This window comes from Protofrankia sp. CiP3, assembly GCF_917627345.1.
In the GTDB taxonomy this organism is placed as follows: domain Bacteria; phylum Actinomycetota; class Actinomycetes; order Frankiales; family Frankiaceae; genus Protofrankia.
Window position 1 is genome coordinate 1 of sequence record NZ_CAKJTM010000021.1, and the last position, 83,681, is coordinate 83,681.

The 83,681-nt window shown below is 67.0% G+C and carries 62 protein-coding genes, 1 pseudogene and 2 CRISPR repeat arrays; of the genes and pseudogenes, 31 read left to right on the plus strand and 32 right to left on the minus strand.

Annotated elements, in window-relative coordinates:
• Nucleotides 1-107 precede the first annotated feature (107 nt).
• Nucleotides 108-509 carry a transposase gene (locus MJ797_RS10515; protein WP_308128304.1) on the minus strand — a complete coding sequence of 134 codons (402 nt, stop codon included), beginning with the start codon at nucleotides 507-509 and terminating at the stop codon, nucleotides 108-110.
• A gap of 95 nt (nucleotides 510-604) precedes the next feature.
• On the opposite strand from MJ797_RS10515, the gene MJ797_RS10520 reads away from it, so the two are divergent.
• Nucleotides 605-988 (plus strand): hypothetical protein, encoded by a 384-nt coding sequence (locus MJ797_RS10520; RefSeq protein ID WP_239334133.1) that lies wholly within the window; start codon nucleotides 605-607, stop codon nucleotides 986-988.
• Here MJ797_RS10520 and MJ797_RS10525 read toward each other — a convergent pair.
• The 5 genes from MJ797_RS10525 to MJ797_RS10545 all read right to left on the minus strand — a co-directional run bounded on the left by MJ797_RS10525 (nucleotide 976) and on the right by MJ797_RS10545 (nucleotide 8,311).
• Nucleotides 976-1,815, minus strand: a complete 840-nt coding sequence (locus MJ797_RS10525; RefSeq protein ID WP_239334134.1) for an oligosaccharide flippase family protein — start codon at nucleotides 1,813-1,815, stop codon at nucleotides 976-978. The two genes, MJ797_RS10520 and MJ797_RS10525, sit on opposite strands and share 13 nt — an antisense overlap.
• Nucleotides 1,816-1,952: 137 nt before the next feature.
• Entirely contained in the window at nucleotides 1,953-4,214 is a 2,262-nt protein-coding gene (locus tag MJ797_RS10530; RefSeq protein WP_239334135.1) for a bi-domain-containing oxidoreductase, read from the minus strand.
• The gene (locus MJ797_RS10535; RefSeq protein WP_239334136.1) at nucleotides 4,211-6,085 is read right to left on the minus strand and encodes a heparinase II/III family protein; all 1,875 of its coding nucleotides are present in this window, start codon (nucleotides 6,083-6,085) and stop codon (nucleotides 4,211-4,213) included. Before MJ797_RS10535 ends, MJ797_RS10530 begins: the two co-directional genes overlap by 4 nt.
• Nucleotides 6,082-6,945, minus strand: coding sequence for an SDR family oxidoreductase (locus MJ797_RS10540; protein WP_239334188.1), 864 nt, complete (start codon nucleotides 6,943-6,945; stop codon nucleotides 6,082-6,084). The genes MJ797_RS10535 and MJ797_RS10540 overlap by 4 nt, the downstream gene beginning before the upstream one ends.
• 7 nt (nucleotides 6,946-6,952) lie before the next feature.
• A complete protein-coding gene (locus tag MJ797_RS10545; RefSeq protein ID WP_239334137.1) occupies nucleotides 6,953-8,311 on the minus strand; it encodes a glycosyltransferase family 4 protein in 1,359 nt (452 codons plus the stop codon).
• Nucleotides 8,312-8,570: 259 nt separating this feature from the next.
• Here MJ797_RS10545 and wecB point away from each other — a divergent pair, with 259 nt between their 5' ends.
• Both wecB and MJ797_RS10555 read left to right on the plus strand, forming a co-directional pair.
• Nucleotides 8,571-9,743, plus strand: a complete 1,173-nt coding sequence (gene wecB, locus MJ797_RS10550; protein WP_239334138.1) for a non-hydrolyzing UDP-N-acetylglucosamine 2-epimerase — start codon at nucleotides 8,571-8,573, stop codon at nucleotides 9,741-9,743.
• A 484-nt stretch (nucleotides 9,744-10,227) separates the two neighbouring features.
• Nucleotides 10,228-11,922: a bifunctional diguanylate cyclase/phosphodiesterase gene (locus MJ797_RS10555; protein ID WP_239334139.1), complete on the plus strand. Its 1,695-nt coding sequence runs from the start codon at nucleotides 10,228-10,230 to the stop codon at nucleotides 11,920-11,922.
• Here MJ797_RS10555 and MJ797_RS10560 read toward each other — a convergent pair.
• Entirely contained in the window at nucleotides 11,861-12,466 is a 606-nt protein-coding gene (locus tag MJ797_RS10560) for a protein tyrosine phosphatase (RefSeq protein ID WP_255738740.1), read from the minus strand. The two genes, MJ797_RS10555 and MJ797_RS10560, sit on opposite strands and share 62 nt — an antisense overlap.
• A 65-nt stretch (nucleotides 12,467-12,531) precedes the next feature.
• Nucleotides 12,532-13,665: a glycosyltransferase family 4 protein gene (locus MJ797_RS10565; protein ID WP_239334140.1), complete on the minus strand. Its 1,134-nt coding sequence runs from the start codon at nucleotides 13,663-13,665 to the stop codon at nucleotides 12,532-12,534.
• A gap of 176 nt (nucleotides 13,666-13,841) precedes the next feature.
• Between MJ797_RS10565 and MJ797_RS10570 the strand changes: the two genes are divergently transcribed.
• The 10 genes from MJ797_RS10570 (at nucleotide 13,842) to MJ797_RS10615 (ending at nucleotide 25,685) form a co-directional block, all read left to right on the plus strand.
• The gene (locus MJ797_RS10570; protein WP_239334141.1) at nucleotides 13,842-15,161 is read left to right on the plus strand and encodes a nucleotide sugar dehydrogenase; all 1,320 of its coding nucleotides are present in this window, start codon (nucleotides 13,842-13,844) and stop codon (nucleotides 15,159-15,161) included.
• A 117-nt stretch (nucleotides 15,162-15,278) separates the two neighbouring features.
• Nucleotides 15,279-16,454 (plus strand): glycosyltransferase, encoded by a 1,176-nt coding sequence (locus tag MJ797_RS10575; RefSeq protein ID WP_239334142.1) that lies wholly within the window; start codon nucleotides 15,279-15,281, stop codon nucleotides 16,452-16,454.
• Nucleotides 16,455-17,584: 1,130 nt separating this feature from the next.
• Nucleotides 17,585-17,827 (plus strand): hypothetical protein, encoded by a 243-nt coding sequence (locus MJ797_RS10580; protein WP_239334143.1) that lies wholly within the window; start codon nucleotides 17,585-17,587, stop codon nucleotides 17,825-17,827.
• Between the two features lie 102 nt (nucleotides 17,828-17,929).
• Nucleotides 17,930-18,940: a type I glyceraldehyde-3-phosphate dehydrogenase gene (gene gap, locus MJ797_RS10585; RefSeq protein ID WP_239334144.1), complete on the plus strand. Its 1,011-nt coding sequence runs from the start codon at nucleotides 17,930-17,932 to the stop codon at nucleotides 18,938-18,940.
• A gap of 122 nt (nucleotides 18,941-19,062) precedes the next feature.
• A complete protein-coding gene (gene pgk, locus MJ797_RS10590; protein ID WP_239334145.1) occupies nucleotides 19,063-20,265 on the plus strand; it encodes a phosphoglycerate kinase in 1,203 nt (400 codons plus the stop codon).
• Nucleotides 20,265-21,086, plus strand: coding sequence for a triose-phosphate isomerase (gene tpiA / locus MJ797_RS10595; protein ID WP_239334146.1), 822 nt, complete (start codon nucleotides 20,265-20,267; stop codon nucleotides 21,084-21,086). Before pgk ends, tpiA begins: the two co-directional genes overlap by 1 nt.
• A gap of 138 nt (nucleotides 21,087-21,224) precedes the next feature.
• Nucleotides 21,225-22,982, plus strand: coding sequence for an ABC transporter substrate-binding protein (locus MJ797_RS10600; protein ID WP_239334147.1), 1,758 nt, complete (start codon nucleotides 21,225-21,227; stop codon nucleotides 22,980-22,982).
• Nucleotides 22,983-23,173: 191 nt separating this feature from the next.
• Nucleotides 23,174-23,404, plus strand: a complete 231-nt coding sequence (gene secG / locus MJ797_RS10605; protein WP_239308507.1) for a preprotein translocase subunit SecG — start codon at nucleotides 23,174-23,176, stop codon at nucleotides 23,402-23,404.
• Nucleotides 23,401-25,185, plus strand: coding sequence for an ABC transporter substrate-binding protein (locus tag MJ797_RS10610; RefSeq protein ID WP_239334148.1), 1,785 nt, complete (start codon nucleotides 23,401-23,403; stop codon nucleotides 25,183-25,185). The genes secG and MJ797_RS10610 overlap by 4 nt, the downstream gene beginning before the upstream one ends.
• A gap of 164 nt (nucleotides 25,186-25,349) precedes the next feature.
• Nucleotides 25,350-25,685 carry an RNA polymerase-binding protein RbpA gene (locus MJ797_RS10615; protein ID WP_255720378.1) on the plus strand — a complete coding sequence of 112 codons (336 nt, stop codon included), beginning with the start codon at nucleotides 25,350-25,352 and terminating at the stop codon, nucleotides 25,683-25,685.
• 361 nt (nucleotides 25,686-26,046) lie between these two features.
• Here MJ797_RS10615 and pgl read toward each other — a convergent pair whose 3' ends face one another.
• The 4 genes from pgl to tal all read right to left on the minus strand — a co-directional run bounded on the left by pgl (nucleotide 26,047) and on the right by tal (nucleotide 30,756).
• A complete protein-coding gene (gene pgl, locus MJ797_RS10620) occupies nucleotides 26,047-26,823 on the minus strand; it encodes a 6-phosphogluconolactonase (protein ID WP_239334149.1) in 777 nt (258 codons plus the stop codon).
• Nucleotides 26,823-27,854: a glucose-6-phosphate dehydrogenase assembly protein OpcA gene (locus MJ797_RS10625; protein ID WP_239334150.1), complete on the minus strand. Its 1,032-nt coding sequence runs from the start codon at nucleotides 27,852-27,854 to the stop codon at nucleotides 26,823-26,825. The genes pgl and MJ797_RS10625 overlap by 1 nt, the downstream gene beginning before the upstream one ends.
• 107 nt (nucleotides 27,855-27,961) lie before the next feature.
• Complete coding sequence (gene zwf, locus MJ797_RS10630; protein WP_239334151.1) at nucleotides 27,962-29,494, minus strand: glucose-6-phosphate dehydrogenase; 1,533 nt, start codon at nucleotides 29,492-29,494, stop codon at nucleotides 27,962-27,964.
• A 152-nt stretch (nucleotides 29,495-29,646) separates the two neighbouring features.
• Nucleotides 29,647-30,756: a transaldolase gene (gene tal, locus MJ797_RS10635; protein WP_239334152.1), complete on the minus strand. Its 1,110-nt coding sequence runs from the start codon at nucleotides 30,754-30,756 to the stop codon at nucleotides 29,647-29,649.
• Between the two features lie 584 nt (nucleotides 30,757-31,340).
• Between tal and MJ797_RS10640 the strand changes: the two genes are divergently transcribed.
• A complete protein-coding gene (locus MJ797_RS10640) occupies nucleotides 31,341-32,273 on the plus strand; it encodes a heme o synthase (RefSeq protein WP_239334153.1) in 933 nt (310 codons plus the stop codon).
• Nucleotides 32,274-32,545: 272 nt separating this feature from the next.
• Here MJ797_RS10640 and MJ797_RS10645 read toward each other — a convergent pair whose 3' ends face one another.
• From MJ797_RS10645 to MJ797_RS10660, 4 genes are all read right to left on the minus strand, one after another.
• Entirely contained in the window at nucleotides 32,546-33,499 is a 954-nt protein-coding gene (locus tag MJ797_RS10645; protein WP_374581934.1) for a heme A synthase, read from the minus strand.
• 102 nt (nucleotides 33,500-33,601) lie between these two features.
• A complete protein-coding gene (locus tag MJ797_RS10650; protein ID WP_239334190.1) occupies nucleotides 33,602-34,399 on the minus strand; it encodes an ABC transporter permease in 798 nt (265 codons plus the stop codon).
• Between the two features lie 41 nt (nucleotides 34,400-34,440).
• Nucleotides 34,441-35,382 (minus strand): ABC transporter ATP-binding protein, encoded by a 942-nt coding sequence (locus MJ797_RS10655; protein WP_239334155.1) that lies wholly within the window; start codon nucleotides 35,380-35,382, stop codon nucleotides 34,441-34,443.
• A 302-nt stretch (nucleotides 35,383-35,684) separates the two neighbouring features.
• On the minus strand, nucleotides 35,685-36,311 hold the full coding sequence (locus tag MJ797_RS10660; RefSeq protein WP_239334156.1) for a transcriptional regulator: 627 nt from the start codon (nucleotides 36,309-36,311) through the stop codon (nucleotides 35,685-35,687).
• A gap of 282 nt (nucleotides 36,312-36,593) precedes the next feature.
• Between MJ797_RS10660 and MJ797_RS10665 the strand changes: the two genes are divergently transcribed.
• From MJ797_RS10665 to MJ797_RS10700, 8 genes are read left to right on the plus strand one after another with little or no spacing between them, the layout of a single operon-like run.
• Complete coding sequence (locus tag MJ797_RS10665) at nucleotides 36,594-37,352, plus strand: metalloregulator ArsR/SmtB family transcription factor (RefSeq protein ID WP_239334157.1); 759 nt, start codon at nucleotides 36,594-36,596, stop codon at nucleotides 37,350-37,352.
• Nucleotides 37,349-38,905, plus strand: a complete 1,557-nt coding sequence (sufB, locus tag MJ797_RS10670) for a Fe-S cluster assembly protein SufB (RefSeq protein ID WP_239334158.1) — start codon at nucleotides 37,349-37,351, stop codon at nucleotides 38,903-38,905. The genes MJ797_RS10665 and sufB overlap by 4 nt, the downstream gene beginning before the upstream one ends.
• Nucleotides 38,905-40,155, plus strand: coding sequence for a Fe-S cluster assembly protein SufD (sufD, locus tag MJ797_RS10675; RefSeq protein ID WP_239334159.1), 1,251 nt, complete (start codon nucleotides 38,905-38,907; stop codon nucleotides 40,153-40,155). The genes sufB and sufD overlap by 1 nt, the downstream gene beginning before the upstream one ends.
• Nucleotides 40,155-40,472: a non-heme iron oxygenase ferredoxin subunit gene (locus MJ797_RS10680; RefSeq protein ID WP_239334160.1), complete on the plus strand. Its 318-nt coding sequence runs from the start codon at nucleotides 40,155-40,157 to the stop codon at nucleotides 40,470-40,472. Before sufD ends, MJ797_RS10680 begins: the two co-directional genes overlap by 1 nt.
• 39 nt (nucleotides 40,473-40,511) lie before the next feature.
• A complete protein-coding gene (sufC, locus tag MJ797_RS10685; RefSeq protein ID WP_239308521.1) occupies nucleotides 40,512-41,309 on the plus strand; it encodes a Fe-S cluster assembly ATPase SufC in 798 nt (265 codons plus the stop codon).
• Complete coding sequence (locus tag MJ797_RS10690) at nucleotides 41,306-42,640, plus strand: cysteine desulfurase (RefSeq protein WP_305039698.1); 1,335 nt, start codon at nucleotides 41,306-41,308, stop codon at nucleotides 42,638-42,640. The genes sufC and MJ797_RS10690 overlap by 4 nt, the downstream gene beginning before the upstream one ends.
• The gene (gene sufU / locus MJ797_RS10695) at nucleotides 42,637-43,098 is read left to right on the plus strand and encodes a Fe-S cluster assembly sulfur transfer protein SufU (RefSeq protein WP_239334161.1); all 462 of its coding nucleotides are present in this window, start codon (nucleotides 42,637-42,639) and stop codon (nucleotides 43,096-43,098) included. Before MJ797_RS10690 ends, sufU begins: the two co-directional genes overlap by 4 nt.
• Complete coding sequence (locus MJ797_RS10700; RefSeq protein WP_239334162.1) at nucleotides 43,095-43,556, plus strand: metal-sulfur cluster assembly factor; 462 nt, start codon at nucleotides 43,095-43,097, stop codon at nucleotides 43,554-43,556. Before sufU ends, MJ797_RS10700 begins: the two co-directional genes overlap by 4 nt.
• Before the next feature lie 201 nt (nucleotides 43,557-43,757).
• Here the strand turns inward: MJ797_RS10700 and MJ797_RS10705 are convergent, their stop codons facing one another.
• The 3 genes from MJ797_RS10705 to MJ797_RS10715 all read right to left on the minus strand — a co-directional run bounded on the left by MJ797_RS10705 (nucleotide 43,758) and on the right by MJ797_RS10715 (nucleotide 46,999).
• On the minus strand, nucleotides 43,758-45,095 hold the full coding sequence (locus MJ797_RS10705; RefSeq protein ID WP_239334163.1) for a hypothetical protein: 1,338 nt from the start codon (nucleotides 45,093-45,095) through the stop codon (nucleotides 43,758-43,760).
• Nucleotides 45,096-46,108: 1,013 nt separating this feature from the next.
• Nucleotides 46,109-46,297 carry a hypothetical protein gene (locus MJ797_RS10710; protein ID WP_239334164.1) on the minus strand — a complete coding sequence of 63 codons (189 nt, stop codon included), beginning with the start codon at nucleotides 46,295-46,297 and terminating at the stop codon, nucleotides 46,109-46,111.
• Between the two features lie 15 nt (nucleotides 46,298-46,312).
• Nucleotides 46,313-46,999, minus strand: a complete 687-nt coding sequence (locus MJ797_RS10715; RefSeq protein WP_239334165.1) for a Uma2 family endonuclease — start codon at nucleotides 46,997-46,999, stop codon at nucleotides 46,313-46,315.
• Nucleotides 47,000-47,299: 300 nt separating this feature from the next.
• Here MJ797_RS10715 and MJ797_RS10720 point away from each other — a divergent pair, with 300 nt between their 5' ends.
• From MJ797_RS10720 to cas2 (MJ797_RS10755), 7 genes and pseudogenes are all read left to right on the plus strand, one after another.
• The gene (locus MJ797_RS10720) at nucleotides 47,300-47,989 is read left to right on the plus strand and encodes a CRISPR-associated endoribonuclease Cas6 (protein ID WP_239334166.1); all 690 of its coding nucleotides are present in this window, start codon (nucleotides 47,300-47,302) and stop codon (nucleotides 47,987-47,989) included.
• The gene (locus MJ797_RS10725; RefSeq protein ID WP_239334167.1) at nucleotides 47,986-49,455 is read left to right on the plus strand and encodes a hypothetical protein; all 1,470 of its coding nucleotides are present in this window, start codon (nucleotides 47,986-47,988) and stop codon (nucleotides 49,453-49,455) included. The genes MJ797_RS10720 and MJ797_RS10725 overlap by 4 nt, the downstream gene beginning before the upstream one ends.
• Nucleotides 49,455-50,516: a type I-B CRISPR-associated protein Cas7/Cst2/DevR gene (gene cas7i / locus MJ797_RS10730; protein WP_239334168.1), complete on the plus strand. Its 1,062-nt coding sequence runs from the start codon at nucleotides 49,455-49,457 to the stop codon at nucleotides 50,514-50,516. Before MJ797_RS10725 ends, cas7i begins: the two co-directional genes overlap by 1 nt.
• Nucleotides 50,513-53,755: a CRISPR-associated helicase Cas3' gene (cas3, locus tag MJ797_RS10735; protein WP_239334169.1), complete on the plus strand. Its 3,243-nt coding sequence runs from the start codon at nucleotides 50,513-50,515 to the stop codon at nucleotides 53,753-53,755. The genes cas7i and cas3 overlap by 4 nt, the downstream gene beginning before the upstream one ends.
• Nucleotides 53,756-53,787: 32 nt before the next feature.
• Nucleotides 53,788-54,321 carry a CRISPR-associated protein Cas4 gene (locus MJ797_RS10740; RefSeq protein ID WP_239334170.1) on the plus strand — a complete coding sequence of 178 codons (534 nt, stop codon included), beginning with the start codon at nucleotides 53,788-53,790 and terminating at the stop codon, nucleotides 54,319-54,321.
• Between the two features lie 40 nt (nucleotides 54,322-54,361).
• A pseudogene (gene cas1b / locus MJ797_RS10745) lies at nucleotides 54,362-55,343 on the plus strand (type I-B CRISPR-associated endonuclease Cas1b).
• Between the two features lie 3 nt (nucleotides 55,344-55,346).
• Nucleotides 55,347-55,610, plus strand: coding sequence for a CRISPR-associated endonuclease Cas2 (gene cas2 / locus MJ797_RS10755; protein ID WP_239334171.1), 264 nt, complete (start codon nucleotides 55,347-55,349; stop codon nucleotides 55,608-55,610).
• 109 nt (nucleotides 55,611-55,719) lie between these two features.
• Nucleotides 55,720-58,709: direct repeats of the CRISPR family, unit length 30 nt; unit sequence GTCCCTGATCATCCCTGGAGGGATTGAAAC.
• A 204-nt stretch (nucleotides 58,710-58,913) separates the two neighbouring features.
• Here the strand turns inward: cas2 (MJ797_RS10755) and MJ797_RS10760 are convergent.
• Nucleotides 58,914-59,162: a hypothetical protein gene (locus tag MJ797_RS10760; protein ID WP_239334172.1), complete on the minus strand. Its 249-nt coding sequence runs from the start codon at nucleotides 59,160-59,162 to the stop codon at nucleotides 58,914-58,916.
• Nucleotides 59,163-59,434: 272 nt separating this feature from the next.
• On the opposite strand from MJ797_RS10760, the gene cas2 (MJ797_RS10765) reads away from it, so the two are divergent.
• Nucleotides 59,435-59,698 (plus strand): CRISPR-associated endonuclease Cas2, encoded by a 264-nt coding sequence (gene cas2, locus MJ797_RS10765; protein WP_239334173.1) that lies wholly within the window; start codon nucleotides 59,435-59,437, stop codon nucleotides 59,696-59,698.
• Between the two features lie 108 nt (nucleotides 59,699-59,806).
• Nucleotides 59,807-65,722: a CRISPR direct-repeat array (repeat unit 30 nt; unit sequence GTCCCTGATCATCCCTGGAGGGATTGAAAC).
• Nucleotides 65,723-65,759: 37 nt separating this feature from the next.
• Here the strand turns inward: cas2 (MJ797_RS10765) and MJ797_RS10770 are convergent.
• Complete coding sequence (locus MJ797_RS10770) at nucleotides 65,760-66,161, minus strand: hypothetical protein (RefSeq protein ID WP_239334174.1); 402 nt, start codon at nucleotides 66,159-66,161, stop codon at nucleotides 65,760-65,762.
• Complete coding sequence (locus MJ797_RS10775) at nucleotides 66,158-66,403, minus strand: type II toxin-antitoxin system CcdA family antitoxin (protein WP_239334175.1); 246 nt, start codon at nucleotides 66,401-66,403, stop codon at nucleotides 66,158-66,160. The genes MJ797_RS10770 and MJ797_RS10775 overlap by 4 nt, the downstream gene beginning before the upstream one ends.
• 59 nt (nucleotides 66,404-66,462) lie before the next feature.
• Between MJ797_RS10775 and MJ797_RS10780 the strand changes: the two genes are divergently transcribed.
• Nucleotides 66,463-67,968, plus strand: coding sequence for a hypothetical protein (locus MJ797_RS10780; protein ID WP_239334176.1), 1,506 nt, complete (start codon nucleotides 66,463-66,465; stop codon nucleotides 67,966-67,968).
• 310 nt (nucleotides 67,969-68,278) lie between these two features.
• On the opposite strand, the gene MJ797_RS10785 is transcribed toward MJ797_RS10780, so the two are convergent.
• The 10 genes from MJ797_RS10785 to MJ797_RS10830 form a co-directional block, all read right to left on the minus strand.
• Complete coding sequence (locus MJ797_RS10785) at nucleotides 68,279-70,141, minus strand: hypothetical protein (RefSeq protein WP_239334177.1); 1,863 nt, start codon at nucleotides 70,139-70,141, stop codon at nucleotides 68,279-68,281.
• The gene (locus tag MJ797_RS10790) at nucleotides 70,138-70,932 is read right to left on the minus strand and encodes a hypothetical protein (RefSeq protein ID WP_239334178.1); all 795 of its coding nucleotides are present in this window, start codon (nucleotides 70,930-70,932) and stop codon (nucleotides 70,138-70,140) included. The genes MJ797_RS10785 and MJ797_RS10790 overlap by 4 nt, the downstream gene beginning before the upstream one ends.
• Nucleotides 70,933-71,170: 238 nt before the next feature.
• Nucleotides 71,171-72,025, minus strand: a complete 855-nt coding sequence (locus MJ797_RS10795) for a hypothetical protein (RefSeq protein ID WP_239334179.1) — start codon at nucleotides 72,023-72,025, stop codon at nucleotides 71,171-71,173.
• 200 nt (nucleotides 72,026-72,225) lie between these two features.
• Complete coding sequence (locus MJ797_RS10800) at nucleotides 72,226-73,794, minus strand: AAA family ATPase (RefSeq protein ID WP_239334180.1); 1,569 nt, start codon at nucleotides 73,792-73,794, stop codon at nucleotides 72,226-72,228.
• Nucleotides 73,791-76,568: a TIGR03986 family CRISPR-associated RAMP protein gene (locus MJ797_RS10805; RefSeq protein WP_239334181.1), complete on the minus strand. Its 2,778-nt coding sequence runs from the start codon at nucleotides 76,566-76,568 to the stop codon at nucleotides 73,791-73,793. The genes MJ797_RS10800 and MJ797_RS10805 overlap by 4 nt, the downstream gene beginning before the upstream one ends.
• Nucleotides 76,561-77,118 (minus strand): CRISPR-associated protein Csx19, encoded by a 558-nt coding sequence (gene csx19, locus MJ797_RS10810; RefSeq protein ID WP_239334182.1) that lies wholly within the window; start codon nucleotides 77,116-77,118, stop codon nucleotides 76,561-76,563. The genes MJ797_RS10805 and csx19 overlap by 8 nt, the downstream gene beginning before the upstream one ends.
• Nucleotides 77,119-77,126: 8 nt before the next feature.
• Nucleotides 77,127-78,830 carry an RAMP superfamily CRISPR-associated protein gene (locus tag MJ797_RS10815; RefSeq protein ID WP_239334183.1) on the minus strand — a complete coding sequence of 568 codons (1,704 nt, stop codon included), beginning with the start codon at nucleotides 78,828-78,830 and terminating at the stop codon, nucleotides 77,127-77,129.
• Nucleotides 78,830-81,415 (minus strand): RAMP superfamily CRISPR-associated protein, encoded by a 2,586-nt coding sequence (locus MJ797_RS10820; protein WP_239334184.1) that lies wholly within the window; start codon nucleotides 81,413-81,415, stop codon nucleotides 78,830-78,832. The genes MJ797_RS10815 and MJ797_RS10820 overlap by 1 nt, the downstream gene beginning before the upstream one ends.
• Before the next feature lie 89 nt (nucleotides 81,416-81,504).
• Nucleotides 81,505-83,256: a hypothetical protein gene (locus MJ797_RS10825; RefSeq protein ID WP_239334185.1), complete on the minus strand. Its 1,752-nt coding sequence runs from the start codon at nucleotides 83,254-83,256 to the stop codon at nucleotides 81,505-81,507.
• A 222-nt stretch (nucleotides 83,257-83,478) separates the two neighbouring features.
• Nucleotides 83,479-83,681, minus strand: a 203-nt coding sequence (locus MJ797_RS10830) for a Uma2 family endonuclease (RefSeq protein WP_239334186.1), incomplete at its 5' end; no start/stop codon positions are given.

The window sequence follows — 83,681 nt, forward strand, 5'->3', positions numbered from 1 at the left end:
TTAGTGCGGAACGGAACTCGGCAAGTCCATCCGGCGAACGTGGCTGCCCGGCCTCTCCCAGGGATTTTTCAAAGTCCGTGGGGTGTGTTGTGGCTGGTCAGCGGGGGTCAGAGAGTCAGGATCTGGAGGGCCCGCTTGGGATCGCGGGCGTTGCTGCGGGTCTCTCGGGTGAACCGTGTTACTCCCAGTAGTCGAAACAGGTTGATGACGAGGTTGGTGATGGCGGCCCACAGTTGGGGGTTGTCGCCGGTACGGAGCAGGGAGGCATCCTCGCGCCAGATGACATCCCGTAGCCAATGTGTGTGCTCCACAGTCCAATGATCACGAACATACGTGGCGAGTTCGGCGGCGGTGACCTTGTCGAGGGCCAGACTGGTGATCACGTGGACGGTGGTTGTGGTGGTGGTCTTCCGGGTGACGCGGTGCCGGCCGGTGCCGCGGGTGACGGTGCGGGTGGTCCGGCGGCGGATCCGGGCGACAGTGCGGGCATGCGGATAGCGGGCGCGGATCGCGGCGCCGGCGGTCGCGGTCGGACGCGCTACGCGAGACCGACCCGGACGGCCGTGTCCGGCTCGCTCCGACTCACCCGTTCCTCGACCCGGCGGTGCGGGTCGAGGCCTCCTACCAGGCCGGCCAGCAGGCTGTCGCGGTCGACGGGAAGGAGTCCCGCGGCGCGAAACGCGGCGGGATGCCCAGGGTGCACCTGCTCGGCGCGGTCGTCCACGCTCTGCGCATGCTGGTCGCCCAACAGCGGGTGGAGAATAAGACCACCGAGGTCAGGCACGTCGCCTCACTCCTCGAACCGCTACCGCTGCGTGACATGGTGATAACGGCCGATGCTCTCCAGACGAACGTGGCGAATACCCTCTACCTGCGCCGGATGACGCTGGCGCACTACCTGCTGCCGGGCTCCGTACCGGCGACAACCCCCAACTGTGGGCCGCCATCACCAACCTCGTCATCAACCTGTTTCGGCTACTGGGAGTAACACGGTTCACCCGAGAGACCCGCAGCAACGCCCGCGATCCCAAGCGGGCCCTCCAGATCCTGACTCTCTGACCCCCGCTGACCAGCCACAACACACCCCACGGACTTTGAAAAATCCCTGCTGCAGGTGAGGCTTGCTGCGGTTGCGACGCCGTAGAACGCAATGCTGGCCGTGGGTAGGGTCATGGCGACGATCACCGAGTCGAGTCGATAGATTATTTGTGCCCCGACAGCGGTTGGGAACGCTATGGTCGCGCTGAGTACAAGTGATCGAGCTGGGACGGCGCTGCGTAGTCCATGCAACGCATTCAAGCCACCCAGAGTCCGGACGAGCACTCCGACCGCGGGAATAGCGACGCCAGCCCCCGAAGCGAGAATCCAGACACCGACATCGCGTGTGCCGGCGAACCAGGCGGTTACCAGCAAAAGCAGACTCCCGAGCATGGGGATGAGCCGTACGGCCTGGAACTCGCCGGTCATCCGGGATCGTCGTTGCGCCATACCGGAGGCTAGGGACGAGGCGACACCGCCCGCGGTGGCTGCCACCGCGCCGATGATCGCGGGTGCATCCAGCCATGGCTGAACGTGGGTGGCCGCAAGTGTCCCGAACAGCGCGCATCCCGCAAGTGCCACCGCCGTGACCTGGGCAAGCAACGGGCCGACGAGGTCGCTGTCGGATCCATGGTCGGTGACTACCGCCTGCGTCACGCCGAGGGTGAGCACGACGGCCGCCACACCGGCCATGGTTTGGGTGGCCGCGAAGGCTCCCCGATCGTTTGGGCCGAGCACCCGTGCAGTCACAATTCCCGACGCCATGCCGATGAGCATCCCGGAAGCGTTGCCCGCGGCGACGGCGATTGTGGACGGTATGGCTAGGCGTCGTGACCTCCGGTGCTGGGCGGTCCGTCGTCCAGCCTGCGGTCCACGGGTGTCGGTGCTGCTGATGACCTCGGTGTTTGATGGAGTCACTTCGGGGCGTTTGCTGTATCGGTTGTGGCGTGGGCTGGCGACGACCAAGCGGTTGCCTGGGCTGTCGCAGCCGCCGCGGCCAGGACATGGAATGTGGAGTCCAGGCCGCAGGCTGATGCCTGGTCACCGCTCCGGCCCCCGATCCGCCGACGGAACTCCTGGACAGCTGCGCTGTGCCCCTTGTCCTGCTGGCCGTGCCAGACGCTGCGCCCGGCGACGCTCAGATCGCGGAAGTCGTCGAGGACGAGATGCAGATCGCCCGCGAGAGCTTCCATGCGTTCTTTGCCGATCCCGGGCGGGCGGGCCGAGGAGTACACGATGACCGAGGTCGACCCGTCAGCGTGCCCGAGAACGACCGTCACGTCGTCGACAGCCGGAGCGCCCTGGGCTCCGGCGGCGTGCGTCTGCATCGATATGATCTTTGAGGGATTGAGGAAAAGGCAGGTATCGACGAAGTGGCAAACCTCCCCGAGCAGCCGTCCGCCCTGGCGGCGATCGGCGTACCAGTGCTTGTCGCTGACCGGTCCGGCCGCGACCCGGTAGACCAGCGTGAGGGGAGATGTCCGGCGCTCAAGCTGCTCCCGGGCGAGTGCGACAGCAGGCGACCAGCGACGGTTGAAACCGACGAAGAGGACCCGGTCATTACGGCGTGCGGCGGCATCGACCTTCTCCAGCTCCTCGAAGGACAGCGCGAGCGGCTTCTCGCACCAGACATGGCAGCCCGCGTCGAGCGCCGTCACGACCAAATCGGCGTGGGAGTCGTGCGGGGTTGCGATGACGACCACGCTGACATCGGGATCGGTGATGACGCCCTCCGCGCTGCCCGCGACTTTGGTGAACCCCGCGCGTTCGCCGAACCGCCTGGCCGTCAGGCCACTGGCGGAGCTCACCGCTACGAACCGGTCGAAGCCGGCAGCACGGAAGGCCGGGAGCAGCACAGTGGACGAGAAGGCTCCGGAGCCGATCCAGCCCACTCCGTGGCGACCGCCGGAGGCGGCCGGCCTGTCCGTGTCCACGGCACGGCGCTGTCCTGGCAGGCCCGGCAGTTTTGGTATCCCAGGTAGCTCCAGCAGGCGCGGCCGATGCGCCGCGCTCGTCCGCGGCGTGGGAAGGACGATGGTTTCCCTGAGCGTTCGGGTGGTGTCATAGTCGAAGCGGATGGCCAGGTACGGCTCGCTCCCGCTCTCGATCAGGGTGTAGGCAGCGGTCGCGTCGTCGATGGCGAAACTGTGTGTGACGAGATCCTTGACTGTCAGCCGGCCAGTGGCGAGCAGATCAAGGACGGCCTCCAGATTGCGGCCTTCGGTCCAGCGGACCTGCCCGGCTGGGTAGTCGACTCCCCAGTCCTCGTACGCCCGCTCGTAGCGTCCAGGCCCGTACGAGCGCGCGAAGCGTACCGACAGTTCCCGGTCGTAGAAGGGGGTGCGGTCCAGATCGAGGCCGACGTCGCCGACAACCACGACCGTGGCGCGGTCCCGGCAGCGAGCCGGCACCCGGGCCATCAGTTCCGAGGTTTGTGTGGCGGCGCAGACCAGCACAGCGTCGGCGCCCCGGCCGCGGGTCCACCGCAGCACATCAGCGGTTGTCACCTCGCCCTGTTCCCGCAGCGCGCGGACGCCGGCCCGCGCGGCGGCGGCCAGCGGCAGATCGGCGATGTCGACACCGGCCACGTCGCATCCGCTCGCGAGCGCGATCCGGGCGGCGAGCTGGCCGACCAGCCCGAGGCCCGCGACCACCACTTTCGCGCCTGGTCCGACATCGGCGAGGCGGAATCCGTGCAGGGCGATCGAAGCGACTGTGGCGAACGCGGCGTCGGTGGCCTCGACCCCGTCCGGAACAGGTACGCAGAGCAGACCGGGCACCGCCTGCACCTCGGCATGGTTGGCCCAGCCGGCCCCGCCGGTTGCGACAAGCCGGCCCGGGGAGATTCCGCTGACCATCTCTCCGATTTCCACCACGATGCCCGCAGCGCTGTAGCCGAGCGGTACGTCTCCGCCGAGCCGCGTCTGAACTGCCCGGACGGCTGTGGAAATCCCGTCGGTCCGGGCCCGCGCCGCCACCTGGCGGACCAGGTCGGGACGGGCCCGAGCCTTCGCCACCAGCCCTGACTGGGCAAGTGCCGTCACCGCTCGTTCGGTGCCGGGGGAGACGATGCTCGCCATGGTCCGGACGAGAACCTCGGTGGGCCCGATCCTGGGGGCGGGAACGTCGAGGACCTCGACCGCGCCACCCCGGATAGCCTGTACCACCTGTTTCATGTTCGTCCCGCCTTCTCCAGCTGCAGGCCGCGCGCGTTCCTGCCGGTTTTCCCGGTCGTCTGCCGGACGGCATCGAGGTCCGTGCGGATCTCGATCGGCAGTTGCGCGTCGATGACATAGACGGCGGTGAGTGCCGGCACCGTGTGCTGCCACCCGACGGCCCGCCGGGCCGGGCGGAGGTCCCAGCGCCCTGACGATCGTGGTGCGGCGGTGGCACCCGCATCGGTGACTCGGGTATGCAGGATGATCTCTTGCCCGGCCGCAGTGCGGATCCGCACGGTGCGCGCGGGGTCCTCCACGGTGGCGCCCGTGTCGGGCGCGAGCGGGAAGTGGACCTCCACCTGGTGGCGTCCAGAGCCGGTCACCCGATCGTCGATGCGCACCCGATCGGCTGTGACGCGGAAGCGGCGTTGGTGTGTCGGGTGTCCAGGCAGCTTCCGGTAGCCGTCGTGGGACGCGGTGAGTGCGGCCTCGCCGCCGTCCACCGCCATCTGGATGATCGTCGGACGGGCCCGGCGGCCGGCTCGGAACGAGCCCCAGACCTCGGTCGAGTCGATCCCGTCGATGACGACCGTCGCGTGCGCCGCGGTGGAGCGCTCGGCGTCGCGGCCAGGCCCTGGCTCATAGGTCGAGGTCGCGGTGTCGACGATCAGCGGGGCGCCGTCCCACCAGAGCAGGAAGGCGAGCGTGTCGGCATGGGCGTGCGCGGGCAGCGTGTCCGGGCACGCGGGCCCGACGTCGGCGAGCAGATGCCAACGTCCCGCACGCAGGGCCGCGAGACCGGTCTCGGCGAGCAGCCGGAACCCTGCCGGGCTCCGGCCGGACGTCTGCCTCGTGGATGTGACTCCACCGGGCAGCAGGTCGGCGACGGCGTTGACGGGGACCGGGTAACCGTCGTTGAGCAGGGGCACGCTGCCGTCCGGCCCGACGACCACGCGCAGCCACTGCCGCATGCGGATGACCGCGTCGGTCAGCTCGTCGGGTATCGCCGCCGCGGTGGCCGCCAACAGGCCGACCACGTCGTCGAGATCGGCGAGTACCTGGCAGTGGTAGGCGGGAGCCCGTTCGAAGTGACCGCCGTCGGTCAGCACCTGATGACAGACCTCGGCGCGCAGCATGTCGACCCACCGGTGGCGCCTTCCGGTGTCTCCGATGGTGACCGCCAGGCCGATCAGGGCCTTGAGGTTCTTGATGAGATGGTTGCCGCCGACGTCGGTTTCCAGGTGGAACCGCAGGAAGGCCTCGTGCCGGCCGAGGTCCACGCGCATCGTCGGCGTGACCGCGCTGTTGCGGACCAGCGGTTCGAACAGCGCGCACAGCGTCCATGCGCGCAGTGACGCGACGTAGGGCGCCCAAGCGGTGCCACGGGGAGCCGCGGTGGTGGTCCGCCAGGACGTGTAGAGCCGGGCGAACACCGACCGGGCCTGATCGCGGTCGGGATGGACCGTCAGTGACCAGGCCCAGTCCCAGTAGTGCAGATGGTAGCGCCACAGCAGCGGCGCGTCGGCCTGCACCCAGTCGGCCGCGCGTGGGTTCTCGCCGGGCCGGTACAACCGGCGGGTGTGGCCGAGCAGGGTCAGCGATCCGTCCAGGATCTCGGTCGGGTCCGGTCCGGTGTCGGCGTGGCGCCCGTCGAACGGCACGAATGAGCGCGGCCAGTTATCGCCAGCCGGCGCGGCCAGGCCGAGCATCCGTTCGGCGGTCCGGGGCATCCGGGAGGCGAATGCTCGTTGGGTGCGCAGGCGCGCGCGAGCGGCGATCTGCCCCGGCTGAAGGTGCGCGACGGTGCGGAGATATCGGCCCGCTTGCGTGCCCGCGGAGCTGGTGACAGTACCGGGATCGAGGTCCGGCAGATGACGAAGAACCGTCATACCAGTAGCTCCGCTTCGGCTCGGATGCCCTGCTGGAATGGCCGCGGGTCGAAGCCGAGGTCGGCGGCCGCGTCGTCGATGGGGAACGCCTTGTCCTCAGCGAGCCGGGCGATCTGCTCAGCACGCAGCTTCGGTCTGGCAGCCAGTCGTTCGTAACCGCTTACGACCGCGAGAGTGGCTCTCAACGGAAGCGCAACGGTGAGGACCTGGCAACCGACCGCTGCTCCAGCCTCCTTGACGATCGTGCGGAAGGTAAGCGCTTCGGGCCCGGCAATGGTGTACGTCCGACCGATGGTCGTGTCCCGCCGGGCCGCCTCCAACACGGCGGAGGTGAGATCGTCAACATGGACGGGCTGTTGAAGGCGGTTGCCACCGCCGGGCAGTGGCAGCACCTTTGACCTGCGCAGGACGGCTAGCAAGCGGGCCATGTTGCAGTCGTCCGGCCCTCCGTAGATCATCGTGGGTCGCAGGATGGTCCAGTCGAGCCCACTGCCGGTAATCGTTGATTCGGCCTGCGTACGAACTCGTTTCGTCGGGGCCGGGAGCGTTGTGAAGATCGCGGTTGTCGAAATGAAGATCGCACGGTTCAGTCCAGCGTCTTCGGCCGCTGACACGATCATGTCCGCGTGCCCGAACCCGAGCGAGGCAATGTTGATCAGTATGTCGCCATTCGACGCCCGGAAGGCGGCGTCCACCGAAGCCGGGTCGTCAAGGTCGCCGGGAACGGCTTCGGCGCCGGCCTCTTCGAGGGCGCGAATCGCCGCGGCGCTGCGGGCGAACCCGACCACATGATGACCTTCGCCGATCGCGCGGGCGACGACTCGGCGCCCCAGGAACCCGGTTCCACCAGTCACCAGCATCCTCATGTCAGCTCCCGCTGCCCGGTAGCGGTTGTCCGGACGGTTGCGGACGCCGGGGAGACGGCGGCCGGCCGACCGTGATCGGCTCAGCGACATTCGCCGTCCGCTGCTTCGGCACGGCGGCCGAGCGGCCCGTCACCTCCTCGAGGAGGGTGCGATAGCGGCGCGCGAGCACCGCGCGGTCGAAATGATCCGTGACGTACGCACGCCCCGCCACGCCCATTGCCTTGCGCCGGTGCGGATCGCCGGCCAGGCTCCGGATCGCGTCGGCGAGCGCGGTGGGGTCTTCCGGCGGAACGACAACACCGCCCGCCGCGGCGAGAATGCGGGCAGCCTCACCGGCGAGTGCGCCGATGACTGGGCGTCCGGCGGCCAGCAGTTCGAACATCTTCGACGGGATGAACGTGGTGAACAGGGGCACGTCCCGCAGTGGGACAAGGCAGATGTCGGCCGCGGCGACGATTCCCGCAACCTCGTCGCGGCGTACCGCAGCATGCATGGTGACGTTGGTGAGACCACGTTCGGCCACCCGGTCGGCGACTCGCTGCCGGTCGGCTCCCTCGCCGACGAAGGCGATGTGTACGGGTTCTCCGGCGAGTTCGGCGGCCGCGTCCACGACTGAGGGCAGGCCTTGGGAGATCCCATGGGCGCCGATGTAGACCACGAGGGTGTCGCCGGATCGGGCACCCAGGGCTGCCGAGGGCGGATCGGACGGGCTGAACCGGCGCAGATCGGCCCCGTTGTGAATGGTGTGGACCTTCCTGGCCGGGATGCCGCGCCCGATGATGTCATCCCGGAAACCGTCGGTCACGGTGACGACGGCGTCCGCGGCCCGGTAGGCGGCGAGCTCCAGACGTTCGAGCACGGCGATGACACGGCGGTTACGCAGCACCCCGAGCTGCACGAAGATCGCCGGCCATAGGTCGCGGACCTCGACCACCAGGCGGGCCCGCCGCAGGCGCGCCAGCAGCCATGCCGAACCGAGCGGGAAGAACGTCGGCGACGACACGACGATGACGTCGGCCCCACCGGCTGCCCTCCCGCCGAGCAGCACGCTGGTCACCATGAACGACAGGTGACCGAGAGCCCGCCGCACGATGCCCTCGTTCGGCGTCGCGTACACCCACGTCCGTACCACGCGGTAACCGTCGTGGTGTTCGACTCGTCGCCACGCACCGCGGTACTCCGGCGGGATGATTCCGGTGGGGTGGTTGGGCATCCCGGTCAGGACTGTCACGTCGACGCCTTCTGCGGCCCATTCCCGGGCAGTCTCGGCGAGCCGGGCCTGCGGGGCGCCGACCTCGGGTGGGAAGTAGTGGGTGATCAGAAGCACCCGGAGCCGTTGTGTAGTCGCCTTTGCGGTCATCGGGCTACCTCGACTGTGAGTACGTGATGGAGGCGGACTTCACGGATCTCCCTTGAGCGAGGAACGGCCTAGAGCGACCGGCAATAGGGGACGCGGCATCGCGGGGTTGGGGCACGCACCTATTGCCGGTCGCTCTTAGTACGCGCTGTCAGTGCTTCAGAGCTTAGCGTGCCTATCTGGATACGATCCGTATGCACACTGCGGGCGCGGCGGCCGGAGCCTCGCCCCGCCGCGCCATCGACCACGCAGGGAGTCCGTCGTGCATGTGCTCTTCGTTGCCGGTGCTCGACCCAACTTCATGAAGGTCGCGCCGGTTCTCGCCGCGATCCTCGCCCGTCGCGCACGGGCTACGCTGGTGCACACCGGGCAGCACTACGACAGCGCAATGAGTGGTGTGTTCTTCGATGAGCTCGGCCTGCCCACCCCGGACCACTTCCTCGGGGTCGGTTCGGGCAACCACGCGGCCCAGACCGCAGGTGTGATGACGGCGTTCGAGCCGCTGCTCGAAGACGTCCGCCCGGATGTTGTCGTGGTGGTCGGTGACGTCAACTCCACGCTGGCCTGTGCGCTGGTCACGGCGAAGTCAGGTGTTCCGCTCGCCCATGTCGAGGCGGGCCTGCGCAGCCGCGACTGGTCGATGCCGGAGGAGGTCAACCGCGTGGTGGTGGACCGGGTCGCCGACCTGCTGCTCGTACCGTCCGCGGAGGCCGCGGACAACCTCCGGCGCGAGGGCTACCGGTCGGACCAGATCCATCTCGTCGGCAACGTCATGGTCGACACCCTGCTCACGAACATCGAGCGGGCGCGGGAGGGGCCGACTTTGTCCCGGCTCGGCCTCGCGCCGGGCGGGTATGGGCTGGTGACGCTGCACCGCCCGTCCAACGTGGACGACGCGGACGTTCTTGCGGGCCTGCTCGGAGCCCTCGCAACGGTGGCAGTGCGATGCCCACTCATCTTCCCCCTGCATCCCCGGACCCGGGCACGCATCAACGGCCGGCTCCCGGCAGGTGTGACGGCGCTTCCGCCCGCCGGCTACCTCGACTTCCTGGCTCTGCAGGCCGGCGCGCGGCTTGTCCTGACGGATTCCGGCGGGGTCCAGGAGGAGACGACCGTGCTGGGGGTGCCCTGCCTGACGTTGCGTAACACGACGGAACGCGCAATTACTGTCACTGAAGGTACCAATCAGATCGTCGGCACCGATCCCGAACGGATCGTCGAGGCGGCGGAGAGTGCGCTCACTTCGCCGCCGCCGCCGCGGCGGCCCGCTCTGTGGGATGGCTGTGCTGGCAGGCGAATCGCGGAGGTGCTTCTCGCGGGGGCCTACGGTCGGCCCGGCAGCCGGCCGACCGAAATCCTGCCGGATGTCCTTGTCGAACCGGCCACCGGCGACAGCGGTGTCGCTGTCGATGTCGTCCGCCAGCTCGCCCCGTAGGTCGCCGGCTGCTTGTTCGGACCACATTGTGGCCGCCTCGGCAGACCACGCCGTCGGTGTTCAGGCATTGTGTGATCGGTGCCAGACGGATGGCCATGGTACGGGTGACAGCCAGGGCGAAAAGGCCCCGGAGAGGCGCCGAAGCTCTGCATTCCGGACGAGTCCAGCAGGTTATCCTCTGATATCTCAGATGAGGCATCCGGCACGTCTGCATTTCGGGGGAAATGATGTTTGTCCACAGTGGCGGCCGTCTCGGCCACAAGCCTGCGGCCACGCCGTCGGCTCAATGGTGAAGCTGCTCGCGCCCGGCCGTCGGGCGCGGCTCCGGGCTGTCTATGGATACATGTTACCGAGGGTTTCTTCAGCTGATTCTGCTGCTTCCACCCTTTCCACTGTTTCCACGGATATCTTTTCAACGACACGGGTAACCGCGCCGGGCCAGGCCGGCGAGCGGGTCGGTTCCTCTACCGCAGGCACTGCGCCGATGACGGCGGAACCGGCGCCGCTTGTCGGTCTCGTCGCCACCGCCATCCCGGTCTGGACGATGTTGTTGATTGTCGCGACACTGCTGACCTGGCCGATGGCGTACGCCGAGTTCGTCTCGTTGCTGGGGAGCGGTATGTGTCTCGCCGCTGTGATCTTCCTGGTTGAACTGGCTGGACTGGCTGTCCGCTTCCGGCCCACGGATCGCGAGAGTCAGCCTGACCGCCCCGGCCGTGAGTGTGGGCGGGTCGACGAACTGACCGGCCTGGCCAACCGGCACGGCTTTCTCGACCAGGCCACCAATGCGTTCGCTGATATCTCGGGCAGCTGTTCCGTAGGGGCCGGAGGCCCCGAGCGTACGCGGCCCGGATCCTCCGGTTATGTTTCCTTCGTTCTACTGCTGATCGACATCGATCGGTTCAATGAGATCAACGGCAGCCTGGGAAACGAATACGGCGACCGCCTACTGGTTGAGGTAAGCCGGCGGATCAGCGTGGTCAGGAGGCCGAGGGATATCCTCGCACGAGTCGGTGGGGATGAGTTCGTGCTGCTGCTGCACGGCATCGATGCGCAGCGGGCCCGGACAGTGGCGGCCGAGACGTTGGCTCGTGTCCGCAACGCTCTGGGGGTGCCGTTCGTCCTGGCCGGGATGCGGGTACCGCTGGAGGCGAAGATCGGAATCGCCGTTGCTCCCGAGCACGGTCGCGACGTTGGTGAATTGCTGTGTAACGCCGCCATTGCCCTGCGCGAAGCGAAGAAGGCACATACTGGTCACAGCGTGTACGACACACGGCTGGTTCGGCCCAGCCCGGCCCAGTTACGGCTGCGTACCGAGCTTCGCGCGGGCCTTCAAGGCGGGCAGATCGAACTGCGCTACCAGCCCAAGGTGGATCTGCGCACGGGCCGGGTCAGCGGGATGGAGGCGTTGGTGCGATGGCGCCATCCCACTGACGGCGTCCGCTCGCCGGACATTTTTCTCCCCGATATGGAAGCAGCGGGTCTGATGCCGGAGCTGACCTTGCTCGTCCTGCGGATGGCACTGGGCGAGTGCGCACGCTGGCGGGCGGCCGGGGCGGAGCTGTCGGTGTCGGTGAACGTTCCCGTGTCCGTGATCGTCGACTCCACCTTCGTACCTGTGGTGCACGATGCGCTCGGCGCGGCCGGAGTCCCTCCCGCCGCGTTCTGCGTGGAGATCACCGAGGATTCCGTGATGACGCGGCGTGAAGATGCCCAGCGCACGCTCGCCCGATTACGGGCGCTTGGCGTCCGGGTCAGCCTTGACGATTACGGCACCGGCTACTGCTCACTGGCCTACCTGCGTGATCTTCCGGCGGATGAGCTCAAGCTCGACAGGGTCTTCCTTCGTGACATCGAGTGGGACACTTCAGCCGCGGAGATCGTTCGTTCGGCTATTGCCCTGGCGCATACGCTCCGGCTGCGGATGGTCGCCGAAGGCGTCGAGACCATCCGGTTGTGGGCGCTGTTGGCGGCCTGGGGATGCGACGAGGCACAGGGCTATTTCATCTCTCGGCCGATGACCGGCGACGAGGTCCTGCCCTGGTTGGGCCAGTGGGCCCGGCGCCCTCGGTTATTTCAGGAAATGATCATTATGGGTGGTGATATGACGGTAGAGGTCAGCCGGTCATGCGTGCGGCGAGAGTCAGGAGCTCAAGTGGCCACGCCAGCGCGGCGCTGATCTGTTCGGCGCAGCACCGAAACGCCTCGATCGAGGCTCCGACCGGGTCGGCGATGTCGTCGTCGGTGGGACGCTCAGGCCGGGTCAGGCCCCGACGCCTCACCGCGAGGGCAACCAGCGCGTCCCCGTATGCCGGCAGCGAGCCGGCCGCATCGCAGTCGGAGGGGAGGTCGGTGGAGACGATGTCCGCAGGGGTGATTCCGGTGGTCAGACGGGCGAACTCCCGCAGCGTGAAGGTACGGCGCACGGCTTTCGGCACCATCGTCACAACGATGCCGCGGTGTTTGCGCTCCGCGCACAGCACGAGGCCGGCGCTGCGTACCGTATCGACGTCGATGCGGTACGCAGCGAAGCCAGCTGGGTTGAGGCCTCGTTCGGCAAGGACCGTCGCGGTGTGGGGGTGCATGGGCGCGTAGGCACGGGCGTGTGTCCCGGCACTGCTGACGGTCACCGAATCCGTCTCGGCGCCCAGACCGGCCCGTAGCGCCGCGGCGGCGACGTATTCGGCCGTCGGTGACCGGCACATGTTGCCCCTGCAGACCATCAGCACGTGCCACGGTGCGGGCACAGCGCTGGGAGGTGGCGCGATGGGGCCGGCTCCAGAGCTCATCACGCCGCCGGCGTGTTGCGGGCCGGGTCGGGCCGTCCTGCGGCTCCGGTGTGCTCCGCCGGGAGGCGACCATTTCTGTCTGCGACCGTCCTGGCACGTCTGGTGGCCGTGAGGAGGCGAGGCAGCATGAGGTATCCGCAGATGAGCAGGATGGCCAGGGCAGCGGAGCCGAGTCGTACCGCAGGTGCCGCACTGTAGCTGATGAGACCGAAAGCCGCGCTGGCCGCGGTCACCGCTGAAACGAGCAGCGTGGCGCGGGTATGTGATCCTCCTATCACCGTGAGCCGCTGGTAGACGTGGTCACGGTGCGGCGTGTACCAGCCCTTGCCGGAGCGGACCCGTCGCGCCAGGGTGCAGGACGTGTCAGCGAGGTAGACCAGAAGCGGCGCGACAACGGTCTCAGGCCGAACTCCGTGCGCTACCGCGGTCAGTGCCAGGACGGCGATCATTGCGCCAAGAGCGTAGCTGCCCACGTCACCAAGAAAGATCTTTGCATGCGGGAAGTTGTAGGGGCCGAAACCGAGCGCGACGCCGACCGCCATGGCGCCGCCGTAGCGCAGGGCATCGAGCCCTTCCCAATGCCCGACAAGCGCGAAGGCAATGCCGGTCACGAGGGTCTGGCCGGCGGAGATACCGTTGATGCCGTCCATGAAGTTAAAAGAGTTGGTGAAACCAGTGATCCACAGCGCCGCCGCGCAGGCGGCCGGCAGCACGAGCTGGACAGGTAGCTCCGGGCGGGCGACAACGAACCAGGCCGCGACCGTTGTACCTGCCGCAGCTATCTGGAGGCCGAGCCGGCGCGGTGCGGGGATGCCGTGGACGTCCTCGATGAGGCCGATGAGACCGAACAATGCGACCGCGACAACCACTACGAACACCTCAGGAGGGGGCATGACCGCCGGATCGATGACGGGGACCAGCGTTCCCGTGAACAGCCCGAGGGCGACGGCCACGCCGCCGCCTCGGTAGGTCGGCACCAGATGTGACGATCGTTCGGTCACCTGGTCGACTGCCGCAAGGCGGCGCATCCAATTGATCACGATTGGTGTCATGGTCATGGTGACCAGGAGCGCGACCACTGCCGAGAGCACCACGTCGTCCGCCACTCCTTCAGGTCCGTTCTCGAGTGCCACCGGGATGGCCACTTTATGTAGCAGTAAAATTACTCCCTGTGTTGCCAACTCTGCGCCGTGTCGCATCGGGGGTCGCGGCTGAGGTCTGAGTTCGGGTGCGTTTCCGGGTGTGCTTCCGTTGCGACACGCACCGCGGCGTCCCTCTCGGCAATCTCTTGATCTGCGACTCTCTGCGTATGAGTCGTTGCGGAAAGTTGGTTGTTGTTGGCCAGGGCTACGTGGGCCTGCCGTTGGCGATGCGGGCGGTCGATGTCGGCTGGTCGGTCGTCGGGATCGAGATCGACGAAGGGCGGGTCAAACGGCTCGGCATCGGCGAGTCGTACGTGGAGGACATCCCGGACTCGATCGTGGCCGCCGCACTCGAAAGTGGTCGTTACTACGCGTCCTCCCACTACGCGGACGCCGCCGGGTTCGACGTGGCTGTCGTGACGGTTCCGACGCCGCTGCGGGAGGGCGTTCCGGACCTGTCCTACATCGAGAGCGCCGGGCGCAGCCTCGGTGCGCAGCTGGTGGCCGGGGCGACCGTGGTGCTGGAGTCCACGACGTACCCCGGCAGCACCGACGAACTGTTCGGGCCTCTGCTGGAGGAGTCCTCCGGGCTGGTCGCTGGGGACTCGTTCTTCCTCGGATACTCGCCGGAGCGGATCGACCCGGGCAATCCGACCTGGAACCTGGTCAACACCCCGAAAGTAGTCTCGGGGATCGACGCGGCGTCGCTGCGGGCCGTACGGGAGTTCTACGACACCCTCGTCGAACGGACCGTGCCGGTGGCGTCCACCCGTACGGCGGAACTGACCAAGTTGCTGGAGAACACCTTCCGGCACGTCAACATCGCTTTGGTGAACGAGCTGGCGATGTTCGCCCACGAGCTGGGGGCCGACGTCTGGGAGGCCGTCGAGGCGGCGTCGACCAAGCCGTTCGGCTTCCTGCGCTTCACCCCCGGCCCCGGCGTGGGCGGGCACTGCCTGCCGATCGACCCGTCCTACCTGTCGTGGCGGGTGCGGCGCAGCCTCGGGCGTAGCTTCCGGTTCGTGGAGCTCGCCAACGACGTGAACGACAACATGCCCGACCACGTCGTGCGCCGGGCCGTGGAGATGCTCAACCGTCGGCGCATGGCTGTGAACGGCAGCCAGATCCTCCTGCTGGGGCTGGCCTACAAGAAGAACACCGGCGACACTCGGGAGTCCTCGGCGGTGCGGGTCGCCGCTCTGCTCGCCGCTCTCGGCGCGGACGTGCGAGCCGCGGACCCTCACGTCGACGGCTCCTGCCTGCCGTCGGGCGTGGCCTTTGTCGAGGCGGACGCCCAGGAACTGGCCGCCGCCGACCTGGTCGTAGTCCTGGTCGATCACGATGCCTTCGAGCGGGGCCTGGTGGCACGCAACGCCCGCGCCGTTCTCGACACCCGCTGTTGGCTGCCGTCACGGCACTCCGGAGGTCATGGTGATGTTGAGATCGCCGAGGTTGATGTTGCCGGGGTTGATGTTGCCCTCCTGTGACGAACGGTCCTCGTTCCGGCCGTCGAGTGGGTCGCTTGAGCGTTGGCGGCGCCGAGTTCGCCGGCCGGCTGGTGGTACTCGCCTCGTCGTCGGTCGGGCAGTCGCCGGTCAGACCGCGTGAGCGCCGCACGGCCACGGACGGTGCTCCACGTCGTCGACACCGTGAACCGGAGTGGTCTGCTGCCGCGCACCGTCGAGCTGATGAGCCGGCTCGATCCGAGTGAGTTCCGGCTGGTGTTCTGCGCCCTGGCCGACGGACCGGGAGCGTGTGATGACGAGATCCGCTCGCTCGGGGGACAGGTGTACCACTGCCGGCCCGGCCCGTCCTTCCCGCGGGCTTTCTTCCTGTTGCTCCGCCAACTACGGCCGTCGGTAGTCCACTCGTGGGCGCGGGCATCCACCGGGACTGTGCTCGGACTCGCCCGGATGGCCCGGGTGCGCCGGCGTGTCGCCCATCTCCACGACAGCCTGGGCGGGCGGGGCAGCAGTCCGGTGACATGGCTGGGGCGCGCTGTCGACCGGGGCCTGATTGACGCTGGCGCGACCGATCTGCTGGCGGTGTCCGAGACCACCATCCGCAGGTTCTGGTGTTCGCAATGGCGGGCCGACCCGCGCTGCCGGGTGATCTACGACGGATTGGCGGTCGAGCCGTTCGGCGTTGCCATCGCGGCCCGGCGGCGAGCGCTGGAGACCGTGCCGGCGGGCGTCGACATCCCGATCACCATGCTTCACGTCGGACGGCTCGCGACGAACGACACGGACCGGCTTCGCCCGGTGGACATCCTTGCGGCTCTCAGCGCCCGCGGGGCCGACGCCCGCCTGCGGCTCGTCGGGCCTCAGGAGCCCACGGAAACTGCGGCGCTGCTCGCCGCCGCGGTCAGGCATGATGTCCGCGATCGTGTCGAACTGCTCGGGGAACGCGATGACATCCCGCGGCTGCTGGTCGCCGCGTCCTTGTTGCTGGTCACCTCCGACCGCGAAAGCCTGCCCAGCACCGTGCCGGCAGCCTGCGCGGTGGGCACTCCCGTGCTGTCCGCGGACCTGGCCGGCGTAGGGGAGATCTCTCGGCTCCTACCAGGGATCACCATGCTGCCGTTGTCCGCCGCGGACGGGCTCTGGGCCGACGCCGCGCGGGCGCTGACCGACGTCCCGCCGTCCCTGGACGATCGACGGGCCGCGCTGCGGCACTTCGTCCGCTCACCGTTCACGATCGAGAACTGGCAGCGGGAGCTGACCGCGATATGGTCCGAGCCGATTTCCACGGGCCTTCCAGCGCCACGCGGAGAGCTATGATCGATTGATATTCGATCATGATTGAGAATATCTGGTGGAGGAATTCTGGGGGATGGGGCCGGGGGTTTTCCGCAGGCCGTGGTAGCCGTTGCCCGATGTCTGTTCAACCCGCCCGTGGAACAGCCGATGAGCCTTTACCGGCAGGGTTTCCGGGTTGGGCTGGCGCACTGGCGGGGCCGCCACCACGTTCTTCTGTTTTTCCTTTTTCTTTTCGTGTTCGCAGCCGGTTGCCGAGGCGCGGCGGCACAAGTCGTTACGACCGGGGGCTGTCGCCGTAACCTGTGCCGCCGCACCCGCTGAAAGGTACCGGCGGCCCCCACCCCGGTGGGGTGAGTGGGGACGGAGGCGGGGACCGCCGATACCCGTTCGGCCCCGGTGGCCAGGGCACGGTCAGCCGGCCACCGAGGAGCTTGTAGGCATCCTCCGGCCGAACCGAAGACGGCGCGAAAAGGGCCAATATCGCGCCGCCCTCGGCCGGCCGGAGGCGGGAGAAACGATCTCGCATCCAGCCCTCTTCCGCATGTTTCCGGCGGCGGTCGGTGGCTGAACTGTTTGGCAGCTTAGGGCGCTTCAAGCACGTGCGTCTACTCCCAGTTAGGTGACATCCGTCCCTGCGGAATTTGGTTCGCTCGCTGACCGCCGAGCCCTGAAGTTACCGCACCGCGCCGTATACGAGCGAGGCGATTCGCTGTCCCCGGAGCTGCCCGTGTATGAATTCTCGGTTCGCCCCGGCGTATCGCTCATTTTCCGGTACCGGTCCGCTGAAATACATTCAGGACGGTATCGCCGAGGTGAATTCCGCCCTGCCTGGAATACCGGTCGGTGCCACCGGCGCCACGGGTGCCGCCGGTGCGCCCGGCCGGTGCCGGGGCGACGGCCCACCCGGGTCGGTGCCGGTATGGCCACGCCGGCACCGACCCGGTGCGGCGCGGCGCGGTGAGCCGCTGTGTGATGAGCCCTGTGTGGCGAGCCGCGGCGTGCCATGGCGCTGGGGACGATGCGGTCCGGTGTTTTTGATCGAATATTTGCATTATCGAGAATATTGATGTATAGGTCGGATCGCGGTGGTGGTCGGGGCGTGACCCATAGAGACCCGGCGGACAGCGGTCTGGATCAATCCGGGAGCCGTCGTGTCCATGTCACTTCCGGCCGTCCTGTCGGGAGCAGCACGGATGTTGCTGGAGGGGCGCGCCGCACCTGGGCGGCAGGCGTGGATGTGTCGAAAATCGTTACGCTGTGTAAATGAAAATCTTGTGCTTCGCGAAGCTGTGAACCAGGTCGGCACAAGCGCGATCCAGCCAACCGGTAGCCCGACAAATCTGGAAAAAGCGCTAGGTAAGCAGCTCATGGGCGCGCCGGGCGCCGATCTGTGAGGAGACCAACAGCGATCCGGCCGGATAGCGGCCGATGATGTCCGAAGTCGTTAGGCTCACTGCGACAACAGAAAGCACATGACGGCAGAGAGGTTCCCTGACGTGGTTACGCGAGTGGGTGTCAACGGCTTCGGCCGTATCGGCCGCAACTTCTGGCGGGCGCTTCAGGCGAGTAAGCGTAACGACGTACAGATCGTCGCGGTCAACGATCTTACTGATAACAAGACCCTCGCTCACCTGCTGAAGTACGACACGACGCTGGGTACGCTGGCGGAGGCGGTCAGTGTCGGCGATGGTGGGATCAAGGCCGGTGACAGTTTCATCAAGGTGCTCTCCGAGCGTGATCCGGCGGCGCTCCCCTGGGGCGCTCTCGGGGTCGATGTGGTTGTCGAGTCCACCGGCCGGTTCACCTCGGCCGACGACGCGCGCAAGCACGTCCAGGCGGGCGCGAAAAAGGTCATCATCTCCGCCCCGGCCAAGGGCGAGGATCTCACCGTGGTCATCGGCGTGAACGACGACGTGTACGACCCGGCGAAGCACACGATCCTGTCCAACGCGTCATGTACGACCAACTGCGTCGCGCCGCTGGCCAAGGTCCTTGAGGACGCCTTCGGCATCGAGCGCGGCCTGATGACGACCGTGCACGCCTACACCAACGACCAGGTCATCCTCGACTTCCCGCACTCGGACCTGCGTCGTGCCCGTGCCGCCGCGCAGAACATCATCCCGACGACGACCGGCGCGGCCAAGGCGACGTCCCTCGTCCTGCCGCAGCTCAAGGGCAAGCTGGACGGCCTGGCCATGCGAGTGCCCGTCCTTGACGGCTCGGTGACGGATCTGGTCGCGACCCTCAAGCGCGAGGTCACGATCGAGGAGGTCAACGCGGCCTACCGGGCGGCGGCCGACGGCGCGCTCAAGGGCGTCCTCGTCTACACCGAGGATCCGATCGTCTCCTCCGATATCGTCGGCACGTCGCCCTCGTGCACTTTTGACTCGCTGCTCACCATGGCCAGCGGCAACCAGGTGAAGGTCATCGGTTGGTACGACAACGAGTGGGGCTATTCCAACCGTCTGGTGGATCTCACCGCTCTCGTTGGCGGACGTCTTCAGTGACCATGGCACGATCATGAATTATCCGCGCGTGTGGCCCGTGCGCCGATCCGGGGGTCCGGATGGGCTGACGTGGGAGGTTTCGACAACTTTCGCGTGTTTTTGGAAACCCTGGAGCAAACGGCGTGAGAATGATTGACGATCTACAGGTCGACGGGCGCAGGGTTCTCGTCCGCAGCGACCTGAATGTTCCACTGGACCGGTCCGGTGACACTCCCCGAATCACCGATGACGGGCGGCTGCGCGCGAGCGTTCCCACCATCCGCGCGCTGCTGGACCGCGGCGCCCGGGTGGTCGTCTGCTCCCACCTGGGGCGTCCCAAGGGCATGCCGGACCCGGCGTACTCGCTCGCCCCGGTCGTCGGGCGGCTCGCGCAGCTGCTTGGGCGGCCGGTCACGTTCGCCGGTGACGGCGGCGGTGACATCGCTGGGCCGTATGCCCAGAAAGTCGTCTCCGAACTCGGCGACGGTGAGGTCGCTCTGCTGGACAACCTGCGTTTCCATCCCGGCGAGACGAGCAAGGACCCGGCGCTACGCGCCGCGTTCGCGGACCAGCTCGCCGGCCTGGCCGAGTGCTATGTCGGCGACGCCTTCGGCGCCGTCCACCGGGCGCACGCCAGCGTCGTGGATGTGCCCGCAAGGCTTCCGCACGCCGCCGGAGCGTTGGTAACCGGCGAACTGAAGGTGCTGGCGGCCCTCACCGGGTCCCCGGCTCGTCCCTGCGTGGTCGTCCTCGGGGGGTCGAAGGTCAGTGACAAGCTCGCGGTGATCCGGGCGCTGTTGCCGAAAGTCGACGCTCTCCTGGTCGGCGGCGGGATGTGTTTTACCTTTCTCGCGGCGCGGGGACACACCGTCGGCGGTTCGCTGCTGGAAGCAAGCATGATCGATACGTGTAAGGAGCTGTTGGGCGAGGGCGGGGACAGGATCGTGCTGCCCACCGACGTGGTGGTGGCCGAGGAGGTCTCGGCTGACGCGGTCACCGCGGTGGTCCAGGCCGACGCCATCGCCGGCGCGCAGAAGGGCCTCGACATCGGCCCGGCGTCGGTGGCGCTGTTCGCCAGCCGGCTGCGCGGTGCCCGCACCGTGTTCTGGAACGGGCCGATGGGCGTGTTCGAGCTCCCGCCGTTCGCGGCCGGTACCCGGGGCGTGGCCGAGGCCATTGCCGGGGTCGACGGTCTGACCGTCGTCGGTGGAGGGGATTCGGCCGCCGCTGTGCGTACTCTTGGTATCCCCGAGGATTCTTTCAGTCATATTTCCACGGGAGGTGGTGCCAGCCTCGAGTATCTGGAGGGTAAGGTCCTGCCCGGTCTCGCGGCCCTGGAGGCATGATGGCGATCGACAAGCAAGCCGGTGACGGCAGGAAGCCGCGCGGCAGCGGGCGGCAGGCGCTGGTCGCGGGCAACTGGAAGATGAACCTGAACCACCTCGAGGCGATCGCGCTCGTCCAGAAGGTGGCTTTCGACCTGAAGCCGGCCGAACTGGACAACGCCGAGGTCGTTGTCCTGCCTCCGTTCACCGACCTGCGCAGTGTCCAGACCCTCATCGATGGTGACAAGCTTGCCATCGGTTACGGCGCCCAGGATCTCTCCCCGCACGGTTCCGGCGCCCATACCGGTGACATCAGCGGTGCGATGCTCGCCCGGCTGGGCTGTGGCTACGTGGTGGTCGGCCACTCCGAACGCCGCGCCGACCACCACGAGGACGACGCGCTGGTGGCGGCCAAGGCGCGGGCCGCCTACAGCCACGGCATCACCCCGATCGTGTGCGTGGGGGAGCCCGAGACGGTCCGGGCTGCGGGCAGCCACGTCACCCACGTTCTCGACCAGATCGACGGTTCGCTCGACGGGATCACCCTGGAACAGGCCCGCACGCTGGTCGTCGCCTATGAGCCGGTGTGGGCGATCGGCACCGGGCGGACCGCCTCCGCGCAGGACGCACAGGACATGTGCGCCGCGATCCGGGGGCGGCTCGCCAAGCACTTCGGCGCCGCGGCCGCCGCTGTCATCCGCATTCTCTACGGCGGGTCGGTGAAGGCGTCGAACGCGCCGGAACTGTTCACCCAGCCCGACGTGGACGGCGGTCTCGTCGGTGGCGCGAGCCTGGACGCGGCGGAGTTCGCGGCGATCGTCCGCAGCGCGCCGCCGAGCTGAGTCCTGAGTCCTGACTCCTGAGAACGGACGAGCGGACGGGCGGACGAGCCACTGCGCGGCAGGTGGCCTGATCCGGGTGTGCTTGGGTGGCTCCGGTGGCGGGACGCGCTCCCGCCGGGAAGGGGCTCAGCTCAGACCATGCGACGCAAGCATGCGCTCACCCGGGTCGGCACCGTCGTGGCTGTCCTCGGTCTTGCCTCGGTCGCCTGTACAGGCGCGGGACGTCACGGGCAGGTCTCGCCCGCCCCGCTGGTCCCGCCCGCCGCGATCAGCTCCAGGATCATCGCGCCGTCGGATCGGACCGGCGGGACGCTGCGGGTGGCGGCGACTACCGACTGTGACTCCTGGGACCCGCAGCGGACCTCGGCCGTCCGGTGCTGGAACCAGCAGCGGTGGATCTCCCGCCAGCTGGTGACCTACAGCGTGGGCGCCGGCGTCGCGAAGCTGGCCGGAGACCTCGCCACCGACGTGCCGACGTCCAAGGACCTGCGTACCTGGACCTACACCATCCGCGCGGGGCTGGCGTTCGAGGATGGCACACCGATCACGTCCAGGGACATCAAGTACGGGATCGAGCGGGCGTTCGCCACGGACGTGATCACCGGCGGTCCGGGTGAGGCCGTGAAACTGCTCGCGGACGACAACGCCCCCTACGCGGGGCCCTACAACGATCCGGATCCCGATCGCCTCGGTCTCGCCTCGGTGATGACTCCGGATGACCTGACCATCACGTTCCGGCTGAACCGGCCGTTCGCGGACTGGAACCTCGTGATGGCCTCACCGGTCTCAACCCCGGTGCCACGGGCGCACGACACCGGCGCGGCCTACGGCGCGCGGCCGGTCGCCTCGGGGCCGTACAAGATTGAGAACTACCGTCCGGATGAGTCCATCACCCTGGTACGCAACCCGAGCTGGAGCCCGAAGACCGACCCGAACCGGTCCGCCTTCCCGGATCGCGTCGTGGAGCGGATGGGGCTTACCGCGGCTGACATCGACAACCGCATCCTGACCGACCAGGTCGACGTCGCCGCGGCGCAGACCGGGGTGGGAGCCCAGGCCGCGGCCCGGATCGTCGCGAACCCGAGCCTGCGGGCGGAGCGCACTGTCGAGGCGCCCACGGGCATCCTGCGTTACCTGGCGGTGGTGACCAGGACCGCTCCTTTTGGCAACATCCACTGCCGCGCCGCCGTGGCCTGGGCACTGGACAGGCAGGCCCAGCAGACCGCCCGGGGAGGCCCGATCATCGGCGGGGACATCGCCGGGACGATGCTCACGCCGCCGGTGCGTTACTACTCCTGGTTTGATCTCTTCCCGAGCCCCGGCGGTACCGGCGACCTTTCCAGGGCCAGGGCGGAACTCGCTGCCTGCGGCCAGCCCGCCGGCTTCGCGACGACGCTCGTCACCGGGCCGGACCCGCTGGACGCCGCACAGGCCGAGGCGCTCCGTGTCTCGCTGGCCCGGGTCGGTATCACGGTCACCGTCAGCGTTGTGGATGATCCGCAATACCCCGCCGCGGTGATCGGGACACCCGACCGTGCGCACGCCATGAACTACGGCCTCATACTGACTGCCCGGCAGGGTGACCGGCCAACGCCGTACGCCTTTCTCGGCCCGCTCGCCGACGGGCGCGAGATCCGTCCCCAGCACAACCTCAACCTCGCCGAGCTGGATCAGCCCGCGATCAACGCAGACCTCGACCGCGCCATCCAGACGGTGGACGAGGATGACGCGGCCGGCATCTGGACGGCGCTGGACCGGGCGGTCGTCGCGTCTGGCGCCTACATCCCGTTGCTCTATGATCGGGCACTCAACGTCTACAGCGATCGGCTCACCAACATCCGCTACTCGTCGGCCTTCATGATGGTGGACCTCACCTCGCTCGGCGTCGTCCCGTAACGGGCATGTGCCCGGACGGTTATCACCCGGGCAGCCGGGACGTGGCGTGCCGTTCATACGACCGGGACGCCGTGATGTAACTTGGCACGATTGTTGTACCTCCGCTGGAGGCGCGATCATGTTCTTTCGCGCGCCCGGTGAGGCCTCACAGTGACGGCTGGATGACGACGGCGCGGGAGCAGGTCTAAGAGATGACTGTTGGGCTGTCCATTGCCCTGATCATCACGAGTGTGCTGCTGGTGCTCCTCGTGTTGCTGCACCGGGCCAAGGGGGGTGGGCTGTCCACGCTCTTCGGCGGCGGTGTGTCCTCCTCGCTCGGGGGTTCTTCGGTCGTGGAGAAGAACCTTGATCGATTGACGATCGCCGTCGCGCTGATCTGGATTACCTCCATCATCGGCCTAGGCCTCCTTCTCAAGGAGTGAGCGGCCCTGGACGGACACGAACGCCGGCCTCGGCGCTGATCGTCTGCCTGGTTGTGCTCTTCGGGGCTGCTGCGGCATGCGCCGAGGGCGGTCCCGGGCCGGTGCGGGTGACGCCGGTCACGACCACGGTCACCTCCGAGCCGACGGACAAGCCCGGCGGAACGCTGCGCCTGGTCGGCGCCACCATGCCCACCGGTGACCCCGGCTGGGCGGCTGACGCCGGTTCGAGGATGCTGGTACGGCTGGTATCGCGCCAACTGTATTCCTACCGCGCGAGCACTGACCCGGTCTTCGCTGCGGCACCCCAGCCGGATCTGGCGGTTGGCCCCCCTGAGATCAGCGAGGGCGGGAAGGTCTACACGGTCGTCCTGCGTTCCTCGGTGCGCTGGGACACCCCCGGCTTCAGGCGGGTCACCGCGACCGATGTCGCCCGCGGCATCAAGCGGTTGTGCACCCCGCCGAAGCCTTCGCCCATGCGGGGGTACTTTGCCGCCACCGTGACGGGTTTCGCCGTCTACTGTGACGATCTCGCGCGGACTCCGGTAGGTGGCGCGCGTGACTTCATCGAGCATCGCGACATCAGCGGTGTCCAGGTCATCGGTGATGAGACCATCGAGTTCCACCTGCTTGAGCCGGCCTCCGACTTCGCCGATGTCCTGGCCCTGCCGGCGGCGGCACCGGTACCGCAGGAGGCTCTGGCATACCCGCCGGATTCGTCGGGCTACCTGGAGCACCTCATCTCCGACGGTCCCTACCATTTCTCGGCCGCCGTGAACGACGAGGCCTACCGGCTCTCCCGTAACCCGGCCTGGAGCGCGTCATCGGACGGTGTCCGCCCGGCACTTGCCGACCATGTCACGCTACGCATCAACATGGACGCCGCCACCGCCCAGGCCGAGATCGAGTCCGGGCGGGCTGACATGGCCCTTGACAGTCCCGTGCCCGCCGCGGAGGTGGCGGGGCTGGACGCCCGGGCGGACGGCCGGTTGTCCACCGACGGCCCGGGATCCGTCGTGTCGCTCACTGTGGGGGTGCACGGCCCGGCCGCCGCCGCCCTGCGGGTGAGCGCCGTCCGGGTGGCACTCACGTACTGCGTGGACCGCGCGGCCGTCGCGGCGGCTCTCGGCGGGCCTGTCACGGCCACCGCGACCGCGCAGTTGCTGCAAGCCCCCATGGCCGGCTACCAGCCCCGGGATCCCTTCCCCACGCTCGGCTCGACCGGCGACGCGACCCGTTGCCGGGAGGGGGCGCGGAGCGCGCCTGGCGGTCCGCTGACCGCGCTGACCCTGCTCACCACCGATTCGGCCGCGGCCGCGGGTGTGGCGTCAGCGCTCCGGGATGGTTTCGCCCGCGGGGGCGTGGCACTGCGCGTCATCGCGGTGCCCGCTGTCGACTATCCTTCGCGCGCCATGGCGGTCGCCGAAAGCCAGTCCTGGGACCTCGCCCTGGACACCGTGACGCCACAGTGGTTCGGCAATGCCGGGCGCACCGTGTTCCAGCCCATGCTGGAGCCGGCATGGTCGGGGCCCCGACCGGCCGATGGCGGATACCGTAATGAACAGATCACCTTGTTGCTGCACAGCGCCCTCGCCGAGCGTGATGCCGCCACCGCCAACACCCGCTGGGGTGATCTGGAACGGGAGCTGCTCACCGATGCCGCGGTTATCCCGTTGGCTGTTACCGTGGTGCCGCGTATGCACAGCGTTAACGTTCGTGGTTTCGTACGGCTGGGCTCGCTCGACAACGGTGATCCCACCAGCGTATCTATGGGCATTGCGTGAGAAGTGCGCTTACAGTGACCTGAAACCGTCGTGCGGATGACCGGCGGTGGTGGGTGCGACGAGGTCGGCCCATCTCGTCTTACACTCGGTCAGGCCGAACCGGCAGGCGCTGGGGGCCGGGTCCGGAGTCAACCAGCGGGACGAGACAAAGGAGTAGACGGACCGTGGCAGGTGGTAACGCCATCCGAGGAAGTCGGGTAGGAGCGGGACCAATGGGGGAGGCTGAACGGGGCGAGACCGCCCCGCGGCAGCGGATTTCCTTCTGGTGCGCCAATAATCACGAAACCAGGCCGTCGTTTGCGGCGGAGGCCGCGATTCCAGAGACCTGGGACTGCCCAAGCTGCGGCTTCCCGGCGGGCCGCGACCGTGACAACGTGCCCGCGCCGCCGAAGACCGAACCGTACAAGACCCATCTCGCCTACGTCCGGGAGCGGCGTAACGAAAAAGACGGCGAGGCGATCCTGGCCGAGGCCCTTGCCAAGCTGCGGGGCGCCGTTTAGAGCGCCCGAGGATAGAGCGTTCGGTCAGTGAGCGGCTCATCCGCGCCCGGTCCGGCAAGGCTGCGGAGGAAGGCGCCTTGGTGGTGGGCGCCGGCTGAGGACAACGCGGCCGGGCGGGATGCGGGGAGCCGCGAGCCGGACAGTCCTGTCCTCGGGCGCTCTGTAGTGGCTCCGGCGGCCGGAGTGTGGGTCAAGGAGCGGGGCTGGGGTTCGTGCCCCAGCCCCACGGCGCCGCGGCCCCTGGTGCCGGGCGCTCTGTAGTGGCTCCGGCACCAGGAGACTGCCCGGCCCGCGCCGCGGCGGCCCCGGCTGTTGGGGCGCCAACTCTGTGATCTTGGTTGACTTGTGCCGTCTCGGCAACCTACCGAGCCGGCGCCGTGGCGCGCGGTGCCGGGACCTCGGCTGCCGCGGCGCGGTCCAGCAGCCACAGCGTCCGTTCCCGGCCCTGGGCGCCCGCGGCCGGGATCTCTGGGGGGTACGCGCCCGAGAGCGCCCGCGCCACCGCGGCGGTCTTCGCGTCCCCTGTGGCGAGCAGCCAGACCTCACGGGCCGCCCGGATGGCGGGGAGCGTGAGGGTGATCCGGACCTGCGGCGGTTTGGGGGAGTCGGGGACGGCGACGGCCGTCGCGGTGGCGTGTACGGCCGGGGAATCCGGAAAGATCGACGCTACGTGGCCGTCCGGCCCGATGCCGAGCAGCAGCACGTCGAAGGAGGGGGCGGCGATGTCCGCACCCGGCGGGGCGTGTTCGGCAAGCAGTTGTGCGTAGGTGGCCGCGGCCGCGTCGGCGTCGGCCGCGTTGTCCGGATCGCTCATCGCGAAGACCCGAGCCGGGTCCAGGGGCAGCGCGTCGAGCAGCGCCGCCCGTGCCTGGCCGTCGTTGCGGTCGGGCGAGCCGAGGGAAACGAACCGCTCGTCCCCCCACCACACGTCGACCCGCGTCCAGTCGACCGTCTGGACGGCCGGACTGCCGCGCACCGCCCGCAGCGTCGCCACGCCGATACCGCCACCGGTCAGCACCACCGACGCGGTGCCGCGGGCGGCCTGCGCGTCCGCCAGGCTGATAATCATCCTGGCGGCTGTCGCGGCGGCGAGCAGGTTCGCGTCGGGGTGGATGATGACCTCGGCAGACGCGCCCATCAGCCCGCCGCCCCCGCGATCGTGCCCGTCTTCCGTGTGATCGTGCCCGTCGTGCCTGGGCTGTCCACGCCACTCGCCATCGGGTCGCGCCAGATGTGCTCGCGCACCGGGGAACGAGCTGCCAGCCCCTTGATCGTGCTCCAGGCGGCCAGCGCATCCGCGTAGGGCCCGTCGTGGTCAAGCCTGCGCAGCTCCTCGGCCAGCAGATCGCCGAGACCGCGTTCGGCCAGCGGCACGGCCCGGTCGGGCTGGCCGGGCCGTTTCAGCACGGCGGTGCGGGAGTCCTGCCGGGTAACCGTCAGTTCGCCGTCATTGAGATCAAAACGTACTTCGGCAAGCCCGTGGCGCGACTTCGTCTCCACGCTGACCGGTAGGCCCAAACGGTCGGACAGCCACCCGGACAGCAGACAGACGCTGGGGTCGCAGTCGCCGCCGGCAATGGTGGCCGCCCGCGGCCTCTCGGTGAGCGACTCGAAGGCGGCGGCGATCAGGGTCCGCCAGGCGGTCAGCCGCGTCCAGGCGAGGTCGGTGTCGCCGGGGGCGAAGTCCGCCGCCCGCTGGCGCAGCGCGGCGACGGGATCGTCCGCCGCGGACGTGTCGGTGACTCGCCGGTCGGCGAAAACCCCGAGCGGATCGTAAGCGATGCGGTCCGGCGGAACACCGTGCCACCAGGTGATCACTGGCGCGTCCGGTGCCAACAACGGCAGGACCACCGACTCCGCGTGCAGGCTGAGGCGCCCGAACATGCGCATGACCACAGCCTCACCCGGCCCGAGCCGCCCCCCGATGGAGACCTCGGCGTCCAGCCGCGAACTGGCGGCGTCCAGCTGGCGCCGGACGACGATGAGCAGCCGGCACGGGTGGGCCGCCGCCGCCGTGGTCGCGGCGCTCTCAGCGACACCGACGTGCTTTTCGTCCACCACGACCACCAGGGTCAGCGCCAGGCCGAAGGCGAGCGCGCCGGCCGAGCGCCGCTCGGCCGCCAACGCCCTGACAACGTCGGAGCCGGTCGTGTCCCACAGGGTTGTCATGGGTCGCCTCCCTGGTCCTTCAGAGTCCACGGTCCGTCAGAGTCCACCGGGGCGCTCCAGCCGCTGGCGGGGAGCGATCGCGGTCACCGGCATCACGGTCACCGGCCTCACGGCCGCCGCCAGCGACGCCCGTCCCGGGCGAGCATCTCGTCGGCGGCGGCCGGGCCCCAGCTGCCGGCCCGGTAGCGGAACGGGACGGTCCTCGCCCAGTAGTCCTCCATCGGGTCGATCACCCGCCACGATTCGATCACCTCGGCGTTGTTCGGGAACAGTGTCGCGTCCCCGAGAAGCACGTCGAGGATGAGCCTTTCGTAGGCCTCGGGCAGCGACTCGGTGAACGCCTCACCGAACAGGAAGTCCATGGCGACATCGCGGACCTCCATGGCCGAGCCCGGCACCTTGGACCCGAATTTCAGCGTCACGCCCTCGTCCGGCTGGACCCGGACCACCAGCTGGTTGTGGCCGAGCTCGGTGGTGTCGGTGGTGTTGAAGGGCAGGTGCGGCGCTGGTTTGAACGACACGGCGATCTCCGTTACCCGGCGTGGCAGCCGTTTGCCGGTGCGCAGGTAGAAGGGCACACCAGCCCACCGGCGGGTTTCAATCCCGATCCGGACGGCGGCGTAGGTCTCCGTCCGGGACTCCGCGGGGACGCCGTCTTCCTCGAGATAGCCCTTTACCCGCCGGCCGGCGAGCCAGCCCTGTTCGTACTGGCCGCGGACGGCGTAGCCGGCGAAATCAGCCGGCAGCGAGACCGCCCGCAGCACCTTGAGCTTCTCGTACCGGATGGCCTCGGCGTTGAAGCTCACCGGCTCTTCCATCGCGGTCAGCGCCAACAGCTGCAGCAGGTGATTCTGCAGGACGTCACGGGCCGCGCCGGTTTCGTCGTAGAACCCGGCGCGTGAGCCGATACCGACGTCCTCGGCCATGGTGATCTGGACGGAGTCCACGAAGTGGGAGTTCCAGATCGGTTCGAACAGGGTGTTGGCGAATCGCAGCGCCAGCAGGTTCTGGACGGTCTCCTTGCCCAGATAGTGATCGATGCGGAATACGTCCTCGGGGGTGAAGACCTCGTCGACCAGCTCGTTGAGCGCGCGGGCCGACTCCTGGTCGTGGCCGAAGGGCTTTTCGACCACGACCCGCCGCCAGCCCCCGGACGCCTCGTTGGATGCCATGCCGGTGCGTTGCATCTGCTTGAGGACGACGGGGAAGGCCGACGGTGGGATGGACAGGTAGAAAGCCGCGTTCCCCGGGACCCCATGGGTGTGCTCGAGGTCGAGCAGCGTCTGGGCGAGGGTGTCGAACGCGTGGTCGTCGTTGAACGATCCGGGGACGAGCTTTATCGAGGCGGCAAGGCGCTCCCACACCTCCTCGCGGAACGGTGTCCGCGCTCCCTCCGCCGCGGCCTCCCGGATGATTTCCGCGAAATCGCTGTCGGTCCAGTCGCGCCGGGCGAACCCGAGGAGTACGAAACCCGGTGGCAGCAGGCCTCGGTTCGCCAGATCGTAGACAGCTGGGATGAGCTTCTTGCGGGCCAGGTCACCGGTCACCCCGAAGACCACCAGCGCGCACGGGTCAGGCAGCCGCGGCAGGCGGCGGTCGCGCGGGTCTCGCAGTGGGTTGGTGTTCACCGTCGGTGTCACCCGAACCCCCTCTGTCCGTCCAGAATCATCGTGGGCAGGTTCAGAACCGTCGCCGGACGGCAACGACGGCAACGACGGCGGCACCTGTCGCCGCGGGTCCGCAAAGAGCGCCCGAGCCGACGGCCGCCGTTGGCGGGACGCCTCGCCCCGGGTCAGCTGCCGGCGGCGTCAAGCTGGCCCTCCACCGCCGTGAGCAGCTGGTTCCAGGAATCCTCGAATTTCTCCACGCCCTCGCGCTCCAGCGCCTCGACCACGTCGGGGAAGGAGATACCGAGTTCGGTCAGGCGGGCCATCACCGCGCGGGCGTCCTCATAGTACGGTCTGACCGTGTCGCCGCTGACCACCCCATGGTCGGCGAAGGCGTGCAGCGTCGCCTCGGGCATTGTATTGACCGTGCCCGGGGCAATCAGTTCCTTGACATAGATCGTATCCGGCAGCGCCGGGTCCTTCGTGGATGTCGACGCCCACAGCGGCCGCTGCGGCTTGGCGCCGGCCTTGGCAAGGGCCGACCAGCGCGGGGTCGCGAAGGCCTGCTCATATCGCTCGTAGGCCAGCCGCGCGTTGGCGATCGCGGCCCTGCCCCGCAGCGCTCGGGCCCCCTCAGTGCCGATTTTTTCCAGCCGGCGGTCCACCTCGCTGTCGACCCGGCTGACGAAGAACGACGCGACCGAGGCGAGGGTGGACAGGTCATGGCCGGCCTGCCGGGCCTGCTCGATGCCGGTCATGAACGCGTCCATGACGGCCTCGTAACGGTTCAGCCCGAAGATCAGGGTGACGTTGACGCTGATGCCCTGGGCGAGGGTGGCAGTGATCGCCGGTAGGCCGGCGAGAGTGGCCGGGATCTTGATGAACAGGTTCGGCCGGTCGACCAGCCACCACAGCGCTCGGGCTTCGGCCAGGGTGCGTTCGCTGTCATGAGCCAGCCGCGGGTCCACCTCGATCGACACCCGGCCGTCCACGCCCGCGCTGGTCTCATAAGCGGGGCGAAGTACGTCACAGGCGGCGCGGACGTCTGCCGCCGTGATCGCCCGGATGGCTTCACCGACGTCCACTCCGCGGATGGTGAGATCGCGGATCTGCTCGTCATACGCGGACCCGCCGCTGATCGCCTTCTGGAAGATGGTCGGGTTGCTGGTGACGCCGACGACGGCCCGGGTGCGCATCAGCTCGGCGAGGTTGCCGGTGCGTAGGCGGTCGCGGCTGATGTCGTCGAGCCAGACCGCCACTCCGGCGGCGGAAAGCTGGGCCAAGGGGTCGGTCATCGCGGTGTGACGTCCTCTCCACGGGCGCTGGTACATGGTCTGGCACTATCGAGCCGCACCGTAGGGGCACGGCCACGCCAACCACCGCGGCGGCACCTGCGGGCAGGTCGCGGCCTGCTCACGGGGCACCGTCGCGCAGGCCCCGCCGCCGTGCCGCCATGATGGCTCTACCCTCTCTCGGTCGCCTCATCCCAGTGTCCGGATACTCGCGGCAGAGTGGGAAAGTTAGCGAGAACACCATCCTTCCGCTACCTCTGTTTGAGAATTTATTCGTCTGATGTGCGCCGGTGGCGGCCTTGGGTGATCGAAGATCGTGTATCGGCGCTGGTCAGGTGCGTCCGGTGCCGCGGTCGTGACCCGGAATTGTGATCGTGTCCGTCCGAATAGTGATCGTGTTTGTCGGTGGGTCGCGTGCCGGGCACGGCATCCGGCAGTTAGACTCCGACACGTCGTAGAACCATGTTGTGAGCCCCGGCCGCGGGGCCTGAGCCTGCGCGGGTGGCTCTTCCTCTCCCGCCGATCGCGAGGTCGTCCTGTCCGCCTTGGCCGCGTCCACGCCGGTTTCCAGCCTGCCGCAGCGGAACATGCCCGCGCAGCCTGAGCCCGGTGGGCCGGCGGGCCCGGTGAAGTCCCGGCGCCCGGCCGGAGCACTGGCCCGCTCCTACTTCGCCCTGACGAAGCCGCGGATCATCGAACAGCTGTTGATCACAACTGTACCGGTGATGCTGCTGGCCGAACGTGGTCTTCCGTCCCTGTGGCTGGTGCTCGCGACCCTGGTCGGCGGGACCTTCGCGGCGGGCAGCGCGAACACGTTCAACTGCTACATAGACCGCGACATCGACGAGGTGATGGCCCGGACACGCCGACGGCCGCTCGTCCGGGCAAGCGTCACGCCGGCGGAGGCGCTGCGGTTCGGGATCATGCTCGGGGTGACCGCCACGGCCCTGTTCGGTTTTGCGGTCAACTGGGTCTCGGCACTGCTCGCCGACGGGGCGATCGTGTTCTACGTCTTCGTCTACACCCTGGGGCTCAAGCGCCGGACCCCGTCCAACATCGTCATCGGCGGTGCGGCCGGGTGCTTCCCGGTTCTCATCGGTTGGTCGGCGGTGACAGGGACGGTCGGCTGGCCCGCTGTGCTGCTGTTCGCCGTGATTTTTTTCTGGACGCCCCCGCACTTCTGGGCGCTCGCCATCAAGTACCGGGATGACTACGCCGCCGCGGGCATCCCCATGCTGCCGGTCGTCGCGTCTGCCGCGGTGGTGACCAGACGGATGCTCGGCTACTCGTACGCCATGGTGGCCGCTTCCCTGCTGCTCGTCCCCGTCGCCCACACGGGATGGCCGTATCTGGCGGTGGCCGCGTCGCTCGGTGGCTGGTTCCTGTTCGAGGCCCACCGGCTGGTTCGCCAGGTCCGCCGAGGCGGGGACATCCAGCCGATGCGGCTGTTCCATATTTCGATCACCTATCTGACGCTTCTGTTCGTCGCGGTCGCGGCCGCGGCGCTCACCGCTTCCTGAGCCGAGCCGAGCCGTCGGCGGCGGTTTCGCGCGCTTCCGCCTGAGCCGGCGGGCGCGGTTCTCGCCGTGCATGGCGGGGCTTGCCAGCCGTTGCCGGAAGCTGATGTTTAGAGCGCCCGATGACAGGGCTGTCCGGCTTGCGGCTCCCCGCATCCCGCCCGGCCGCGTTGTCGTCGGTCGACACCCAACGCCAGGGTGGCTCCCTCCGCCGCCTTGCGGTGTACGCACCCCCAGCCCCGCTCCTTGATCCACGCCCCTATTGCCGGGCGCTCTTATCCGACCGGTACCGCGTCGGGTCCGCGCTCGGCCGGCGCGCCGGCGGTCGCTGGTGCGCCAGCGGCCGCGTCCGGGGCCGGGGCCGGCCGTTCGACCATCGCGAGCCAGACCCACAGAGTGATCATCCACAGCGCGGTGGCCCCGGCGATGTGCAGTTCCACCAAGCCCACGGGCACACCGGTGAAGTACTGGGTGAACCCGATGCCGGCCTGGGCCAGCACGACGGCGGCGAGCACGGTTGTCGCGCGGACGGCTTCAGCCCGCGCCCCCCCGAGCCGGACCGCGAGAACCATTGCGATCATGAGGCCCACCAGCACCATCGCCGCGTCCGCGTGCAGCTGCGCGACATTGGTGATATCGAGCCCGAAGCGTCTGGCCTGGGCCGAGTCCCCGCTGTGCGGGCCGGTGCCGGTGACCACCGTGCCGAGCAGCAGCACGGCACCGGCGACCAGGGTGAGCACCCGGGCCAGCCAGCGCAGCTCGGGCCGGCCCACAGGGCGGGCCGGGCCGGGGCCCGATCCGGCCCGGCGGTCCAGCACGATGACGTCCACCAGCAGCAGCATCGACAGCAGGAAGTGCCCGGCCACCAGCGCGGGGTGCAACTTGAAAAGGACGGTCAACCCGCCGAGCAGCACCTGGCCGATGAAACCGAGCCACAGGCCGAAAGAGAGCATGACGAGGTCGCGGCGACGGTCGCGCAACCGCAGGGAGACCAGCGGCAGCAGCAGCATCACCAGCCCGACGGCGACTGTCAGCAGGCGGTTGCCGAATTCGATCCAGCCGTGCGCGGAATACTCCGGCCGGGTGACGAACGAATTGTCGCCGCAGGTGGGCCAGGTGGGGCAGCCAAGTCCGGAGCCGGTCAGCCGGACCGCGCCGCCGGTGACGACAATCAGCGCGAGCAAGGCGACGGAGATCCGGGTGAGTCGCCTGAAAACGGTGGTGCTCACTGTCGGTATTCTTCGCGATCCGTTCATCGCGGGTCATGCTACCGTCTGTAGAAGTTTGTGGGGACGAGGGAGCCGGGCAGGGCATGCCACGGCCGTAGAAGATCATTCCCATTTGAAGGTCCGCGCCGCGAGGGCCAGCGAACCGATGGCCCAGGCGAGCAACACGGCGAGATCCGTGACAGGCAGCCCGGCGGAGCCCCGCAGGACCGCGCGCAGTCCCTCCGAGGCCGCGGCCGTGGGCAGCAGCGCGCCCAGGCTCGCCAGCCAGCCAGGCAGCCGGGAGAGCGGGAAGACGATCCCGCCCACGAGCAACAACAGCAGGTAGACACCGTTGGCCGCGGCCAGGGTGGCTTCCGCCCGCAGCGTGCCCGCCATGAGCAGCCCGAGGCCCGAGAAGGCCACCGTCGCCACCAGCAGGAGCAACGCCACCGACAGCGGGGAGCCGTGCGGATGCCAGCCGGCGCCGAGGCCCACGGCGACTATCAGCAGAACCTGGATGATCTCTACGCCGACCACGGCCAGCGTCTTGCCGGCGAGCAGGATCACACGTGGCAGGGGGCTGGCCCCGAGCCGTTTGAGCACACCGTAGGAACGCTCGAAGCCGGTCGCGATGGCCTGCCCGGTGAACGCCGTCGACATGACCGCGAGGGCCAGGACGCCGGGGACGAGAAAGTCCACCGGCGCATCCGCACCGGTGGGCAGCACGTCCACGGCGGTGAAGAACAGCAGCAGGCCAACTGGAATGATCATGGTGAGCAGCACCGATTCGCCGCGGCGCAGCGTCAGCTTGATTTCGATCATCGTCTGTGCCCGCAGCATGGCCGGCCAGCGCGCGGCGCCAGGCGCCGGGCGAAGATCGAGTGGGCGCTGGGTGGCCGGTAGCTGTCCGGCCGCTGTCATCTCGGACGGTGCGCCGGTGCTGGCACCGGCGCCCATGCCGGTCACGGCCGCAGCCCCGAGCCGGTGAGTTCCACGAACACGTCCTCCAGGCTGCGCTGTTCGACTCTGAGGTCCTCGGCCAGCACACCGTTGCTCGCGCACCATGCGGTCACGGCCGCGAGCAGCTGCGGGTCGATCGTGCCGTGCACGACGTAGCGACCGGCGGGCTCCTCTTGCGCGACCGTCCCGTCCGGGAGGGCCAGCACGAGGCGGTCGATGTCGAGACCCGCGGGCGCCCGGAACCGCAGCTGCCCCTCGGCGCCGCCGCGGGTCAGCTCGGCCGGGGAGCCCGCCGCCAGCATCCCGCCATGGTCGACGATCACGACGTGGTCAGCGAGCCGCTCCGCCTCGTCCATGGCGTGGGTGGTGAGCACCACCGTCACCCCGCAGACGCGCAGCTCCTCGACCAGCTCCCAGGTGGCTCGGCGGGCCTGCACGTCCAGGCCGGCAGTGGGCTCGTCCAGGAAGACGAGCTCGGGCCGGCCCACCAGCGCCATCGCCAGGGACAGCCGCTGGCGCTGGCCGCCGGACAGGCGCCGGTAGGGCGTGCGCGCCGCCCCGGTCATGCCGACCCGCTCGAGCAGAGACCCGACGTCCAGCGGGTTGCGGTGATGAGCGGCGAGCAGCGCGAGCATTTCGCCGGCCCGGGCACCCGGGTAGACCCCGCCAGCCTGGAGCATGACCCCCACCCGAGGGCGCAGGGCGGCCGCGTCGCGCCGGGGATCGAGACCGAGCACCCGCACGTGGCCCGCGTCCGCGTGCCGGAAGCCCTCGCAGATCTCGATGGTGGTGGTCTTGCCCGCGCCGTTGGGGCCGAGCAGGGCCGTCACCGAACCGGCTACCACGCTCAGTGACAAGTTGTTGACGGCCCGAACGGGTTGGCCGGAACGTGGCCAGTAGGTCTTGACCAGGCCGGCAACCTCGACTGCCAGATCCTCCGCCACACTGGCGATCCTACGGACCACTGCGTGCACGGCGCGCGGCATGTCTCGGCCGGCATGTATCGGTGCAGGTAATGGCAGGCACCGGTACGCGCGGGGCCGGGCGGCAGCGAAGATCCGGGCGGCAGCGGCCAGGGCGTGTCCCGGAAGCCACCTGGACGCGGCTCCCGATCGAACGACGGCTTCCGGAACACGGACTCCCGAAACACGCCGTGGGGCAGGTCTGCTGGACCGTCAGCCGCGTGGATCGATACCCACATCGGCCATCGCTCATCGGTCATCGGCCACCATCCAGCAGACACGCGCTAACCGTGCCGTCCCCGGGGTGACGGGGGCCGCTGGCCGGGGCTCGGGTCCGCGAGCGCGCCCCACGCGCCCAGGCGCTGGTACAGGACCAGCGGGGTTGTGCTGTACAGCCGGGCCAGCGGGCGCAGGTCGGTCCGCCGCAGGCGCAGCACGTCCCGGGAGCTCTCCGCGCGCAGCACCTGGATGATCGCGATCCACCGCCGCAGCGGCCCGGTGCGGGTCGGCGGCAGTTTGCGCAGCCGGTGCAGGTCGATGGCAAGTGGCGGCAGCCGTACCAGCTCGGGCCTGGCCGACGGCGGCGGGACAAGCATGATCGTGGCTACGTCGTAGAGCTCGGCCAGTTCCACCAGGCGATGTACGCGCAGCGCGCGGTTGCCGCGTTCGTAGGCGCCGAGGGTGCCTGCCGTCCAACGCCCGTTGGTCCGCTCCTGGACGTCGAGGAGGGACATCCCGCGTCGGTGCCGGGTGGCCCGCAGCCGGTGCCCCAGCTCCGCGGCGTAGTCCCTGCTTGCGCCGGAGTGGGCCTCGGTCACGCTCTCCGTCCGGGTTACAACGAACCAGGGACGCCGTTCGCCCCCTGCCGCAGCCTGGCAGGAGTTGGCCCGCGAGACGACCGTCTCATTCATGATCCTATGTTGATAGGAGTGGTCTGCCTGTGGTAGCTCGATCGCCGAAGGTGCTGGCGGGGGGCCGGGCGCCGGCCCGTCCGCGCTCCCGGGGTCCTCGCGTCACGTCTTCGGCGCGGCCCGGGGAAGGGGTGTGGCGCATCAGACGCTCGGCTCGATCACGCGGTCCACGCCCAGGTCAGATGCCACGATGGTCAGGTATTTCGACAGCTCGCGCCGACTCGGCACGCAGGCTTGTTCGACCCCCGGCGGGAAATAGGGCACAGTGGTGTTGTGAAAAGCATGCCCGACACTTCCAGCGGCACGGTGGCCGACGGCCGTACCCGTGACCGTGTCGCGCGCCTGCTCCTGGAACTCGGTCCCTCGACCGCGGTCACCCTCGCCGCCCATCTCGGCCTGTCCCCGGCGGCGATCCGCCGGCATCTTGACGCGATGCTCGCCGAGGAAACGATCACGATCCGGTCGGCGCGGGCCGCGGGCCCCCGCGGCCGCGGGCGTCCAGCCCGGCTCTATCAGCTCACCGCGGCCGGGCACGCGGCGGGCCCGACCGCGTACGAGGACCTCGCGGCCAGCGCGCTGAGTTTCCTCGCCGGTGTCGCGGGCCACCAGGGTGTCGCGGAGTTCGCCGAGGCGCGCGCCGCGGAGCTGGAACGCCGTGTCAAGCCGGCGGTGGCCGACGCCGATCCGGCGGACCGGCCGGCGGCGCTGGCGGCGGCCATGTCCGCGGCCGGCTACACCGCCAGTACCTCGTCACTGCCGACCGGCGTCCAGATCTGCCAGCACCACTGCCCGGTCCAGCATGTCGCGGAGCGATTTCCCGAGCTCTGCGGAGCGGAGACCGCCGCATTGGCGAGGTTGCTCGACTCCCATGTCCAGCGGCTCGCGACAATCGCGCACGGCGACGGGGTGTGCACGACGCATGTTCCCCTGGAGCCTGCCCCCGGTGCCGCTACCAGTACGTCCACCGGCACATCCACCGGCTGTACGGCTACCGCAATGAACCCCGTCACTTCCACCTCCTCGGAGGGGCCTGTCATATGACCACAACTCCCGAGACCGAGATCGACAGTCGGCCAGAGGGCCAAAGGGCGCGCGACGATCGTCAGATCGCGCGCCCGGAGGCCGTAATCCCCGCGGTGTTGGAGGGCCAACGGGCGCGCGACGATCGTCAGATCGCGCGTCCGGAGGCCGCAGTCCCCGAGGCGCTCGAGGGCCTGGGCGCCTATAAGTTCGGCTGGTCTGACACGGATGCGTATGCGGCAACCGCCCAGCGCGGGCTGTCGGAGGCGGTCGTCCTCGGCATCTCGGCCAAGAAGAGCGAACCGGAGTGGATGACGCAGCTCCGGCTCAAGGGCCTGAAGCTCTTCGGCCGCAAGCCCATGCCGACCTGGGGCGCGGACCTGTCCGGGATCGACTTCGACAATATCAAGTACTTTGTCCGGTCGACCGAGAAGCAGGCCGCCACCTGGGACGATCTGCCCGCGGACATCCGTAGCACCTACGACAGGCTCGGCATTCCGGAAGCCGAGAAGCAGCGCCTGGTCTCCGGCGTGGCGGCTCAGTACGAAAGTGAAGTCGTTTACCACAAGATTCGTGAGGATCTTGAGGAGCAGGGTGTTGTCTTCCTCGACACCGACACCGGCCTGCGGGAACATCCGGAGATTTTCCAGGAGTACTTCGGGTCGGTCATCCCGGTCGGGGACAACAAGTTCGCCGCGCTCAACACCGCGGTGTGGTCCGGTGGTTCTTTCATCTACGTACCGCCGGGCGTGCATGTCGAAATTCCGCTCCAGGCCTATTTCCGCATCAACACCGAGAACATGGGCCAGTTCGAGCGGACGCTCATCATCGTCGACGAGGGTGCCTACGTGCACTACGTCGAGGGCTGCACGGCACCGATCTACTCCTCCGACTCGCTGCATTCGGCGGTCGTGGAGATCGTGGTGAAGAAGAACGCCCGCTGTCGGTACACGACCATTCAGAACTGGTCGAACAACGTGTACAACCTGGTCACCAAGCGGGCGGCCTGTCAGGCCGGCGGCACCATGGAGTGGATCGACGGGAACATCGGCTCCAAGGTGACAATGAAGTACCCGGCCGTGTGGCTGCTCGGTGAGCAGGCCAAGGGCGAGGTGCTCTCGATCGCGTTCGCCGGTCCCGGCCAGCACCAGGACGCCGGCGCGAAGATGGTGCACGCCGCGCCGCGGACATCATCCAAGATTGTTTCCAAGTCGGTGGCCCGTGGCGGCGGCCGGACATCCTACCGGGGCCTGGTCCAGATCCAGGACGACGCGCACAACGCGCGGGCGACGGTGAAGTGTGACGCCCTGCTGGTGGACACGATCAGCCGTTCCGACACCTACCCGTACGTGGACGTCCGGGAGGACGACGCCTCCATCGGGCATGAGGCCACCGTGTCCAAGGTCGGGGAGGACCAGCTCTTCTACCTGATGAGCCGCGGGCTCTCCGAGGATGAGGCCATGGCCATGGTCGTGCGCGGGTTCGTCGAGCCGATCGCCCGTGAACTGCCGATGGAGTACGCCCTGGAGCTCAACCGGCTGATCGAGCTGCAGATGGAAGGTGCGGTCGGCTGATGGTGAGCGCTCCCATCCACAACGGCTCGCGGGACGGTTCGACCGCGGGTTCCGTCGCGGGCTCCCCGGCCGGTCCGGCCGTGCTGGTGCCCGGGTCGTCGACCGGTTCGCCGGGTGGGTCGAAGGCGGGGGTGTCGGCGGGGCGGCCTGACGGCCGGCCGCGTCCGGTGCGCTCCCGCGACCCCCAGGTTCATCCGCTACCGACCGGCCGCGAGGAGGAGTGGCGGTTCACGCCGTTGCGCCGGCTCGGCGGCCTGCTCGGTGGCCCGGCCGCTGACGCTAGTTTCACGGTGGATGTCGAAGCGCCCCCGGGCGTGACGGTTGAGCACGTTGGCACCGATGACGCCCGCGTCGGGCGGGTGCTCACCCCGGCCGACCGGGTGTCGGCGTTCGCGATGACCCGGGCCGAGCATGCCGTGGTCGTCACCGTGCCCGCCGAGGCGGCCCCGGACACGCCGGTGGTCGTCCGGCTGCACGGCTCCGGCGGAACGGCCTACGGCCACCTGGTGGTCGAGGTCGGCGCGTTCGCCTCGGTCACGGTGGTGCTCGATCACACCGGGCAGGCCGTCTTCGCCGGCAACGTCGAACTGTCCATCGGTGACAGCGGGTCCCTGACCTTCGTGTCGCTCCAGGATTGGGATCCCGGCGCTGTGCACGTCGCCGCGCATGCGGCCAGGGTCGGCCGGGACGCCCGGTTCCGTTCGTTCACGGTGACTCTCGGCGGAGATCTCGTCCGCCTGTCGCCCACCGTCACCTACGCCGGACCTGGCGGGGATGCCGAACTCTACGGGCTGTTCTTCACCGACGCCGGTCAGCACCAGGAGCACCGGCTGCTGGTTGATCACAGCCCGCGGTCCTGCCGCAGCCGGGTCGCCTACAAGGGCGCGTTGCAGGGCGAGGGCGCGCACGCGGTGTGGATCGGTGACGTGGTGATCGGCGCGGACGCCGTGGGTACCGACACCTACGAGCTGAACCGTAACCTCGTCCTCACCGATGGTGCCCGCGCGGACTCGGTGCCGAACCTGGAGATATCCACCGGTGAGGTCGTCGGGGCCGGCCACGCCAGCGCCACCGGCCGTTTCGACGACGAGGCGCTGTTCTACCTGATGGCGCGGGGCATCCCGGCGGACGAGGCGCGACGGCTGGTGGTCCGGGGCTTCTTCGCCGAGATCGTCGACCGGATCGAGATCGACTCTCTCCGGGAACGGATCACTGCGGCGGTCGAGGCGGAGCTGGACGGGGTCGTCTAGTGGGTGTTTTCCAGCGTGTGTGCGCGTTGTCGGACCTCAGTGAGGAGTCCGCGCTCGGCGTCGAGGTCGGCGGGCAGCCGGTGTGCCTGGCGCTGGCCGCCGGGCAGGTCTACGCCATCCGCGACGAGTGTTCCCACGCCGAGGTGATGCTCTCCCACGGCGAGGTCGAGGACGCGAGGATCGAATGCTGGCTGCACGGCTCGCAGTTCGACCTTGCCACAGGTGAGCCCGTCGGGCTGCCGGCAACCGAGCCGGTACCCGTCTATCCGGTGAAGATCGACGGTGACGACGTGCTCGTCGACATCGGGCAGTCATAGCGGCTTTTAGGACATAGCGGTTTTTAGGAGACTGATCAAGTGTCGACCCTTGAGATCCGTAACCTCCATGTCTCGGTGGAGACCGATTCCACCGAGGGGAGGGAGATCCTGCGCGGTGTGGACCTGACGATCCGCCGCGGCGAGACCCATGCGATCATGGGGCCGAACGGCTCCGGCAAGTCGACGCTGGCGTACTCCATCGCCGGTCACCCCAAGTACACGATCACCAGCGGTTCGGTGGCGTTGGACGGGGTCGACGTGCTCGCGATGAGCGTGGACGAACGCGCCCGCGCCGGGGTCTTCCTTGCCATGCAGTACCCGGTTGAGGTGCCCGGCGTGTCGGTGTCGAACTTCCTGCGCTCATCCGTGACAGCCGTGCGCGGCGAGGCGCCCAAGCTGCGTACGTGGGTCAAGGAAGTCCGTGAGTCCATGGCGACCCTGGAAATGGACCCGGCATTCGCCGAGCGCAGCGTCAACGAGGGTTTTTCCGGTGGTGAGAAGAAGCGTCACGAAATCCTTCAGATGGCCCTGCTCAAGCCGAAGATCGCTATCTTGGACGAGACCGACTCGGGCCTTGACGTGGACGCGCTGCGGATCGTCTCCGCCGGCATCGAATCCGTCCGCGCGGCCGGGGAGACCGGTATTCTTCTGATCACCCATTACACCCGTATCCTGCGTTATGTGAAGCCGGAGTTCGTCCATGTGATGGCTGGCGGGCGCATCGTCGACTCCGGCGGCCCCGAGCTCGCCGCGGTCCTGGAGGACGGCGGCTACGACCGGTACGTCAAGGCGACCGAAGCGACCGAGGTGCCTGCGCCGGCCGGGACGGCGGTATGACGATGACGGACGCGATGCCCTCGCCCACGCGGCGCACCGCCGCTCAGCCGGGGGGCGGGTACGACGTCGATCAGGTCCGCAAGGACTTCCCGATCCTGGCCCGGCGTGTCCACGACGGCCGGCCGCTGGTCTACCTCGACAGCGCGGCCAGCTCGCAGAAGCCCACGGCCGTCCTCGACGCCGAGCGGGACTACTACGAGCTGCACAACGCCAACGTCCACCGCGGCATCCACGTGCTGGCCGAGGAGGCGACCGCGCTGTACGAGTCCGCTCGCGACCGGGTCGCCGCCTTCATCGGCGCGCCCGGGCGTGACGAGGTCGTCTTCACCAAGAACTCCTCCGAGGCGCTGAACCTCGTCGCCTACGCGATGAGCAATGCCGCCACCGCCGGCCCCGAGGCGGAGCGGTTCCGTCTCGGTCCGGGCGACGAGGTCGTCATCACCGAGATGGAGCACCATTCCAACCTGGTGCCCTGGCAGATGCTGTGCCGGCGGACCGGGGCCACGCTGCGCTGGATCGGTCTCACCGACGACGGCCGGCTCGACCTCACCGACCTCGATCAGGTGATCACTGAGCGGACGAAGGTCGTCTCGTTCGTGCACCAGTCGAACATCCTCGGCACGGTCAACCCGGTGGCGACGCTGGTCGACCGGGCTCGGGCGGTGGGCGCGCTGACCGTCTTGGACGCCTCCCAGTCCGTGCCGCACATGCCGATCGACGTGACCGCGCTCGGGGTGGATTTCCTCGCCTTCACCGGCCACAAGATGTGCGGGCCGACCGGTATCGGCGTGCTGTGGGGCCGGGGTGAGCTGCTGGCGGTGATGCCGCCGTTCCTCGGTGGCGGCGAGATGATCGAAGTGGTGACGATGGAGGCGTCGACGTATGCCGTGCCACCGCACCGGTTCGAGGCCGGCACGCCGATGATCGCTCAGGCGGTCGGGCTCGGTGCCGCGGTCGACTACCTTACAGATCTTGGTATGGACGCGATCGCCGCCCACGAGCACGACATCACCGCCTACGCCATCGACCAGCTGGTCACCGTGCCAGGCCTGCGGATCATCGGGCCACCGGACGCGGTCGACCGGGGCGGCGCCGTCTCGTTCGTGCTCACCGGGTCCGACAACCGGCCGCTGCACCCCCACGACGTCGGTCAGCTGCTCGACGAACGGGGTATCGCCGTTCGCGTGGGACACCACTGCGCCCGCCCGGTCTGCCTGCGCTACGGCGTCCCGGCCACGACTCGGGCGTCCTTCCACCTGTACTCGACCCGTGGTGAGGTCGACGCGCTGGTGGAAGGCCTGGGGCATGTCCGGAGGTTCTTCGGGACGTGAAACTGGACTCCATGTACCAGGAGATCATCCTGGACCACTACCGCAACCCGCACCACCGCGGGCTGCGTGAGCCTTACGACACCGAGGTCCACCATGTCAACCCGACCTGCGGGGACGAGGTGACCCTGCGGGTCAAGGTGGCCGACGGCAAGGTCGCGGACGTCTCCTACGAGAGCGAGGGCTGCTCGATCAGCCAGGCGTCCGCGAGCGTCATGACCGACCTCGTGATCGGCCGGTCCGTCACCGACGCGCTCGAACTTGGCCAGGAGTTCCTGGCGTTGATGCAGTCGCGCGGCACCGTCGAGCCGGACGAGGATGTACTGGAGGACGCGGTCGCCTTCGCGGGCGTGTCGAAGTACCCGGCCAGGGTCAAGTGCGCCCTGCTGTCGTGGATGGCCTGGAAGGACGCGACCGCGCAGGCGGTGGGCGGCATCCCGGAACAGGAGGTGGACCGGTGAGCGAGACCACCGTGACCGCGCAGGACCCGGCTGTGGCCGAGACTGTGGCCGAAGTCGAAGCGGCTGAGGTCAATGCCGCTGAGGTCGAGGCCGCTGAAGCGGACACGGCTGGGCAGGCAGCCGGGCCAGCCGTGGACAAGGCCGCCGTCGACGACGTCGAGGAGGCCATGCGCGACGTCGTTGACCCCGAGCTCGGCATCAACGTCGTCGACCTGGGCCTCGTGTACGGCATCAACGTCCACGACGACAACACGGTCACCCTGGACATGACGCTGACCTCGGCGGCCTGCCCGCTGACCGACGTGATCGAGGACCAGACCCGCTCGGCCCTGACCGACGGGCCGGACGCCCTGGTCAATGACGTGACCATCAACTGGGTCTGGATGCCCCCGTGGGGTCCCGACAAGATCACCGACGACGGTCGTGAGCAACTGCGGGCCCTCGGCTTCAACGTCTGACCGCTGCGGCGGCATCGTGCGATGGATGCGGCCGGGTGTGTTACCCTTGGGTTGCATGCGTGTTGGCACGTGTGCTCTAACACTGCCGGACGTAATGGCCGGTTCAGACATCGGGCGTTCATGGTTATGGGAACAAGACCGGAGCGCCAAGGGTGGAATCGCCGGGAGTAGCTCCTGTGCTCCCGGCGATTTCGCCTAAATTCATGTCGGCGGTTGAGGTAGCCGTGAGCCGATCGACATCGCTGACCCGTACGAACCCCGATCTGATCGCGGATTCGTGAGAAAAGCGGGAAACCGCGCGCCGCGTTCAACGTTCTCCTGTCTCGGGTGTTTCAGCTCAATGGGCTGCCCGTCAGCTTCGACGAAACCCCTGCTGGAGAGGTTTCCGTTCGGTTCTGTGACCTGGACCGTTGCCACGCTTTTGCGCTGCCACACCCCGGGCACGCTTGGCCGTGGGTCGAGGGATCCGACGTAGCGCAACCCGGTGCTGGCATCCTGATGAACCATTACGCTCATACCCGGAAGCAGGAATCCGGGCGGTACCCGTAACCTTCGGCGCTTCGGACCGAGTCGTACCTCGATACTGGTCTCGTCCAACCACCGATTTACAACGGCGGTATCAAGACCGGTCGGCCGGCCGCGTCGGCTTACATCGTAAACCACCCGCGGGAGGTCGTTCTGTCCTCGTCCCAGGTCGACACCGACCGGCCAGAGGTCTACTCGCCGTCCACGTAGTACCTTGCCGGACAGGCGATCAGCGGGCATGCTGCCGAGCGAACCCGCCGGCCCGCTGAGCATGATTCGGTGGGTCGTTTCATCGATGTAGTCGATGTTCATCGTTTGTAGTGTGTCGGCAACGCAAGTTTGGGCAATGATCATTCTTAGTTGGTGCCCGTGGGGTTTGACGCGAAGATCTACAGATGCGGCAAGGGCTTCTTCGTCCAGCAATAACCACCGATGGTCATCATGTCGCCACTGTACGCCGTCGCGGGCTGCGACCCAGACCGGGACACCGATTTCTTCTGCAAAGCGATATGCGGGGATGATATCCATGTCCCTGCTCACGGAAATGATGCCGCGAGCCTGGTGGAGTCCATCCCGTATGGCGACCGCCAGCCGGCAGATTTCCACTGCGCAAAGGACATCTACCATTTTTTCAGCGGGCTGGCCGTCATCGATCTTGCCTTCATCGCTTCTGTCTGAGAGACGTCCGTTGAGGACTCTCGCTCGTGGGTCCCGCTCCCAGCGGGCCCTTGCCTCCTGGTTTTTTTTCAGGGCGTCCTCGAACCTCGTACTCTGCTTTTTGTAGCCGTTGCCACGCTGAGCCGGCTCCGTTGCGAGGGAAAAATAGACTTCCTTTATTTCGAAACCGTATGGACGCAGCGCGCCGATCAGCCCGTCTACCGTCGCGTGCCGTGGCTTTCCGGACGAGGCCATAACCTGGCGCCGCAGGTTCCAGGCATCCACCACCGCCACCATCGGCATCCGGCGTGCATGATCTGTCTTGTGAAGGCTGGCTGTGTTCAGGTGGCGGGGCATGGCACCTCGTTGGCGATGTAGCAACACTTATCACATCGGACGGTATTCAAGAACCACAGAGTGTACAGGTATGGCTCGATCAGCCGACTACCGCTATCTGCGGACAGCCATCGCAACGGTGAGTTCCTTGTCGGGCTTGGCAAACTGGCGGACCGTTGCGTCTGACCAGATCGCCAGCGCCGCTCGTAGCAATTTTTGATCTTACTGTGGTGGGCATGTATACGTAAGCGATCGATCTTCCATTCGAGATCGTGGATCGTGGACACGGCTGCTCCTAGGTACGAGACAAGATCCAACAAGCATTTACCAACGAACAGCATCCCGAGACTTGTCTACGGAAGCGGGATGCTTGCTGACCCGGCCACTCTACGCGCATGCCCTCACGGAGCCCCTGGCAGCCCTGCCTACCCAGGTAGGGCGGTGCCTTCTTCAGGTTGCCAGTCTCGGCCACGGCCAGATCCGCGTCAGGGCCCCCGAGATGGTCGACCATGTGATAACGGAACTCTGCCGTTATCACATACGGGCAGGGCGAACAGCTGCAACCTGCCTCCGGGGTCGCGCACTTGGCGTGCTCGACGATCGTCGAACAGTCCACCTGTGGCAGGCCCGTCGTCAGACCGGGTACGCGTGGCCGCGCTCGTTGCTTGGGCCTTGACCTGGCTGAAGCGGCCAGCGATTCGGCCCGCCAGGTCATCGAAAGTTGTGCTGCAACCGGTCGGAGTCTGGGCCGTGGCCCCGGTCGCTGGAAGATCTTTGATGATCTATACAAACCATTATGATCAACCGGTGGCCGCCTCATGGCCGCTGCTGCCACGTAGCGTTACCTGCCGCTACGTGTTCAAAGATCGATAAGCAGGCCGCTGGTACCCCATGCCCACCTGCGCTTGACGGGCCAGCTGTTAGGATTGGGCAGCATCATTCATCCCTTGAGGGATTGCAACGGATGCTGTTCCTTGGTTCCCACCATGGCGCCGCTTTTTTAATCATCCCTGGAGGGATCAGATTCAAACCGATCAATGGGTGGCAACACAAGGCCACAGCGATGAGGATTGGCGGGCAGCGATTGCGGTAGCAAGTTCTTCGTCGGTGACGATTTCCCCGCGGGCGAGTTCTTCTTCGGACTCGGCCAGCCTGCGGACCGTCGTCGCATCCGACAGGATGGCCAGAGTCTCCGCCAGTGACTCCGGATCACAAGCAGTCATCGATCGTCCCTTGGCTCAGGCCAGTAGGTCGGCTGGGGAGAAGCTCAACGGAAACGGGCGGTCTACGGCGCACGTTGCCGGGCCCTCGGCATAGGCGACCTGCTCGTAGCGGCCTTTGGTGAGTTCGAAGACGAAGACCGCCGGGACGTCCGGATCGACGATCCAGTAGGACGGGATGCCGGCCGTCTCGTACTCGTCGAACTTGTCACGTCGGTCATAACTCCGCCCGAACCGGGACAGCACCTCGACCACGAGAAGCGGGATCTTCGCCTTGGGATGCGCTAGGACGACGATGTCGGGCTGAAGGACGCGGCCGGTCGCCAGCGTGACGTCGAAGGGGGCGGGAAGCGCCCGAGCGGCCTCGGTCTGTGCGCCGACGAGCAGGGTGAGCAGGTGCGCGACCGCGAGCTGATGGGCGTAACCCGGGGACGGGCTCACGACGATGGTGCCGTCGACCAGCTCGTACCGCCGGCCATCCGCCGGAGTCCGGCGCAGGTCGTCCGGGGTGAAGCCATCCGGGTGGCGGGAGTGGAAGAACGTGACGCCGTCGCGGGTCTCGACAGCGCCGATGCCGAAGGGCCAGCGCCGCAGATCGGCGTCGCCGAGCGGCTCGCCAGCGAGACCGGTAAACGGGGAGCACGCCCAACCGTCCTCGTCCGGCTGCGTCGTCGACGGCTCATGTCTCACCATCACCCTGGTCATGGTGCCACTCCCTGCTGGGTTCGGACGGCACGTTTGCTTCACAGCATACATCGGAGTGTTGCTGACATATAGCACTATGTACATGATGTCGGTCGGGTAGTGCGGACGAGCCTGCGTCTTATCCAATGGTTATGATCCGCTCGCCCGGCGTGCAGAGCCAGATCGGCGGGTGGGAGGCTGTCGTCCCGGTCGTCCGTCAGTACCTGATGGATGAGGGCGGCGCTGTGGGCGGCTTGGCGGGTACTGGAGCTCAGCGCCGACAACGGACAAGACCACGGCACCGAGGATCGGGGGAGTCGGATGAGATTTCGAGTGGACGTCGCCGCGGATGTGGACAGCATTCCGTGGGACCAGGTGTTCAGCCCGGCGCGCGGGGTGGCCTACGATCTGATCCGCGTTCAGGACGAGGCGCTGGCCGCTGAGTTACACGATCACGGCTACGCGGGCAGTTCGCTGCGTCCGTTGGGTCTGTCGTCGCCGTGCTTCCGCGGGGCGGGCCGGCGCACCGGCTTGTACGGCGCGTCCGGTGACGGCACGGTCTGGTTCGGCTCCCCGGTGCCCCGGGTGGCCGCGGCGCTGCTGGCCGGGGTCGCCGGGCGCACGGAGCTCCGCTGGGGCACTATTGCGCTGCGGGTGCGGGGCGTCCAGCTGGAGCCGATGCCGGACCACAGCCGCGGGTGGGCGGATTTTTCGACGGTGACACAGGTGCTGGTGAAATTCGAGGACCGGTTCATCCACCCCGACCATCCGCGGTATGCGGAAAGGCTGTGCCACAACCTGCGGCACAAGGCGGACGTGCTGGGCCTGCCCGGCGACCTGGAGATCGACATCGTGTCGTACGGGCCTGCGCGCAAGTTCCTGGTGCAGCGCGCGCCCCGGCACGGCAGCACCGTCCAGCTGCGCGTGCATGCCGATCCCGTGTTGCTCGACGCCCTTTACGAATGGGGCCTGGGGCTCAACACCAACCAGGGATTCGGCTGGATCCGATGACCGCACCACCGGATGCCGGCGAACAGTTACGGACAGAAGCGCTGGCCTTGACACGTCATCCGATCCAACGTTGCGGAGCATGGGCGGTCACGATTCTCGCGGGCCGCGATCATCCGGATGACGTGACGGTGGAGGATCTCGATGATGTCGCGGCACGGATCGTGCGGGATGTCGTGCGGGCGGCCACAGCGGGTAAGGACGACGCGGCCTATGACTGGTGGAAGGTCCTGTACGCGCTGTTCCCGAACGCGAAGCCGACCCACGCGAGCCGGCCGCGGGACGCCGCCGCGCTGACCGGCGAGGTGGACCGGTTCTTCGCCGTGGACCGGGCGCGCGACGTGCTACGACCGTGCGTGTTCTGCGGCGCGATGGCCGGCGTCCTGTGGGCGAAGTCGATGCTGCCGATGTTCGACACGACGAAGTTCCGCAACACGCTGCCACCGGGGGCGGCGGGCTGGCCGGTGTGCCGGGCGTGCCGGATCGCGGTGTGGGCGATGCCGTACGGCGCCGCGGTAACAGCCGGGTCGGCGACGGTACTGACCTGCGACGGTGACGTGGTCGAGCGGAATTTCGCGGCGCGGAACTGTGAACGGGCCGCCCGGATCCAGCAGGTCGGATTCAGCTCCCTGCCGTCTCATGCCTCTCCCGAGGCGGTGACATTGTGGGGGCTGCGAAACTACGCGGCACGGTCCGGCACGAACCAGCGGCCGGTCGCCACGACATTGTGGATGTTCAAGAACGACAACCAGGAGCCGTGGCTGCGGGTCACCGCCACCCGACTGGCGGTCGTGGGATTTCTACGGGCGCTGCCGACCCAACCGGTCGCCGCCCGGGGCTGGCGACGGCTCGAACGCGCGTTGACCAGGCGGGCCGCGGACGGAACGGTCATCCGCGGCGGCCGTGACGCCATTGCCCGGACGTTGTTCGAACCGGTCAACGATCATCGGGACCGGCTGCTGGTCGAGCTGTTCAACCGCCGCGACGCGGTGGAGAAGACGTCGGCGTCGACCCTGCGGGACTGGCGGGCGTTGTCAGCGCTGTATCTGAGGGAGATGTGTGGAATGGACACGGGTGACCTGAAACCCGTCACCACGCTGCTGGTCGACTGGATCACGGCGGAGAAGAATCCCCGCGGCCGGTTCAACGAGTACCGGCAGGTGGCCGGGCGGACGTTCGCGCTGCAACGCCTGCTGATGGATGCGAGCGCCCGGCTGTTGCTCGACGGGCATCGTCCGTCGGACATCACCGGGGTGACCGAGACGCTGCTGGCCTCGACCCCGCAGGGGTGGCGCCTGCGCGGGCAGCTGTTCTTCGAGGTCGTCGCCGAGCTGGTCACGCGCGGAGCGGCGATCGGGACGCGGGCCGAGAGCGACGAGGACGACGCCGACGACACCGACGGGCCGCGCGTGGGATTCGACCCGGATGCGGACGACGATGATGTTGACAATGACGGGGGGTACGCCTGATGGCGTTTCTGGCAGGAAAGATCGTGCTCGCGGTGGAGGCGGGCGCGCCGAACAACGGCGCGGGTGACACGACGACCGGCAGGGTGAAGAAGACCCGGATCCGGGGCCGGTACTACCCGTATGTGTCCGCGCAGGCGTTCCGCCGCTGGCTGCGGGACACGATGACCGCCGCCGGCTCGGTGCCGTCGCCGACCGAGCGGGTCGGAAAAGCGCAGGGTAAGGCGCAGAAGGTGACCACGAACGCGGACCCGATCCGGTACGTCGATGACGACCTGTTCGGTTACATGAAGGCCACGGCGAAATCCACCGACGAGGCCACGACCGTGCGGGACACCCCGTTCATGGTGGGTACGTTCCTCGCGGTCGAGCCGGCGCAGCTCACCGAGGATTTCGGGGTGATGTCCCGGAACATTTCCGAGCCGGTGCTGCACTCGCACGAGTTCTACACTGCGGACCTCGCCGCGCCGTTCCTGTTCGACATACCGCGGGTGGGCACGTTTACCCTGCCGGGTCCGAGCGGGTCGGGCCGGCCCAACTATCTCGACGAGAAAACCGCGCTGGGCTTTGCGGCCGCGGTGCAGGCCGGTGCGACCACGCAGACCTTCCGCGGCCACACCGCGGTACGCTTGCCGCTCGCCTCCCGGCGGGAGCGGGTCGCGGTCCTGGTGGAGGCGCTGGCGGAGCTGGCCGGTGGTGCGAAGAAGGCGTTGCACTACGGTGACCGCGTTCCGGCGCTGCTGGCGGTGGTGCCGATGGCGGGTGGGGTGAACCCGTTCGGTTTCGTCATCGACGGGGCGGAGGACGGCACCGGTCTTCAGGTCCGCGGTGACGTGCTCCGCAAGGAACTGGCCGCATGGCAGGGCGAATGGGAGTCGCCGGTGCTCATCGGCTGGCGGCCCGGCTTCCGCGATGTCCTGCGCAGGCGGTTCGAGGCCGACCTGGCCGAGCAGATCGCGGCCGGCCAGGTGGTGATCGATCATCCGCGGACGGTGCTGCTGGCGTTGGCCGCGCGGGTGCGGGACGGGCAGCATGACGCCTGGTTCGACGACCCGGCCCGGTGAGCACGGTGAGCGAACATCCACGCCCGGTCCCGGTCGAGGCGCTGCGGGTCGAGCTGTTCGCGCCGGTCGCGTCGTTCCGGGACCCGATGTTCCCCGGGGTCACCCGCTGCCTACCGGTGCCCGCACCGTCGACCGTGCGGGGCATGCTCGCGGCGGCCACCGGCCGGCCCGACGAACCGGTCCGGCTGGGGATGGCGGCCAGTGCCGCCGGTGACGGCATCGACCTGGAGACCTACCATCCGATCGCCGCGGACGGGAGCAACCCGGCGATCGGCGGCCGGGTCCGGGCGGGCAAGGGCGGCGCCACCGTACGGGAACGGCCGTTCCTCACCGGCGTCCACGTGACCCTGTGGATTCCGGGCGCGGACGGCCGCCGGATCGAAGCCGCGCTGCGCCGGCCCATCTGGGGTTTGCGGCTGGGGCGCTCCCAGGATCTGGTGTACCTGCGGGGCCGGCCCCGGTGGACGGTGCTGCACCCGGCCGCGCAGGCGGTGGTCGGTCACGCTCTGGCACCGCCGGACGGGCATGACGCGCCCGGGGCGGTGTCGGTCCGGCTCGCTGAGACCGTGAGCGCCGACCGGTTCCGCACCGTCTACGGATCGTTCCTGTGGTGCCCGACAGCTGCGGGGCGCCGGGATGTTCAGGGTGCCTACCGCGACGAGGGCACCGGTGAGGCGGTCTGGCTCCACGGCCCTGACCAGGCCGGCAGCACGGATGGCGCCGATGCCGGGGAGATGGCCGATAACACCGATAACGCAGATAGCCCCGGCGCTGCGGGCAACTCGGCGAGCGCCCGCGGCGATAGCGGTGGCGGCGGTGGTGACGGCGGTCATCGAGCTGCGCTCGACCAGGTGCTGGCGAAGTCCGCCACCGGCTCCGCGCACGGCCGGCCGGAGCCGCTGACCGACCACTGCGCGGCGGTGCGGGACGCCGCCCGCGCGGTCGCCGACCGCATCGGCCCGGCCGGGCCGATCGCCGCGGAACCGCGCTTTTGGGCCTGGGTGGAACAGGCCGCCCTGCTGCACGACGCCGGCAAGGTAGCCGCCGGTTTCCAGCGGCAGTTGCGGGTGCGCAAGGCGCCGTGGGGCGAGCGGCACGAGGTGCTCTCGCTGGCCTACGTAGACCTGCTCACCGCCGGTCAACCCGATCATGACCGGCTCATGACGGCAACGGGCGTCGCTTTCCACCACAAGCCACTGACGGTCAGCGGTGGCCTCGGCGACGGCCTGGCTGACAGGTACCCGTATGACGGTGGCTGGGAATGCCGCTTCGGCCTCAACCCGGATGCTTTCGGTGACGAACCCCGCATCCAGGTCACCCCGGCGCGGCACGCCGAGCTGCTCACCTGGTTCACCGGCCAGCTCGGCACGAGCCTGCCGCCATCGGACGGCCGGCGGTTGTGGCAGCGGGCCCGTGATCTGTTCGTGGCGACGCGGGACGCCTGGATCGACCCGGTCACCCCGGAGGACGGCCTGCTGGCGGTGCTGTTGCAGGGCGCGGTCACCCTCGCCGACCATTCCGGCTCCGCCCAGGTGCCGTTGCAGCGGCACATGCCGTTACCGTCGCGCTTTCTCGACCGACTGGCTACACCGTACGATCATCAGCGGGGGGCGGCGGCGGTCGACGGCCATCTCGTACTGACCGCGCCGACCGGCAGCGGTAAGACCGAAGCGGGTCTCGCCTGGGCGTCCACCCAGCTCGCGGGAATGCCGGGCCGGCCACGGCTGGTGTGGGTGCTGCCCTACCGGGCGTCCATCGACGCCGCCGCCGAGCGGTTCACCCATGCGCTCGACCCGCCACCGGGCGAGGCGGAGCCCGACATCGGCGTGCTGCATTCCACCGCTGCCCGCACGCTGCTCACCCGGGCGGTGGCGGAGGACTGCGCGCCCGGACCCGACGACGCGCGCAAGGCCCGCGCCCGCGCGGGGGCGATGCGACTGTTCGCCCAGCGGGTGCGTGTCGCCACCCCGCATCAGTTGCTGCGGGCGGCGATCGCCGGGCCGCGGTACTCCTCGGTCCTGCTGGAGCAGGCCAACGCGCTGTTCGTCCTGGACGAACTGCACGCCTACGACCCGGTCACCTTCGGCCGGATCTGCGCGGCCCTGCGGCTGTGGAAGCAGCTCGGGAGCCGGGTCGCGGTGCTCTCCGCGACCCTCGCACCGCCGATGATCGAACTGGTTAAGGAAAGTCTGTCTCCGCGGCCGGTGGCGGTCGTGCCCGCCGCCGCCGGCACCGCGCCGGACCGCCATCGGCTCGTCCTCGACGAGGAGCCGGTCACCTCGCCGGCAAGCCTTGAGGTCATCACCGGATGGCTGTCCGAGGGGCGCAGCGTCCTGGTGGTGGCCAACACCGTCCGCAGCGCCCAGGCCCTGTTCGAGGCGCTGGCGCCGGCCGCCCGCGCCGTGCATCCGGATGACGACAACGCGGCCCTGCTGCTGCACTCAAGGTTCAAAGCCCGTGACCGGACCGCGATCGAACGGCGAGTCGCCGCCCGGCATCCCGAACGCGAACCGGGCGAGCCGGCCCTGCGTGAGGGCCGTGGCGGACTCGTCGTATCCACCCAGGTGCTGGAGGTCTCGCTGTGCCTGGACTTCGACCGCGGGGTCAGTGAACTCGCCCCGATCGAAGCGGTCGCCCAACGTGCCGGCCGGGTCAACCGCCGCGGGCGCCATCCGGACGGGCCTGTCGAGTTCCGCGTTCACGCCGTGTCGTCCCACCTGCCCTACGAAGAGGAGGCGCTGGACGCGGCGTGGGCCGCCATGCAACGCACCGTGACCGCTGATCCGATGATCTCGGAACACACGATCGGTGCCTGGCTCGCCGACGTCTACGCCACCCCCTGGGGGCAGCAGTGGGCCCAGATCGCCCGCGAGGCGCGGGACGAGTTCGCCGCGGCTTTCCTGACCTTCCGCCAGCCGTTTGAGGACCGTGGCGAGTTCGCCGACAAGCTTGACGAGGGCTTTGACACCGTGCACGTCCTGCACGCCGACGACGTCGACGAGTACCGGGAACTGTCGGACCGGCGTGACGGTCACCCGCTGCTCGCCGAAGGGCTGCTCATCCCCATCCGCTTCGGGCAGTACGCAGGCCTGTTGCGCGACCGGCATGCCCACGTCGACCGGCGTCTCAAACTGGCTGTGGTCGATCTGCCGTACACGGCCGAGGCCGGGCTGGATCTGTCCGCCGACCCGGACACGGGTGCTCGTGCGCAGGCCATCCCAGTGGACACCGTCCTGTGAGCGACACGAATCCTGTGAGCACCGTCGGCCCCGTGAGCGACACGAGCAGCCCCACGAGCAGCCCCACGAGTGAGGTTGGTGACGACGGCCTCGGCGGTGTCCACATCAAGTACCTGCTGCACTGCCCGCGTCAGCTCTGGCTCTACATGCGTGGCTACCGGCCGGAGGCGTCCAGCGATCTGGTCGCCTTCGGTGAGGTCGTGGACGACACCACCTACACCCGCCGCCGCGACATCGACCTCGGCGAGGCGAAAATCGACTGGGTCACCACCGGCGCGGTCGTCCATGAGACCAAGTCCTCCCGTGCCCCTTCGGCGGATCATGAGGCGCAGGTCCGCCATTACTGCCTGCTGTTGGAACGGCGCGGGGTCCACGTGCGAGGCGGGACTGTCCACTACCCGTTGATCCGCCGGACGGTCACCGTGACCTGGAACGACCAGGCCCGCGCCGCCGCTCTGGACGCCGAGCGCCAGGCCCGTGCCGTGATCGCCGCGCCGTCGATACCACCACGGCTGGAGCGCAGGCGCTGCCGCGGCTGTTCCTATACCGACTACTGCTGGGGGTAGTTCATATGACCGACCATCGCCGGGCGTCCCGGCCACAGGCATGAGCGCCGCCGGCCGCACGTACTGGCTGACCGAACCGTGCCGCATCCGTCGCGAGGACAACAGCCTGCGTATCGAGCGGGCTGACGCCAAGCCGGTGCGTCTCCCGATCACCGATGTCCGCGATCTCGTGACCTTCGACCACGTCGACATCAACACCGCGGCGGTGTCGCTTCTCGGCCGGCACGGCGTGATGCTCCACGTCCTGGATCACTATGGCAACTATGCCGGCGCCGTCACCCCCGCCGAGGACATGTCGTCGGCTCAGGTGCTGCGCTGCCAGGTTGCCCTCACCGCAGACCCGGAGCAGCGGGTCGCAGTCGCCCGTTCACTGGTAGCCACGACTGCGGCAAATGTGCGCTGGGCGCTGGACACCGAACATCTCGATCGCGCCCTGGATACCCTTACCGCCCAGCTCCCGGACTGTCACAGCGCCGAACAGCTTATGGGGGCAGAGGGGAACTTCCGCCGAACGGCCTGGGGGGTGTTCGACACGATCCTGCCGGCCTGGCTGCGGCTGGACGGTCGAACCCGCCGTCCACCGACCAATGCGGGAAACGCCTTTATCAGCTATACCAACAGCATCGTCTACGCGCGAGTCCTCACCGCCCTGCGTTGCACCCCGCTGCACCCCGCGCTCGGATTTCTGCACGCCGACACCGACCGGCGCCGTAACACCCTCGCCCTGGACCTGGCCGGAACCGTTCAAGCCGCTGTTCGCCGAGCGCCTGCTGCGCCGCGCCGCCGCGCAGAAGACCCTGCGACCCTCCGACTTCGAAACCGACGTCGGTCGGGCCTCCCTCAGCCGTGACGGCCGTAAGAAGGTCTCCACCATGATCCGGGAGGAGCTCGCCACGACCGTCTACCACCGGACGCTGCGCCGCAAGGTCTCCTACGAGGAGATCATTCATCTCGAGGCGCTCAAGATTGTCCGCCTCTGCCTGGAGGGCACACCTTACAAGCCCTTCCGGCCCTGGTGGTGACGCATGTTCGTCGTGCTCGTCTACGACACCGCGGCCGAACGCAACCCCGTCGTTCTCAAGACCTGCCGCAAGTACCTGCACTGGACTCAGCGCAGCGTGTTCGAAGGGGAACTGTCCGCTGCGCAGTATCGAGCGCTCCTCGCAGCGCTCCGTACCCATCTTGATCTCGACTATGACAGCATCCGCATCTACCGGACCCGTTCCCCGCACCTGGTGGAGACCGAGTGGCTCGGACGCGAGACGGGCAACCAGGACTCCATCCTCTAGAATGACGATCAAGGCTCTGACCTGCGGCGTTGCACTACCGCCGGACCGCTGCAGAACGAGCCCCGGAACGATCTCCAAAACAGGCTGTGACCTGCGTGTTTATCTTCGGGTCCCTGATCATCCCTGGAGGGATTGAAACCCGTAGCCCTGAGCGCGTGCCCATGCTTGAACCTCGTCCCTGATCATCCCTGGAGGGATTGAAACTGCTGCGGACACTGGTCATGCGTGTCCGTGACGTCGTGTCCCTGATCATCCCTGGAGGGATTGAAACAGCATGTAGCCGTAAAACCACAGGATCGCGATGGCGGCGGTCCCTGATCATCCCTGGAGGGATTGAAACCATGTTTCTCCGCTACGGCTCAGAGGAATTCAGGTCCCTGATCATCCCTGGAGGGATTGAAACGGACGTGGTCCGGGTCCGGGTTCGCCGGGCTGCGGTCCCTGATCATCCCTGGAGGGATTGAAACGACACGTCCAAGCCGCCATCACGGGCAGCTCCCGGGGTCCCTGATCATCCCTGGAGGGATTGAAACCGGGCATCCAGGAGCAGTCCGGTCACGACGGGGTTCGTCCCTGATCATCCCTGGAGGGATTGAAACGCGCGCCTCGCCGCCGCATACGGCACCCCTACCAGGTCCCTGATCATCCCTGGAGGGATTGAAACCGCCGCACCATCGCCGCCATGCTCGGCCTGCGCAAGGGTCCCTGATCATCCCTGGAGGGATTGAAACAGCGCTCTCACGCGGGCCGCCGGAACCGCTCCAGGGGTCCCTGATCATCCCTGGAGGGATTGAAACGCTACGGCGGCCGCCCAGTCCGCAATCAAGGGCGCGTCCCTGATCATCCCTGGAGGGATTGAAACCCGCGCTGGACAACCTCATTTCGTCCGAGCGTTAGTCCCTGATCATCCCTGGAGGGATTGAAACCCGTGACGGGAGGTGCGCGATGAGCCTGCTGGACGGTCCCTGATCATCCCTGGAGGGATTGAAACAATATTGATCCGACCGTGCGCGCGGAATGGCAGACCTGTCCCTGATCATCCCTGGAGGGATTGAAACACATGCCATCCAATGTCCGCGACGTGCCCGCCGACCCGTCCCTGATCATCCCTGGAGGGATTGAAACACGTGACACGGCTCCGTCGCCACTAGCTGGGACGGGTCCCTGATCATCCCTGGAGGGATTGAAACTCTACAGGTGGCCTACTGGCAGAGTCTGCTGTAGGTCCCTGATCATCCCTGGAGGGATTGAAACACCGACGACGACGCGACCGACGACGACTGACCTGCGGGGTCCCTGATCATCCCTGGAGGGATTGAAACGTATGCCCGCCCGCATCAACAGCCGCAGGGCCCAGGAGTCCCTGATCATCCCTGGAGGGATTGAAACCTGTCTTGGCTGCCATTTTCCGCTCCCTTGTTCGTCCTGTCCCTGATCATCCCTGGAGGGATTGAAACAACGGCCTGTACTGGCTGCGCTCCCCCGGACGACCGGTCCCTGATCATCCCTGGAGGGATTGAAACCCGCTGGCCGAGCCGTTTGCGAGCACGGCGGGGGTGTCCCTGATCATCCCTGGAGGGATTGAAACCGCAGGACGTGCGCGGCGCCGAGGGCCAGGCCCCGGTCCCTGATCATCCCTGGAGGGATTGAAACCCGACCCTTTCCCATGCCATGGTGCCCATGCCCAGTCCCTGATCATCCCTGGAGGGATTGAAACCCATCGGAGGTGTACTCGCCGTCGACATCGACGGAGGTCCCTGATCATCCCTGGAGGGATTGAAACGTCGGGTCAAGCCGAGCGAGGTGCCGTCCGGGATGTCCCTGATCATCCCTGGAGGGGGGGGAAACACACGCTGCGCAACCACCCACGTGCCGGCCTCCTGCGTCCCTGATCATCCCTGGAGGGATTGAAACCAGACCCCTCACAACCCCACCAACAGCCCCGGCCAGTCCCTGATCATCCCTGGAGGGATTGAAACGTCTCAGCATCACATGCAAAGATCTTCATATTCGAGTGTCCCTGATCATCCCTGGAGGGATTGAAACGCTGCATGCGGGAGGGCGGAACGCGCACCGTCGGCGTGTCCCTGATCATCCCTGGAGGGATTGAAACCGCCAGTCGTAGCGGCTGATGTTGATGGCGCTCTCGTGTCCCTGATCATCCCTGGAGGGATTGAAACCTCAAATCCCAGGCTAGGAACGCCTACTAGGCGAGTGTCCCTGATCATCCCTGGAGGGATTGAAACGGGGTGGATGTGGCGGTAGGTGTAGACGGGGTCATGGTCCCTGATCATCCCTGGAGGGATTGAAACGCGGGTGTAGACGGAGACGTCGCGGTGGACGCCGTGTCCCTGATCATCCCTGGAGGGATTGAAACGCCGGATCAATGTCATGCTCGCCGAAGCCGCCGAGTCCCTGATCATCCCTGGAGGGATTGAAACCCTGGCGTTTTAGTTTGCACCCGCCTATGTGCTGAGGTCCCTGATCATCCCTGGAGGGATTGAAACCGGATCTCCTGGGCGGCGGTGATGGCCGGGAGGGCGTCCCTGATCATCCCTGGAGGGATTGAAACCCGTTACACCACCGGCACCACTCCCGCCGACGGTTGTCCCTGATCATCCCTGGAGGGATTGAAACACGACCGCACGGAGGCGGGTGACGCGCCTACGCAGTTGTCCCTGATCATCCCTGGAGGGATTGAAACAGGGTGATCGCGATGACGTGGGCGATCTTCAGCTTGTTCCTGATCATCCCTGGAGGGATTGAAACGCTGTGACGATCGCGTACCGGCCGGTGTGCCAGCGGGTCCCTGATCATCCCTGGAGGGATTGAAACCTGGCCATGAGCGGGCTACCCGGCCATACGGCTGCGGGTCCCTGATCATCCCTGGAGGGATTGAAACAGCTATCACGCCGGAATCTACCGTGTAGCAACTTGTCCCTGATCATCCCTGGAGGGATTGAAACAAGTTCGACGCTCCATTCATGCTGCCGATCAGCAGCGTGTTCCTGATCATCCCTGGAGGAATTGAAACTTTCCTCCCCGGGGTCCACGTGCCCGCCGGGCAGTGTTCCTGATCATCCCTGGAGGGATTGAAACCTTTTTAGCGGGGCTCGTTGATGACGGCGATCAGGTCGAGGCGGACCAGCAGGTCACGCACCACGGGCAGCGAGCCGAGGAACTTCTCCAGGCTCGGGGGCTCGGGGCCCGTAGACGAGGTCCGCGGTCGCTAGCACGCTGCGAACCATGCCAGAACGGACGCACTACGCACCAGGGCGATCACCACGCCACCCGACCAAGAAGTCACACTGTCAGCACACTGCACGAACGTGCGGAGTACAGGCGTTCAAGCCGCTGTTCGCCGAACGCCTGCTGCGTCGCGCCGCCGCGCAGAAGACGCTGCGGCCCGCCGACTTCGAAAGCGACGTCGGCCGGGCCTCCCTCAGCCGTGACGGCCGTAAGAAGGTCTCCACGATGATCCGGGAGGAGCTCGCCACGACCGTCTACCACCGGACGCTGCGCCGCAAGGTCTCCTACGAGGAGATCATCCATCTGGAGGCGCTCAAGATTGTCCGTCTCTGTCTGGAGGGCACCCCCTACAAGCCCAGGGCTGCGCGAAGATCGCAATCGGTAACGAGTAGTGGCTCAAAGTCACCACGAGGGGCCCGCTGCCGGACTACCGCTGACGCCCACAGTGCTTGTGCTTCAGGGATTTTTGGATTGTCAGGGGTGCCTGACCGTGGCCGAACGTGTAGTTGGATCAACCTGGAGTGCTACCTTCGCGCAGCCCTGCCTACAAGCCTTTCCGGCCTTGGTGGTGACGTATGTTCGTCGTGCTCGTCTACGACACCGCGGCCGAACGTAACCCCGTCGTCCTCAAGGCCTGCCGCAAGTACCTGCACTGGACTCAGCGCAGCGTGTTCGAAGGGGAACTGTCCGCTGCGCAGTATCGAGCGCTCCTCGCAGCGCTCCGTACCCATCTTGATCTCGACTATGACAGCATCCGCATCTACCGGACCCGTTCCCCGCACCTGGTGGAGACCGAGTGGCTCGGGCGCGAGATGGGCAACCAGGACTCCATCCTCTAAAATGACGATCAAGGCTCTGACCTGCGGTGTTGCACTACCGCCGGACCGCTGCAGAACGAGCCCCGGAACGATCTCCAAAACAGGCTGTGACCTGCGTGTTTATCTTCGGTCCCTGATCATCCCTGGAGGGATTGAAACAGGCCACTATTCACACGCCAACAGCACGTACGGGTCCCTGATCATCCCTGGAGGGATTGAAACATCGCGCGGTGGACGTCAAGGCGCGCGGGCGCGCGCAAGTCCCTGATCATCCCTGGAGGGATTGAAACAATGCCCTGTCATGGCGGGATCTCCCGCTGCCATTGGTCCCTGATCATCCCTGGAGGGATTGAAACGCCAGCAGCTCGGGTACGCCGGCCGCGGTGAGGGCCAGTCCCTGATCATCCCTGGAGGGATTGAAACGCGTGGACGCGGATGACCTCCAGGTCGTGACCATGTCCCTGATCATCCCTGGAGGGATTGAAACGGCAGTGACGTACCGGCTCGGCGCCGGGGGTGGCGTCCCTGATCATCCCTGGAGGGATTGAAACTAAAAAGAACTCTGCATCTCTCTCCTCCGACTGATAGTGTCCCTGATCATCCCTGGAGGGATTGAAACCCCGCCTGCATCCGCCGCGCATACTGTGGCGGCTCGGTCGTCCCTGATCATCCCTGGAGGGATTGAAACCATATTCACGGCCCGAATCCGAACCATGACATACAGTCCCTGATCATCCCTGGAGGGATTGAAACGAACCCCGTCAGGCAGGACGATTACCCACCTGCCGGGTCCCTGATCATCCCTGGAGGGATTGAAACCTCTTTGTCCAGGACGGTCCGATAGATGGATTCCTCGAGTCCCTGATCATCCCTGGAGGGATTGAAACGCTACCAGAGCCAGGTACTCGGCCCGGTGGGTTTGTGGTCCCTGATCATCCCTGGAGGGATTGAAACGTCTCAGCTACTCCCCCCCAAGCGCCGCTCACCTCGTCCCTGATCATCCCTGGAGGGATTGAAACAGATCGGCATCGACGTCTCCGACGCACACGCCGCGGTCGTCCCTGATCATCCCTGGAGGGATTGAAACCACACAAGGAGCCGACCGTGCGCCCATCCAACCAGGAGTCCCTGATCATCCCTGGAGGGATTGAAACTATGCGGTGGTCGACGCCGGGATATTCAGATGATCTGTCCCTGATCATCCCTGGAGGGATTGAAACGTAGGACGTTGGTATTCGCGGCCGGGTTGGCCGTGCAGTCCCTGATCATCCCTGGAGGGATTGAAACGGTTGGCTCTTCCGAGCCATCCGGATGGTAGATGGTCCCTGATCATCCCTGGAGGGATTGAAACGCGCTGTGGCCATGAAGAGATTTCGCCAGAGAACCGAGTCCCTGATCATCCCTGGAGGGATTGAAACACCGGCGAGACTACACCGCCGCCGCCGGGACCGGCGGGTCCCTGATCATCCCTGGAGGGATTGAAACTGATCCTGAACGATCCTTGCTATTCCGTCAAGTTCCGTCGTCCCTGATCATCCCTGGAGGGATTGAAACGATATATGTGCGCGCCATGCTGGTCTACCACCTGGTCCCTGATCATCCCTGGAGGGATTGAAACTCACCGCGATGTCGGCGCACGCGCCGGACAGGGTGGGTCCCTGATCATCCCTGGAGGGATTGAAACGTTCTCGGTATCCGAACCATCCCCCGGCTCGGTGTGTGTCCCTGATCATCCCTGGAGGGATTGAAACACCTCCGGGTCCTCCAGCTCGAAGAAGACGGGCCGATGAGGTCCCTGATCATCCCTGGAGGGATTGAAACTCTGCCACTGAAGCGCATCACGGAGAATGTCTGCATGTCCCTGATCATCCCTGGAGGGATTGAAACCGCTCACCACCGCCAAGGTCCGGGTCGCGGCCGAGTGTCCCTGATCATCCCTGGAGGGATTGAAACTGAAAGCCCGCAAGGGCGCCTACTTCCAGCGCATGCGATCCCTGATCATCCCTGGAGGGATTGAAACGGCATAGCGCCCCCATCAAGGGCGTCTGCGTCGACCTGTCCCTGATCATCCCTGGAGGGATTGAAACAGCCGCTGTAGCGGCTCTCAGGGGGGTGTGGGGGGGTCCCTGATCATCCCTGGAGGGATTGAAACGCTGTGATCTTGCGGAGCCACGTCAGGACGGCCTTGTCCATGATCATCCCTGGAGGGATTGAAACACCGTATTCCGCCCGGCTCCCCACCCGGAGGTCCGTAGTCCCTGATCATCCCTGGAGGGATTGAAACGGCACGTCCTGTCCGGGCTCCAGGACGTAGAGCAGCGTCCCTGATCATCCCTGGAGGGATTGAAACCTGCACTCCAGCGGGCATACTGTTTCGGCCGGGCCGTCCCTGATCATCCCTGGAGGGATTGAAACATGGTGGCAGGCCAGAGCCATCGATCGTCCTGGTCGTCCCTGATCATCCCTGGAGGGATTGAAACAACCCCATCGCCCTGCTGCATCATGAGGGCACCCGCGTCCCTGATCATCCCTGGAGGGATTGAAACGCGAGTAGGAAGATTCGGACCATCCCCTGCGCACCCGTCCCTGATCATCCCTGGAGGGATTGAAACCGTCGCGATGTCCGCGGAGCAGGTCCTCGTGTCGCCCGTCCCTGATCATCCCTGGAGGGATTGAAACGGACGACCGGTCCCGCCCAGCGCCAGGTCGAGGCGGGTCCCTGATCATCCCTGGAGGGATTGAAACCGCCGCTGTTCGCACGCGCCCATACGGACTTATCCGGTCCCTGATCATCCCTGGAGGGATTGAAACGACCCGAACGCGGTGACCGCGTCTCCGCGGGCGTCGTCCCTGATCATCCCTGGAGGGATTGAAACCTGGCCAGGCCCGCACACTTCTGCGCCCGCTCGGCCGTCCCTGATCATCCCTGGAGGGATTGAAACCGCACCGCCTTCGTGGCCGCGTCCCGGATCTCCTGGTCCCTGATCATCCCTGGAGGGATTGAAACCGGGACTGGTACAGCGAGTGACATCCCTTGACTGGTAGTCCCTGATCATCCCTGGAGGGATTGAAACCGTGGCATGGCTCATCGACTCGGTGACCGCCATCGCGGTCCCTGATCATCCCTGGAGGGATTGAAACACAATCCGCTGCGCGGGCTCCTCCAGCGCACCGTTGGCGTCCCTGATCATCCCTGGAGGGATTGAAACGCCGAAACGGCCATGGTGCGGCCGTCCACGTCCAGGAGTCCCTGATCATCCCTGGAGGGATTGAAACTAGAGCCGCTCGCGGGCCGGGGCGTCCGATGGGTGGAGTCCCTGATCATCCCTGGAGGGATTGAAACCAATCAGCCATCCCGGCCGACCGCGCCCTAGCGATGGTCCCTGATCATCCCTGGAGGGATTGAAACATCGCGGCCGTGAGATCATCGATCCCAATGCGCGCGTCCCTGATCATCCCTGGAGGGATTGAAACCGTCGTCCCCGGCCGCCGCCGGTGTGGTGTCCTCGGGTCCCTGATCATCCCTGGAGGGATTGAAACATGGTGGCGATGTCGGCCAGTGGGACGTTCCCCCATGTCCCTGATCATCCCTGGAGGGATTGAAACTCGGGGATGCCGGGGGCGACGACGTGCAGCCGGCCGGTCCCTGATCATCCCTGGAGGGATTGAAACCGTGTGGCGCGCAGCAGCTGCCGCGCGGCGCGCATGAGTCCCTGATCATCCCTGGAGGGATTGAAACGACGCTACGAACTCAGCGCGGTTGCCCCTCAGGACTAGTCCCTGATCATCCCTGGAGGGATTGAAACCGCGTCGGTGCTGTACAGGATGACCTCCCACCGGGTGCCGGGTCCCTGATCATCCCTGGAGGGATTGAAACTTTACCAATTCTGGCGTTACGCTCACATACGCGCACGTCCCTGATCATCCCTGGAGGGATTGAAACAGCTGGTCCCCGAGCTGGTCCCGGTCCTGATCATCCCTGGAGGGATTGAAACAGCTGGTCCCCGAGCTGGTCCCGGTCCTGATCATCCCTGGAGGGATTGAAACCCCGGCTTTGCCTTGTCATGGTCGAGCGGCCGCGGACAAGTCCCTGATCATCCCTGGAGGGATTGAAACCAGTCGCACTTGCGGATCCAGCGTTTGGCCGTGCGGGTCCCTGATCATCCCTGGAGGGATTGAAACTTGGATGATCTGATAAATCTCAACGATTTTAAGCGAGTCCCTGATCATCCCTGGAGGGATTGAAACAGCTGACCGTCCCATGGTGAGAATTTGCTTGAGCGCGCGGGTCTCTGATCATCCCTGGAGGGATTGAAACCTGATGACGGGTAGCGCCCCACCGTGGGGGACGACGTCCCTGATCATCCCTGGAGGGATTGAAACCGCGATCTCCGCGCGACGGGGCTACCAGTGCTAGGTTCCTGATCATCCCTGGAGGGATTGAAACTAGTGCGCATGGCACTTTTGGCACTTTTGGCACTGGTTCCTGATCATCCCTGGAGGGATTGAAACGAGAGACGCCAGGCGGCCCAGCTGCTGGGCACCCGAGTCCCTGATCATCCCTGGAGGGATTGAAACATGACATTCCGTCCGGAACCGTTTGGATACCATTCGCCGGTCCCTGATCATCCCTGGAGGGATTGAAACGCGCTTCTTGCCTCCGCCGTGCGCCTGAGGATCAGGTCCCTGATCATCCCTGGAGGGATTGAAACCACCCACCCGTTATCGCCCCCACCCACGCGCCCCGGTCCCTGATCATCCCTGGAGGGATTGAAACCCCTACGCCCCGTGTGCCGGCCACCGGGCGGGTTGTCCCTGATCATCCCTGGAGGGATTGAAACCACAAGCCATAGCGAGCTGCGCGGACGAGTAGGGCGCGTTCCTGATCATCCCTGGAGGGATTGAAAGCGCAGCCGCCGGGCCCGAGCGCGATCTACCACTGGTTCCTGATCATCCCTGGAGGGATTGAAACGCGGGCGGCCCAGATGAGGTCGGCCCCGCCGTCGGGGGCGAGTTCCTGATCATCCCTGGAGGGATTGAAACTCCGCGGCCGCGGACGGGTTGAGGGTCCGCAGGCCGCAGGTTCCTGATCATCCCTGGAGGGATTGAAACGGCGTTTCGGGCACACTTTGTGCCCACCGGCGGGGAGTTTCTGATCATCCCTGGAGGGATTGAAACGTTGCCCACGCATCCCCACTGGATGCGCGGTGCGAGGTTCGTGATCATCCCTGGAGGGATTGAAACTCGTCGCAGAGCGCGCGCAGGTCCGCCAGGAAGCCGTGTCCGTGATCATCCTTGGAGGGATTGAAACAGTTGACGGCCTGCGTGCCACCGAACATCGTGGTCGTTCCTGATCATCCCTGGAGGGATTGAAACACTACAGGCCGCCGCGGCGGGTGCCGGATCTCGACGGTTCCTGATCATCCCTGGAGGGATTGAAACATGATGGACCGGCCAAATCCCGATCCCCGCTCGTCGTGTTCCTGATCATCCCTGGAGGGATTGAAACCGCGTCACGCCGAACTGCGCGCCGACCTCCTGGAGCGTGTTCCTGATCATCCCTGGAGGGATTGAAACCCAACGACACCGTGACAATCTCGCAGTCCTCGTCGTTCCTGATCATCCCTGGAGGGATTGAAACGGTCCCGCGCCGCAGTCCACAAACGGGTGGCCGGGCTCGAGTTCCTGATCATCCCTGGAGGGATTGAAACGCCGCCAGCGCGGCCAGGGTGAGCGCGGCTTCGGCGGGTCCCTGATCATCCCTGGAGGGATTGAAACAAGTACCGTCCCGGAGGTGCTGTCCTCCCTGATGCGGTCCCTGATCATCCCTGGAGGGATTGAAACAGCACATCAGTTCAAATGATGCACGCTGTGCGCGTGACGTCCCTGATCATCCCTGGAGGGATTGAAACGTCGAGACCTCTGACGGTGGTGACCCGTCGCGGCCGGTTCCTGATCATCCCTGGAGGGATTGAAACTGAGTTTGACGCCACGGGTGCGACGGTGAGCTTTACCGTCCCTGATCATCCCTGGAGGGATTCAAGTCCGATCGGCAGCTGCGGGTGCGGAGCGTGGAGTCGCTTTAGGTTGCAATCAGATATACCTGGCCGCCGCAGAGCTTGGACATGTCATCGACGTCCGATGTCACCATGGCAACTGGTCCCGGCTGCCGTAGCGCCATCTCGGCCACTGTGGCGTCGATCGCGTATCTGTGGCCGTGCAGATTCGTTTCTTTGAGTAGCCGGGCGGAGGCTTTCGCGGTCTCCTCGGTGACCGGTTCGACCTTGATCCGCGAGAGCAGCCAGTTCAATCGAGGGATGTTTACCCCCGCATGACTGACCTCGATGATCGTGGTGGCGCTGATGACGAGGTCGGACTCCAGTTCGCTGAAGATTTGGATCATGGCGGCGACCTGGCGGTCCTGAACGATCCAGGCCGACAGACCCGCGCAGTCCAGGACAACCGTCTCGATGCGCTTGGTCACACTGCCGTGTCTTCGGTGACGTCGGCGGCGTCGAAGAGCCTGGCCCGCGCGTCGGCCAGTTCCTCCTGCGTGAATGTGCCGGATTCATCCTGGTAGCGCTGCAGTTCGTCGATGAGCAGCCTGTGCCGGATCTGGCGTGCGACAGCCTCGGCGACGTAACCGGAAACATTGTCTGTGATCTTTTTCAGTTCGGCGACCTGGTCGCTGGGCAGCGTGACCGTGATACGAGTGGTAGCGGACATGCATCGATCATATCGTGGTATGCGCTTCCGTTGGTCGTCGGATATTCGATGATCCAAGGATGGCCAGGACCGGCAGGTGGTGCTGGGGCGAACAGCTCTCGGAGCGGGTACGCGATGATGTTCGGATGCTATCGCCGGACGCCTCCGGGCGTTACCAGCCGCTCGCCACACCGACGCCGGTGAACTCCAGGCCACAGCAGGCTCGCTGGGCCGACGCGATGAAGAAGGCGCTCGGCCGTACAAAGATCAGCCTGCCGGCGTTGACGGCCGCCGTTGCCGAACAGCTGGGCCTGCCGTCCAGCACCGACAAGATCCGTCGCTGGTTGGCGAACGACACAGCGGTGGACCCGCATGCCATTCTGGTTCTCGCCCGTGCGGTTGGTGTCCATCCGTTGGAGATGCTCGCGGCGTTCGGGCTGGTCGACGATTCGGTCGCCGGCATGGCGGGACGCCTTGCGGTGATCGAGCGGCAGGTCCGCAAACAACGAGCCTTGCTGCAGAGCCAACATTGTGAGGCCGGTGGAGCGCTGTTCGCGGAGATGGCGCTGCGGCATGGCAGCTGGGCCGTGACAGTTGTGCCGCACTGGCGTGGTCGGCTCTGCCGCTATCATGTCGGTGACTACGTTCTGTTGGAACGTAGGGACGGCATCGCCACCCGGGCCGACGCGGAGCGGGTGTTCGCCGAGGCATTCGAACGAACCGGCGCGACATGGGACGACGTCCCGTTCGCCACGGAGCCCGCACCACGATGGCCAGCGGGTCGGCTTTTCGTGCCGCGGCTCGCCGCGCCACGCACGGCGGAACAGCACAAGGCCGATCTCCCGGGGGTCCACAGCGTGGTCGTCACAGGGCCGAAATGGGCCGGAATGTACACGGTCGCGGCGCTGGTAGGCGCCGCGCTCGGTTGGGGACTCGACAGCTTCGCCCTGCTGGCTCGTTCGTTGTCCAGCGGAGGACGGCTCGACGAGCGGCTAGCCGACGAACTGATGCGGGACGCGCTGGCCCGGCCGGACGGCAATCCGTATCAGGTGTGGGCACATACGCTCACCCAGCAGCCCACGCCCGTGGCGCCGGCCGCCCGGCTGCTGGGCTCGCCGCCCGACGGCGTGCGGGTCGTGCTTCTTGTTCCCGATGCCGACATGCTCGGCGTCATCGCGGACCTCGGCGGAAAGCCCTGTGCGCAGGTGCGGACTTTCACGGCCGGATGGCGATCCCTGCTGCCTGAAGGAGCGCGGATCCAGCATGTGTCCGTGCACGCCCCGGTTGGCCGCGACGGCACGCCGCTGTCGCTGTCCCAAGCCGGATTCCTTGATGCCTACCACGACACGTCGGTGAACGCGGCATTGCGGGTACTCGGGATGCTCGCCGCACCCCGCAGGCCGTCCGACATTATTCCGCTGCGGGCACGGACCGACACCTTTGCCGCGCTGGCCGCGACCTATTCGGCCGCTGCGCCGGACTGCCCCACCGGCTCGGACCTCTCCTCGAACATCCGGACCTCCCCGAGTAGCCGGTCGAGTTCCTTCGTCAAGAAGTCTCGATCCATTAACACCAGCGATGGGTAACGATCGGCGAGCGCTTCTGTTAACTCGGTGTCCGCCTTGTCCAACAGTGTAGCGACGCAAGCGGGTTCCGGAACTCTGATTGACTTGGCCTTCTTGCCCCGCGTGGCTTTGTCGACGAAAGAATGGGAGAGCGGATGACTGTTGCGAAGTTTGCGTAGATCGCTGGACGGTCCTTCCGCCATTCGGAGCGCATGCCAGGGCGCAAGGTACCAGCGATCGCCGTCGGGCTCTGTGCGCGGGACAGGCGGGTCTGTTTGCGGCACCCAGCCCTCCCGCTGAGTGAGCCCGAACTGACCCAGTTGGGCAACCGTCACTTCTTCCGCTTTTTCGGCGTCCGGAACGTGTGGTCGAGCATGGCGAGGGCGAGATAGGCGGCGTCCCATGGGTGGGAGTCGACGATTCGCAGACACAGCTCGAGCCGGGCGCGGGCGAGTTTCACTTCGGCTACGGAAGTCTGATCATCCGTGCCTGGCGGCAGGACGCCGAAGGCGTTGCGCTGAAGCTCGTTGACCTCGACAGCGAGAGCTTGAAGCTTGCGGGAGCCACGCTGGAGCAGATGCCCGGCCAGCGTGATGTCGAGTCTGGTCAGCGCTTCGGCAGCCAGACAGGCGAGGGCTCTGTCAAGGCCCAGGACGGCGAACGGTCTGGTGTCCTCCGCCGTAACACGTGTCGTCTCGATGATGAGTCCGTCAGGGCCATGGTCACCCTCCGCTACCAGCAGCGTCAGTGGTACCGCTGCGTGCAGCGACCAATCGATCCCTGCGAGGATCGCTGCCACCATCAGCGCCTTGCGTCCGATCGGCAACAGTACGGCGACCTCGTCCGCTACCACCGCACACGGTTCTGCCAACAGTGCGTCAAACAGCTGAACGCGGCACGTCTCGACATTGTCCGGTCGCAGCTTGGGGTCGGTGACCGTCACCGGAATTCGTTCCACGCCTTCACGGGTGGCCGTCACCCTGGCCATATCGGTGACGAACTCGAACGAAAGCATCTGCCCGGCGCCGAGTGCCTCGGAGATGCGGTCGAGCAGGAACTGATCGTCGATCTTACCCTGGTCGGGTGTGGCGGACCGGCTCAACGCCCGTAGCACGACGACTGTCCGTTCGGCCGGCGGCGGGGGTGCGACCGGCCAGTCCGGGAAGGCTTGGAGAATGGGGTGCTTGTCGCGTTGTGCGCTCGCCCATTCGTCTTGCATGAAGCGGATGACACGTGGGGGCGTGGCCGGTTGGTGCATACCGTGGCTGAGCCCCACGACCTTGTTACGCCACTCCTCGACCTCCGGATCATCTGGATCGGTCAGTGGACGGACCAACCGGCCGTGTTTTGCCAGGGCGAGCCAGGTGCGGGCGGCGGCACCGTCGGTGATCTCCCCGCGGGCAAGTCCTTCGGCGAACGCGGCCTGTACCGCCTCAGCCAGGATCGCCTGAACAACGTCCGTCACTTTCCAGGCGTCGTTTTCCTTCGGCTGATCGGCGAGCAGCGTGTCTACATCAACGCGTTGCCGGCGGGCCAGAAAGTCCCAGCCGGCGTCACCCGGGGACAGCGGTGGTGGCACCTCCAACGGCGGATCACTGCTGGCGAGCGGCTCGTAGTAACGGTGCCGCACCAGCCATCGCGCTGGCGCCGTATTCAGCCCACACGGAACCAGCGGAATCCGGAGCCCGGCTCCGTTCGCCGCCCACAATGTCAGGTCGTGGCCCCGCAGCAGCAGCTCGAACATCACCCCAAGCAGAGCACTCGTCGCACCGCCGCCGAGCGGCAGTTCCCATCGGGTCGCCTCGCTGACGGGGCTGGCCGCGTTGTCGAGGAAATCCGTCAGCCACTTCCGGGCGTCCGCGATGCTGGGCAGCGGGATCTGCTCGACGGTGGTTGCCGGCACCCGCTGCCGGACGAAGGGGAGGATCACCTCGGCCAGGTCCTGGGTTGCCGGCTGCACCCTCGGATCGTCGTGCCGCTTGGTCGCGATGAGGATCAGTTTGTCAACCGGAGGATCATCCAGTTTTTCGATCTTCCGAAGAAACCAGGCGATCGGTGTACCGGCGAGCTCATCAGCGAGAGCGGAGGGCTCAAGGCCGGTGAGTTCTGTAATCCGCGTGGCCGTCTCGGCGGGTGTCGGCTCGTGCATGCCGAGGTCGGAGGCTCCGACGACGTGCACAGCGATGCGGTTCACTTCCTGCCTTTCATTGCGGCGGTCATCTTCTTGGTCGGCACGGCCATGGGTGTCCCTGTACGCGTGCGCTCCTCCCACAGCCCTGGTGCCGCCGTGTACCGATGGCGCTGCCGCCGAACAGGGTGCCCGTCGACGAGCTCGACGGCGCTGAACGGGACAGTTGCACGCGGTTTGGCAGCCAGCGGCCCCGCGATGTACCGCTGATACCGGCGCGGGTCTTCCTCACGCAGCACACTGACAACACGGGCGACCCACCTGGCCATGTCCGGGAGCGCCAGCCCGTGGCGTTCCGCCCACACCTGCAACGGCCAGCCCGGATCGCCGGTCGCCGGGCCGTCACTGCCGAGCCAGGTGAGGAGGTGCACAAGCAGCTCTCGATCCGCCGGGCCGGGGAACAACCGCTTTGCCCAGTCGGCGTCGGCGACCCGCTCCGGCCGTTGCGGCAACTCGAGATTCTTGCGCCGATGGCGGTGCATTTCTCCCAACACCGCTGCGGCGGTACGTGCGGCGTACAGGTACAGCGCAGCTTCCTGCGGCGTCCGATGGCGGTCGTCGTCAGAGAGCAGACTGCGGGCAGGTGAACGTTCCAGCCAACCGGCCGCCGTGATCTTCTCCACGACGCCTGCCAGCACATCGACGGCATCGTCGAAACAGCCGAGATCGCAGCAGGCGAGCACCGTCCGCCGTGGGTCGGGGCTTGCCGTCTTGCCCCGCGTAGCCGGGCAGGGACGACCGCCATGCCACAGCGACGCCCGCGCCATCGTGGCGTTCACCGCACTGGTGCAGGTCACGAACACCTGCTCAACCCAGCTCGGCTCGGTGGCCCCACAGCGATGCCCAGGCGTCCGTGGCGTGTTCTCACCACTGACTCGGTCCGGATTTGGATCGGTTTCCATCGCTTCCATGCCGCTGAGCCTGGTAGCCGACCAGCCGCCCCAGGAGGGCACGATCTGCTGAGTTCCTTCGTCGCCGCAGCAGATCCTGCCTCCTCACCCGGCGAACACCCGCTCGGAAATTTGTCTACCCAGCTCACAACTGGCTCCGAAGGCTGTACCGCTGCGCCGCAGCACGAAGTCGTCCCTCCTCACGCTCCAGGTTTTCGAAGTCCTGACTCTGCCGGTCTCCTTGACAGCGATAGGTCACCTGCGAATCCTTACAGCTCGGATCCGCGACAAATTCGAGACCCGAGGTTATAGCGAGAGTCCTCGTGTCGAAGCGGAAGTTGCGGTCATGTCGACCGATTTTCCTCTTTTTTTCCGTCGTTCCTTCGATGCTTCGCTTCCATCCGTCCTTCGGAACCCAGAGAATCCGAACCGAGCGAAAGCCGTCAAGTTTTGCCAATGTTTCTTCAACATAAGAGTTGGCGGCTTTTATCTGATCCCCTATCGATTTCTTATCTCGGCTTTTATCCGGGCAGCTCGTGAGGATCTCGAGCGTGCGCTCTTTATTTTTTGGATAGCCTTCGGTGGTTGCCATTTTGCGCCAAAGCCAATCCGCGGACTCGAGGTAGTGGATCGCAAATTTGTCCACTACGACGATTTCTGTTGCCGCTTCCACGAGTGGTCGGAAGTAGATGTTCCAAAGCTCACAACTCGATATCTCGCCGGGTCGATAGTAACGGCTATTTCTCTGCTCGAAGAGATCGATCTTGTGCGGAGTAATGCCCTGATAACTGGACACACTGATTCCACTATCTGGGTCCTTCTCGCCCGCAGATGCAGCGTTGAATCCAAACTCGTCGGCGAGCTCGGATTGGACGAGAAGATGGTCGATTGATTCTTTCCAATGAATAAGGTCGCCCCTTGCGCGAATATCCATCGCGTCATGGTCAGGAAGCGGCGGTGACGGAAAGAGGAAGTGGTACTTTTCGCCCGCCCGCGACACAATAGGATCCCAATATACCGCGATTTTCGACGGTAGTTTGTTGATGAGGTGGCGGTACCTTTGACGCTCATAATCGTTACGACATACAATCCGAGCATGTCGGCTTAGATGTCCGGTTAGCGTTCGGTGAACAGCGTGCCGACTGTAGTCGTCCTGGCCAAAGTTGTCTGAGAATAGATCCGCTGAGATCGCTACACGGCTCAACATGGCTGCGGCGCTGGTTCTACAGCACGTATTCTGGCTTCCGGAAATATGTCACCGGTGCCCGGAGACAGCTGGCCTTCGGCGAGCCACCGGGACCCTCGTGGGAACGCGGAATCGTCTATCTCAGCTGGTGTGATCGTAATTACTTGGACGTCTTCCTCGTAAACATAGCCAGATTCAACCAGCGCCTGGATGCGTAGTAAAATATTTTCGCTGTGAGTTTCGATAAGCAGCTGTTGTTTTTTTGTTGCGAACTCTATCAGTTCATCCGCCAGCTCAACTTGGAGATCTGGATTTAGATGGGTCTCCGGCTGCTCGATTATTAGCGGCCGGCTGGTAGCTCGATTGCACTCGGCGAGTATCGGCAGGAGATGGTTGAAGCCGTATCCGACGTCGCTCAGTTTCGACTCGACTCCATTTCGGATGAGTCCCACGTCCGCCAAGGGAATAGTGGATCGATAATTTATGACCTGAGCTTCGTCGCCGTCTAAAAATTCCGGCAGCCCATATTTCCAGACTCGGATTCGATACGGGATCCGAAGTCTATCCAGCGACTCGTTGGTCCGGAGGACCACCGCGTCGCCCTCACTTTGTCCTGCAAGGAAGTTGAGTAGATTTCCGCCGTCGTGGCCCACGCCGTCCGTCGCGTAATTGAGACGGACAGGGCTCGAGCTCGGTGCAGCTCGACTAGGCCCTAGATAACGTAGCCCTCCGAGCGCATTGTCTAAACCCTTGTAGAAATTTTCCGCGTAGGTCATCCAAGCTGGAATGATCTCTTTGGTGTGTTGCTGGTCGGTGTCGGAACCGTCCAACCTTTGAAGGCTGGAGGTAAGCGTTGTCGTGTTTGTGCCCTGAAATGCGATAATATGACCGAAGCGAATTCCGGTCAGGGAAACAAGCGGGCGGTTTCTGGAAAAAAATTCGGTCCTGTCGCGGAAAACCTCGTTCTTGGCGGTATGATAGAGCTCTTTAAGGAAGGGTTCGATCGACTGCTCGGCAACCACCAGCACCGGGCCTATGCCAAGGTGTTCTTCCAACGATTTGTCGCGTTCGAGCAGGATGGGCTTGGCATCAGGCATGTCGGGCTGATGCTCGATGATCCGGATGTCCAAGAGCTCTGCGCTGGATCCGTCGAATCCACAAACGATGGAGTACTCGCTGTCGTTGGTGCTCCGCCAGCTGACTCCGATCGAGATCACTCGGTCAGTCTCATGGCGGTAGACCACGTCGGTCGCTGTTCCCAGGGACACCAGGGGCCCGTTCAAGACCAGTCTTTGACCAGCTTGTTCCGGTGCCTGCGAAAGGGTCTGAGACAAAACGAGTAGAGCTTGTAAAAGTGTTGATTTACCTGCGGAGTTATGTCCGTAAATCAGCGAGAGCGCGGATAGGGGAACATGAAAGTAACCGGTATCTCCGCGAGGTGTTCCATAGCATTTAAAATTAGCAATGTGAAGTGCTGTGAGTAGAGGTCGATCGAGGGATGAATGGGAATCTGGAGCTGGCTCCTCGGGTATATCCAAATGATTGCTCATATCGATGCTTGCGTTGTCGGTTGGATTGTTCATCGCGCTTGACCATTCTTATCGGGGGCCGGGTATACCCGCATCGGGTCGCCGTCTGCGGGCGGGAGGCTTTCGGCCCGCACGAAGCTGTTGGAGCGTTCCTGCTCGTTCTGTACGAACCAGGCATAGGCCTGGCCGCGCGGATCGGGCGGGACGGGAACCGATCTGTCCATGGCGGCGGGCCGGACCCGCGGATAGTGCACCGGGGTGGACGCATCGCCGAGCGCCGCTGTGAGGAAGGCTGCGAGGTGTGGGCGTCCGGGCCACATGTCGGAGGCCTTCTCGAACACGGCGATGAGCGTGTCGACGTCCGCAGCGGTGCCAGGGAGCTGGTCGCCGAACGAGGCGTAGTAGTCGGCGATGGCGGCGCCCGTACGCAGTTCGGTCGTCTCGGGGTCGAGATCCAACCGGACGCTGCCGAAGCCGAGAGGTTTACCGAGCCCGAATCGGTGATAATGCTCCGCCGGCAGCTGTAGCAGCCACAGCAGAGCGCCGAGCTCCACCTCGGTCAGGTTGATCACGTCCAAGGTGAATCGGAATGTGGTACCGGGTTTGACCCAGCCACGGACCGAACGGTTCTGGTTGTCACGCTGTTCCTCGCCACCGGTGGCAAACGCACGGTTATCGGCGGTGAGTTCCTTGCCCGGGCTCTCTGTCGCCGGGCGTCGGTACTCCTGATAGTGCCCTTTGTCATCCAACGTCTGGGTTCGGTCCTCGGTCGGATTCTTCCAGTAGTCGTCAGCCAATCCGGCATGGTGTGGGTACGTCTTGCGGCCACGCAAAGATCGGCCGGGAACGTACCAGTCCCGCCTCGGCGTGCGTGGCGGCAGCGGCATCGGGTACTGCGACGTTCCTGCCGCCGCGTAGAAGCGGCCTTGCTGGGGTTTTGGCTGGCCGAGGATCGCCAGCGGAAGGCCGTCCGCGCCGAAATCCGTAACCGTGTCCCCAACGGCATCGCGGCCTACGTCCACCGTGACCGGTCCCACCCGCAGTTGTCCGCGGTATGCACCGTGGCCGTCCGGATTGACCCAGCCGAATACCCGGTCCGCGGGGGACAACTCGTCGCGGGTCGACGCCGGGCGGAGCGACGGGTGAAGAAGATCCTTGGGTGATGCGGAAAAGAGCTCCCGGGCGATCATCACCGGGTACAGGGCGTCGAGGTTCCCCCGCGAGTCGAGGAGGGCGTAACAGAGGTCGCCGGGGCGAAGCTTTTCCGCTCCCTCCTCGTACAGGTGGCGACTCCATGCCGTCTTTCCCGGTTTCGGGCCGAGCCATTTCTGCGGTGGGGCGAACTTCTCGCTGCCGCCCCGGGGCGCGCTGCGTGGCCTGGGACCCCGGTCGGTGTTCACGTTCGGCCGCTCCCAGATGTCGGCGTGCCGGTGAGCATTGCGGTAGTCGTTGACGAGCGCTGTCCACGCCTTCTTCGTCGTGTCCGTCAGCTCCCGGGTATGCGAATCGCCGAAGAAGACCCGTTCATCATGTTTGCGGCTGAAATTACGGTTGTTCACACAGACCCAGCCTGCCGCCTCCTGGGTGTCGGAGAGCGGCTCGTGCACGGTGAACCGGTCACGCCACACCGCGTCCGCGACCCTCATGTCAGCCGGGAACGGCTCGCCGGCCCGCGCGATCGCCACCACCTGCCAGTAGCGGAAGTCGGCGGCGTGGTCCTGCCGGCGCTTGTCCCAGCGGTAGTGCTGGATCAGCCGCAGCCGGACCCTGACCTCGTCCCGGTGCTCCGGCTCCGACTGGTCGCCGTACAGCACAGGCCGCCGGGATCCCGACCCGTACCGCGGTAGCCAGGCCGCGTACATCACGGTCTGCGGGGACGAGCGCTGGCCGAGCGGCGCGGTACCGGTCAACAGGTCGACGGTGACGGCGTCCCGGCCGACACGCGCCGGTACGAGCGCGAGACCTGCACTGGCGGGCGGCCGATATCCCAGCGGTTCGTCATGGCCGGTGAAGACACCGAGCCGGGAGTTGGTCGCCGCCTCGTAGGCCGCCCGCAACATTCCCTTGACCGCCGTCGGCGGGATGTGTGGCCGGCCGTCCCGCAGCAGTACCGAGTACGTCGTGTGACCCCGGTCGTCCGGCTTCGCCGGCGCGGTGTCCAGCAGCAGCAACGGTGTGACGGTCGTCAGCGTCACACCGATCCGCCCGCTCCAGCGGTCCGCTTCCCACACGTCGTGGCCAGCGGGTGGGGCGTCCCCGAGAGGTCCCGCACCGTCGCGTGCCAGCGCCGGCACGAACGTGTACGGGTTCCGGAACAGGTCCACGGCGTTGACCGCCGGCCGGGCGGATCCCTGAGCGGACGGCGGGCCGGTCGGGCGGGTCCAGCCGGGACGCTGTCCGTCTGCATGTCGGCTCCCTGGCCTGCGCGGGGGAACGCTGCGCTGACTTGCGCCCGCTTCATTCGATGCGCGGGTGGCAGACTCTTGCTGCGGGGTCCGCCGGCCGGTGTCGGAGGACGCGGCGGGCTGGGCCGACCGCGTGGAAGGGGGACGGCGTGGCAGTGGGCTGCCTGCCCGGCGGACGCCTCTAACCTGGCCCTTCACCCATTCGTAGTCGACGCTGAGCCCGTCGAGTTCGGCGGGGGCAAGCGCGCCCAGGTCGTCGACCAAGGCCTTGCCCGGTTGCGGGATCCTGCGTCGGTCCGGCCCGTCGACGATCACGAGCCGGCCGCCGTCGGCTCCCGAGGGCTGCCAGTGCAGACGTCCGCTGCGGGTGTGGGTGCTGCTGGCGGCGCCGCTGCTGTGATCAGAGCTGCGAGCCTCACTCATCGATCTGCCCCTCCTCGATGGCGATCAGCCGTTCGTCGAGCACGTAGGAGTTGCCGTGGTCGGGTTCTACCGCGATGTATTCGCGTGCCCGGAGCCGCAGCCTGCGTCCTCGCGGGGGTACCGCCGGTACCCGCAGCGTGCCGATCCGTGCCGCCGACAGCGATACCCAGCCCGCCGGGTTGTCCCCGTCGACCACCTCACCCCACAGCAGGTAGCGCAGATCCGTCGTCTGCAGGTCCGTCCACAGGTTGCCGCCGGTCACCTGTTCGCCGAGCAGCACGCCCTGGCCGCTGTCGCCGCGCCGTACCCATCGCAGTTCCACGTCCGGAGTGAAGGCGCGAGCTTCATAGACCCGGCCGAGGTCCACCTCACCCCCTTGCCTCTCGCCGTTCGGCGCCGTGCACACACCATCACCGCCGACGGTGGCGACGGTGTAGGCGTCGGGTGACGACAGCAGGGCGATGCCACCTGCCAACTCCGTCACCTGGGCGAGCATGCCGGGCAGTGGTCCGCGCAGCGACCGTGACCCGAGCCGTGTTGATCCGCCCATGTGTCCGCTCATGCTGCCGCCTGTTCTTTCCACAGCGCTGTCCACGTGTCCCGCAGCAGCTCTCCAGCCGGTGACGCGAGGTACTCGTCGAGATCCAACGTGCCGTCAGGGGTGTCCACGGCGACGGTCGCGGTGATGTCCCCGAAACCACGGGTAGTGCCTTGGCCGATTGGTAGCCGGTGGTCGCGCAGATCACGTAACACGAGCATCAGCAGCGCCAGGGACAGGTTCGCGTCGTCGCCCAGCCGCGCGATGTCGACGGTTAGCTTGATCGGTTCCCAGCCGATCTGCCACGGCTCCAGAATGGTGAACAACAGTTTGTCGGCCGCGCCGCCGGTCCACCGGTCGATGGCGACATGGTCCGCCTGATCGAACCCGTGCGCTGAAAGCCACTGCCGGTAGCTCTGGTCGTCCTGCTCGGGTTTGCCGCTGTCCGTCAGCATCGCGCCGAGGTCGGGTTCCGTGGCCATTTTCCGCCACAGGTCGCCATCCAGCGGCTGGGACGAGCGACAGTCGGCGACGGCTACCGCGCCCACGCCATAGGAGAACTGTCTGCCGGGCGCGCCTATCGGCTTGTCCGGGGTGTCGGGGCGCTCGTCCTGCTCGTCGGGGAGTTCTTTGATACCCCTGGCCGGGTCGACGGGAATCTCCAGGATCGAGCGGTGGACGTCCCGCTGTGCGGCGGGCGGCGCCGCGCCGAACAGCACCTTTGCCAGGTGCAGCTGATCGAGTTGGGCGCGGAACGCGGTCGCGTCGGTTATTGGGTCGCCGACGGGCCGCGGCGCCCGGCGCTGTTCCAGCGTGCGCAGGATCCGCTCGGCGTGGCTGCGCAGCGCCCCTTTCACGCTGGATCCGGGCAGTACCAGGCGTACCGTGTCGGTGCCCTCCGCACCCGTCAGCGGCAGTGTGTCGACGGCGACACCAGCCCGATCAGCACGCACCATCACCGGAGCGTCCGGTGTCCAGTCGATGGTGACGGCCAGGCGGGGGTGCAGATCAAGGCCAGGTTCGCCGCGCGGTTCGTCCAGTTCGTCCAGTTCGTCCAGACCGGGACGACCCGGTTGGCCGCGCAGCAGCGCGATCAGGCCGGTGGCGTTGCTGAGATCGTGTTCTTCGAGCTCGACGTCGTGCGCTAGCTGGACGTGGCCGAGCCCACGGGTTACGGCAGCGCCGAGCCGCACCTCGCCATGACCGAGAGCGTCCAGCAACGCCGCCAAGCGGGCGCGGTCACGGAGCCAGCCGACGTCGGCCGGATCAGCTGCACCGGACTCGACGTCGAGTTCGAACCGGATGAACGCCCCGACAGGGATGACTGCCCGGGAGAACAGGATGCCGTAGGCGGCTGCACCGGTGTACCGGTCGATCCCGACCGAGGTACGGGCGTCCAACCGGCTGACCGGAAAGGGTGCATCAATGTCCGGCCCGGCGCAGACAAGGCCGTCCCGGACGAACACCCTGCTCGCCCGGCCGTCGGTGTTGTCAGTGAATCCCCACAGCTCACGGAGGGCGTTCGCGTCGGTGCGGCGGCCCGTCATCCAGTGGCGGCACACCCCGGCGAGGCTCGTCCCGGGCACGTACAGCCGGGACTTGCCGTCGAGCGCGACCGGCAGGTCCACGTCCGGGTCGTGCCCGAGCCCGCCGACGTGCAGCGGCGAGCACACCTTAAGCCAGCCGCGGACCCGCAGCCGGTGGTGCAAAGGCCGGCCGGCCATCACTGCGCCTCCCGGTTCCGGCGGTGCGCGGTCAGGCAGGTCAGGACCAACGTCTGCACAGCCTCCTGCCACAGCTCCGTCCGCAGGTTCGCGGCGATCGTCGCGGCGTGCGGCGCTTCATGGGTCTGACTTCCGGCCGTCGGGCCCGCGGGGCCGACCCAGCCCAGGGCCTCCCACACCTGGCCCGGTCTGGTGAGGAGGGCCTCCAGCTGTCTGCCGACGCCGTCTGGCCATGATCGTCGGCGGGACGGGTCGACGAGCTTGTCGACGAGCGCTTCGGTGGCCGCGCGGTCAGCCAGCCGGGGCAGGATGTCGCGGAGCTGGGCGAGCTGCGACGGCGGGATCTTGTCGACGCCGTCACCGAACACCCGGCGTAGGCCGTCGGGGTCGGTTGCGACCGTGACGGCACGCCTCGCGATTTCTGCTCGCCAGGCCTCCGTGCGCAGCGCCGCGATGAGCGCGATGTCGTCGGCCGACAGGATGTCGGTGTTCGTGGCACGGGTATCCGCCGTGCCCGCGCCGCCGACGGGAATTGTCGTACTCGGTGCGGCACCGGCCGCAGCCTCGCGGGGTTCCGTCCGTGCCGCCAGGGCCTTCTCGGCGGGCTCCTGCGTATCGGCGAAGCGTGTGATGACCTCGGGTCCGTCCTCGACGCCCCCCGAGGGCCCCGGGACGGCGGCGATGCACAGCTGACCGAGTCCTTCGCCGCGCCGTTCCCCGAGGCCCCCGGTCTCCAGCTCGGCGACCAGCGTCGGATCCAGCCGTGGAGTGATACCACCACTGCCGTCACCCACCGTGATGTCGTATGTCACAATGCTGCCGGCGGCCAGGCCGAGCAGGGTCGGACGCGGCCGGCACCAACGGGTGTGCCACGACTCGGTGCGTGTCACCGCGAACGCCTGGCTCCGGCGACCGTCCGCCGAGCCGACCTGCTTCAGCGCCGTGGCGGGCAGACGCAGCTCCCGGGTGAGCGCTTCTCGCAGCAACTCCGGATCGCTGGACGCGCGCAGCCGTTCGTCCAGCAGGATCATGTCGCTGACCAGCCAGACGACGATGCGGCGGGCGTCAACGAGCCGTGCCCGCGGCGCAGGCGGTGACACTGGCGTCGCGCTGACCGTTGCCCGGCCGTAGTCGTCCTTGCGGGAGCGTCCCAGTACCCATGAACCCGACAGGTCCTCGGCCCATCCGGCGGGCAGCAGGCCCGCACGTACCCGTATCTCAGCGACCAGCGGTCGCTTGGTCGCCAGCGCACGGTAGGTGTACACACCGCCGCCCTCATCGGTCGTCGGCCGTTGCATCGTGTCGTTCACGCTGTTGTGCGTGTGGACCGACAGTGTCGGCCGGACCCGCCGAAGCGGACGGGTGGTGGCGACGTACCCGTCGATCTTGCGGGTCTCCAGCGTGCGCGCGTCGGTGTTGGCACGGTTGATGATCCGACCCGGTTCGGTCTTCACCGCACCGAACGTGCGTGGCACGGGTAGTCCGCGTTCGCCTGCGACGTCCACGGTCGCGTCTGTCACCACCAGGTGGCCGGCGAGGAGCGCGGCCTGGCCTGCCGGTCCGAGGCGTCGCAGCACGCCGGGCAGCAGGGTGGACCCGGGGATGTGGTCGCGGCCCATCACCTGGTTGCCGAGCTGACGCCCGCCGGCCAGCAGCGGGTCGTCCAAGGTGATGCTCAGTCGCGCAATCTCCCAGCCGGGCACCGGAGCCGCGTGCGGCCACGGAGTTGGCATGACCGGGAATGCGACCGCGGATGTGACCGCGGGGGGCGCGGCATCAACGGCTGGTGGCGGCGGGGGAGAGGCGGTTTCCAGCCAGTCCCACCACGGTGTCGGATCGATGATCGACGGGAGTTCCAGTGTGCACCGTCCGTTACCGCGGCGGCGCTTTCCGCCGATCTGCTCGACGAGCCTGCTGCCGGCGAGCAACAGCGCCGTGACGCAGCGCCGGGCGTTTTCGTCCAGCGGTGCCGCGGACGCCAGGCCGCCCGGCGAGGCGGCGCCGGTGAGCTCGAACGTGCCGTGCAGGACTGACCCAACCCGGGCCTGCTCGGAGAACCGCAACATCCCGGGCGTGGCGCGACCGGTGTGCGGGTCGACGCGCACACCCGGTTTGACGAAGGTGACGGCCTCGCGCACGAACGAGTCGCGGGCCAGCACCGCGCGCACGCCATCGCAGTAGCGGGCCGCCCGAATCGACACCGCCGCGGCTACCGGCGGCGCCGTGCTGGCGGGCGGGGAGGGTGCCTTCCCGCCCGCTGCTCCGGCGGCGTCCCGTCCCGTGCCTCGGGTCGTTGTCGGGCTACCGGAAAGAGCCGGCTGGCTACCGAAGGCGAACCTCACCCAGCCCTGCCACGGTCCTGTGTCGCTGCTGCCGTCAAGGGCGCGGGCGACAATCTCGCAGGCGTCACGCCACACACCGGTGACGGTCTTCGCCGGCAGGTACGGCAGGTCGTCGGCGTCACGGTTGACCAGGTGGTCGACGTCGCCGGGACGTCCTGTTCCGGTACCCGGATGCCAGTCGGAGGTGAACACAAGCCGGTAGGACAGGGGAGTACCGGTGGGAAGCGGTGCAGGACCCGACATCTGCGGCGGCGGCTGCGTCGATATCGACGAGGAGACCGCCGGCTGTTCCTGCGCTGCGGCTGGTGCGGGAGGAGTGGTCTCGTGCGCGGTCACCGGCTTGCCGCCGTCTCGTCGCGGTCACCGATGAACTCCTCGGCGTCCATCGCATCGAGCAGACCTGTGATGTGAACACCACCTTCCTCCCAGAACAGCGACCAGCGTTCACTGTTGGCGGCCAGCGCAGACAAGCCGCTGCGGCCGTAGCGGTTGCGCAGCAGTTGGAAGCGACCGTCTGCGGTGTCGCGGCCGAGGAACAGCCCGGCACGCAGGGTGTGGGTCTGGCTGCGTGGGAGAGCCCGTCCGCGGTCGCTGTCGCCGTCGGTGGGATCGACGGTCCCCCGCAGCGCGGTGACCCGGGCCAGCAGATCCGACCAGCGGCGACCGTCAGCCCAGCCGGCATTGTCATTTCCGGTAACGACGTACGGCTGAGCAACGAGCCGGTCGCCTCCGGGCAACGTCGTGCGTGCCCGCAGATTGTCCAGTCCGGTCGCGGCGCTGTCGTACAGGACGTGAAAGGACAGCGCGCTGGCACCGACGGCCTTGACCTTCACGCGTTTGGCCTCATCCGTGAGATCGTCGGCGAGCTGATACGCCGAGGAGAACGGGTAGTGCTGCTTGACGACGGCGACGCCGGCCGCCGCCGTGAGCTGCTTTTCCTTAGGGTGCAACAAAGCTGCCGTCCGGTTTTCGAATGCCTGCAGGAAGGCGGCCGTGAAGGGTAACGCCGCAGGTCCGTCGCACACGACCGTGAGGTCGTCTCCGCCGAGAATGAGCGGCAGGACCGGGAAGAAGCTTCCGGATGCGCCCGGTCTCCTGACTTTTTTTATCCCTGGATAGCACCGGAGCTCGTCGAGCGCCGCGCGGAAGGCCTCATGTGCCGCGCGGTCGATGCGTTCGGAGTAGACGGCGAGGAGGTCGACGTACCCACGACAGCCTTCGACAGCCTGCCGAGTGGTGAGATTCCGGAGCACCGCACCGAGGCCGTTGACGTCGGCGTGGACAACCGCGACCCACTCGGCGTGGCGCTCCAGGTAGTCGGCTACCGCCTCGATCCCCTCCCGAGCCTCATCCTCATCAATATCGATGCGGAGCTCGGACCCGGTGTCCTCGTCGGCGACCGCCGCCGCTTTCTCCCAGGGGGCAGGGCGTCTACAGCCGTTGGGATCGATCCATCCGACTGTCACCCTTGCCAGCCGGTCGTATCCGTCGTGCGCCGCCTCCAACTTGGCCGCGGACGGGTGCGACCGTGGCACCAGCCGAGCGTTCGCCGCGTCGGCGCGCCGGGGCGAACGGCTACCGGACGTCTCGTCGTACAGGTAGGCGGCGGGCAGGCCGCTGGAGGTGCACTGGTCGACGATGGGCAGCCGTGGAAATCGCGACTGCGGACCGGCCCTTCGTGTACGTACCTCAGGAAGCGTCGCATATGCAGTTGTGATGGCGTCCATCACCGGATCGGGGTCTTCGTCGTCCCACTGGAAGGGAATGACGACACCGCACACGTCGAGCCCCGATGCCACCTCGAGGGCTTTCCGGGTAACCCGGGTGACCAGCTCCCGTGCCCGTTCGCCGTCGGTCACCAGGACCTTGACATCGCCGGAGGTGGCAGTGACCAGTTCGGCGCTGTGTGCCGGGACCCGCGACCGTCTCGTCCATCCGCGGACGAGACCTTCCAGCGCTTCTTCCGTCCAGGCGACGAGACTCGCGATCAGGTGGGACGCGCCGACGTTCTCCCGTCGCTTGTTGGTGTCGAAAATGAAGTTCTGGTTGCCGGATGTTTCAAGCAGCACGAGATAGCAGTCCACGCCTACATCTCCTCCCCCTCAGGCCTGACGCGGCACCGTGGACGGCACACTACGCGTCGGCGCAGGCCGGTCACCATGCCGCCCCACACATCTCCTGACGGACATCGGCGCGGTCGCCAGCCGCATTGGCGTCCGATGGTTCGAATGTTGTGGATGGCTGGAGGCAGCTCGTCTCGGCGTGCGGCGCCGTCCTCGACCACGGCGACCGTGGCGAGAGTCAGGTCAGCAGGTCAGCAGGTCAGCGGGGCGGAAGGCGACGGGGAAGGGCTCGGTGAGTTCGCACGGGTCGTCGCCGTGGATGATGGCGACGACGTCGTAGCAACCGTTGCTGCCGAGCACGTGGACGGTCATCGACGGTACCTTCGGATCAATGATCCAGTAGGAGCGGATACCGGCGTTCTGGTAGACGATGCGCTTCTTCTCCG

Bases quoted from the DNA above. Each gene is read 5' to 3' on its own strand.
- MJ797_RS10540 (WP_239334188.1), bottom strand. From the start codon at position 6,945: ATGCTGGTGACTGGTGGAACCGGGTTCCTGGGGCGCCGAGTCGTCGCC.
- MJ797_RS10715 (WP_239334165.1), bottom strand. From the start codon at position 46,999: ATGACCAGGGTGATGGTGAGACATGAGCCGTCGACGACGCAGCCGGAC.
- MJ797_RS10650 (WP_239334190.1), bottom strand. From the start codon at position 34,399: ATGACAGCGGCCGGACAGCTACCGGCCACCCAGCGCCCACTCGATCTT.
- MJ797_RS10555 (WP_239334139.1), top strand. From the start codon at position 10,228: ATGACGGCGGAACCGGCGCCGCTTGTCGGTCTCGTCGCCACCGCCATC.
- MJ797_RS10640 (WP_239334153.1), top strand. From the start codon at position 31,341: ATGCCCGCGCAGCCTGAGCCCGGTGGGCCGGCGGGCCCGGTGAAGTCC.
- sufB (WP_239334158.1), top strand. From the start codon at position 37,349: ATGACCACAACTCCCGAGACCGAGATCGACAGTCGGCCAGAGGGCCAA.
- sufD (WP_239334159.1), top strand. From the start codon at position 38,905: ATGGTGAGCGCTCCCATCCACAACGGCTCGCGGGACGGTTCGACCGCG.
- cas7i (WP_239334168.1), top strand. From the start codon at position 49,455: ATGGCGTTTCTGGCAGGAAAGATCGTGCTCGCGGTGGAGGCGGGCGCG.
- MJ797_RS10690 (WP_305039698.1), top strand. From the start codon at position 41,306: ATGACGATGACGGACGCGATGCCCTCGCCCACGCGGCGCACCGCCGCT.
- cas2 (WP_239334173.1), top strand. From the start codon at position 59,435: ATGTTCGTCGTGCTCGTCTACGACACCGCGGCCGAACGTAACCCCGTC.
- tal (WP_239334152.1), bottom strand. From the start codon at position 30,756: ATGACCGACCCCTTGGCCCAGCTTTCCGCCGCCGGAGTGGCGGTCTGG.
- MJ797_RS10660 (WP_239334156.1), bottom strand. From the start codon at position 36,311: ATGAATGAGACGGTCGTCTCGCGGGCCAACTCCTGCCAGGCTGCGGCA.
- MJ797_RS10710 (WP_239334164.1), bottom strand. From the start codon at position 46,297: ATGACTGCTTGTGATCCGGAGTCACTGGCGGAGACTCTGGCCATCCTG.
- MJ797_RS10545 (WP_239334137.1), bottom strand. From the start codon at position 8,311: ATGACCGCAAAGGCGACTACACAACGGCTCCGGGTGCTTCTGATCACC.
- MJ797_RS10725 (WP_239334167.1), top strand. From the start codon at position 47,986: ATGACCGCACCACCGGATGCCGGCGAACAGTTACGGACAGAAGCGCTG.
- MJ797_RS10780 (WP_239334176.1), top strand. From the start codon at position 66,463: ATGGCCAGGACCGGCAGGTGGTGCTGGGGCGAACAGCTCTCGGAGCGG.
- MJ797_RS10625 (WP_239334150.1), bottom strand. From the start codon at position 27,854: ATGACAACCCTGTGGGACACGACCGGCTCCGACGTTGTCAGGGCGTTG.
- csx19 (WP_239334182.1), bottom strand. From the start codon at position 77,118: ATGGGCGGATCAACACGGCTCGGGTCACGGTCGCTGCGCGGACCACTG.
- MJ797_RS10820 (WP_239334184.1), bottom strand. From the start codon at position 81,415: ATGTCGGGTCCTGCACCGCTTCCCACCGGTACTCCCCTGTCCTACCGG.
- MJ797_RS10525 (WP_239334134.1), bottom strand. From the start codon at position 1,815: ATGCTCATCGGCATGGCGTCGGGAATTGTGACTGCACGGGTGCTCGGC.
- MJ797_RS10815 (WP_239334183.1), bottom strand. From the start codon at position 78,830: ATGGCCGGCCGGCCTTTGCACCACCGGCTGCGGGTCCGCGGCTGGCTT.
- MJ797_RS10535 (WP_239334136.1), bottom strand. From the start codon at position 6,085: ATGACGGTTCTTCGTCATCTGCCGGACCTCGATCCCGGTACTGTCACC.
- MJ797_RS10775 (WP_239334175.1), bottom strand. From the start codon at position 66,403: ATGTCCGCTACCACTCGTATCACGGTCACGCTGCCCAGCGACCAGGTC.
- pgl (WP_239334149.1), bottom strand. From the start codon at position 26,823: ATGGGCGCGTCTGCCGAGGTCATCATCCACCCCGACGCGAACCTGCTC.
- secG (WP_239308507.1), top strand. From the start codon at position 23,174: ATGACTGTTGGGCTGTCCATTGCCCTGATCATCACGAGTGTGCTGCTG.
- MJ797_RS10530 (WP_239334135.1), bottom strand. From the start codon at position 4,214: ATGAAACAGGTGGTACAGGCTATCCGGGGTGGCGCGGTCGAGGTCCTC.
- MJ797_RS10760 (WP_239334172.1), bottom strand. From the start codon at position 59,162: ATGGATGATCTCCTCGTAGGAGACCTTGCGGCGCAGCGTCCGGTGGTA.
- MJ797_RS10570 (WP_239334141.1), top strand. From the start codon at position 13,842: ATGAGTCGTTGCGGAAAGTTGGTTGTTGTTGGCCAGGGCTACGTGGGC.
- MJ797_RS10560 (WP_255738740.1), bottom strand. From the start codon at position 12,466: ATGGTCTGCAGGGGCAACATGTGCCGGTCACCGACGGCCGAATACGTC.
- MJ797_RS10705 (WP_239334163.1), bottom strand. From the start codon at position 45,095: ATGCCCCGCCACCTGAACACAGCCAGCCTTCACAAGACAGATCATGCA.
- MJ797_RS10600 (WP_239334147.1), top strand. From the start codon at position 21,225: ATGCGACGCAAGCATGCGCTCACCCGGGTCGGCACCGTCGTGGCTGTC.
- MJ797_RS10800 (WP_239334180.1), bottom strand. From the start codon at position 73,794: ATGAACAATCCAACCGACAACGCAAGCATCGATATGAGCAATCATTTG.
- cas2 (WP_239334171.1), top strand. From the start codon at position 55,347: ATGTTCGTCGTGCTCGTCTACGACACCGCGGCCGAACGCAACCCCGTC.
- tpiA (WP_239334146.1), top strand. From the start codon at position 20,265: ATGGCGATCGACAAGCAAGCCGGTGACGGCAGGAAGCCGCGCGGCAGC.
- MJ797_RS10665 (WP_239334157.1), top strand. From the start codon at position 36,594: ATGCCCGACACTTCCAGCGGCACGGTGGCCGACGGCCGTACCCGTGAC.
- MJ797_RS10720 (WP_239334166.1), top strand. From the start codon at position 47,300: ATGAGATTTCGAGTGGACGTCGCCGCGGATGTGGACAGCATTCCGTGG.
- MJ797_RS10805 (WP_239334181.1), bottom strand. From the start codon at position 76,568: ATGAGTGAGGCTCGCAGCTCTGATCACAGCAGCGGCGCCGCCAGCAGC.